Genomic DNA, 115343 nt, shown 5'->3' on the forward strand with positions numbered 1-115343 from the left:
GCTTTCAAAGAAAGCGCACTACGCAAAGCCCCAACGCGTACTTTGCGAGGAGGACGATAGCTGTAGTCTCTTGGCTGAGGCCCATGCGCTTGACCGCCACCCACAAAGATGGGCGCCCGGATCCCGCCGTGACGTGCACGACCGGTTCCTTTTTGCTTGTAAATCTTGCGCGTGGAACCAGAAACCTCTGCACGGTTCTTGGTCTTGGCCGTGCCGCTGCGCTTGGATGCAAGCTGAGCTTTGAGCACATCGTAGAGCAAGGCTTCGTTGACTTCAGCCGCAAAGACTTCATCAGCGAGCTCAAGCTCACCCACTTTTTTCCGTTTTAGATCGTATACTTCGATTTTTGCCATGATGTACTCTTAGGATTTGATTTCTACGTCAACGCCAGCTGACAAATCGAGCTTCATCAAAGCATCGAGAGTCTGTTGGGTTGGCTCTAAAATATCGAGTAAGCGTTTGTGTGTACGTATTTCAAACTGCTCGCGCGATTTTTTATCCACGTGTGGACCACGAAGCACGGTGTACTTGTTGATGCGTGTTGGAAGCGGGATGGGACCTGCGACCTGCGCACCCGTGCGCCGGACAGTGTCCACAATCTCGCTTGCCGACTGATCCAACAGACGGTGATCGTAGGCCTTCAGACGAATTCTAATTTTTGTTGCTTGGGTTGCCACAGTTTACTCCAAAATCTTAGTCACAACACCGGCACCGACGGTGCGGCCACCTTCACGAATCGCAAAGCGCTGCTTGTCTTCAAGCGCCACCACGGTAATCAACTCCACGTTGATCTTTACGTTGTCGCCGGGCATCACCATCTTCACATCATCTGCCAAGGTGATCGTTCCGGTCACATCCGTTGTGCGCATATAGAACTGCGGACGGTAGTTCGTAAAGAACGGCTTGTGCCTTCCGCCTTCTTCCTTCTTTAGAACGTACACTTCACCTTCAAACTTCTTGTGTGTCTTTAGCGTTCCGGGATGCGCTAGCACCTGACCGCGCTCCACCTGGTCTTTTTCAATACCACGTAGCAAACAGCCCACGTTATCTCCAGCTTGTCCCTGATCGAGCAGCTTGCGGAACATCTCCACGCCAGTGACCACCGTCTTTTTGGGGTCCGTGAAGCCGAGAATCTCCACTTCTTCTCCAACCTTGATCACTCCACGTTCCACACGTCCGGTCACCACCGTACCGCGGCCCTTGATGCTGAACACATCTTCGATCGCCATCAAGAATGGCTTGTCGATGTCGCGCTTTGGCTCGGGGATCCACTCATCCACTGCCTTCATCAAGTTCAAAATCGACTCAACACCCTCTGGCTTGCCTTGAAGCGCTCCGAGCGCACTACCAGGAACCACTGGAATGTTGTCGCCATCAAACTCGTACTTGCTCAGAAGGTCGCGAACTTCCATCTCCACAAGCTCAAGCAAATCTTTGTCATCCACCGTATCGACTTTGTTCAAGAACACGACGATCTGCGGCACACCCACCTGACGTGCCAAAAGCACGTGCTCTTTGGTCTGCGGCATCGGGCCATCGGCAGCACTTACCACCAGAATCGCGCCGTCCATCTGTGCAGCACCCGTGATCATGTTTTTGATGTAATCGGCGTGTCCGGGGCAGTCCACGTGTGCATAGTGACGGTTGTCCGTCTCGTACTCCACATGGCTCACTGCAATCGTGACAATCTTGCTATCGTCACGCACTGTGCCGCCCTTGGCAATGTCAGCATAGGAAATCGCAGAGCCGCCAAACTTCTCGCTCAGCACCTTGGTAATGGCTGCGGTGGTCGTTGTTTTTCCATGGTCAATGTGACCAATCGTGCCAACGTTCAAGTGGGGTTTCGATCTTTGAAATTTCTCTTTCGACATAACCTGTTTTCTCCTTAACTAAATCTTTCAACAAACTTCAGAAGCCTCTTACTTTGGCTACGATTTCTTCTTGTACGTTGCTGGGCACCGCAGAGTACTGATGAAACTGCATGCTGTATGTGGCGCGCCCTTGTGTTTTACTTCGCAAATCGGTTGAATAACCAAACATGGTCGCAAGAGGAACCTCAGCATCGACCACTTTGGCGTTTCCGCGGTCCTCCATACCAGTAACTTTGCCTCTGCGCGAGTTCAAATCACCAATAACATCTCCCATGTACTCTTCTGGCACCACAACTTCGACCGACATCACCGGTTCAAGTAGGAAAAGACCGGCTTTTTTGGCCCCATCTTTAAAAGCCATCGAGGCAGCCACTTCAAAAGCTGGACCCGAAGAATCGACGTCATGATAGGAGCCATCTACCAGCTTGGCGTGCAGATCGACCAAAGGATAACCCGCTAACACACCACGCTGCATCGAGCTTTTAATGCCTTTTTCAACGGAGGGAATGAACTCTCGAGGTATCGTGCCCCCGACGATCTTATCTTCAAAAACAAAGCCTTTTCCTGCTTCGCCTGGGCCCAATTCAAGCCATACGTGACCATACATTCCATGGCCACCGGACTGTTTGACGTATTTCCCTTCGATTTTAACGGTGTCTTTGATGCCCTCGCGATAGGCGACCTCAGGCTGACCCACGTTGCAATCCACTTTGAACTCGCGCTTGAGGCGGTCGACGATGATGTCAAGATGAAGCTCGCCCATGCCTGAAATAATGGTCTGACCCGTTTCTTCATCGGTATGCGCCCTGAAGGAAGGATCTTCAGCAGCAAGTTTACCTAAGGATTCACCCAGTTTGGTTTGATCGACTTTGGTTTTCGGTTCGACCGCAACGGAAATCACCGGATCCGGAAACTCCATGCGCTCTAAAAGGATCGGCGCTTTGTCCGAGCAAAGTGTATCGCCAGTGGTGGCCGTCTTTAATCCGACCGCCGCACAAATATTGCCGGCTTCGATTTCTTTAATGTCTTCGCGTTTGTTGGCGTGCATGAGCAACAAGCGCCCAATGCGCTCGCGCTTATCTTTGGTCGTGTTGAGCACCGCAGTGCCGCTTTGCACAGAGCCCGAGTACACACGCAAGAACGTTAGCTGGCCTACAAACGGATCGTTGATGATTTTAAAGGCGAGCGCGCTAAACGGTGCATCATCCGATGCCTCTCGCGTATCAACGACATCCGTACCTGGTTTTAGGCCTTGGACAGGCGGCACATCCATCGGGGATGGCAAAAAGTTTACGACGCCATCAAGCAACTGTTGCACGCCTTTGTTCTTAAAAGCCGATCCACAAAACACCGGCACAAGGCTTTGAGCAAGCGTTCCTTTGCGAAGCGCAGCAAGAATTTCAACTTGCGAAAACTCGGCGTTGCCCTCGAGGTAGCGTTCCATGAGCGCATCATCGATTTCAGCAACCGCTTCAATTAATTTATCGCGATAGATCTTAGCCTCTTCAGCAAACTCAGCAGGGATATCGACTTCTTTAAACTCAGCGCCAAGCTTGTCATCTTGAAACTCGATGCCCTTCATTTTCACTAAGTCGATGATGCCACGGTGGAACTCCTCGCTGCCCATGGGAATTTGAACGGCCACACCGTTTGCACCCAGGCGTGTACGAATGGACTTGAGCGCTTTTGGAAAATTAGCGCCTGCTCTATCCATTTTATTCACAAAGCACATGCGCGGCACTTTGTATTTGTCGGCTTGGCGCCAGACAGTCTCCGATTGAGGCTCAACACCAGCCACACCATCAAACACAGCCACCGCACCATCAAGCACGCGCAAGGAACGCTCCACTTCAATGGTAAAGTCCACGTGCCCAGGCGTATCAATAATGTTAATGCGAAAGTCGAGGTCTTGATAAGGACCGTCAAGCGGCTTCCAAAAACAGGTCGTTGCCGCCGATGTGATGGTGATGCCGCGCTCTTGCTCTTGTTCCATGTAATCCATGGTCGCAGCGCCGTCGTGTACTTCGCCGATTTTGTAGTTCACGCCCGTATAGAAAAGAATACGCTCAGTCGTCGTGGTTTTACCCGCGTCGATGTGCGCCATAATCCCGATATTACGGGTTCTTTCTAATGGGTATTGCCGTGCCATGGTGACTATTTTTGCGACTGACCTTGTGATGCTTGCGTCACACGAGCGTGCGCTCCGCCAAATACAACAAAACCCTTCACCAGCCCCGCGATTACCTTCGAATCGACTCTTCTGGAAAAGGGTTTCGAGCACGTCTTACTTTTTTGTACTAGAACTTGATAGTTGTTCTAAAGCGACGCTCTCGTCTATGTGTGCTTTGTCATGTTAAGGGTCGTTGCTCTCCTCTGCAGGTGGTTTCCCAAAAGGACCTACCCACACTTAAATTTTCTACCACCTAAAGTGAGCAAAAGCTCGGTTGGCTTCTGCCATACGGTGTGTATCTTCACGCTTCTTCACGGCGCCGCCGCGACCTTGGGACGCTTCAACAAGCTCTGCAGCAAGACGCTCAATCATGGTTTTCTCACCACGTTGACGGCTGTATTGGGTTAGCCAACGCATGGCTAAAGCGTTGCGACGATCGGAACGCACTTCAACAGGCACCTGATAGGTTGCACCACCGACGCGACGGCTTTTCACTTCGACTTTGGGTTTGACGCTATCAAGCGCACGCTTGAAGACATCAAGAGGATCTTCTTTGTAGCGCTGATTGATGATTTCAAATGCGCCATAGACAATGCCTTCAGCTGTGGATTTTTTACCACCCTTCATGACCACGTTCATGAACTTGGCCACGTTGCGCTCGTGAAACTTGGGATCAGGAAGGATTTTGCGTTTTGGAACTTCGCGACGGCGTGGCATAACTATTCCTTATTTCTTGGGGCGTTTGACGCCATACTTAGAGCGACCCTGTGTTCGGTTCGCCTTGTTTGTATTCGATGGACCTTCAGCACCAGCTGCATCAAGCGTGCCGCGCACCACGTGGTAGCGCACACCGGGTAAGTCCTTAACACGACCACCACGGATCAACACAACGCTGTGCTCTTGAAGGTTATGGCCTTCACCTGGAATGTAAGTGGTGGCTTCGATGCCGTTTGATAAACGCACACGAGCGACCTTACGCAGCGCCGAGTTCGGCTTCTTAGGAGTCGTGGTGTACACGCGTGTGCACACGCCACGCTTTTGTGGACAGTTCTGAAGCGCCGGTGAATCGGTGCGGTCTATCTGCTTTTTTCGGCCCTTTCGGACCAACTGATTAATAGTAGGCATGTCTCTTCCAGTTTCGGGAGCGGGAACATTACTTTTCCCGCAGCTCCTGTCAAGCCGCAGACACCCTAAAAAGCGATCAATTTGCAGCTCTACGCGCCAAGACCATGATCCAGCGGCTTTTATCTCACCTAATAATTATCAAAAGCGGTCCGGGGGACCACTCAGGCTTGAGCCAAGTGCTCGCTCGGTTGGCGCTATCCCATAAAAGCGCTTCATCGCCTCTAGATAATTAAGCATCAAGCCCGATTAATGTACCAAAAATGCCAAATTTGGCATGTTTATGGTATAAAACAGACAAGTTTGTCATTAAAACACAATTAAAATTGCCAAACATACAAATCCACATTTGAAACCAAACGGTTTGTAATCTGTATAGTCGGTGTGCTGGAGACGCTTGCCTGCTCCACCTGAGCTCGTCGAATGATCACTAGAGGTTGTGAGTGCGATCGCGAAACGGTTGTGTCTCAAAACGGTCCCGCGGTCTTGTCTGTAATATGTTGAAATTACTTTGTTTATTCACCTAGAGCATGTCCCCATACGGTGTAGCTGGCGGCCACAGTTGTAGCCACTTTGGGGACATCTGTGACCTACTTGGGCACGAATTTTTACAGCTTAGGGGCATCCCAACGCCGATGGTCCACCTTGCCTGCCCAATTCCATTGAGCTTTTTCTACCGCCATGGACATCTGTATCGCTGGCACGATCGTTGCTTATGTGCTCCGACGTCTTGAAATGCTCCACGTTGTCCTACGTGGTTTTTGGAGGAAGTATGAGCCTTTATTCGTTTGCACCATTTAATCGTCACCAACAATGGTGGCTGGGCCTTTTGCCAGCTCTCCTTTTTGCTTGCAGCATGGGATCGGAGCCTGGCCTTGGCTCGGATGCATCAAAACAAAATCTACCAAGCATTGGCGATGTGCGCGCCCAGTGCGCCGCAGAAGCGCAGGCTGCGTACGATGAGTGCACCAATAGCTGCGCCGGACTTGCAGATCAACACCGCACTGACTTCTACGTCAAGACAAAGTGGTTTGTAGGGGAATCCGGAACGCGTTGGGCGGATGGCGACCCTAAAACGGACCCTTGGCAAGAATTGGTCGAAGCCAACAAAGACCACAACATCATCGCAGCCTTTATCGACTTCGATCTCAACGGCTTGCAGAGCGAAAGCGCCCAAGAAAAGGCCGATGCGGTAGTGCAAGCTCGCATCGATCGAGATTCTTGGCCTGCGTTCGAGCCAGAAGTGCTTAGCACTATGGATGTAAACCATTTTGCGGCCACAAACCGTCTGTATGCCTTGTTTCTGGATAAAGACGGAACCTTCAATACCAATTGGCTAAACGATTGCAGTGATCTAAGTGGCACTGGAATGTACAACTCTGGGGGCCTGCGTTCTTTGTGCCAAGAACTCTATTACAGCGAAGGAGTCAGTGAGATTTTGGATCAAATCCATGATCAAGGAAAAATCGATCGCTTGGAGCAAAACTGCCTCGCTAACCGAGGCACTGCCCTTGGAACCTTTCTGGGAGGAGACAACCCCGAAGGAAGTTGCTCCGCCATCCAAGAGCAAAGCGAAAACGAGTGTTGGCATCGCGAATGCCCCATCAACGAGCAGGGGGAAAGTTCCTGCACGCAAGAAGTGCGTGTCTATAGTGATGCACACGTAAATTTTTATGAACCGTTTTGCGATTACAACGAAGTATCGGCCTTTCCTTTGGAAATCCACACCGAACTGGACGAACGCCCGATGGAATACAGGGTGCAAGCTGTCCTGGAAAACACTGCAGGTGAAACCCACACCGTCACCTTTGTTTCAACACGCGACTACCAGGGAGGAGACGGCCTGTACCGCACCTCCGTCCAGCTTAATCCCGGCGAGCGTCTGAGAGACGCGACTGTGTTTGCCGTAATCGATTCGGTCTGGGAAGCGATGCACGTAGAAGATGAGGGCAATTTAGATTTGGCAGAAGGTAATGTGCATCACATCGACGCCCAACTGCTACGTTTGCAGCGCGATGCTGATGACCTTAAAGCAGATAGCAACTGCAAACCGGTCTACCAAGTGCAGATGCGGGATGGATGGCTCGTTCGCGACCCCGAACTCCCGGAAGGCTGGGATCGGGTCAATCATTTCAATACAGGCAGCAAAGGAGCAAACAGCTGCACCGCGCCACTAATCGAACGCCAAGTAATCAGAATTGAAAACAAACGCAAAGCTACACGCCCGGTGATGCTCGCCTACCACGTGGACGAAAATCAAGACACCGTGAACACCTGGTCAGATGCGGTGTTTTCTGTGCCACCCGATAACGGCGATGGGAAGAACGTATACACGATCTTCTCTGATTTTGGCGCAGAAGCATCGTTTATTCAAACTGCCATTGCTCAGAAGGGCGTAAGCGATATCCACGAAATTTCTGTTTTAGTTCCGGACGACACGCCGGGGATGAACTCGGATGTTTTCGGTTTTGGAAATTTCGAGGTCGACCACATCTGGACGGAAAGCCGCTGCGTCGAGGCCGCAATGGTGCGCGGAGAATAAAGCTCGCCGTCAAAGGCCACAGAAACCCGGTGCATTGCAAAGCAGCGCACCGGGTTTTTCTTTTAACCTCACACTCGAACAATGGGCCCCAAAAACACTATCGATAACGGGATGGGCGAAACTGTAAAAGGCCTTGGCACATTCTTTGGGGGAGCTTTAACGGGCTCGTTGATAAGGTGTGGAAGTGGTTTGTGGGGAAAAATCAAATAATTTCGGCTAGCTGCACCTGCGCAATTCTTATCACTCCCGCGGGATTCTACTGTCGATAAGAATGGGAGTGATAGGGAAACGCGATGGAACTGAACTTACTCGTAGATGGATTGGTTAAGCAGGCGATGGTGCTGATAGCAAAAGTGGCCACGACAGGGGGGAGTCGTTCTCCTTTGGCCCATTTGGCGACGCAGGTATTTAGCGAGCTCGCTGAAGAGCTGCGCTCTAAAGGTCTGGGGCACAAAGTGATTGCCGACATGTTTGGAATTTCGTTACGTGCCTACCATGCAAAACCTCGCCGGATTCGCGAAAATCCACCGGCCAGACAAGCGAACCTTTGGAATGAAATTGTATCCTTTCTTGAAAACCGTCCATCTGCGGGACGTGCAGAAATTATCAAACAGTATCCGCGTACCGATCCCGATCTTATAGTAGGGCTACTTAATGACATGGTTGAGAGCGGTTGGGCTTTTCGAAGTGGCGATGGACGTAACGCACGGTATCGATTGGTCAGAGCCGATGATATCGATGAGGGCGGGACAGAGGCTATTGCTGCGATGCTGCGGGTGCTCATTCATAACCGCACTCAGTTAAGTTTTGATGAGGCTCAACAAGAGCTTCCCTCGCTTTGTTCAGAAAAGATACGTGATGCTCTAAATCACCTTGAAGAAGAAGCTCAAATTGTGCGCAAAGTGATCGCTGGCAAAGAGATCTATGAAAGCCCTCTGCTGCTTTTGCCTGTTGGACAAGCCAGTGGATGGGCTGCAGCGATGGTCGACCATTTTCAAGCTGTATCCAATACGATTTCAGCAAGTGCTCAGCGACGCAAGGGCCACGAGCTTGCGCCGCATTGTTTTGGGAGCACCTATCATTTCGATTTGCAAAAGGATCACCCTCTCTATGAAGAGGTTTATGAGCATCTTTGTCGCTTCCGCGAAGCGACTTCGGAGCTTCGTGCTCAAGTTGCACAAACCGCAAAAGAAAACGAATCGACAGGAAAGGGAACCCCATGAAAAAAGTTGTGTTGATCATTTTACTGCTTGGCTCATTTGAATGCATCGGAGGTGAGTCTCATTTTGCTCGGAGCCCGGCAAGCCTGATGGATATTGCGAACATGTGCGATGAATGGGACGGCTGGCGCACGCGGTGTCAGGAAGAACTCAATGATCCCACTTTTTATGCGGACGCTCCAGGTGAAAATTACCTGGAAGAATGCAAAACAGAACCCTTTTGGACTTTTGTTTGGGACAAAGCCACTGCGGCGATGGAGGATTGTTTCAATCACTTGGATTGTTCTGGTGGCGATGACCGCTGTTATGGGCAAATGACTGAGTTGCTGAACCTCAACCTTGATGAGGACCAGCTCTATCTTGCATGCATGGATAAAACCCAAGCGTGCTCGGGATTAAGTAGTGATGGATGCACTCCAATCCCTGTGTATCACGATGAAGCTCGTGGGGCGGTAGAGCAATGTTTGTCCTACAGTTGTGAAGACTTTTCCAATTGTTTGGTAGACCCTTCAGCTTTCTGAGGCATAAAGTCAGACAAATTCAAATCTCAATTAATCGCTTTGTCTTTGCAGCGATTACCGAAAGTGATACGCACAAAAAATGATAGTGCACGATTTTTTTTGAAACGAAATGCGCTTGAGCGGGCACAGAGATTACATGGAAGGAAATTACCATGAAGTCTCAAATTTGTTTTTTTCTTAGTACTTTCTTTGTTCTTGCGCTGTTTTGTGGCTGTGCGGTCCAAGCCGAACAGGAACTTGGTGTTAGTGACGGGCAAGCCATTATTGGCGGACATGAAGCACCATACCATCCTTGGATGGTAGCGATCATCGATGCTAAGCATGGTCCCTGGCACCCTTACTACGATCAGATTTGCGGCGGAGCACTTATCGCAGAAAGCTGGGTTATCACCGCAGCACATTGCATCGAACGGCCGTCTGAACCAGGGACTTATATATCGGTGGTAGGCGCGCACAATCTGAAATCACTAGCTGCGATGAAGTGGAGTCATGCGGATCGAATTTACTTGCACGAGGATTATGATCCGTCGACTTCTGAAAACGATATTGCGTTGATTCATCTAAAACAAGCGTTTCGCAACCAGGTTCTGGTCCCAGGAAGAGTCGGCAAAAATACCTCGGCTACGGTTGCAGGTTGGGGGATGACAGAATACGGAGGGTATCCTGCAATACTCCAGGAGGTTGATCTCGACCTCGTTTCCGATGAAAGGTGTGATGAGATTTACGGTGCTCTAACTGACGTCGATTATTTCGGAGATGTTATGATCTGCAACTTTGCTCATGAATTTCAGGACAGTTGCTCAGGAGACAGTGGTGGGCCTTTGTTTGCAGGTGATACGCTTGTCGGAATCGTCAGCTGGGGCGTGGGTTGTCGCTCGAGTGGTATCTACACTGAAGTCGGAGCCTATCAAGCTTGGCTTCAAAGCCATATTCCCAACCTTCCCTTTCGGGATTGAGCATGTTGAAGCAGTCTATTCGCATTGTGAAAAAATTAATGCGTGAACTGTTCGATTCGAGCGGCGTGTTGGGGAAAACGTTGAGTCAATTCTTGACGACTTGCCGTGGTGAAATCACTAAACTCAAAACCAGGGCTTACCGTGCATCCAAGTAGGGCCCACTGACCGCCTTCTGCAAGGCGACTTCCTTGCCAAACGCCCGCTTGCACAACCACCTGTGGTCTTTGACCCGCAGCGAAGTCGATGCCTAAACGATGTTCTGTGAGTGTCCCATCTTGAGCGATTTGAATCATCTCGCACAGGTCACCTGCATAGAAGTGAAAAACCTCATCGGACGTGACGGTGTGAAGCCCTGAAAACTCATCCGGTGTCAGCAGATAGTAAATACAGGTTCCATAGCACCGTCGCCCTCCGTGTTCCGGCAAGGCCTCTGCGGGAATGAAACCTTTCGCTCTGTAGCTTTCACAGTAGTAACCACCTTCTTCCGGAAGCGGTACTAAATTAAGTTTTTCAATCAGCGCCTCGGCAGAGATTTTCATTGTTTCACTCTACAAAAACAAGATCACCATCGACTTCATAGCGTAATAACGCCGGTCTGCATAAAAGCATTACATTGCTTTTTTGGTTTTTGCTTTTCGTTGCCAACCGCCTCCAAGCGCTTGATAGACGCCGACCATGGCTTGCATTTGCTGTTTCTTCGTTTCAATCAAGTCGACTTCTGCTTCCAGGGCATCGCGCCGCGTCATCAACACTTCCATGTAGTCTGCACGCGCCGATTGATAAAGGACGTTCGACATTTCGATTGCATCTTCTAGAGTTTTTACCTGTTTAGAGACGCGGTCATAACGCTTTTCATAGTTATCAATCTTTGCCAACTGATTAGACACTTCAGTGAACGCTTTGAGCAAGGTACGTTCGAAGTTAATAACGGCCTGGATTTGCCTTGCATTTGCTGAACGATAGTCCGCTTTTATCGCCGCAACGTTCAACAAAGGCGCCACGAGGTTGCCCGCCAAATTATATATAAGCGATGCAGGAGTTGCTACAAGATGCTTGGCATTGAACGACTCATAACCAACGCCAGCTTCTAGACTTAATCTTGGAAGAAAACGCGCCTTGGCGACTTGTACATCAAGCTTTGCCGCCTCGAGTTCTAGTATGGCCTGTCGTACATCAGGTCGGTTTTCAAGCAACTGTGAGGGAATTCCTGTTGCAATGGCAACAGGCTTTTTGTCCATAAAGGTATTCGCTGTTCGTGCAATCGGTTGAGGATAGCGACCCACCAGAAAGTTGATACGGTTTTCAATTTGGACTCGCTCTTGTTCTAATGCGAACTTACGTCCCTGGTTCTTAAGAACTTCGGCCTCAAATTTTTGAACGGCCAGCATCGTGGCCCGAGCTGCCTGCTGCTTCAGCTTAACCACCTCAAGCGCGTTCTCCTGAATCTTGATATTTCTCGACACGACTTCAAGTTGGTTATCAAGTGCAACAAGGTCATAATAGGAATTCGCTATCTCGGCGATGAGTTCAGTGACCAGGAAGTTTTTCGCTTCGATGCTTGCAAGATAACGGTAGTCCGCTGCTTGTGCAGCGTTTCGCAGTTTACCCCAGACATCGAGCTCCCACGATGCCGCCAGACCAAAGTTGAAGTCTGCTAGGTTCTCAGACACTCCGTGCGTTTCGTCGCTAACTCCTTGGCTTGTATGTTTGCCAACTTTTTCAATGCCGCTTCCGGCAACAGCGTTCACTTTCGGAAGGTATTCACCTCGTCTCGAGCTAAGCTCGCTTTTCGCAATGATGATTTCCTGAATACGGATGTTAAGTTCCTGGTTATTTTTTAAAGCGGCGTAAATGAGTGCTTTAAGATCGCGGTTGAAAAAAATCGCATCCCAGTGTTTCTGTGCGGCCACACCTGCCTGTGCGTTCGTCTTCGCAGCGCCTTGAGAGTGGCCGTAACGACTTGGCACGGTGCGGTTCGCTTCGCGTGCCTCACCTTGAAGCAAAAAACCGGAGCAGTTCACAGTGAATAACAAATGACAGGCCAACAGCAGGCCTAGCTTTAAACGGTAACTATTCATAATCAGTACCCTCTGTCAGTGCTGTGTCGTGCTCGTCTTGGATGAGCGTTTTGCCTTCCGCAAAACGGCCAACAGCAAGAGGCATTAAACCAGCGATGAATGCAAAAGAAGTTATTAGAATGGGCATGAGTCGCGCCTTCGCTCCTTCAATAGCAGATTCCAATGAGAATGCGCCCCGGCGATGTTTCCTTAAGGCAACGGGGAGGATGAAACTTTCATCCTGTGCGGCAAGAACAAGAATGTTAACGTCGAAGAACATCGTGTATCGCGTTTACCCAATACTATACAGTACTATAATAGTCTCATAATAGCACGCCGGAGGCTGCCTCAGCCTCCAGCAGGTGTCAACCTATACCTAGGCCGAGAAATTGACAAAAAAATCAATCACTATCGCGCTTTGAAGCCCGTCGATTGGGAAGCAACCGATCCGGTCGACCAATGCTGTCTTCGTCAGGGGCAAACACATGAGTGGATCCAAACACGGAGCCTTTTTGCTGCACTGATTGCTCCGCCCTCTTCACAAGCAGAAGTGATTGTTACCAGTATTATTGGCAGTTAGGCTGTCCTTGTCCTCCAGGCTCGGGAATAGGCGCACTTCCTGAACACCAATGCCAAATCCCAGTCGTTGAACCTCTAGCACCCATAGCTCCTCGAAAGCCGCAACCAACTTAGTAACAAACGAAGACATTCTTGTCAGTCGGATTCAACAATAGACAGCAATCGTCGAAGCTCTGATGCAACATGGGACTCGTTGAAACTCATCGGGTTGCTAGACCGCGCAGCAGTTGTCTCCCAGATAAGCAAAGGGACTTCTCGATCGTAGTCCCAAGCTGTGCCATGAGTGCTTGCATCGCTCTTGCTAGGAATGACATAAGCGCCTGGGATAAAATACAAATCGACTCGTGAGGAATCGATGGTCCCAAGCCATATGCTACGGGAAGGCTCCATTTCGGGGATAGGACGCTTTGTGAGTTCGTTGAGGTTATAAGCTGAATCGATTTGAGGCACTTCGTTCAAAAAAGAAACGGACTCGTTCAGCACGGCATTCCAGTCATACTTGGCCTGAAGCTTGCGATCCAGATAGATATACGGATGCTCCACTAATTCCACCCAATCTGCATTTCCGAATTTCTTGTCAAGATGTGCATCTAGTGACGCACCGAGCGCTTTCTGATCAACAAACGCTCTTTTTTGCTTCGAAAAGGGAATCGAACCGTGATCGGAGGTAATCATTAACGAGACTGTTGTCCGCGACTTCAACCAGTCGACCAATTCACCAAGCATGCGGTCGACTCTGATTAAGTTATCGAAATATTCCCAAGACTCGACACCATAAGCATGACCAATAACGTCTGTACCCGAGATCGATATCTGCAAAAGATCCACCGAATCGTCTGTGCCCAAAGAAAATTCCTGCACTGTTTTTCTTGCCAAATCAATCACATATTCAGAGGCAAATGGTGTTAGCTCTAGTCCTTCGCCAAGATCTGAAGCGTTGTTGGGATCGTGCGGAAAAGTTACCCCCATGTGGGCGCGACTGTCCTCGCAGTCGCGTCTATCTGGACCATTAATCCTTTCAAGAAGTTTCGGACTTTGGGCATTCCAAACTTTCATATACGCACTCACCGGATGACTAAGGTTCCAATTCACCAGCCAATCGGGGATGTGCTTTGCGTAATAACTTGAAGTCGTAAACCTCGGAGGATGTGCGCCTTTCTCAAACCACGCTACGAAATCTGCTTTTTTGCCAGCCATAAGCACAGCGGCGCGATTTTTCCATGCAAGCGAGACTACCTTCAGATCCGGGTTTTGTTGTTTTAACATCTCTCCGACAGTCTTGACGCGCAGTCGTTCTGGGCTTGCATGCTGATCTGGAGCTCCTAAAACAGGATAGTATTCGCCATCGATGATCTCGATACTTGATCTCTTCTCGTCGTCAAATATCTTATTGCCATAGATACCATGCACACGAGGGACTTTTCCCGTTAATAAAGACGCGTGACCGTTTGCCGTCATGGTGGTGGCATACAAGTAGTGTACTTTGTAACTCAAACCCTCTTTTTATGCGCGCTGTAGGATTCCTCCGTTATCGAGATACGGTAAGTAGCGCTGAAAGGCCCACCACCCAAACTGATCCAGAACCACAAACACCACCAAACGAGGTTTTTCAACAGCATGTTTTGCGGTGGCCACTTCTGTTGCCTGAGAACTGCCGCAGGCGTTTATCGGAAAAAAAGAAGTAAGAAGTAAAATCAAGATTAGTTCAAAATTTCTTTTTAAATGGACTTCATTGTTTCCTATCATTTAACACCTGTCGATTCTTGTTGCGAGAGCATCTGGATTCTATGTTTGATGAATTCAGGGACTTAGTCCTGAACGTTTAGCCCACTGCATTTTGTCGAGGTTGCTAGAGGGTCTTGTAATGTCAAGGGCTTTTGGCAGGATCAAATTGAGACTAACTCGGTTCCCAATTACGTCGAGTATAACCGTGCTCTAGGGAGCACAACGGAACTGAGAAAAATTGAACTTTTCTTTTGCATGCACGAGTTAAAGGGTCCAAGCCTCGAGCATGTCTCTTGAAAGTAGTATGTATGCAGTACCCATATGCTCTTTTTATTTGTCTTGTTGTTGTAGCGTCCTGTGCGGCTCCAACACAAACCCTATTAAGTGATGAAGAACTCGGTGAAGTCGCCCAAAAGGCTTCCTATGCTCTAGGCATCGAATCAAGCGAGATAACGCAATTTCAGCAGCGTTTCGAAGGAATAGCAAACCAATCAGCAGATGATGTTGCTGTTTTAAAAAGCGAGCTATCTTTCCAACATTCGACAAGCCTCGATCAGCCGCCTTTTAGCTGTCTTCCGATACTAGTAACAACGATAGGCGAAGCAACGCTATGCCTAAATCCAGACTTACAAGAAGTCTCGGTGCCTAACAGCTGCCCGTTTGCCCCAAAACCCTATCAGTATGGTTTTAGTGGTACGATTAACTGGGCACTGACTGGACTAGGCCGTGTGATCCAAACCGATGTTGCCTATTGGATTGAGCAGTCTCCGGCAACACACTGCATGACCACTTGGGCGAGCGTGGGCCAATATAAACAATGTCTTTGGACACTTTGTACCAATCAGCAAGACCTCGACGAGGCCTATCAACAGTTTGTACAGGGTGCTAACACAAGACTTGGGAAGCTAAGCAACTCACTTACCAGCACGCTATATCAAATTGAAGATGCGCTTATGAATGCCGACATGCCGCCGCAAACCGCGCACTATGCGGCATTTTTAATCTTTTTCGTAGTCGCGCTTGCTGCGGCGTAGCGTCGAAGAGATTGTGGGCTGACCCACACGCATCGCCAGAGTGAGTTTGGCTGATGGGCGAACAAAGATTAGTGTACTCTAGGAGTATGACGCCGGATTCTGTAGAAAAAGCGCAAGGTTTGCTCAAAGGCATTGTCCACCGCACGCCGGTAATGACTTGCAGCCACATGGATAAACGTTCGGGTTCAAAGGTGTTTTTTAAGTGCGAGAACCTCCAGCGTATTGGTGCGTTCAAGATTCGAGGTGCTTATCACGCGATCGCAACACATTGCAGCCGTAATCCTCCGGTGGGTGTTGTGGCGCATTCAAGTGGTAACCACGCGCAAGGCGTCGCGTTGGCAGCCGCATTGTGCTCAGTCCCAGCGGTGATTGTTATGCCAAAGGATGCAAGTGCTGCGAAGGTTACAGCAACACGTGGATATGGCGCAGAGGTCGTTTTTTGTGATCCCGCCGAACGTTCAGTCGTCGCAGAACACATCGCGCAGAAGCAGGGGTATTTGATGGTGCATCCCTATGATGACGAGCTTGTTATCGCGGGACAGGGAACTGCAGCCTTGGAGTTGTGGGAGCAAGCGGGAGCATTCGATGCGGTAGTGGTTCCGGTGGGGGGAGGGGGATTGATTTCCGGGACAGCGCTTGCGCTCGCGCATCGGGGAGCTTCTGTCGTTGGGATCGAACCAAGCATTGCTGCTGATGCCGGGGAGTCCTGGCGCAAAGGCAGCGTGCAACACTTGCAACAGGTCCCTACGACCATGGCTGATGGTCTACGTTCACTGGCGATTGGCGAGCAGAACCTTGCCGTGATGAAAAAACTTGTAACCGATATGCAAACGGTTGAGGAAGAAGCGATTCAAGAGGCCATGTTTTTTGTGTGGTCACGCATGAAACTTGTCATTGAGCCAAGCGCAGCAGTTGCCGTTGCTGCGGTACTGGCCGGCCGATTCCGCAATCAACGTGTTGGTGTGATTCTAAGCGGAGGAAACGTAGACTGTCCTTCTATGTCTTAGTTCAAAACGGATTGTCTATAGAAATGAAGTAGGACCCTCAAGCATACTCGCTAAAGCTGCTTGAGTTCTTCATCGAGTCGGGCATCAAGTTTCTCGTCCGTTGAGGCCTGACGTGGCTCTGGGTTGCTGCTGCTTAGGGAGCCATCCGCTACACCATTCATGCTGGAAAAGCGAAGCCGCCAGATGATGAAGAATAGGAGCAAACTCGCTAGGCCGAGGCCAAAAGCTGGCAAAAGCCAGTCCCAACGGTTGGGAGGCAAGCCGCTCAAGTTTTTTTCCGGTATTCTCGCTTGAAGACGTTGGGCAATATCCCGACTCGGCACGCCGGCTTTGACCCAACGTTTGATGTCCTCACGCCAGACTTTTGCGTTTGGGCTCGGACACGTGGCTAGAGTCTGCCCGGGACAAAAGGGAGAAAGCACCGCTTCATTGATTCGCGAGGCCCGTTGCTCGTCAGCTACCGAGAGGCTGATTTCGCTTGAGTCTTGTGCCCAGCCAAACTGCACGAAGCACAGCCAAAACACCCATCCGCATAATACCATTCGCTGCCAGAACATGTCGGCAGCGTAGCACACAATCACAAAGAGTTAATAGAGCTCACAAAAGAGTGCTGAATGGTCCATGCTCAGGCCGCTATCGAGCTTGGTATCAGCAGCATCGAGCTTGTCGCTGTCGAGAGTTGTGCAGGTTCCATGGGCATAATTGGAAATCACGTAATCATAAGTCACCGGATACAAAGACAGGGTTCCCAGTTGCTTCGAGGTAAACTCCGGACGTTGTGTGCTTTGATCAAATGCATTGTGATAGCGCCATTGCAGTAGGGGAGAGTTCGGATCATGGGACGCGTATTTGCCCATGCACTGGCTAAAATCACTTATACAACTTTGCCAGAGCAGCACATCCGAATGCTCACGGGATCTTTCTTCAAAGGGATCCAGATTCATATCACCAACGAGCAAGATGTTGTCCATGCCGTAGTAAAGTGACTTGGCTATATCAACAAACATCTCACGCAACACCGACGCACGCGCAGAGATTACCGGATCGGTAACATAGGACATGGGGTGCGCATTGTACAAACGCACAAACTTTCCATTAACTTGTATATTCATCGCACAGATGCTCATTTCATAGTCCGTTTCGTAGATGCAATCAGGCACAAAAGCTGTGTTGTATTTTTCAGAATTGTTGTTTGCACCAAGTCCTTGAGGCATACCCATGCGCTCGGGAATACCGGGATCATCCAACCCGAAAAGCTCCGCGCCTTCAGCGTTAGGGTGAAAGTCCTTCCAGAATATTGCCGCGGAAGCATTCACTCCGTAGTAGCTTCCTTCTGGGACAGGCTTCATTCTTGGTTCGGCCAACGCGGCACGGTTGATCTTTAGTCCCACACACTCGTAACCGTATTTGGGATCGCATACGATGGTATAGTTTGGTCCAAGTAAACGGCGACTTTGATCAAAAACCCATCCTTGATCATCGCTGTCGTCGTTCGGATTACTTCCTTCGCAATTATTGTCGCTAAGCATACAGTTAGCGGCACTTGAACAAACATTAGCGTCACGGGGGAAGTTAGGATTAAAGAACCCACACTCATAAGCAGGGAATACTTCTTGTAAGACTACAATATCCGGATCAAGTTCCCTAATCCGTTCGGCTATGGGCCGCTCCCAATCCAAAAAGCAAAGCTTATTATTTGCAGAACAAGTGAAAAGAGCGTGATTTCCAACGTTGGCTTGCAGAACTGTAAAGCTACCAGAGTTCTTAGCTTCAAACGCTTCGTCGTCCTGCTCGACCCCAGCCATTGCCGAGCAGGAACTCAAAAGCCCCGAGACTAATAGAGTTAAGCAATGATTTCGATATGCGCAAAGGTAGGACAACACCTTCTTAAGCCTCCTTTCGTTGGTGGCTTAAACTTATTGCAAAAAACATTCCAAAAACAGTTTCTTGCGCGACAACAAGGCCTAGCTTCTCATCTAGATGCCATACAGACAGCGCTAAGGCCGGCGCGCTTCAAGCAGCGTGATAATTCTCTAGCATGATTAGCAGGCTCAACTTCACGATACACTTTGATGATCCGCCCTTTTTCATCGGCAACGAAAGTCATACGTTTGAAAAAACCTAAAGTACTTGGGACACCAAAAGCCTTAGCAAGTTCTTTATCCGTATCTGCAACGAGATCAAAAGGTAGCTGATATTTTTCCGCAAAAGCCTGATGCGAAGCAGCGTCATCAGCGGAAACACCAAGGAGGTAAACTCCCATGGCACTGAGCGTCTTCCAGCTGTCTCGAAAACCCTTAGCTTCGACTGTGCAGCCGGGCGTATCGTCCTTAGGATAAAAGTAAACTACGGTTGGCACACCGATTTTTGCAAGTTCGATGGATTTTCCATTTTGGTTGTGAACCGTGATGGCTGGCAGCATGACAAGCTGTGGTTGCTTCTCCGATAGATGCTTTGAAAATTCTGAGGCAGCTTCTAAAGAACTATCTTTCCCGCAAGAAGAAAAGATCAGACACAACAACGCCAACCATAATGAGAGATCAATTTTTGCCATCATTTTTTCTTTGAGAGGAACACAGTAACGCGTTAATGGTACTGTCCATCATAGTATTACAACAAACAGTACCCAAAGCTCTTCAAATAGGAAAAGTCTCCGGCTACATGAACTACGAAAAGACTTTTTCGCCACATTGATCCAAAAGCTCAGCGAATCAGCTCTCAAAACCACCCAAGCTCTCTTAACCATAGGACAATATCATTATACCATATTTTGCCCGATTCCCCATAGCGGATCAAACAGGCTAATGCTCTAATCCACTCGAAATCGACCCGACGTGACTGCTTTTTTTCTAAAAACATTTCTACATACTCGACGCCTGTCTTTACTGCTTGCCCTTGGTGTTGGTCTAGCATTGCGCATCGTTATGGTTTTTGTAGAACCCATTACCCCGACTTGGGATGGAATTTACTACGACCGCATCGCAGACGATATCGCGGAAGGCGATGGCTACACGACTGACGTGTTCACTAAGCGCGATGAAGGTCATGCAAGCGCTATGTATCCTGTTGGTTTTCCAGCGGTACTGGCGGCACTGCGTTCCATGGGCGTAAATCACCAAGGAGAACTTTTTTTTCAGGCTTTATGCTCGGCCTTTCTCATTCCCTTGGTTTGGTTTTTCGGCCGGCGACTAGGTGGCATTAAGACAGCAAATCTCGCTGCATGGCTTATCGCTTTGTGGCCAGGCGGCATTCTTGCTTCTGCTTCCTACATGACCGAGCCTTTGTTCGCTTTTGTTTTTTGCCTTGCGCTACTGCCCTTGTGGTATGCGAGACGAAAACTATCACTCTACACTGTTGCTCTATCCATGGTGCTGTTTGGGCTGGCCGCCTATGTTCGACCTACAGCACTTATCGCCGGGGTATTACTCAGCATGGCTTTGGCGATGTTCGTGATGCGCAAAGGAGTCAAGAAACACTGGAAGCATAGTGCTTCACTACTCGCCGTCGCTTGGTGTTGCTTGCTTTTGCCACTTGCGCCATGGGCTTGGCGTAATTCACAAACGATGGGTGCGCCCGTTCTTGTTTCAACCAACGGTGGACAAAACCTACTGCTAGGTACGTACGATTTCGGTGGTTTTCAAACAATGCCAAACACAATGAAATGCTCCCCAAAGCTTTCGGAAGTAGAAAAAACGCGCTGTTATAACCGACGCGCCATGCAGCGTATTCGAAAACACCCCATGGCATGGCTTGGACGTGGTCTCTATAAAACCGTTCAAACTTTTAGTTATGAAACTTGGCCTGCCTATCAATGGCTGCAAGCCTCGGGCAACTATAAAGCGCCAGCTACAACTCTTGTGGTCTGGGTGCTTGCCATCACCCGTTTCTTTTTTTGGATTATTAGTACAGCTGCTGCTAGTGGCTTGGCCTTTTTGCTGATCGCACCCAATAGGCGCTATACCAAACTGCTCGTAGTAGTACCTTTATTGGCTGTTGCAGCTGTTCATTTTGTATATATCAGTGGCGGGCGCTATCACTACCCACTCGTTCCTTATTTTTCGGCATTAGCCGCCTATGCCATGCAACGTTTCAGCAATCTTGCAAAAACAGCTTGACGAACAGCTTTGTCACCTTCGTAAATTAGTACGGACAGCTCAGTTCACAACAACAAGTTCCACTGGCTTTTTTGCCCTGAGCTCAAAAATATCCGCGCGGCGATCACGTAAAGGTCTTACGCTACCCATTTCTCTTGTTTCTTCAAGCGAAACAAGGTCAAGATCACTAATCACCACTGTTTCGCTATTGAAATCACCTACTGCTGCAAGCCCATCGGGCGGGAAAGGAAAATCACTCGGCGTGCAAATGGCTGCTTGGCCGTAGTTTATGAGGAAATTTTCTACTTGAGGCAAATTGCCAACGTTGCCTGCAAGAACAGTGTAGATCACGTTTTCAACCGAACGCGCCTGTGCGGAGTAGCGTATCCGAAGATAGGCTTTTCGTTCGTCGGTGCTAAACGGAACAAAAAGTATTTCGGTACCTGCTAAGGTCAAAAGCCGCGCAAGTTCAGGAAACTCAATGTCATAACAAACTAAAATCGCAATACGTGCATAGCTCGTTTCAAAAACCTTAAGTCCATCGCCTCGCGTAATCCCATACTCATTTCGCTCATTTGGAGTGATGTGCAACTTTTCTTGCGTATGGATTTGACCGCCTGGTGTAAAGAGATGAGCTACATTGCGAATGCCATCGTTGCTGCGAATCGGATGAGACCCACCGATAATAAACAAACCGGAACGCTTAGCCATGCGTGAAAGCATTTCTTTATAGCGATCGGCAAGATCAGCAAGCTCTGCTATGGCGGCTGCAGGAGTAAGGGAGGGCTCCATTAGGCTAAAAAGCTGAACGGTAAACAGTTCAGGAAGCAATAGAAAATGGCTGTGATACTGCTCCGCGGTCGCCACGAAAAAATCAACTTGATGTTCAAAATCTTCCCAGCTTCGCACACGTCGCATTTCGTATTGCGAGGTGCATACACGCACTTTGCGCACAGGTCGCTTCATGGGCGAGCCAGCGATTCGCCGTTGCGCTGAGCGGTATCGCGGATTGCTAAGCTCCAGAAAAGTTGCGTAATTTAAACTCTGCGCATCACGCAAATATCCCATATGCACGCCGCGCACTTTATATCCAGCCTTGATATGCGAGTTCAGAGCCCTGTCGCGAAGCTCGCCGGCTAACACCTTGTCGATGTACTCTTCGGCGCTTAACTTCCCGGCATGCTCTTGATAACCAGGGATCCTGCCTCCGGCAACCATACGCTTGAGATTAAACCTACGAAGAATCGTTTTTCTTCCCTCGTAAAGTTTGCGAGATACGCCAAGGCCTTGAAAGTCTGGATGCACCGCAATGTCTGCACCATAAAGTGTATCGCCAGCCGGATCATGCGTGCTAAAGGTTCCACCACCGGTTATTTCAGTGTACGAGTACCATGGTGAATCGTCTTCCAGCTGAACAATAAGCGCCATGGCATACCCCACGACGTTGCCCTTTATCGTTGCTACAAGTTGCCCTTCCGGAAAAATCTTAATCTGCGTCTTAAGTTGTCTCTTATCGCACCAGCCTCGCGGGCCCAGACTCGCATAGGCTGCCTTTTGACATGCGTAAATTGCAGCGGCGTCCTCGATACGCGCACGGCGCACGCGCACTTTGACCTCAGTTTTGGCGTCTTTTTGCTTCGTAATGGCCTTGTTTTTTTTCAAATGAAAAACCTCTCTTCAAAAGATATGAGCCCAAGGCTAGATACCTGCGCAGCAAGCCAAGATAGCTCATTTAAAAGTTCTAAACTACGATTTTGAAAAGCGATCAGGAATAAGCAGAACTTTGCCTATGTTTTTCCTCTCTTCGAGGTATCGATGCGCATCAGCAGCCTCAGAGAATGCAAAGCATTTGTCGATATTTGGAGCAATCTTTCCTTGTGTAAAGAGCTTGAATAGATGATCCATCTCGCCCACAAGCAAGTCGCGGTGTGACCACAAATGACCCATGTTTACACCTGCTACGCTTCGGTTGTGGTCCATGAGGGTCATGGGCGAAAATCGTGGAATGCGCATAAGTTCACCCAAGACATGAACGATGTGACGACCTCCCTGTTTTGATAAATTGGCAAAACCAAAAGCCACAAGTCTTCCTGCTGGGCGCAACAAGTCAAAACCTTTTTTCCAGTCTCTGCCTCCAAGGGCATCCATGACAACATCGACACCTTGGCCTTGAGTAAGTCGCTTAATCTCGTCTGCGTAGTCGATTTTTCGATAGTCGATGACGTGATCACAGCCCGCTTCCCTAATCATCGCGCGTTTTGCTGCGGAGGCGGTACCAAATAGCTCGACTCCCTCGATGGTCCGGCAAAGTTGTATCGCCGCCATACCCACGCCACCCCCTGCCATGTGAATCAAGACTCTTTCTTTTGGACGGAGCGCCGCAACCTGAAAGAGGATGTGATGCGCCGTCAAATAGTTCACAGGAAGCGCAGCGCCTTGCTCGAAATTCATGCCTTGTGGCATGGCAAGAACAAGAGCTTCAGGAACACATACTTTTTCTGCATGCGCTCCAAAGTGACATAGCGCAATCACGCTGTCCCCGGGCCTAAAAGCTGTAACCGACGATCCGACTTTTTCCACGATTCCGCTTGCTTCATAGCCAACAACGCAGGGCGCTTTTGGCGCATCCGGATATAAACCCTTACGCGCCATAACTTCAGCAAAGTTGAGCCCCGAAGCGCGTACCTCAATTACGACATCATGCTCGGATGGCTCCGGCTCAGGATAATCTCGAAGCTCCAAAACACTTGGGCTCCCAAAACGACGAATCGTGATTGCTTTCATGGCAACCCCCGGGGGGCATGGTGCCCTTTTGACGCTAAGCAAACAAGTGCGTTTTGGTAAAAAACTGACTAAGCTCTATTACTCTGCACCTATTGCGGACGCCGTCTGTGGTCGTGCAGCTTGAAGATTTGCTAGGGCTTGGCTCCAGGTGCTTTTGTGATTTGGATCGAGTTCGGCTGTACGGAGAAGTAGTGCCTCGGCTAAGTCAAAACGTTTATCAGCAACATAACTTCTAGCATAGGTCATCACCAAAGGCACCGCCGTCGGCATCCATTGCATGGCGGGATCCAAAATACGTCGAGCAGCTTCTGGAGCGCCTAGCAGGATTTGGATTTGTGCTTCCCGCGCGTAGGTTTCGGCTTCTCCATCCACCGCTGTCTTCGAGAGAGCTAAAGCCTGGTTGAGCCGTTTTATCGAATGCGCAATAACAGGATCAGTCGGCCCAAGAGACTTTGCTTTATCGGCGGCATGTTCCGCCTCGGCCCATTTTTGCTGCCGGGCATAAACGGGGATTAACAAGTTCCAACCATACGCAAAATTGGGCTGCAGCTTCACGAGCTCTTCAAGCTGCTTCTGAGCATCGTGAAGTTGCATTGTTCGCACGTAAGAAAGTGCTCGCGGCAGCGTAAAGCGTGCATGATCACGTCGAATAGTATCAACGGTTACCTTTGCAATGGCACTGAAAAGGACAGCAACTCGGTATTGATCTCTATCACTTGATTGGAAAGAACGTCATCGTATGTTCGGCGAATCGTGGAAAGCAGGGCTTGGTCCAATGACGGCGTATGGCGCAGAAGTGCATCAAGCGCCAACAAGGAAAACTTTACGGTGCCAGGTCGATCGCAACGTTTCAAACTTTCGTTGAAGCCTTTTGAGAAGAGTCGAAGAGCCTTGTTTATCTCTCCTCGACTATCAAACTGAGCGGCCAGCGCTTCGATAACAACTTTGTTGTTCGGGTCAACTTCATACTGGTAGAGCCACAAAGTTTCCGAGCTACGGAAATGCAAAGCATGGGCAGAAGTTACAAGCGAAAAACCGACAAGCGCAATAAATGAAAATCCAATCCAAAGCGTTCTGACTAGAACGCGTCGCCATAAAAAAAGCGAAGTACGCACAAACAAAGCAACAAGACCCAAAATCGGTAAATAAAGGAATCGCTCGGCGATCAACACCGAACTTCCTAAATCAAAAACATTGAGCACAGGAAGCAAAGGAGCAAAGAACCACAAACTATCTGCTAACCACGGACGCAAGCGTTTGTATTTGAAGCTAGCAGCGAAAAGCAGTAAAAAAAGCAATAAGACAGCACCGCCAAGAGCAACAATCGAAGCGTTGTAGCTATAGCCATCAGGACAACGCGTGTACCTGAAAGCGCGCTGCGCGGAGGGCTCCCACGGGAAAAGCACTGCTAAGACGTAATGTCCCAACGAAGCAAGTACACGCTGCACCGTCTCGACGCTGAAGCTAAGTTGATAAAGTACGTCTGCGCTTACAACGCTTTGCCTAAAAACTAGCGCAGCTACTGGACCAACAAACAATAAAACGTAGGCCCATGGACGCTTTTGTCCTTGCAGCGCCCAGAGCTCATACGCAACTACAACAGGGGCGAGCACACTGGCTTCTTTTGACAACAATGCTAGCCCAAACATGAGAGTTCCAATGAGTCCTCTCCACCACACGAAAGGTCTTTGCCAGCAAAGCAAAGCAAGCAATACAAAAAAAGCCATCCATAAATCGGTCGAGCCGGATATCCACGCCACGCTTTCAGTGCGCGAAGGATGAAGCGCGAAAATTAACGCGCCGAAGGTGCACAATACCAACAGGGTTTTAAACGAAGCGCGGTCGCGATATCGGCGGAAAAGCCATGTAAATGCAAGCAGACTGGTGCAGACATGAAGGCATAACGAAACAAGGTGGTAGCCAAAACTGTTCGTTGAGAAAAAATGATACTGAAGCGCATATGCAAGTGTTACCACGGGTCGGTAAATCTGTTCGTAAACAGCATTAACCAAGTACATGTCTTGCGCGGTTCCCCAAAAACCCGAAAGCAACGCCTTGGGTAGATGGTCAAAATCTTGTATTCCCTGGTTTGCAAGAATAAGAACGCCGTCGTCCCAGGCAAAAGCTCCGAAAAGCGAGGTGTAGAAGACACCCGCAATGGCTATACCGATTGCAAGCAGTACTGCGATAATCCAGTGTCGATGGGTCATGATCAGAATTGAAATCGAAGATCCAGAGCAGTGGCTGAACTCACATTGAATCCATCACGCAAATGTTCTGGCAACGGTCGATGTCTGCGTGTCTCGATTGCAGGTTTAAGCGAAGTTGTGCATCCACTATCCCCGCAACAGCTACGCCAGCAAACAGCGAAGTCGCTACTAAGTTCGTATAATACCATGCTTGCTCAGCGCTCTGGGCTGCCTCACGATCTGAACCTGTGTTTTGACCCACAAGTTTCGTGGGCACATCAATCGTTTGATACACAAAAAAAGAAACCAAGCTTACAACAGCTAGAGCAGCTTGGCTAACCGCAAGGACCATGCCTAATCCGTCATGACCATTCTGAAACTGCCCAATTCCAAACGGCAACATAGCAATCCAGCGTGAGTTTTCCTGCTCGACTCGCTCTGTTTCTGCAAGATCAATAAGCGCTTGCATGCGTTTGGCCTGACTTAGTTCAATAGTTGCTTTAGGGGCTTCGTTACTATCGCTTTTGACCTTGGACTTGTCTATCTCTGCATCCCTCTGAGCAAGCACTTCATCACGCACCGCAGAAAAGACTTTGATGACTTCTTCTGGGAAAGAGAGTGGATCCAATCGGTAACTTGGATCTTCAAGCAGCAAACGTCTAAACTGCGCAGCGGCTTCCTTGCGACGCTTTTCAAAGAGATAGCTTGCGCCTAAATATTTTCTTGATTCTAGCCTCAAGGCTAAATTTTGAACCCGCGACGGCTCTTGGCCAACCAATGCTTCGAACAAAGCAATAGCTTTGGCGTAATTTTGTTTAGTGTATGCTTGTCGCGCTTTTTGGAAATCTGAAAACACATCAGCCTTACTCAACCTTGGCAATCCAAAGCTCAGTCCTATAACTAGGAAGACCCACGACAGTCGAACTAAAAAGATGCGCCCCAAAGACGGCATGAGCGAAGGCTTACTTAGGACAACGCCTTAGCGCAAGCCTTTTAGGCCTTAAGCATGGATAAACAACAAGAATGCTTCATTATTTTTCGAAATACGCATGCTTTTCCTTCCAAGTACAAATTCAAATGCATAACGCAATCCGTCAACTCTATGGCGCAATTGTCACAGGTAGATTAGCGGTAGCCCTCAAAAAGCCTTTGATTCTTGATAGAAAATTTCTGGTACAACTTTTGCAAACCTATTATTGGCGGAAGGTGCATTGGGATGAGAATCAAAACTCGCTTATTATCATGGTGCTTCTTAATAAGCTGTGGAAGTTTTTCCAGCCTTGTCTATGCACAAACTCCAACTTGTGAAAATGTAGGCGGAGCTTCCAATGCAAATCGACTTGGCTTAGTGGCTCTCACAGAGCTTGGCACCGGAAGCTACAGCTACCAATCTCAGTCTCTGCAAGGTGGACTCTACGACAATGGAATCAACTTTCCTCCGCAGAGCACGGTAGACCGTGGTTTACAGCTCGCTACGGAGTTAGCGGAACAAGATCGCGTTGTTTTAGTATCACTCGGCATGTCAAACACGGGCCAGGAATACACTTCTTTTATGAGCGCGGCATCTTCAAGCAGCGAAGTGCATGATCGCGTGCTACTTGTGAACGGAGCGCAAGGTGGTCAAACCGCACAAAATTGGGACACAAGTAATGCGGCGACCTGGGATGAACTCGACCAACGAGTGGCACAAGCTACGGGACTTAGCAATGTGCTAGCCCAGCAAGAAGTAAATGTGATTTGGATAAAACTTTCGATTAATAAGATCAGTTCTTATGACGATCCTCTCGCAAAGTTTAGACAATCCCTTGAAGACGTCATTCGTGTTGCTAGTTCACGCTACCCAAACCTGAAACAGGTTTTTCTTTCCAGCCGCACGCATGCTTTCACGAGTGATGTGGAAAACATCTCGCTGCTGAACCCTGAACCTTTTGCTTACACTTCAGCCTTTGCTGTAAAAGACTTAATTCAAGCAAGCATTAATGGACAGTTCAGTTCAGAAGGCTTTCCATTGCTCGTATGGGGCCCTTACATCTGGGCGGAAGGTAGCCGAAACGACAATACGCTTATGAATGGCTTTACGTGGACCATCAACGATGTGGAAGGCGACTGCACCCATCCAGGACCCACCGGTGAGGAAAAAGTAGGGCAAGCTTTGCTTAAATTTTTCCTCAACGATCCGCTTGCCGCTCCTTGGTTTCGGGCCGACGGCGCAGCAGGAACACCCTATCCAGAAAACGCGAGTGAACCACCAACAATTGATCCAGATAATGATGCTGGCACCAATGATGGATCTTCTCCGCAACAATCTGGCACGGCCGCAAACACGGACAGCGGGGGCTGTGCCCTATCGAATTCGCCAACGAACAGCGCGTCACCAAGCCTTGCGCTCGGTATCGTCTTGTTGCTATGGTTTTATCGCAGAAAATCGAGAACTATAGCTTGGTGCACGCACGCACCAGAAAACGACCAAGAGGACATTCAATGTTGACTCGCTTCACTATGTCATGCCTAGTGCTTGTTTCTTTTGCTTTGCTTAGTTGCAGCTCGTCCCGTCCGCCACGATGGGAGCAAGTGATGAACGGTGTCTCAGGAGGTTCGGTGGATAACCTCGTCTTTGACACACAGGACTCTGATGTTTTTTTTGCCATCGCTACAAATCAAATCTACCAATCTAAAGATCACGGAGAATCTTGGAGCACTCTTGCTGACATCGAGTTATCCGTATCTTCGATGGCATTGCACCACACTGCCTCTGAATCGCAAGCAACTCTTTTCATTGCGACAGAGCAAGGGCTCAGCAAAAGCGCTTCGCCTTACAAAGAGTGGGATACCATTGCCTTTGACTCAAATTCGGTTTCAAAACTATTTATTCCAGATCAAACAGACGATCTTTTTATTGTGGAGCTTGAAAACGGTACAGTCTTTCGATCTACCGATGCGGGGTTAAGTTGGAGTGAGATTTCGATGCCTCTGCCAGTCAAACTTATGAGTCTGGACATGGCCGACACCACCGAGGGCAAAGTGATGATCCTGGCCACGCGATTATTGGATACCGAAGGAAATCTTAGCGACGAGGGTAGGATCTTAAGAAGCGATGACGATGGCCAAACATGGCAAGAAATAGATCAAGAAGTGAAACGCTTAACGTCTACTGCACATTGCAATGTTGATAACACCTTGCATCTTTTCGTCTCAAGCATTGAAAAAGTTTGGACGAGTAGTGATGCAGGGCAGAGCTGGAATGAATTTCAAGCGGAACAAACACCTGGAAGCATTGAAAGCCTGGCGGTAACCCGTGATTGTTCTGAAATCTATCTTGCAAGTTTTGATAGTGGTCTTTTTTCAGCAAACTTATCGGCTAATGAATGGCAGGGGCCACTTTCAGAAGGCTTGCCCGGCCTAAGCACGGTTAAAAACGCCAAAGGTGTTTACCTCAGCCCAGAGGATGAGCCTGCGCTTTTCTATTCCAGTCGTTACGCACTGTTTTGGAAGGCCACTTCAAACAGTGATTGGACTTCCATCAATGATATCGGAGGAGTCTCGATAAGGGATATCAATGCATCGTCCGGGGAAGAGTCGATTCTTTGGATGAGCACATGGGGCGCAGGTTTTTGGAACTACTCGCAACAAGACGCGCAATGGGAACAACCGAATGCAACCGAACTTGATGAAGGATTCGGCTTCTCGGTCACGCCACTTTCCGAAGGCAAAGTGATTCTAGGCGGCTGGCCAACGGTCTACCGAGGTTTAGACGCCGCCCTGTTTGAAGAAGTAGGCCAAGCCAACCTTTTCCAGGTTGCAGCCGATCCGGAAGATCCAAGCACACTTTATGGCGCCACTCAAGCCGACATTCTTGTCTCAAGGGACGAAGGCTTAAGTTGGGACAAAGCAAGCGAAAGTCTAGAGCCCTGGGAGCTCAATGGTAGCATGGTGAAAGACTTTCGAAGCATTGCCGTCAATCCGACGAATCCTTTGCATCTTCTGGCTGGCTCAAACGGCAACGCTGTTTTTCAAAGTACAGACGGAGGTGCAAACTGGCAAAGTCTCGAGGGGGAAACTCTGGGAAATACAATTATCACCTGCGTCGTCTTCGCAGGACAAAGCCTTTTTGCCTGCGCACAAGAACGCGGCGTGTTTGTCAGTCGTGACGGAGGCGTTGGTTGGGCCTTTGAAAACAGTGGGCTTGATCTTCCTGGCAATGTTAACGAGTTAACTTACGATGCACAAAGCGATACGCTCTACTTAGCAAGCTCGACCGGAGTTTTCGAGCGCCCTAGCGAAGGATCCGAATGGAAAGCCTTGGCTGCAAATAGCACGCCCAAAGGCGACTTAACGAATCCCGTTATCGTACGAATGCAAGGAAAGCGTTTTTTGTACATCAGTTCGAGCAAAAAGGGCATCCATCGTATAGAGCTGCAATAGAAAACAACAGGAGCGAAACCGCCTGTTTGTTGTCAAAGCCCTATCCTTATTCTGGGTCTAGCTTGACAGAAATCTCTGAAACCTGACCTGCTTGCAGCACGACACTGCGCCGTTGCGGCAGAAACCCTTCTGTGCTTACTTCGATCTCTTTGACTGCAGTGTACTGATTATTCAAATCAACTGTGATCAGTCCATGGCTGCGCCCTCGACCATCGCCTTTAATGGCAACATCGCTAGGCACATTGGAACGCACAATTAACATCGCAGGTCGAAAAGTTAACCGATGCTTGAGTACGAAAGGCATGCGGCCCGCCTTGATATTAACGTTGAGCTGCGAGTCTTCACAGCAACCCGAGGCTCCAACAAAATGGAAACTGTGTCTTCCAGGACTCAGATCAATATAGCGAAAATCAGGACCGAAAGCTTCAAGGGGTCCGCCGTCCACGCTGATCTTTATGTTTTGTGGCGTCGGTTGAAACTGTACGCGACGTAGTCGCGGAAGAACGTCGTGCTGTTCTCTTTGCGCTTTGGGTGGCTGCTCTATTTCTTGTTGTTCATCGGAACTTTCTGGCTCACTATGAAGCGTTTTTTGCTCGCTGCTATCGTCTGAAGAAACTTCGACAGTCTTTGCTGAAACAGTCCTTTGCTTTTCTTGAACATGTTTCTCAGACATAGCGTATTGAGAAAGCGCAAACACACCTGCGCCGAGCGCTATAGTTAGAACAATTGCTGTCATGAAACGAAGCCAGCGCTTACGTCGCGATCGGCGAGCCAACATGCTCAACGCAGCCATCACTTTTTGATTCTCAGGATCAAGCGCAAGTACGCGATTAAAATAGTCACTCGCTAAACTACGTTGGCCTTCATTTGCCGCTTGGATACCTTTTTCAGCCAACACAGCAACAACATTTTCGTTAATCCGCTGGCCAGTCTGCTCCGGTGCTTTTAGAAAAGTCTCAAGCTCTGCCCCAACATCGTCAATGCCAATATCGGACACAAAATCCATCAAATCGCTTTCAAGAGCTGCTGCATCGGGGTAGCGCTCATTGGGATCCACTTTAAGACAGCGATTGATGATAGCGGTCATTTTGCTGCCCACGCTTGGACGCATACGAAGTGGATCAGGATACTCGCCCTTAGTGATCTGCATAAGGACTTTATGTGGATTGCGCCCGTTGAAAGGCAGTCGCCCAACCGCCAGCAGATAAAGAACCGTTCCCAGTGAAAAAATATCGCTGCGCGCATCGCAAGCGTGGCCTTCCACTTGCTCCGGCGCCATATGACCCGGCGAGCCAAGCACCTGTCCCGTAATCGTCATGGAATGCGTATCGCGCATTTGAGCTAAACCAAAGTCAGTGAGTTTCACTGTGGCGTTCTTATGGATCAAAACGTTTTCTGGTTTTACATCCCGGTGAATGACGCCTGCGATATGCGCTGTATGGAGCGCTCTTGCCAAAAGCACACAAATACACGCAGCTATTTCAGCAGGGATGTTTGGATGCTCCTCGGCAAATACCTTTAAAGTGGGCCCCGTTAATAACTCTGTGACGATATGAACTTCTTCCGAAGCGGCGCCGCTAAAATCATAGATTTCGATGATGTTCGGATGATGCAGCTTGGCCACCGTGCGCGCCTCACGCGCAAAGCGCTCCCGAGCTTGTTCAGCACCACGCAAATGAGGATGCATTACTTTGACAGCGACGAGACGATCGAGTGTGATGTCACGACCCCGAAACACGGTGGCCATTCCCCCGGATGCAATCTCTTCAAGGAGCTCGTATCGTCCGATTTGCTTGAGCATGTGTTGTTTAGGTAAGTGCCTCTGTGGCAACAGCTTCTCTAAGCGTTACAAATTCCTCAGCCAAAGTTGGATGAATACCTACGGTACTATTAAAGGAAGTCTTTGTGGCGCCATGACGTAATGCTACGGCAAAGCCTTGCATAACCTCGCCGGCATCGGGACCCACCATATGACAGCCCAAAACACGGTCACTGTCTCTATCGACAACCATCTTGACCATGCTTTTTTCATCACCCCCACTCAAGGAATGCTTTAGCGCTCGAAACTCCGAGCGATAGATATCAATATTGGGATATTGAGCACGCGCTTGTTTTTCGGTCAGACCCACCGAACCAACCGAGGGCTGACTGAAAACCGCCGTTGGCACGAACTGATGATCAAATTTGCGTGGCTTATCTGCAAACAAGGTGGACGCTACAGCCATGCCCTCATGAAGCGCGATGGGTGTGATCCCAAAATGGTTGGCCACATCGCCAATGGCGTAAATCGAATCCACCGAGCTTTTTCCAAAAGCATCAATGACCACTTCGTTTCGTGAGCCTATCTTTACCCCCACGTTTATTAAACCGATGTTGTCAATGTTGGGACGCCTGCCGGTGGCAAGCATCACGGCATCGGTTTTAATCGACTCGCCATTTTGACAATTCACCTTAAGACCGTGGTCCGATTTATCAATCGATTTGGGCTCGGCACCAAAGCGTTGTGTGATGCCCTTCTTTTTCATCTCGATGGCAAGCACGCGACAAATGTCGTGATCAAAGCCCGCAAGCAACGTTTGGCCGCGAACCATGTGCACTACTTCAACGCCCATGCCGTTAAAAATCCCAGCAAACTCGCATGCGATGTAGCCTCCGCCGATGACTACGATCTTTTTCGGGAGCTCTTTTAGATAAAAGGCATCATTTGAAGTGATGGCGTGCTCGACACCGGGGATCGGCGGAAAGACTGCCTGGCTTCCTACGGCAAGCAAAATATAGCGAGCGCTGATTTCTTTATCGCCGATTTTAATACTGTTCGGCGAACTCAGAACAGCTCGTCCCCATTCCATGGTGACCCCCGACTTGATCAACAAATTTTCGTATACTTTGTTGAGCCGCCCTATTTCTTTGTTTTTGTTTTCAAGCAATGTCGACCAATTGAAGTCGCCACCCGAGACTTCCCAGCCATAGGCGCGCGCATCTTCAAAGTCTTCGTGAAAATGAGAGGCATACATGAAAAACTTTTTTGGAACGCAGCCCACGTTGACGCAAGTCCCGCCAAGGGCTTGTTCTTCAACAATACACACACGAGCGCCATAGCCTGCAGCTGTACGCGCCGCGCGCACACCACCGGAACCCGCTCCAATCACACAAAAATCATAGTCGAACTTGCTCACTGCGACTCCATTTCAAACATCAGAACACCAGCTGCTCTGGAAAACACAACTGAACACCATTGCTGGGACCTTGGCCCAGGTTTCCAAGCAGCTCGACTCCCTCAGTGGATTCAAACACAATGGTAGAGGTAGCCTGGCCCAAGTCTACACTATCGATGGCTATCGTTGAATCGATGCGCGCCGGCGTGGCTAAATCATAGACAAAAGGATCGCCTTTTTCAGGCACCACCAAGGCATAGCGATCATCAACCGCAGCAATCTGGCAGGCGCCCAAGGCCTCACCGAGATCATCGATATAATCCCAGCGCCTCATACTCAGCAAATCAATAAACTCGGCAACGGAGGATTGTCCCTCGGGCTCGCCGCCCAAAACCAGCGCAGTGGCTCCGACTTTTGCGAAGCCCGCGTTCTGTCGCGGCACGGCGAGCTCAAGTTCCTCGAACACCACGCACCGCGACGGCTCGGCTAAAAGCACACGCAAGCCTAAGGGCGCCCAGCCCGCATAAAAAATCGGCAACGATCCAATCAAGCGCTCATCGCCCCGACTAAGCTCAACCTGCAAACGAGTCGAAAGATTGCGTGAAACCGGAAGCCGCAAGCGAAGAGTTTCATCGACCGGTTCAAGTCGCCGCTCGACGACGGGTTGATCGTCTTGCTGCAGCGAAATCAAGGCAGATTCCCAAGCTGGATCGAGACCAAGCAAGCTTTGGCCATCCACACGTTTTATACTGGCTGAAATGACAATTGTGTCGTCTTTGCAGCCAAAAAAAAGACACAAGTGGCATGAAAATGCTATAAAAACTGCCAATCTTGTCATGTCAGGAACGGCGAAAATATCTTTACTCCTTGTTGCTTGCTGAGTACACCGCTAAGGCCGTGTTTGAAAGTGCCGCGATAGTCCTCGAGCCCGCCCAGGCCGCGCTCTCATTAAACAGCCAAAAGTGTTTCGCCTGGCTTGATGCAAATCTAAACGCACACCCCCAAGGACGCTATAGCTATCTTGCCGCCGAGCCCGAAGACATTCTGTGCGTTGGTCATGGACAGGCAAAGCCTTTCGATGCGCTTCGAGATATCCAAAGACACCCGGGATTTTGGATAGGGTACATCAACTACGATGCAGCTTTTGAAGCGGATGCCACCTTACGCGCCGTGCATGCACGCGATGAACGCCTGCCCCTACTCTTCTTTGCGCGTTATCCTGCACTGTATTGTTTCGATCATCATCAAAAGCAAGGATGGATTCTCGCGCAGGACAAACAAGCCGCACAGCGCTTTGAAGCTTTGCTAAACAACCCAACGTCGACCATAACCCCCTGCACGATTGCTGACATTCAAGTCGATGTTGATAGTAAAGAAGCGCACACAGCGGCTATCGAACAGGCTCTGGAGCACATTCGCCAAGGGAACATCTACCAAGCCAACCTCGCGCGTCGTTGGCGCTGCCAATTCAAAGCAAAGCCCCTATCGCTATTTTTGCGCATGCGCGAACAAAGTCCTGTGCCCTACGGGTTTTTCTTAGCGCAACAAAACTTCGCGGTGCTTGGCCGAAGCATGGAATGTTTTTTCGATTGGCAAGGCCCAGGCAAACGCCTGTTTTCAAAACCCATCAAAGGTACCATCAAAGAAAGTACCGATGCTAACTTGCGAAGCCACACTCAGCTTTACGATGATCCCAAAGAACGCGCAGAGCACACCATGATCGTGGATCTGATGCGTAACGATCTGAGCAAAGTCGCTCAACCGCGCAGCGTTAAAGTCACCGAACCCTACGCTATCGAAGCCTATACAGGACTCAGCCACATGGTAAGTACGGTTGAATGCATCAGCCGCGATGATCTTGGCATCTGTGAGATCATGCAAAGTCTTTTTCCGCCAGGCAGCGTGACTGGCACGCCCAAACATCGCGCCATGCAACTCATCGAGGAGCTTGAACCCGCTTCGCGTGCTCTTTCACAGGCACCACCGGCATCATTTTCCCTGATGGCGGCGCTAAGTTCTCGGTGACCATTCGCACCGCCCAGCTAATCGACGATGAGCTCATCTACTGGGCCGGAGGCGGCATCGTCGCAGCCAGTGACCCCCACAAAGAAGTCGCCGAAACCACACTCAAAGCCCAAGTTTTTCTTGAGTCTTTGAGCTAAATCCACCCGACCCACACTTGAAGCATTCCTAAAAGGCATACGAGAAGAAATCGCGCTATGGGTCATAAGTGGCTGTAAAGACCTACGTTTTTTTACGGGATCCTGGATCGGTGAGGTCAGGAGCACCCAGATAGCTGTATAGGGTGTCACGACTGCCCTGAAGGACCTCCTCGGTTGAGCTCCTTTGCGGCTTCAAAACTATTGTTTTATAGCGCATGGCTTCATGCGTCTGCTGGCATCATTTTTGCAATGTCATCATTCGTATAATGAACTCCTGCACAAGAGATATTTCCCCACATCTCAGCAATCCCACAATTATAGACTGTTAGAAAAAGCATTTATCACACGGACAACTCAACTTTAACTTACTCTTTAAAAGGATATCGCATTATGCGCTCTTGGTTCTTATTGATTCGAATTCTAATTGCTTTAGCCCTGTTGCCTCTATGCGCTCTTTCAGCATGCACGCAGTCACAAGACTCTGAATGGAGCATCTCTGCAGAAGCGCAGACGGTTCATCCTGAGCAGGACACTTGGATTGTCTTTGACCTGTATCAAAATCTATTATGGCGATTTATCGATGGAATGGATGAGCAGCAACGATTGTCCTTTGCCGCCGATCAAGCAATCGTGCCAGATGATGTGCGACTAATGGATAACCTTGGCGAATTTTTAGTGTGGCTCAAAGAAATGCCCAATGTTCACATTGTTTTTTGGACAGACGACAGTGTGCAATATAACGAGACGCTGCTCAAAGCTATACGCCTGCCTGATGGAAGCACCGCATGGGACGCTGCCGATCGTGTTCTAGGAAAAGAACAGATGGTCCCACTTACTAATAGCGAGACTGGCATTTTAGCTAAGGATTTTTCTGCTATTCCAGGGATCGACATTGCTCGAACGATTGGAATTGCAGGCTCGACTTTCTATCAAAACCCAGACCAAGCGAAGCAGTGGATTGTACTAAACAATCGGTTTGGTGGACCCATGTTGCAAGATCTTTTAGAAGATTCACCTACCTGGTCCGGCGCTTACTACCTTGCATGGCTTAAAAGAACTAATTCGGTGGAAGCTGGACTGACTTTTCACCGCGCCTTGCGCGACCGCGCCTTGCTCCTAACTGGCTTTCTTAATCGACTGTTTTCTTCCGAAAGAAACGTTGAGACGCCCTTCCTCGACCAAGCTCAAGACCTTGCCGGACAAATAGGTACTCACTATGAGCATGCTGAGGAATTTATTAGCTACGGTTATTCTATCTTACGTCAGCGCTTTGGCGAGGTGCGACGCGCGCAACTTGATTGGATCGATTCCTATACCGTACAGAACAGCCCCAGCGGAGAGCGTTTTATCAATCTTGGTGGAATCTATTTAATCTGGTCCGATAGCGAAGGATGGCTCGTTGAAACCAGCCTTTCAAAGCTACCTGCAGATGTCGTGCCCATGATCCAAGACGCAAACCTTTATGAGCGTGCACAGGATGAGTGGTTTGCTCCAACTCAAGTTGCTCGCAGTTGGGGATTCGGGAAGCTTGGGGATACGTGGAGTTTTCGCTACCAGCAGAGCATTGGCGCGCAGGAATTTGCTCGCTCCCCCTGCCCTTTGGGCAATCAAGCACGCGCAGGGCATGAAGAGAGCGAATGTTTTGATCTGAGCACCGTGCAGGGAAAAGTAAACCGTGTTGAGATCTTCTACCTTGGCGCACGACTTGTTGAAATATACAACTTCCGTTGGCAAGAAGCAGGCAAAGACAATAGCAATACACTAATGAGCTGCAACTATATGTACAGCCGCTACAATGGGGAGCACGGGGGCCACTTCTATCCGGCACACCCCTTTGGATCAGGGTACTCCGAAGGCAATTTGTGCGAACCCGCAAGTGTTGCTTTTGTAAAAGAAGCTTTGATCTATCCCGCAATCGTCGGTGCAGTCGTCTATCTGGCAGCTCGCTATCTTCTGGGCAAAATTGTCGGAAGAAATACGGTTGGTATTGTGGAAGAAACGATTGAAAAGGCTGCTGTTGGTATAAAGCCTCTCTCAGTTGGTGTGCTTGTTCCTTAACTTGGATGCAGAGATTGGCTATCTAAAAGCTTTTGATATCAACTATTTAGTTGTTGTTACCCCCATGATCGGAGCATAGCGGCCATCTGCGACCTGAAGTTAAATTCACTATACAAATCAATGGGATGAACGGGGTACCCTTGTATCGATTTTAAATGGCGGTGCAGTTGATCTAGATCAAGCGCTCGTGGCTGAAAAAAGCTTAGTTTTTCATGATCTATGATTCCAATTGATGTTGTTCATACCGAGCACAGCTCAAGGTCTGTCTCGAAAGGCCGCGAAGCGCATAGCGCTTTGCTCGTTAATCATGAGGCGCTAAGCTCGCCTTATTCTACGATCACCGAAGCCTTGATCGCGCAAGCGGAACGAGGTGCGCCTTTTGTCACGCTGCATTCGGGCAAAAACAGCGTATCGCTGGATGCACGGCAGGCGCTTGATCGCGCCAGGCGATGCACCAGTGCTTTAAAGGAAAAAGGCATCGCTCGTGGGGATCGCGTGCCTATTTTGATGCCCACCTCCCTTGAGTTTATTGATGCTTTGCTTGGTACAACCTTGATGGGCGCATCCCGTACCACTGGCCCCGCCCATGACCTTTGGTGGCGTCGAGCGCTACGTCCAAAACTTGGAACGCGTAATCGATGATGCAGAGGCCAGTCGCATGATCACCTATGAGCGCATCAGCCGTGCTATTCGTGAACTACCCGGGCTTGCATCCAAACTAAAAGACGTCCTCGGGGCCGAGGATCTTCTGACGTCAAGCAAGGTATCGCTTGAAGCTTCAGTCAGCAAAAGCGATACGGCGCTTATTCAGTACACTTCGGGCACGACATCAAAGCCAAAGGGCGTTGTGATTTCGCATCAGGCACTCTGCGCAAATACGCATGCGATATATCAAAGCCTGCATATGAGCCAAGATGATGTAGGCGTGAGCTGGCTTCCGATGTTTCACGATATGGGTTTAATTGGAGTGCTTTACACTTCCTTGTGCCACGGCTTTGCGGTGCACATCATGACGCCTGAAAGCTTTGTCATGCAGCCACGGAGTTGGCTTGAGCTCATTACCAAAGTCAAAGGCACCGTTTCAGCCGGGCCCAATTTCGCGTATCAACTTTGTGCAAAACGCGGCCCGGCCGATTGCGCGATTGATTTATCAAGTTGGCGCGCAGCGCTGAACGGCGCAGAGCAAGTGCAGGCCCCTACCCTTGACCAATTTGCACAGGCTTTTTCTGATCATGGCTACAACCCATCTGCCATGACGCCCGTTTATGGGATGGCCGAAAGCACGCTTGCGATTTGCTTTAGCGCGCCCGAGCACGCCGCCCAAGCGCTTCGCATCGATCGTCAAACTTTGGAAGCGTCAGGCAAACTCAGCATAAGTACAGCTGCCGATGCGATGAACATCGTGTCGGTAGGCAAACCGGTCACAGGCTGCTCGCTGCGAGTTGCCGAACCAGATAGCGATCGTATCCTGGGCGAAGGCCAAGTGGGCGAAGTCCAGACACGCAGCTCTAGCTTGATGGACGGCTATTTCCACAATGAGAAAGCCAGCGAAGAAGCCTTAAAATCGGGCTGGCTGCACACTGGCGATCTTGGCTTTGTTGCAGGCCAGCAATTGTTCATCACGGGACGTGCCAAAGACATGATCATCAAGGGTGGGAAAAACATTCACCCCTATGACATTGAACAAGTGACAGCAAGCATTCCGGGTGTGCGTGGATCGGTTGCCGCCTTTGCTGCCAGCAATGAGCTTTCAGGTACCGATGATTTAGTCGTTGTCGCGGAAACCATGCAGCAAGATCCACATAAACGCGATGCAATTGTAAAAAGCATACGCGGCGAGCTGCTTGCAAGCTTGGGCATCAAAGCCGATCAGATTCATCTGTGGCGCGTTGGCCGCATTCCGCGCACAACCAGCGGGAAAATACAGCGTTCACGCTGCAGTGCTCTTCTTCAAGAACAGGACAAACTATGAAACGAGCACTTGTCATCGGCGGAAGTGGTTTCATTGGCCTAAACTTGGTAGACGAGCTGATAGCGCAGGACTGGCAGGTGCGCTGCACGCGCCGCAAGCAAAGCATCACAGTGTTTTTACGAAAGCGTCCCGTGGAACTCGTGCGGGTTGATTTGGATGACACGGATTCTTTGGCAGCAGCCATGCAGGACTGCGATGCTGTATTCATGGCGGCAGGATACTATCCGCGTTACTCACTCGACAGAGATACGGCAATTGAAACGGGGACAGCACAAATCAAAGCTGTGCTTCGTGCTGCACAGATTGCCAACGTTCCGCGCTTCATTTACACCTCTTCGATTGCAACGCTTGATAGAGCGGCCTCTGGTAAGCTCGCCACTGAGGATACTATTGCGGATCACATACCAGCGGACAGCGTGTATCGCGCAGTAAAATGGGCCATGGAACGGGAAGTGCAAAACGCTGCGCTTGAAGGGCTGAACACCATTACCATGATGCCCGGCGCGTGCATCGGACCGTGGGATGTCCGAGTTGGCACCAGCGGCCTTTTACTTGCCGTCGTTCAAGGGCTCTTGCCTTGGTGGGTAAACGGTATCGTGAATCTCGTTGACGTGGGTGATGTAGCCAAGGCCCACGTTGCTGCTGCTAATCTGGTCTCGCCAAAAGCGCGATATTGCCACCCCGGGCATAACGTTGAGCTTGGAGTCTTGTTTAGACGTATCGTGCAACTCTTCGGCGGAAGTTACCCCGCTCGAGCGTTGCCACGAAAACTTGCTGTGCAGCGGGCACTCGCCGAAGAGCAAATCGCCGCAGCAAATGGCTCCCGCGTAGCGTTTCCATTGGAACTCGTCGATATGGTCAATGCGGGACAAGCCGTTAGCGCCAAACGCATCATGCATGAGCTGCATATCCCGCTCACATCTATCGACACCAGCCTTTACCGAGCCCATCAGTGGTTCGTTCGTTTCAAATACCTGCCATCCATAGAGCAGGACATAGCAGTAGGAGGAGAAGATGCATTCAACCACGCAAGATAGACGAGCACGTATTACCGCTCTTATCGCGGAAATCGCTGAAGTCGAAGAAAACACACTGAACAACGAAGCGCGTTTGCGCGAAGATTTGGGAATGGATTCGCTTTCCAGCATGGAGCTCCTCTCAACCCTAAGCGAAGAACTGAAGCTCGACATTCAAATGGAAGATGCAATGGATATTCGTACTGTCGATGATGCCTGTGCCTTTATTGAATCGCAATATGTCTCGCAGCACGCTGAATTGGTCTAGGAAAAACGATGCCAAACGAAACGCATGTCGAGCGCGCGCCAGCGCAGCGCGAGCACTATACGGACGAATCAATAGTTGATTTAATTGTCCAACAAGCAAAACGCTTTGCTCAGGAACACATCGATTCCGCCAAAATCGATACAGAAAAACGCATCCCAAGTGAGATTCTATCAGGGCTTGCTGAATGTGGTTTTTTTGGAGTGCCCATCCCCGAAGACTATGAAGGACTGGGGCTTGGGCTGCGCGAAACCTGCCATGTGGTGGCTGAGCTCGCTTGCTATGACCGATCGATTGCCACCTCCGTGGGTCTGCATTGCGGCCTTGGTACACGAGGCCTAATCGAGTTTGGTAGTGAAGAGCTTAAACGCAACTGGCTTCCAAAACTGGCTTCCGGCGAATGCATCGCAGCGTTTTGCGCCACTGAAGCTGGAGCCGGATCGGACCTTTCAGCCATCAAAACCACGGCCAGACCGGTTGACAACGACGAGATTGAAATCAACGGTGAAAAAATCTACGTCACCAACGCTGGCTTTGCTTCGCTGTTTACTGTGCTCGTAAAAACGCCAGAACTAGGCGGGCGGCGCAGTCATGCACTCATCTGTATTCCGGCTTCAACACCAGGTATCACGCTTGGTGAAGAAGAAAGTAAACTTGGAATCCGTGGCTCCTCTACTCGCACGGTAACCTTCGACAAGGTTCGTGTGCCACGAAGCAACATGCTGGGAGAAACAGGCGCTGGCATGGAGCAAGCTCATCGTGTACTTGAGTGGGGTCGAACCATCATGGCATCTGGGTGCATCGGCATCGCGCGTGCTGCATGCAAAACAAGCCTTGAGTACGTCAAGACAAGGCAGCAGTTTGGACGAAAACTGATCGAGTTTGAAGCCGTACGCCACCATCTCGCAGCTATGTTTAGCAAACTCTACACCATGGAAGCCATGGTCGAGCAAGTTGGCTTGTGCGAATCGCGTTCTGAAAACATTGCAACGATTTCATCAGCGGCAAAAATCTATTGCAGTGAAAGTGCTTTTTGGATCGCCGATCAAGCGATTCAACTGCACGGAGGAATGGGCTGCATCGAGGAAACCGGCATCGCGCTTTTACTGCGAGACTGCCGGGTGACGCGCATTTTCGAAGGAGCCAACGATGTGTTGCTGGTTCACACTGGCACTGCACTTGCCGCATCGAAAACAGTCTCCGAACAAAAACAAGTGCATACAACACTGCCTGAGTCGCTGCATGGGCTCTCTGCCGTTTGGCAAGACAGTGCAGAAAGTTTCAATCACACCCTGCAAGAAAAGAAAAAACAATTTGGGGTAAACATTATTCGCCATCAACTTGTTTTGCAGGGTTTGGCGCGGATCTATGTCAACTTGTTCGCGGCATCAGCTAGTCTGGCGCGGGCAAAGACAAGTAGCGATGAGCCTTTCGCAAAGCATGCAGCTCGCCATTTGCTGCTCGATGCCAACACACATCTACTGTCGTTAAGGCACGCCGATGACGAAGCATCAATGAACCAGTCTCTAGTTAACGCAGTTGAGCAAAACGAAAGCTTTCTCAAAAGCTTTCGTTAAATCACACAAACATCTTCATTAGTTGCACACTTCAAGGAACACGTTATGAAAATCAAATTTATCTATGCAGGATTTCAGCGCCATGCTGAAGCGCACCCCGAACTACTCGATTACGTACCCTGCGATGAGTATTTTGGACCGCCTTCACTAGGTATCGCTTATTTAGCAGCAGTCACACCAAAGACATGGGAGATCGATTTTCGCGATGACAGGCTCGAAGATATCGGCCTCGACGACGATGTGGACCTTGTTGCCATTTCCTGTTTCACTCCTTCCGCTGTGCGAGCCATGGAGATTGCCGATGCCTTTCGTGCGCGTGGTAAACGTGTGGTGTTTGGCGGGATCTTTCCGTCCATGATGCCTGAAATCGTCAAAGAACACGCGGATGCAGTCGTGATTGGCGAAGGCGATGGGATTTGGCCCCAACTGCTTGACGATGCACAAAACAATCAACTTAAGCCGATCTACCAGGCTGCTGAGCCCACCAACCTTGAAACGCTGCCTCTGCCTCGCGTGGATTTGTATATGGAAAAAGAGGGACGAAACTTTTGCCCGGATGACTATCCGGTGCAACTGCATCGTGGCTGCCCACTGTCATGCGTGGCCTGTGTTTTGCCTAAAAGCATGGGACGCCGTAGCCGAAATCTTCCGGTACAACATGCACTCGATCAAATCGAGATGCTTGGAAAACGTGGCAAACTTGCATCGCTTACCGAAGATACGAGTTTCTTTCCCAATGCACGTCGACACTTTGGCGAGCTGCTTGATGTACTTGCTGAACGTGGCCAAGCCGCAATCAGTTATGTTGGCATTAGCATGCCGGTCGTGCTTGCAACTCGCGAACAGCTTTTTCAGAGAATGCGCGCGGCTGGAATCAAGATGTTCTACCTCGTGGGTGGCTTTGATCCGATTACAAAGGGAGCCTTCACCGGCAAGGATCCCAAAGCCTACCAGCAGGCTCTGGAAACCATTAAAAAGTGCCATGACAACGATATTGAGCCCTATACTTCGTTCTTAGTAGGCAACGATGACGATGATGCAGGCTGTTTTGATCGTATTCTTGATTTTGCCGATCACGCCAAGGTTCGCAAAGCAGAGTTCGCGATTTTGACGCCTTACCCTGGGACCCCGATCTGGCAGAGCATGACCGAGCAAGATCGCTTGCTTCATCGCGATTGGTCCAAGTACAACGATGCCAACGTGGTCTTTAAGCCAAAGCAGATGTCACCTGAGCAGCTCCAAGAAGGCTACCTGCATTTGTGGAAGGAGTTTTATCGCTCCCGTCAATCGATTTCGAAACTCGACACACATCGGGAGCGTACCATTCAATTTTAGCTTACTTTTCAGCTACAAATTGAGCCAGATCAACTTGCTTTCTCCGTGACATCGTAGTTTTCTATGCTAGTGTCGGCCTGGAAAGAGGAGCTATGTCGTTTTTTGCTATCACAAAAGAATGCAAACAAGCCATTGACAGTTGGAGCGGCATCCAATCCGCGCCAAGCAAAGAGAATCGCAAGCATCCACAAGGCATCACAGTGCTTCAGCATCCCTTTGTAGAACGCTACTTAGGAAAATCACACTGGGCATTGCCTGGCCTTTGGTTTTTGCCGATTATTGCTTACTGCTTTTATGCCACCAACCGACAAGGCCATCTTGGCCTAACTGCCATGGCAGCTTTGTTTGTAGCAGGCATTCTGGTCTGGACTTTTGTGGAATACATGCTGCACCGTTTCTTATTCCATCTGAACGGTGGTGACGGCGGTTTTCGTAAGTCGATGCTCTTTATGGCGCACGGCTACCACCATGAGTTTCCAAACGATCCTGGACGATTGGTTGCCCCTCCCATGATGAGCTGGCCTTTGGCTGCAGTATTTGCAACGCTCTTTTACTTCACCCTCGGCATGTACTGGCTGCCAACCTTCGCGGGCTTTGTGGCGGGTTATCTCGCCTACGACTGGGTTCACTACTACACGCACCATGGCCGGCCCACGACACGCGTCGGTAAGTTCCTAAGGCGTTATCATTTCGAGCACCATTACAAAAACCATGACACTCAGTTTGGCATTAGCACCCCACTTTGGGACTTGGTGCTAGGCACCTTCAGAAAACCAGGCGCACTGATCAACCCCTCGCTTGACTGCGATCAGCCACAAGCCGCACTGAAAACCTAGATTCCTAGAGCATGAGCCAAGGCGGAGTGAACTTCCATGCCAGGGAACTGCTTGTCGATTCTAGAAACGCAGGCGCGCTGCCATGCCGGACCAGACGGGTCCAGGGCGAATTTCGAGGCGAACCACATCACAAGGATTGCGTTCTTTGCTCTGAAAAACGATCGCCCCCTGCTGAATGCTCCGTGCAGCTTCGGTCCAAATAGGCACGATGGTATCATCGAGAACTGTATTTGCCATGGCCTCGTCACAGGGTTCCTTGCTGGCCATCGGCTCGGATGAGTCGGAATCAAAATCCAATGCAACTTGAACGATGTCGGTTTCTGTTAGGCTCAGTGGCTGCTCCGCCTGAGGCAGCGAAAGTGCCAAGGAGGAGTTTAAAATAGCCAGACTTACCCAGGAGAATAATTCCATTCCCAAGCAAGCTGCAAAAGCGATGCCAAGAATTTAACACGTAAATATTAGATTTTTTTAGGCTCGAAGTGGGGTCTTGGAGCGCTCTGGGTTCTACTGGGTACAAAATAGTCTCACTTACACGTGGTTTTTTTAGCCACATTGCGATATAGACCGCGCTGCTGAATGGCTTTTGTGGCCCTTTTCCGGAGTCGTCTAAAGGCAGGACATAGGACTTTGAATCCTAGAATGATGGTTCGAATCCATCCTCCGGAACTTTAACTTGACTGTTTGTACCGCTGCGTAGCAGCGCTCCAAAGAGGGGATTCACGACAATCCCCTCCCGAACGCGCTTTGCGCGTCGGCTCGCTTTACTGTTTGTACCGCTGCGCAGCAGCGCTCCAAAGAGGGGAGACACGCGTCTCCCCTCCCGAACGCGCTTTGCGCGTCGGCTCGCTTTACTGTTTGTACCGCTGCGCAGCAGCGCTCCAAAGAGGGGAGACACGCGTCTCCCCTCCCGAACGCGCTTTGCGCGTCGGCTCCCTCCCCTGCGGGCTCGCGTTGCTCGCGGGGTGGTTGGTTAGCTGGGTTTGGAACTGATTTGCTCTTGAGTTTTTTGAGCCAGATGAAGATTTCGCGGTTGCCTTTGGGACCGGCGATAATGCAGTCTTGTTGTGCACGCAGGGATAGTCCTAACAACTCAGCTTGGTGAATGACATCGGATGCGGCCTTGCGGCGCAGCGCATCGTCTCGGACCACCCCGGAAGAGCATATTTGCTCTTTGCCAACTTCGAACTGAGGTTTCACGAGCGCAATCACGTCACCACCTGGTTTAAGTACACTAACAACGCTTGGAAGCAGCTTGGCTAAGCCTATGAACGAGGCATCAACAACAACCAGATCCATGGCTTCGGGTAGATCACTCGCTTGAAGATAGCGAGCGTTAATGCGCTCCATGACCACTACGCGGGGATCATTTCGCAGGCGATAGTCAAGCTGACCGTAACCTACATCGATGGCATAGACACGGCTCGCTCCGCGCTGCAGCAAGCAATCGGTAAAGCCGCCTGTTGAGGCGCCAAAATCTGCTACGACATGAGTACTTGGATCGTAGGCAAAGGCGTCCAAAGCTCCTTGCATCTTAAGGCCTCCGCGAGAAACGTAGGGATGATCCTGGCCTTTGAGTGTAAAAACGGTATCGACTGAAAACCGTTCACCCGCCTTTTCGACGCGCCTATCGTCCACATAAATTTTGCCCGCAAGAATCAAGGCTTGCGCACGCTGACGACTTGCTGCGAGGCCTTGCTCAGTCACGAGCAGATCTGCTCGTTTTTTCTCAGTCACGGAGCATCTCCATAGATGGATTGGAATAGCAGCTCGACTGCGTCGGCAATACGAGGGCCAGGCCGCAGTAGTCTATCGTCTTGAATCGTTATAACTTTCCCATTCTTGACCGCAGGCATGCTTGTAAACCGCGACCATTGAACACCGGACTCTGCATCGTTGCTCTTTGCTTCCATAATGGCTCGAACAATCACATCGGGAGAAAGGCTTACGATGTGCTCTAAACTCAAGGTTGGATAAGCTGGTCCACTACCCATGACGTTGATCGCACCAGCATGCGTGAGCACATCATCCGCAAAACTCGTAGGACCGGTAACCGAAAAAGGTTGCTCAGAAAATAACAACAATACACGCGCTTTGTGTTTAGGAAAGTGAGCTTTCACCGAGGCAAGTTTTTGCTTTATCTCGCTAATACGTGCTTGTGCTATCTTTTCTTGGCCCGTGCGTTTCGCTAGGCCACCAAGCAAGCCGATGATGTCAGAAACGCTGTGGATCGTGGGGAAATAGGTGCTCACCCCTTGTTGCTCCAAAATCCTAACAACCCCACGGTTGTTTGGGCTACGTGCCCCTACAACCAAGGTGGGTCGTAACGCTAAAATTGCCTCAAGCGACGGGTCAATGAACCCACCAACTTTTGGAAGGCTTTTGGCGGCCGGTGGATAGTTGCAAAAACGGCTTACTCCAACCACTCTTGGGCCCAGACCAAGCGCAAACAAGGCCTCTGTCGTACTTGGTGCAAGCGAGACAATGCGTTGAGTTTGCCTTTCAGTCGAGCGCTCATGGCTCGCGCCCTGCTCCTTGCCGCAAGCGACAAGAGCAACGGAGATACCCAGCACACACCGTAGCGTACGCAGCCCAGCACTAATTGTCTTCATTAGAAGGGAACGTCATCATCAATCAAATCATCGGCAGGAAAATCAGAAGGCATATCCGAAGGACCAGAAGATGGCCCACCATAGCCGCCTGTATCCGAAGCATCGCCTCCGCGACCGCCACCTCCACCACTGCCGCCCAGCAGAATGATATTGGTTGCAACGATGTCGGTGTTGTAGCGTTTGTTGCCGTCTCGGTCTTCCCAGCTCCGGGTTTGAATGCGCCCTTCGACACAAAGTGGCCTGCCTTTGACCAAAATCTTATGCAACGCCTCGGCGCGTTTGCCCCAAACCACTACTGTATGCCATTCCGTGCGACTTTGACGTTCACCGGACTTGTTGACGTACGACTCGTTGGTAGCCAAACGAAGCCGCAAAACGGCCTGGGAGGATTGGGTGAACTTGAGTTCTGGATCGGCGCCAAGGTTTCCGATTAATATTGCTTTGTTCATGCCTTCTGCCATGGTGTTCCCCTCGTTGTAATATAATGTCGTGTTCCGTTATCGGCGCTTGGGCTCAAAAGTTGTGCACGAAACATACCCTCTGCTCAATAAGGAAAAAAGAGGGAAATTGTATTTTCCTAGTATGTTGTTAATAAAGAATAATCCCGCACGATATATGGCGAGATCTGCGTGGAACAACAGGGCTACGCCGAAGCCTACAAGACCACCAACTGCGTATGCCTTTATGCTAAAAACCAATCCCGCCATGGCTAAATGCGCTACATGCAGACGCTCCAGCGTAGCCCTGTTGTTCCACGCTCACAAGACTGCTTCCACTCTTCGACTATTGGGCGAAGCGACATCAAAAAGCGTCACCAGTCATTAGCCTCCGCGGGGGTATTGTTCCGGAGCGTCTGCATGTGGCGCACAAAAATAAATAGCAGGACAGCAAAAGCTTTCAGCCTCCCGCAGTTATTGGTCTTGATGGCTTCGGAACAATACCCCCGCGGAGGCTTGCTGTTCGAGATAAGTGCTAAGCGCACCATGCTCTCTGTCGGCAAATGAACTGAGCGCAAATTTTCTAGAAAAATTGTTGAGCTTTTTTTCTGGGAGTTTTGGACGGATAAATCGGAGTGTTGGGCGATTGCCTTTGCATCCATCCATTTCAGGTTCTTCTCTATTCTTGCTTCAGCATCCTGAAGGACAAAAGCATATCTTAAATCAAAGTGCTGATGCGCTGGCTCGTGCCCAAAAGCCGGGATGGCATGAATGTCTACATCAAAGAAACTTTCATGCAATGGTCGAACCGAACTCGCCGCCAGCGCTGTTTCTTCTTCAAGCTCTCTTAGTGCAGCAGCTAGAATACTCCTATCCCTTCTTTCCATATGACCGCCTGGCTGCAGCCATTTTTTGAGCTTGGGGTGGAAAAGCACGAGAAGTTCAGCATCGTCGTTGAATACAAAAGTGCTGACCGTAAAGTGTCCCGGAGAGAAACAGTCTCGATACAGACTCTTTTGCCCCTGAGCAAGAAGCTCCAACGAAGCTGCTACTTCGGCTTCACGATCGCGGTGAGTTTCAATGAAGTGATTAAGCTGTTGCTGCAGATGAGGAATGAGCATGCTTTTTGTTAGCTGATTCTTCAGCTTGCAGCAACTGCGCAAGCTCGATTACGGCACGCTCTTTTTGTCGCGCAAAATAGTTTGGACCTATCGTTGAATCTTTGAACTCTTTTTCAAGCATAGCAATTTCATCAAGCAACGCCTGTTTGCGATCTGATAAATCGTTTTTCGTCTTAGCGCCTTGTCCAGCTCGCCAAAAGAGCACGCTTAACGATAAGGCAAGAAGTGCAGCAAGAAAAAGAGCAACCCAACGCATGGGGCCTGGACCCGGGATTCCGCGAACATGCACAATAAGACTTTTGACAGGTGGGTCCTGTGGTCTTCTTCGCATCTCGGTGCCAAGCAGTGTTCGCCCGTCGTGCTCAAACGATGTTGTTTCTGGTAAGCCTTCGACACTCATTTGAATGCCAGCAATGGCTGGAATCACGATCTGATAGCGAAAAGTATTCCAAGTAACTGGCAGCTCGATGGTCATATCCCCGCCCTTGACTGGCAAATGATAACCCCAGCTCAAGGTTACCGCTCCTGGTAGCAGCGAGCCGAACACGCGAAAACCAACGTTGTCTTCTTCGACCATCCGCTGATCGGTCATCAGCTCTTGGGACTGAAAATTAACAAATCCCTCAGGAAGCCGAACTAGCTTTCCTTCTTGCGGGAAAGCATAGGCCTCGGTACCAAAGTTACTCAACTGAGCGTGTTGGACCACATGCAAACGTTCGTCTTGCAGGTCAAGAATAAATTGCCCGTGCTGAAGCAGTGGTCGCTCATCGGTGCTGACAGAAAGCAGCACAAGCCTTGCTCGATAGCCCTGATCGGTGGGCAAGCGAAAAGGGTCTGTGGCAAAACTCACGCCTTGATGCACCGATTTTACCCGATAAGCAGCTAGTTCGCCCGAGGTCAGTTCCTTAAATTGGCACTGGCCCTTCTCATCGCTTTGACAAGTTTGATGGACACGCGCGCCGCCTTGAGCCATCACGCCAAGAATCACGGTTTTTCCTGGCATGGCTAAACCTTCGGCGTCCATCACGGATACAGCGATGGTCCCTGCCGGGAGCGTCTCATCCGCTTGCGCGTGGCTCTGTAGCGTTTGCTGCATTCGCAAGTGTGCATTGAGGGCATCTTGCGGACTGTCGCTTTGCGCTTGGGCGTCTTGCGCGAAAGCAATCAGGCTGCCTAAAGCGGCCAGCAGAATGATACTGTGCTTGAGCGAACGCTCGATGAGTTTTTCAGCTTTCTCTTTATAAGGCCCGATATCTTTGTCGAGGGCTTCAAGCACAACTTTTGCACGCTCGCGGTATTGTGCGTTGAGCTCCGCAAAGTCTGCTTCGGATATTTTGCCAACCTCATTTTCAAACTCAAGATCTTTGAGACCAGTAAGCAAGGCCTGTTTTTCTGCAAGCAATCCAGCACGATCTTCACTGAGATTGGCTACGTGAGATGCAGCGTCCCTCCTTGTACTAAACAAGACAAGCAAGCTCTGAAACAAAGCGTATACGACAGCACCAGTAGCCAGCACGGAAAGAACAATGAAAAAATAAGGAAGAAAATAGCTCACGACTAAACTCCTTCCTTTGCTTGCTCCGCATCCACAACACTCGCCTTTGATGAAGGCGGATCCATGGAGAGCAGCTCCGAGATGCGAGGAGCCATGGCGATAATCACGCCTAAGAGCAAAATCAAAGCCCCTATCCAGATCCAAATCACAAGGGGTCGGTAGATCACTTGAAAGGTACCTATCTTTGTTTCGGGATTAACGGAATTCATGATCACATAAAGATCGTTGCTAAGACGGGAGCGAATAGCGACTTCAGTGGTTGGCATCTCTGGATGGGTTGTGTAGATAAATTTTGCAGGTGAAACCTGATCGACTTTTTTCCCGTTGTGATAGACGTCAAACTCAGTAAACACCATGCGTTTATTTGGATCTGTAATGGACCGAGCACGAATGTATTCAAAGCGGTAGTTATGAATCTCTAAGCTCTCACCAATATGAAGCGTGGCTTCTTTTTTAATGTCGTATGCTGCACCCGTGAAACCGATGCACATAAGCACGATGCCGACATGCACAATATAGCCGCCGTAGCGACGACGCGCTTTGGCTACCAAGGTCACAAGTGCCTTAAAAAACCCTTCTTGGGCGTTTTTTCGCCGCATCTTGATGCCACGCCAAAACTCTTGAACGATGGTCGCGGTAACGAAACCACAAAAAGAAAAGGATATGAGCGGCGCTGCTGAATAGACAGCGGCAAACAATCGGCCGGTGCTTGTCTCGTAGATCTCTTCTGAAGTTACAACAGGTGGAAGACCAAAGGCTTTGCCAAAAAAGATATGGACAAGTGCAACGAACACACCGAAAAGCACAGGCCACTTAAAGGCTTGCAATAAATTTTTTCTTGGTTGCTCTACGCCAAGCCAACAGTGGGCCGATGCCCATAAGCAAAAGGAGTATCAGACCGAGCGGAACTATCCATTTATTAAAGTAGCTCGGACCAACAGTCACCACTTCGTTTCGAAGCCATTCACTGATGCGCGGAAAAAGGGTTGCAACAAGGATAAAGAAAAGAATGGCAAGCAAAATCCAGTTCTGAAGAAGGAAACTAAACTCACGGCTTAGGAGTGAATCCATTTCGCTCTTTGCACGAAGACGCGGCAGACGCCAAATCACTAAGGCAATACAAAACACTGAGACGCCGGCTAAAAACCACAAAAAGTAAATGCCGATATCCGAACGCGCAAAGGAATGAACGCTCGCTATCAGCCCAGAACGGGTCAAAAAAGTGCCGAAAATCGTTAAAAAGAAAGTGAGACAAATAAGTGCCACGTTCCAGACTTTGAGCATGCCGCGACGCTCTTGAATCATCACCGAATGCAAAAAGGCTGTGCCACTAAACCAGGGTAGGATTGCTGCATTTTCAACAGGATCCCAAGCCCAGTAGCCTCCCCAGCCAAGTTCTTCGTAGGACCAAATCATGCCAAGCACGTTACCAATGCTAAGGAAGGTCCACGCTATCAGCGTCCAGCGCCGAGAAGCATAAATCCACTCTTCACCGAGCCTACCCGTAATCAGCGCCGCAACCACGAAGGCAAAAGGAATCGACCATCCGACAAAGCCCATATAAAGGGAGGGTGGATGAATCGTCATCCAGTAGTTTTGAAGCAGAGGATTGAGTCCTTCGCCGTCGATGGGAGATCCCGCATAGCTGGTCGCAAAAGGGTTCGCTGCAAAGAGCATCAAGACCGCAAAAAACGCAAAGATGCCCATCAAGGTTGCTAGGATAAAGGGTTGCAGTTCGAGATAGCGGCCTTTTAACGATCGGAGACAAGCTGCGGTATAGAGGGAGAGCAAAAAGGTCCACCATAATAGTGATCCGTCTTGACCACCCCACAGCGACGCCAGCAGATACCACCAGGGCATAGAACGATCGCTATAGCGCGCTACGTAACGAATACGAAAATCGTGCGTTTGAAAAGCGTAAGCCAAAAGGCAAACCGCAAGCAGCACAAGAGCACAACTTGCGTAGGCACCAAAGCGTGCGCTACGAAGCAAGGCGGGCTTGCGGCTTGATGCAATGGCAACACCAAAGGTGTAGCCAGCCAGGATAAGCAAGGCCGAAAGAATCAGATTACCAAGGACGGGTATACCACTATTGAACATATCGGCGGCAGAGTAGAACCACAACGCACTTACTTCAAGTTCACACCCGCAAAGACGCGAAACTTCACGATGTTGCTCGGAGAAAAACCGCATCGCTACGCTGCGCCAGACAACGACAGACAGCACAGAACATGACTAAAATCTCGCATAACCAAGTCTGGCGACTCGCAACGCCCATTATTATTGGGCATATTTCGGTGCCTCTATTAGGCATGATGGATACCGCCGTGGTGGGCCGCTTGCCAGGTCCAGAGCCACTTGGGGCACTCGCATTGGGCAATTTGGTTTTCAATTATCTGTACTGGGGATTTGGTTTTTTGCGCATGGGGACAACCGGACCAACGGCACAAGCCTGGGGTTCTGGTAATCACGAAGAGGTCTCGAAGCTTGCAAAGCGAGCTTTTGTGCTGTCGTTCTGTATCAGCATTGTTATCGTATTGCTTCAGGTTCCAATCATTTATTTCGCGCTTCGCCTTATCAGCGCAGATGAACAGTTAAAAACTTTAGCTTCTTCTTATTTCTACGCACGGGTTTGGGGGGCCCCAGCTGCTCTTGGTAACTTTGTGATCATTGGCTGGCTTTTAGGCATTCAACAAGCACGCAGTGTTTTGTGGATTCAGCTTTGGATGAACGGACTAAACATCGTCTTGGATTTACTTATGGTGTTTGTTTTTCATCAGGGGGTAGCCGGCGTGGGTTATGCCACGGCAGTCTCCGAATATGCTGCATTTGCCGCGGGGATTGTTTCCATGCAGCATTTTGCTCCACAACTATTTGAACTCAAAGAATGGAAAGAAGCGTTTCACTTACGCGCCCTTGCACCCATGTTGAGCATCAACGGTGATTTATTTGTGCGAACACTATGCTTGATTTCAAGTTTTGCTCTATTGACTTTCATGGGTGCACGCATGGGACGTTTAGTGCTTGCATCGAACGCGCTATTGATGAATTTTCAGCTCTTTGCATCCTACAGCTTGGATGGTTTTGCTCATGCTGCCGAAGCCCTTGTGGGCCAGTCTCTTGGCGCTAAAGATCGCAAAGCGTACTGGAGTGCAGTCAAGATAAGCACGGTATGGGCTGCCGGAATGGCGATCATCTACGTTCTTGTTTATGGGGCTTTCGGCGGAGCACTGATTGATACGCTGAGCATCGATCCTGCTGTACAAAGCGAAGCGCGTCGTTTTCTCCCGTGGCTTATCATCACCCCAGTTGTTTCGGTATGGAGCTATCAGCTCGACGGCATCTTCGCGGGAAGCACACGGAGTAAAGAGATGCGCAACAGTATGATGCTCTCCTTTGCGCTTTATGTTGCTCTTGTGTTTGTTTTGGTCCCACGCTTCGACAATCACGGACTTTGGGCAGCATTTATGCTTTTCATGGTCTTCAGGGCCATTACCCTGGGCCTTCGCCTTTTTCAGAAACGCGACGAGGATAGCCAAGATGACGAAAGCCGGCCTTTATGCAACGGTAGCTAGCAGTATGGCCCAGGCACGCATGCGACCGGAGTTCGAAGTTGTTTTTGAAGGCCGCACAGAGCTTTTGCTGAGCACACTAAAAAACAAGCTCACCGAGCAGCAATGTCCCTGCGCAGGACAAGTGTTTCGAAAAGAGGCCGTACTTTGGATCTGTGAGCAAAAACGCCATTTTTGGTCGCCGTATTTGTACCTACGTTTTGCCGCCGAAGAAGATACAAAAAAAATATGTGGCCGTTTTGCACCTCACCCTCATGTCTGGACCATGTTCATGGCAATGTATGGGGTACTTTTATTGCTGGTACTGGCTGGGATCGTATATGGCGCATCGCAGCACATCCTCGGACAGCTCCCTTGGGCCTATCTATTGACGCCCTTTGCTCTAGCGCTTATTGCTTTTGTGTACGGCGCAGCATTTATCGGTCAAGGATTAGGAGCTGAGCAAATGTATCAATTGCGCAGTTTTCTCGATGACGCTTTGAAGCGATGCAAAGCAAGCTCTTAGCGGGCTCCATGCACAAAACTATTTCATTGAAGTGCGAGTGCACTGGGCCTTCTATCTAAAGGGCTGACAAGTCATACCAATCCAGTGATTCGATCGAAACTGGGGCATCAGAAAAACTAGCTCTTATCTTAACGTTTTCGTTTTTAGGAAAAAGACGCTCGGTGAAGACAACTTTTCCGTCGTTTGCAAAGACTTCCATCGACGTGTGGTCAAAGAAAACGCGCAAATGAATTCGGCCATTTTCAGCAACCAGAGGCGCCGTGTGAACCACTCCAAAATCAGGAGAAAACCCCGTGATACCTGATGCACTTCGATCCACAGAAAGCTCTTGCTTCTTGGCCGAATAACTCACGGTGCAAGTCTCATGTTCGCCTGTATGGATAACAACAGAAAAAGCATTTTTTAGATCGTCTACTTTTACCGTAGCCGAAAGTTCAAAACCGCGAGCCCTAAGCTCGCGCAAAAAGGCATTTGCTTCATCGACGGAGACATCTCTGATGCTTCGATGATTTTTCTGAAGCACGGCAAGTTCGCTGACAGGTTTTTGAACAAGTTGTATTTTGTGCTTGCTTTGTCTCAAGGACAAAACACGTGGCAGGGAAAAAGCCCCTCGCCATCCCGAGCTCGGTATTTTATCCGCATAGTTCCAGTTATTCATCCAGCCAATCCAAATGCGTCTTCCATCCCTCAGATCGTTCCACGATTGTGCTGCATAAAAATCAGCTCCATAATCTGCCCACACTATTGTGTCTCGCGGATACAGTGGCTTGAAGGTTTTGCCATCAAAGTCCCCGATAAAGTATTGATTACCACTTCCTCCAGCGGGCGCTCCGTTGTTAATGCCAACGCTTAGCACCCACTTGCGCTTGGAAGTCCCCTCAATCGCAAGCTCAAACAAATCGGGCGTTTCCCAAACACCACCGTGCGATCCATAAGCAAGACCAAATTCACTTGCTTTGATCCAGTTCTTTAGATCGGCAGAGTGATAAAAATGGATGCGATCTTTGACGGCCAAAGCCATAACCCAATGCCCTTTTTCATCGCCGTACCAAAACACTTTTGGATCTCGAAAATCCGGGCTGCCCTGAGGCGTCTTGAGCACAGGATTACCCTCGTACTTTTTCCAATTGCGACCTTGGTCGCGACTGTACGCAAGACTCTGCTGCTGTGCTTTGTCTTTGTCGTGGGAGAAAATCGCCACCATCGCCTCAGGACCGAATCCCGCGGTGTTGTGCCAATCGATTACCGCGCTGCCCGAAAAAATCGTGCCAAGCGCGTCCGGATAAAGAGCAATCGGCAGATGCTTCCAATGCACAAGATCCTGACTTACCGCATGCCCCCAATGCATGGGTCCCCACACGATGTCATTTGGATTATATTGATAAAACAAATGGTATTCGCCCTTATAAAAGACAAGACCATTTGGATCGTTCATCCAGTGAGACTTTGGCGTGAAATGAAACGCTGGACGCAAAGAGTCACGACTTGCCTCGCTGCCCCCTTCTGTCATCGAAGACCTTTTCTCGCTTTGCTTGTGTTCAGGGGATGATGCGCAAGCCGCAAGAAGCAGTGGAGCGCAGATCAACATTTTTAAATACATAACCATACCCACCTAGATATATTTCGTTGGACTCCGTTAAGGGTTGTGCTTCGTCATGACAACGCGCGGAATCAACACATCCTTGGGACGACTCAGTACGAACAAAATTGTTTCAGCAACGTCTTTGGTTTTCATCATCCATGGTTGCCCATGTGCCCAAGCACGTCCCGCACGCTCATAGAGCTTACTCTCAAAACCTCCAGGGAAAAAGGCTGTTAGTTTAATCTGCGATTTCTCCTTTTCCAAATCCAAACGCAAGGTTTTGGTGTACCCAGCGAATGCCCATTTTGATGCGCCATAGGATTTCCAACCTTTGTTGTCACCTTCTTTGAGATCAGGCACCGCAGAGGTCGAAATTACATTTACAATATGAGCGTTTTTCTGCTTTTTCAGATAAGGCAACATCGCTTCGGTGAACTGAATATTACCCAAAGCATTCACCGCAACAACATTATCACGTAGTTCAGGAAGCCTAGGGATTCCGAAGGAGGAATTTGAAGTTCGGAAGGTGGATTTGGCAAGCAAACGCCATGGAAAAAGGGTCGTGGCCGCCGTAGCAAGTTGGCTTGGGGAACCAGAGCGCAGAATGGACCGAATAGTGACCAGTGTGCCACAGCCCGACGGGAAAAATCCAAGAATGAGGCAACGCGGGCGCAGCGGGGCATCACGGTCCTGTTGAGTCAGCCGGCAAAGAGTAAGAATAGTTGTGGGGTTGATGCCGGCTGCCTCGGTGGCGAACGACTGCTCGGCGCTTTTCCGGCATCCACAAACTCAACTATTTTCGTCTTGCCGCCGCAGGAGGGGCATGGGCAGCAAGCACGCCGTGATACCTGAGGAGGGGAAACCTCGGATCTCGCTGAATCGTCGAAGGATAACGTCTACATGAACTTTACTTGTTTCGAGGGCACATTAGGCTGGCGCAGTTGCCAAGGGAGCAACAAAGGCTTTTTGGTTGGTGGTTGTAATGGCTTTCCATTGAAGGAAGATCCCTTTGATGGAGGACTTGGTTACCGTATCCAAAATTGCGGAGGCACAAACAACGCATCTGGCATAGCCAAGATTTGTGTCCAGAGCGAAGGCACCTGGGACTATAAAGACTATGTTGACGTTGCCGCGGGATATCTTAACTAAGGGCAAAGAAAGAAAACTGAAAGCTCATAACCTATGGCATTATACGGGGCGCATGGCTGAGGCCGTGGTTGGATTTTTTTCGACGAGAAACACCTTAATCCCAGCGTGCGATTTCATGATTCTAAAAAAGCGATGACGTTTTCCGATAGTGACAAAAAAAAATATGTTTACCGTGTAGAAGATAGATCATTGCTTTTGCCATTCTTCCGACAATTTTTCTGGCGACCAATCCTGCAGTTTATTCCAAAAACGATTTCACCCAATGTTTTAACCATATGTGGCAATTCTTTTGCTTGGTTTTCTTTTCTTTTGATCGTGTTGGCGCCCAACTCTTCAAAGCTCGTTTTCCTAGTATCGGGCCTCTGTATTGCGGCATACATCACGATTGACAACCTTGATGGAGAGCATGCTAGGCGTACTGATCGCGCTTCAAAGCTTGGGGAATTTTTGGACCATTGGTTTGACAATTACAGCGCAGCGTTGTGTGTTTTTGGTTTCGCTCTGATGCTTGACTTGAGTCAAGGTTTCACTCTTTTGGGAGTTGGGACAGTATGTTGGGTGAGTATGATCACATTTTGGGAGCATCTTCGAAGAGGAGAGGTGGTTTTAGGTTTCGTTGGCAATATAGAAGCCATGACATCAATCATTCTGACCTACGCGTCTGCTCTTATCTTTGGCGTGGAAACTATCAACCAAAAATTCCTGTTTTCGTACCTTTCAATCCCCGAAACACTTTTTCTTGTCATGAGCATTGGTGTTCTGGTTAGTCTTATGTCCCCCATTCGGCGTTTGCGAAATCATTTTTCAGACCTTCTAGCGCCCAGCATTTCCTTTGTTTTGCTCGTAATCTGGGCTGAAAACACACAAGGGCCTCTGCTGCTTCACGGTTTGCTGCTACTGCTTCTGGGCAACTACTATGCAGGAAAATTTGTTGTCGCCAGATTTGGACATCAGGCGATAAAAATTTCTGATCCCTTTCTTGTCATGGTGCTTGTCTTAATGAATGCGGCAGGTTGGTTGTTCCCTTTGCCGCAACATCAAGAAACAATTTTGGGGTGTTTGTTGTTCTTGTATCTTTTTGCAAGAGTCATGCTTGAGTTCTTTGGAACCATAACAACCATATCCAAACATTTCACGATGTGAGTCTGGGATACCTGGGTAAAGCTACAGGCTTTACTCTTGATCGCTACTACCACCTGCGTCGTATCAACCAACCCACCAGCAGCAATACCCAAAACCCTTGGGCCGCGCGGCTGGGCCTTCCGCCAAGTCCGCAGCTGCAGCTGCTGTCATCCTGCGTTGGCTCATGATTCGTTGCATTGCCGGCAGGGTTCAATAAGCCTAGGGATTCCGAAGGAGGAATTTGAAGTTCGGAAGGTGGATTTGGCAAGCAAACGCCATGGAAAAAGGGTCGTGGCCGCCGTAGCAAGTTGGCTTGGGGAACCAGAGCGCAGAATGGACCGAATAGTGACCAGTGTGCCACAGCCCGACGGGAAAAATCCAAGAATGAGGCAACGCGGGCGCAGCGGGGCATCACGGTCCTGTTGAGTCAGCCAGCAAAGAGTAAGAATAGTTGTGGGGTTGATGCCGGCTGCCTCGGTGGCGAACGACTGCTCGGCGCTTTTCCGGCATCCACAAACTCAACTATTTTCGTCTTGCCGCCGCAGGAGGGGCATAGGCCCACATCGGGTTCTAATGTGGGGATCCCGAACATCTTTGATGTTCACCCCACCCGGGTCGTAGCACTTCCCTGCGGCCCAGAGCTACCGACCCTCCGAGCTTGAAGACTCTGTTTAGGTGTCATTTAATTTAAGTGTCAGGTCGCTTCATGTAGGCAACGTAAAGATTAAACTTTCTAGCACAAAGCGAACTAGCCCTACGTTGTCTACATGAAGCGACCCTGTGTCTTGAAGATTTTATAGAAAAAGGTGGGAGCCTCCCTCGCGACCGTCGCGACCCAGGTTTTGGAAAAACCGTGTGTCAGCTTGCTGCGAGGCCTTGTTTTACGGCGAAACCAGTTGGCGCAGATGCGAGGTGATGAGCAGCGGCGCCTATCGCAAGCAAGGCATCCATGGATAAAGCGTCATCTTGAGCAAAGCATCGCTTATCTCAAAGAGCAGACACAGATGCTTGAGGCAGAAATCACAACCCTCCTTGAGGCAAACAGTACGCTTGGCTGCAGAGCAAGCCTACTTCAGAGTTTCAAAGGGATTGCTCAGAGCAGTGCAGCGTGCCTACTCAGTGATTTTCCTGAACTTGGCAGCCTTCGCCCTAAACAAGCCGCAGCCCTAGCCGGACTTGCCCCCTACAACTGCGATAGCGGGCGGTTTCGAGGCAAACGACGCATCCGCGGTGGCCGGGCCCATGTACGGCGCAGCGTGTACATGGCCATGCTTGTCGCCGTGCGTTTCAACGCAACACTCCCCATCTTCTACGAACGACTCATCGCAGCAGGAAAGCCACCCAAAGTCGCCCTCACAGCAGCGTCCCGAAAACTGCTTTGCATCCTCAATGCCATGCTGTGCGATGACTGTTCTTTTCGGCCTATGCCTGCAAACTAACATCTTTCTTCAAAACGGTTGCTGACACCTTTTTCACCTATTCTTTTAATCGTACCAAGCGCGTCCGGATAAAGAGCAATCGGCAGATGCTTCCAATGCACAAGATCCTGACTTACCGCATGCCCCCAATGCATGGGTCCCCACACGATGTCATTTGGATTATATTGATAAAACAAATGGTATTCGCCCTTATAAAAGACAAGACCATTTGGATCGTTCATCCAGTGAGACTTTGGCGTGAAATGAAACGCTGGACGCAAAGAGTCACGGCTTGCCTCGCTGCCCCCTTCTGTCATCGAAGACCTTTTCTCGCTTTGCTTGTGTTCAGGGGATGATGCGCAAGCCGCAAGAAGCAGTGGAGCGCAGATCAACATTTTTAAATACATAACCATACCCACCTAGATATATTTCGTTGGACTCCGTTAAGGGTTGTGCTTCGTCATGACAACGCGCGGAATCAACACATCCTCGGGACGACTCAGTACAAACAAAATGTTTCAGCAACGTCTTTGGTTTTCATCATCCATGGTTGCTCATGTGCCAAAGCACGTCCCGCACGCTCATAGAGCTTACTCTCAAAACCTCCAGGGAAAAAGGCTGTTAGTTTAATCTGCGATTTCTCCTTTTCCAAATCCAAACGCAAGGCTTTGGTGTACCCAGCGAATGCCCATTTTGATGCGCCATAGGATTTCCAACCTTTGTTGTCACCTTCTTTGAGATCAGGCACCGCAGAGGTCGAAATTACATTTACAATATGAGCGTTTTTCTGCTTTTTCAGATAAGGCAACATCGCTTCGGTGAACTGAATATTACCCAAAGCATTCACCGCAAAAACATTATCGCGTAGTTCAGGTCGTTTTTTTTCAAGTTGATCGTCGGTCCATACTCCAGCGTTGTTTACCAAAATGTCTACTCTTTTATAGTTAGAAAAAACCCACTTCACTGCCTTTGCAATTTGTGGCGCTCGGCGAATATCACAAAGTACATAGTCTGCCTTGCCATCTTTAGCTTGTATTTCACGCACAACGTGTTCGAGTTCAGTTTTTCATTGGAAAGGAGGACAAGTACAGCGCCACATGCTGAAGCATCGAGTGCAAGCTGCTTACCCAACCCGGAGCTTGCGCCGGTCACAAGCATCACTTTGCCAGCAAGATTGCGGTACGCCGTGCACTTTGAATGCTTGGGGGAGGAAACTCGCTCAGCCAAAGAATGAGAATCGAAGACACAAATAAAAAAACACAAAGCAATCAACCACGTACGTATTTTACCCAAACGATGCATCTTACAACTCCTTGGCCTTTTTTCAGATCGATCTAACTTCCACTTTCCGGTGTACGCCGGCAGGCCCACTTAAGGACGGAAGGAATACTCAGACCTTGTATTACGATTGAAAAAAGAACAACCCCAAACACAAGATCGATAAGCAACTTACGATATGCAAAATCAGCTGGCAGACCTAGCGCAAGCACCATCGATAGTCCACCACGCAAGCCACCCCAACTTAACACAGCAGTCCATGACGTCGGCAATTGTTCTTTGCTTCGTTGCACCGAACGCTTCACCAACCAAACGACAAAAAAACGTCCGATCAGCAACGACAGCCAGGCAAAGACCACAAGGTCAAGGTGCGAGCCAAGCCTGCGTAAATTGATTTCCTCACCAATAAGAAGAAAAACAAATGAATTGGAGACAAAGACCGCATACTCCCAAAAACCAGCTACCGCCTCATGACTGCGCTCCGATAGACCAAACTTTGCACCAACATTGCCACATGCCATACCAGCCGCGACGACAGCAAGCACACCCGATACATGCAGTTGCCCAGCAAACATATGACTTGCAAAAACCGCAACGGTGCTAAGCGTGATTTCAACTAAACGATCATCGCTAAAGGTCAGCAAATAGGAAACCAGTAAGCCAATGACTGCTCCAAGCCCAAGGCCACCTAAAACCTCCCAAGCGAAAAAGCGTGATACCCATGCAAAACTAAGCACGTGCTCCGTGTGTCCTAAGCTAAGATTCGCAGCCAGCACCGTAAAGAGCACCACAGCAACGCCATCGTTTAGCAGAGACTCACCTTCCATAACCACACTCAAACGTTTTGGGGCACCGAGTTCTTTGAAAAGCGCGATTACACTCACTGGATCAGTTGCCGCAAGCATCGAAGCAAAAAGCAGCGCAACACCCCAGCCCCAGTTGATTCCCGCATAGCGACCCAAATACACACTGAGCGTTGCAGCAATGGCGGTGGCGAGCAACACGCCGGGGAAGGCAAGCAATGTAATAATGCGAATGTTTTTGAAAAAAACGTTGAAACTTAAATGAAAAGCAGCTTCAAACAAAAGCACCGGCAAAAAAAAGTCCATCAACAAATGCGGTGTAAGACGCAAACCATGAAGAGGCAGACCGGGCCAGGTCCACGATAAATGCCGCAAAAGCAAACCCGCCGCCACCAGCGCCACCGTGTACGGAACACGAATCCGGGCTGCAATCACCGCAACGACACTGGCAACCAGCAATAACAAAAGAAGCGTGCTTTGCATGCTCCCAGTCCTACCTTTATCAAGATGGGATTGAAAGAGACACCCCCTCAACACGGGGTCACTTTCCCAGCAATTGCAGCCCTTTAAAACAGGCCTTTACGCCACCAGTTTTGCCGTTTCTCGCTACTCGCAAAAACTATCTCGCAGAGGTTCCATCTGGACGAAGGACACCTTTAAAACACTTGTCTCCTCGTACCTGCGTGCCAAACACGTCGAATTCCTTATCCCAGCCTTGGCGGCGGGCTCGATACTCGCTAAGCCATTTGGCGTACGAAGCTTGTCGCCCTTTAGCGGTAGTAGCAAGTGCGAGATACCAAGGACTCGGAGTCCACAGACACTCCGGAATCGTAAGACTTGGTTCACCTAGATGAATATTCTTGGTACTCCACGCTAAATAACGTTTTGGCATACCCGACAATTCGGGATTGAGATCAATATAGCCGCCAATAACTCTCATGTGATTGTCATTGGCGATCACCCGACATTCGTAGCGCTGTTCGAAAAGCTTGCCTGTTCCCCCTCGACGACGATTTCGATAGACGGCATATTTCTGACCAACAAACTTCATCAGCTTACTTAGTGTCTCGAGATTGGGCGGTGTCAGCGCATAGTGTATATGGTTTGTTAGTAATGCAATGTGATGAAGTAAGCAGGGATACTTACTCAAGCCTTCTTCCAAAATCATAAGGTAGCGGCGACGCTCGACACTCGACGAGAAAAGAGTTCTTCGATTATTTCCACGCATATAGACGTGATGAACTCGGTCGGGAACGAGCACTTGATAACGGCATTTTCTTGGCATCATCCTTTATCGGCTCCTTCTCAACGAAGTTTCCGAATTGGATCATTTTATTCCTTTAAAAAGCAGCGAAAATTAGGTGGAAAGTGACCCCGGGTTTTGTGGTAAAGCGTCATTTATGAAACAGCCATCCACCAGTCAAAAGGAGTACTTGATAAGTGGAGCGATTTTGCTTTTTGTCAGCCAGACTTGGCTATCCTCGGATCTATGGCCACTCTTTCCCCATGCCTTTGTGTTTGGCGCTTTGTTTGCAGCGCTCTTTGTGCTTGCCAGCAAACTTTTTCCATTGAATGATAAACGAAACAAATGGGCGGGAACCGCTGCTCTGTTGGTTCCTGTTTTATTCAGCGGAGCTCAGTTTACTCGCTCCGTATTGCACATTTTTGTCGCCAGTTTCGTTTCGTTACTCGTGCTCTGGATAGTGTGGCGACCACAGCGCTTCTCCAACGAACTTGAAAAAGACTTTTCTTTATTCAGACAACTTTTCGAATCAATAAGCGGCCATCCCGCACGTCTACTGGTCACAACCTTTGGCCTTTTGTGTGTGCTTGGAACGGTACTTCTTATGCTGCCTGCCGCCAGCACAACGCGATCGTTTGCGCTCGTCGACGCAGCGTTTACCTCTGTAAGCGCAGTGTGCGTCACCGGACTTATCGTCCTTGATACGCCCCATGATTTTAGCTCGTTTGGGCAGGGTGTCATTTTGTTTCTAATTCAGGTTGGCGGCTTAGGGATTATGACGCTTTCAACAGCAGTGCTTGGCCTGTTTGGAAACCGGATAAGCCTCAAGCACGAAAGCGCTGTTGCTGAAATCGCAAGCGCCACCAATCGCAGTTCTCTTTTGGGGGCCTTGAGTGTAACGCTACTTGTTACAGTGTGCTGCGAGAGCATCGGAGCTGGGCTTTTAGCGGTACTGTTTAAAAGCGATTCAATCCCTTGGTCAGGCGCCATTTGGAAAGGTGTTTTTACGGCGATCTCTGCGTTTTGCAACGCTGGCTTTGCCCTGGATAGCAGCAGCATCATTCCTCACCAACAAAACGCCTACATCATGCATACGGTGGCAACTCTTATAATCCTCGGAGGGCTTTCACCTGTTGTGATTTTGGGCATTCTTAAATTTCGAAAAGAGCGTTTATCGCTGCGTGCAAAAATCGTGTGCTACACAAGCGCAGCTTTGCTGGTTTTGGGCTTTGTTCTGTTTTTGCTTTTGGAGTGGAACCATTCACTTGAGGAATTAAGTATCGTAGAGCGCCTGCACAATGCATGGTTTCAATCCGTCACACTCCGTACGGCAGGCTTCAACTCTGTAGACCTTTCACAAACCACCGCGGCCACACGCACGATCATGATGATGCTTATGTTCATCGGTGGAAGTCCTGGCAGCACAGCTGGCGGCATCAAGACAACAACTTTATTTGTGCTTGTTATGGCTGTTATTGGCGCGTTACGTGGACGCTGGCAGGTCAATGTTTTCAAACGACACATTCCCAATCAAACGGTATTTCGCGCTGCTTCTATCACCGCCCTCGCCGCCTTTGGAGTGCTGTGTGCCAGCATCTTGCTTTACGCAAGCCAGCACATGCCCGCGGAACTGATCGCTTTTGAAGTGGTCTCTGCCATGGGAACTGTAGGATTATCACTTGGCGCAACGGCGCTGCTTGGATCCTTCGGCAAAGTTGTCATTATGATTTGTATGTTCATTGGCCGCGTAGGGCCTCTGAGTGCGCTCACGCTTTTTCACCTTGATCGAAAAGTAAGTGAGTGGTTTTATCCGGAAGAAGACATTGATGTGGGTTAGTGCATCAGCTAAGAGAATAATATGAAAAAACAAGCTCTCATTATCGGCCTTGGTCAATTTGGCATGGCTGCTGCAAAATCGCTTTCGGAACTTGGTGTCGAGGTTTTAGCAGTGGACAAGTCACAGCGCAGGGTCAGCATCGCCGCTGAGTTTGTTACTGAAGCCGTTCGTTTTGATGCCACCGATGAGCAAGCCCTGCTCAAAACGGCACCCAAAAACCGCGACGTTTGCATTTGCGCCATTGGCGATGAGTCGCGCGAATCCTCGATCTTGTGCACCGCGCTACTCCGACAAATGGGAGCCAAAAAGGTTTTTGCCCGAGGCAACGACCCTCTGCACGAACGAATCCTACGCTCGATTGGTGCACATGAAGTCATCAACCCCGAAGCCGAATTCGGCTCACGTATCGCAGCACACCTTGTCTATGAAGATGTTGTAGGCATCGTGACCATGGGCCGCGGCATGGCTTTTGGAGAACTGCACCTTCCGCCCTCCTTTGAGGGAAAAACATTAATCGACTTGGCCCTGCCGCGACGCTTCGGCGTCACCGTTGCCGCCATCGAACGGCAAGGCAAAACCACGGTTGCACCCAACCCGCAAATGCCTCTGGAAAAAGACGACGTCCTCGTTGTGATTTCTCAAAAAGAAAACATCGTTAAGCTTATGGAAGAGAGCGTATAGCATGCGCATTGCAAAAGAGATTCACCTTATCATGGTCGTTCTTTTGTTGGTGGTGTTTTCGGTCACCGCAATCGCTCTTTCTGCGCTCGCATCCGAAAACGCCATCGCTCACACAACGAGCCATGACGCATCGTCGTGGTCCGTCGCCGCCATCGGTATTATCGGCCTGACACTTGTGCTTTTTCTGTGGTCTCGAATTCGCCTAAGGATCCTTGCCCCCTTATTTGAAATAGCCGAAGTCCTCTCCCAAGTTGAGTCTGGCAACTCTTGGCGTCGTGTTCATCTCGAGCATGCTGCCGATGATGTTCACCTCTTAGCCGAACGTCTCAACAAAAGTTTTGATAAAGCCACTAGCACAACACTCAAGGATGAATAACTTTTAGACGCAAATAGCCCAATACTTTAGCATCAGCATTTAGACTACGCACCGCTAGGCTTAAAGTAAACTGTTTCGTTGTTGTGTTTGTCTTCGGCAGTTGCTTGCTCTCCAACATGGCCATTCCCACAAGCTCATCACGGGTCGCATCCGCATCAAAGATCATAAAACGCAAAGGTAAGTCTAGCTCAGTAAAACGCCGCGGCAACTTTCGGTTAAAGACAGCACGCTTATTGTCCTGAACGGTGTTTGTGCGATCCAGCTGTCGTTGCTCTTGCCCGTAAGATGAAACAACAAAGATGTCAGGTCTTCCGCCAAGTAAATCCCAGTCACGGCCGTTGGCGTCTTTGCCCGCCAACTGCACATCAAGCAAACTGACTTCAACCGGATAGTGCACTGCACTGGCACCTTGTAGCTGCGCGCCTTGCTGATGAAGCAACGCTTCAGGCATATCGCGGTAGCGCAAGGTCACCGGCTCTGCATTCCCCGCAGCAGGTGTGATCATGACCACTAGAGGGCATGACAGGTCTGGCAATTTAATGCTTTCTAACATGCCAACTTTGTCAATTTTTGATAGTTTTCTTGCCAACTTTGGCATGTCGCTTGAAAAGGCCTGCTCGCCGCGCAGAAAGTCTTGCATGAGCTCGGCACACAACACCGATAGCTCCGCGGCATGGCCAGTTTCAAGTCCGACTTGCAGCACTCGCGGCTCAGGCTGCTGTGGAATCGGTCCAAGGATATCCCAACCCCCAGGCCAGATTTTCGAACGGCCGTTAATCAACCACTGTCCTTCGAGCAAATTATCAAACGGTCGTTTAGGCAGCTCACCCAGCGCAAGCTGACCCACCATAAAGTCGGATTGTTGTTTGCCGAGATCGATACTCAAGGTAAAACCCTTAGCCAAAATACGCTTGAAGCGTTCGGTGCCCGTGTGCCGGGCTTGCTCGACAGCTTGTGCATCAACGCTGCTGCCTGCAAAATCAAGCACACCACCAACCACCGACGAAAAGACGTTGGTCGCTCTCGCGCTCACATCGCCTTTCGGCTGCACATTGGCCTGCACTGCACCATCGGGAATCAGCCATAAAGAAACGACTTTCTTCGTTGGCTCATAACCAAGATGTGCCTTGGCCCGAAACGAAGCCGAAGCATCAAAAAATAGATATTGCTTGACCTGAAAACCAGAACTTTGTTGATCCACCCAAGTAAAACCACTGCCTTGCAAAAAGACTTCAAGTACATCGTCTTTGATTTGGCTCTGACAGCTATCAATGTTCCACCTCCCTACCGCAGGAGCACTTGCCGCAAGAGGGCCCTCGGGAGCGCCTTCTTCTGGCAGCGCTACAAAACTACCTTGCACCCGCGCGCAAAGCTGCGGCGCCAGGACATCCCGCAAGAGGGCCTCTATCTCCGGTTGGCTGGCGGCTTTTTGCTCTTGCACCGGACAGCTGACTGTTGCTTGTCCTGCAGACGATGCACCGGATCCGCCACAGGCAACCACCCACACAAGTGTTCCAATCAACACGCTCAATAATTTCATCTTGTTTCTTCTGATTTGCATCGGAGTCATTTTACTCAGTACCTTGCCGACGCAACCATACGAAGCCGCAAACGGACTTGTCTAGCTTCGTGTGCTGAAAAGTATTGAGGCATGAGCTGACGCACTGTGAAAAGTTTTGACTTTATGCATGCCTCTATTTTTGAAATTGATACACGCCAAACAAGAACCAGCAATCCGTGGCATTTTTTCCAAGAAGTCGATGCGTTTTTTAGTTAATTTGACCCGGTAAGTCACGCAGTCGCTGAATTTGGTCGCTGGTTATCTCCACAAAGGTATCTACATGATCGTTACTTGGTGTGCTGGGTAAGGATCCTCTGAGGCGATCGAGCCAGTCATGTTCCGGAACGATTTCCAATGCGATTGATTGAAACTCTTGTATTCGGTTTGCCAGACGGGTAGACCCAACCGAAAGCACATCCAGCCACGCGTCATCGAAAATGTCTTCCATCGCTGCGATCCAAAGCCTGGCGTTGTCCTCGCTCATGAACGCAACAAACGCAGCCATATACTGCATGTACTCTTCAAGTACCTCGTCTGCCGTCCTTCCGACAAATTCAATTTCATCGGCTTGCTCCTTCGCAAAATTTTCGATAAACGTGACCAGGATAAGTCTGGGATCACCCGACTGGCCTCGTCGTAGGTCTGCAGGGTCAACCTCGAAAAGGGGATCAAGAAAACTATCGATTCGCTCAAGGTAGCTTTGTGAGAACAATTCGAAATCCAGTCCGTTGGGAGGATTGTTATTTCTCAGAAAGTCTATTAACTCGTCAACCATGGTATCCAGAGTCTGTGCAAACCGAACATCTTCAGATGCGACTTGTGCATAGATATCGGTGTGCATGATGATTAAGTTTGAAGCAAAAGCGTAAAACTCCTCTAGTTGTTCGGTGCTACGAAGGCCAACGAGTTGCTCAGAAATAGCAAAGACATCTTCCGTGGTTTGGTAGAGTATTTCCAACCAGCGCCGACTTTCTTCGGGGTGAAGCACGCTGTGAACCAGCTGTCTGAGATGGTCTCCAAAGAGATTGTCAAAAAACGCTTCCGCACTATCAAGGTTCGGCATTGCAGTAAAAGCCCGGGAAATGAGCCATTCATCAAGTATTTCTAGCTTGTTGGGTGCTTGCTGTATCAAATCCAGCCATTGTTGGTCGGTCAAGTTGCCGCGGCTTCCATGATATTGAAAATATTTCTCAATAATTTCTCCTGCGCTAAGTTCATCAAGCGTACCCAGCTGTTTCAGCTGAGCAAGCTCTTCTTGGCATCGCTTTAAGACATAGACAATCTGTGAGTTGCTGCCTACGAAGCCTACTTCCGGTCCTCTCATTCCAAGCACTTGTCTCAAATATTCCATAGGCTCGAACTCATCTAAATGAGGAGGATCTGTGTGGGGTGTAATTTCGTCGATGGCCGAAGCGGCGTGGCTGAGCGCTGCATCGGGCGTAAGCAACTCGGTGACTGCATGTTGCAAATCGAGTACGTCTACCACGCTGAACATGACATCGTAGACAGCGACAGCGCTCATGATTCCGGAATGGTCACTGACTTCGATGGCTTCTTTAGGGGGAAACATGGCGTAGTCTGATCCCATGAAAGCTAAGGTGTGAGCAGCCTTGGCGAACTCAGCAAGGGCAAGAGCATCTATACCACCAGCCACCGTCGCTATACCGCACGCGCCTAGGCCTAGGATGCGAATGACAGGATGCAACGCCCCGGCCAGACTGAGGACAAAGCATGCGCCTGAAGCCACAAGCGTCCAACCGCTGTCTTCCCGCAGAGCATTGGCTTGTGCGAGCAATCGGTCATGGGCGGCTTGCAATCCGAGAGGCTGGCCAAAATCATCATAACCACCATAAAACGACATGAGCTCTAGGGTTTCTGCCGCAAGGGCTATTTGCCAGGCGTTTTCAATGCTGGAGTTTGACGCCATCATGGCCTGAATCGTTGCTTGCGCTTGTTCATTGTTAGTCACATTTGCGTTCAATGTTTCGATAAGCGCTTCAACAAAGATCGTTAATGCTTGCTTTGTTGTAAGCCCTGCATCCACTGCAGAGGCAAACGAAGCAATGTCGCTTTCAGGTAGACCAAAACTTTGAGCTAGACGGCCCAGTCGTTGTGCTCTGATTTCTTTTGGCACATCTTCGGAATTCAGCAAGGAGAACACCGCGACTTGTGCGTACTCACCTAGGCTTCCATGGAAGGCACGAATGGGAGTGTTGTCCGGTCCATTGCGCTCAGGAGCGAGCTCCGAGTCAATCCACACATCGTAGCGCACCATGGGATAAAGCTGAGAGGCTGAAATCAGCGCTTGTAGCTGCTCGGTATACAGCATATGCGCCATTTCCGATGTTTCTTTGATGCGTTGCAGGGCGCTGAGCGTTTCGGTTGCAAGTGGATCGATGCCTTGCTCCAAATACGAGGAATAGAAACCGACGGTTTGATGAATAGCATTGGCTTCGCTAAGGTCGATCACCAAAAGTTCGGGGTGTGTCTCGTTGATCTGATTCAAGCGATCAACAATTTGCTGACTGTAACCCATGCAACGATCGAGTAATGCTCGGTACGGATCGCCAGCTACGAGGCGCTGTCCTGAGTAGCGTTCGGAGTATTCGCTGCACTTTTCGAACTCGGCATCCACATTAAAGCCCATGTCTTCAAACTCTTCCACGTGATGATCGATGCCTCGTTCAGGATGCGTAAGATTGAAATACAAACCGGTGTACTGAGCGGCAATGCGCAGTAAGCTCTGCTCGCTTTGAGACAGACCATCGCCGGTGGCTTGTCGCTCGAAGGCTCCGGAGCCCAAAGCTTTAACATAACGTAGCGTCTCTTCGAGACCTTGTTTCTGCTGGTTCAGGAGCGGAAGAACAACATCGGAGCCAAGTCTTGTGACGTAGTCACGATCACTGAGCTGTTCAGCGGCAAGGCTTTGCGCATTGGCTTTTGCTTGGTTTGCATCAAAGGCAATGGCCTTTAGTGCGGGATGCGAAGCAAGATAGGCCTGGGTACTGGGCGCAGTGGTCGTTTCATCTATCCAGCGAAGTGCTTTGCCTTGAACGATTCCTTGTCCCGATTGCGGAATGAAGCACTGGCCGTTTGCATAGACATATTGGTTTCCATAGTGGGCTGCACAACAGGTTGCACTGTAACATCGCAACTCCGATGTTTCTTTGCCACTGTCCGACCCGAGTTCGGGAATGAGACCGCAGGCCGTCAAGCTCACAAAAGCGAAGTATGCAGTAAGTATTTTGGAGATAGATCTAGGATAAAAAAATTTCATTCCAAACCCCACGTTGCAAATTCCGTTCCAGAAAGAAAAACCAGAACACTCCCTGTTGGATACCGAATTTATTCAAAGATCTTTATTGCGATTTGCAAGGCCACACATTGACATACCCGAACTATCTTCACTGCTGGGGTCATCTGGGTATAGGAAATCGGTGCACCTGCGTGCAAACCTGGCATCGCATGAGCCTCGATTTACGATGATAATGACCAGCATGAATGTGGTGAGTTTTCCTGGGGTATCAATCACTACCAATCACTGCTGCCAACGCGTTTTGTTTTGTGGATGGGGTCTGCAACTTCCAGCACTGATCCGAATGCCATGGCAAACTTCGGTACGCGGGCTTATTCGAAGAAATTGCGTCTTTTTTTTGGGCACAGCTTTTGCATTTGCTTTGCACTATGACTTGGAAAATTAGAGCTTACATGTGCGTTTTTCTCTGCTTGTCACTGACTTTGTCAAGTTGCATGGCCGAAACACCCCAGGATGATGTGGCAGTCGATAGCGCCGAGAGTATGACAGGCTTTCTCTTTACTGAGCTTGGCGCCGGTATTTTGGTTTGGGAAGCAGCCGTTGTCGTTGGAGGAGTCATTCTTTGATACTTAGCTGCGCTTGAAGCACAAGGCTACGATGTGCCCGATGCGCTATGGGACACCGCCAACACCATGGTGAGCGGTGCACAATACATTGCTGATAACGCCTGGCCCACCTTGCAAGCCTTGGGCGATCAAGTCTGGGACATGATACAACTACTTGCCCAAGTTACTGGGCAAAAGCTCTATGCGATTGCTCAGAGCCTCACCCAAGAGCTGTCACAGCGCATGGCTGCAATCGAGATGGGACTGCCTGCTGCCGATACCTTTGGCAGCGAAGCTTTCAGGGAGCATATCCAACGGCTTATCGAGCTAGGCGGCCACCCGCGCCTTGCCACACCCAATCCCTACGATCCAAACGATCCCATGAACAATCCGGATTGGTGCGACGCCATGGTCACAGGAGCACGTGCGCTAAGTGAAAGCAATGGCTACTTCGAGTTTCTTACGCCACAAACCGTGGGGGCCGAATCTTTCCTTACAAGCGCATCCGGTTTCTTCTCGTTTGGTCCAACGGGAGTACCCCTTTTGAGTGTCACCTACATGCGCGCACTGCAACGAGGCACTGGTAGTATCTGCAAGTTTTTGTCTCGTATGCTTGCCTGCGGGCGAGCTCATGGTCTGGACAGCGTTCGAGTCAGCCTAACGCGACCCGAAAATTTTGTTCTTGAGAAAATGGTTCGAAACTTTGGCGAACCGCTTTCAAACCAGGTGGGCACCGTCTGGAACCTGCAAACCGAAGGTTTTATGTGCGTCGATGGTCTAGAAAGCGGAACCGTCACTCAAATTCACTATCTTCCATAACAGTTCCGACGTCGATCATAAAAGTCTACAGAATCCCTAAGTTGTTCTATAGAAATCATGGTACCTAACTCAGCTTCTCCCGCGAACAAAGCAACGTCTACCAGATTTCGATCTCTGGGGCTGGTGATTGGGCAGCGGTATCGGAGTGAAGTTCTATGTACAGCACTGAATATCGCGCTTTATCGTCGGGGAGTTTAGCGCGCGTGCGTTGCTCGCCTTGTTGGACTTGCAAGCAGCCTATGAACTGCGGGCTTGGTAAGCAGTTACTGTAGAAAAACAGCACTTGATCATTGGAAGTCACAGTCGAAACAAGCACCCTTTCAGTCGGATTTTTCCGAATAGGAAATTGATAAAAGCGTGACGCAGCGTACTTTCGCCATGCCGAACAGATTTCGAAATTTTGTTCGATTTCTACTACTGGACTTACATCCGAAAACTGAGAAATGGTGGACTGATTCACCATCGCTGACACGCAACTTTGAGCATCTGAATCATTGCATTGGCCATCCACACAAAGCTGGTCGATTCCGCATGACCTTTTGCAATCACCACAATGCTGCACATCAACGTCAACATCAACGCAATACAGCCCACAAAGTCGCTGCGGAGCTTCACATACGATTTCACTGTCTTCGGAGGCTGCAGCGCATTCAGAATCGCTATTGTCCGTGCGTCCATCACCGTCGTTATCCACACCGTCGTCGCAGGAGCTACTTAAATATGGATTGAGTCCGCAACTCGCTACAAGTACAAAGCAAACACACCATTTCATAGGCTGTACCCCACGCTAAGTGACACAGGAACGGGATAGCTTTTCGTTCACGCTCAAGATCAAAGGCTATGCCTGCGCGCGCACCAAACCAAAAGCCATTCTCTGACCACGGCAGCCATCGCAATCCAGCACACATGGACATCACCCAGCCACCCGAGGTGTCATCCTTAAGCGAACGCACAAAAGCATAGCCCGCTTGAAACCAAGGAAAGGGGCGGAGCACTCCGTCAAGCAACTCCCAGCCCACGCTGAGACTTGCCGTAGCAAAAGGTGCGAGAACTTCACCCTTTACAAACAAACCAAAATCAAACAGGTAGCCACCCGCAGCGAAGGGCCAAACGCCGCCGGAAGGAAGCAGCAGATTGCTAAGCAATCCACCTTGCAAGAACAAACCTGAATCTGAAAGCCACTTTTCCTCTTCCTTGGGTGATGTTTTATCAGAAACCTCTATTTCAGGTCGCATTTGATTCTCAAGTTTACGTTGTGAGTTTTCAATTTTCTCTCGCAAGGAATCGCTAGGCTCTTTTTTGTCCAATGCTCGTTGGTAGTACTCTAACGCCTGCTTAGCTCGACCTTGCTTTTCGTAGACAATGCCTATGGCATATAGAATTCCCGCAGAGGGATATTTAATAAAGCCTCATCAAGCAAAGACAACGCCTGCTCATAGTCGCCTTGAGCAGCACGGTGTTGAGCTTGCTGATACAAAAGACGCGCAGCTTTTTTATCTTGCACTGAACTCTGAGCATGGGCCGTGACCGAGAAAAATAAGCACAGCACTATCAACACACGCATCATAATGTTGGAAGCTAGTCCAGTGCCTAGCTATTTTGCAAGCAAACTCCGCTTTGATAAAGGATCAGAGTTAATCACCAAAGACTTCATCAACCTTTGGCAAGATATTCGTTTTGTTTTTTTTCGGGGTCTTTTTGCTGGTATTGAGTTTTTGTTGCTTTGTCGAAGAGACATTTGCTCTTTGCTTGGGAACCTTCGATGCACCGGTATTGGGGGGCGGTAGCAACTCAATACCTGAATCCAAGCTTTTAGTGTCCTCGATCTCTTGGCTTGATACTTGGATCCTTTTAGCTGCCTTGGGAACTTGAGAACGCGTGGCTGCGTAAATTCCAACACCTAGCAGACTAACAGCAATCACGATCAACAGAATGCCTAAACGGTAGCTCTTCAAGCGAGGCGTATGAAGACTAACTGTCGGAGCGGTACCAAAAACCGATTTAGGATCAGTTGAAGAAGGATATTTCGACGCTGCACTCAGAATCTCGCGCAATGCTGCTACAAATGCTATGCAGCTTGAAAACCGTCTGTGCACAGAGCGTGAAAGCGCTCTCTCAAAAGCATGATCGAGGCTGCGATTTTCGTAGCCAAGCTCGCTTGGCAGCCTGGGCTCTTTGGTCAGAATCGCTACAAGCATTCTCGAGGGGCTATCCACTTCATAAGGAAGCTCCCCGGTAAATAGCTCAAGTGCTATGGCCGCAAAGGCATAACGATCAGCTTCGGGGCCTATATGTTTACTGCCTTCAGCTTGCTCTGGCGCCATGTATGCCGGGGTGCCAAGCACCGATCCAGTTTGCGTGGCCAAGGAGTGTTTACTTTCGGTGTTTTTGGCTAAACCAAAATCAAGCACTTTGACAAAGTCGCGTCCGGCTGCGCCTTGTATCACAAAAACATTATCTGGTTTCAAATCTCGATGAATCACGCCACGTTCATGCGCGTAGTCAACCGCAGAAGCAATCTGCTCCAACAACTCTAGAGTTCTTTGCTCTGGCAGAAGAGTTTCTTCGATCAACTCGCGCAAGCAATGACCTTCGAGCCATTCAAGTGCGATAAAATAACGACCATCATCGAGACGATCAAAATCAAACACCTTGATGATATGCGGATGGTTAAGCTCTGCCGCTAACCTTGCCTCGCGTTCAAAACGTTTTTGCGCATCCTCAGTATCGCGATACTCAGCATTGAGTACTTTAATGGCGACCGTATGTCCCAATCGCAAATGCGTTCCACGGTAGACCCTTCCAATGCCGCCGTCGGCTACATGGGCGTCCACCCGGTAGCTACCGGCAAGCACTTTGCCAATTAAGGAATCCTGCATCGCGCTGCGATAGTAGCACTTTTCTTCGTGGCTTCACGAGACAATGCCAGTTTTAATGCATCGTGATAACGGACAGGTCAAAGTCGTGTTCGCGCACGATTCAATTGTGCGCACATCTTTCGAATAACATGCTGAGGTGCTGCCCCGAGAGCACTAGGTCTCGGCAGCACCTCAGATGTTTATACCGCGCAAACAGTTTCTTAGAACAGAACTAGCGGTTGATTAGGCGCGTTCTTCAAACTCTGCATCGATGACGTCGTCTTTTTTCTTGTCATCGCTAGCTTCATCGGATGAACCAGAAGCTGCTCCTTCGGCCGCAGCCCCACCTGAAGCGGTAGCGGCTTCGTAAGCCTTGGTGGCAACTTCTTGCATGAGTGCTTCAACTTCTTTGATGCCACTTTCGATAGCTGAGGCGTCGTTCTTTTCAATCGACTCACGTAGAGTCTTGATTTTACCCTCGACCTCTTCGACCTTGGCTTTTTCTAGTTTATCGCCAGCTTCTTTGACTGATTTTTCAACCGAGTAGCAAAGCTGATCGGCTTTGTTGCGAAGTTCGATTTCTTCGCGTCGCTTTTTGTCTTCTGCTTCGTGCGAGGCTGCATCATCGACCATCTTCGAGACTTCATCTTCTGAAAGGCCAATGCGTGCTTCGATTTTCACGTTCTGCTCTTTGCCAGACACTTCGTCTTTGGCATTGACCGAAAGAATACCGTTGGCGTCAATATCAAAGGTAACTTTGATCTTAGGCACACCGCGAGGCGCAGGCATAATGCCATCAAGGAAGAAACGACCCAGTGTGCGGTTGTCGCTAGCTTGAGCACGTTCTCCTTGGAGTACATGAATCTCAACCCGTGGTTGATTGTCATCGGCCGTCGAAAAGACTTCTTCTTTTTTGGTTGGAATCGTTGTGTTACGCGCAATGAGCGTGGTCATGACGCCACCAAGGGTTTCCACACCCAAGGAAAGCGGAGTCACGTCCAAAAGCACCATGTCTTTAACATCGCCTGCGAGCACACCGGCCTGGACCGCGGCACCAATGGCTACCACTTCATCAGGGTTCACACCGCGATGAGGATCGCGACCAAAGAATTTCTTGACCGCTTCTTGCACCATTGGAATACGGGTTGAGCCACCCACCAGCACCACTTCTTGAATGTCGCTTGCCGCTTTGCCAGCATCCGCCAAGGCTTTTTTGCATGGCTCGAGGGAGCGCTGCACCAAGTCGTCAATCATCGACTCAAACTTCGCTCGCGTCAGCTTGAGGTTGAGATGCTTAGGTCCGGATGCATCCGCCGTAAGGAAAGGCAGATTGACTGTGGTCTCAAGTTTTGATGAAAGCTCAATCTTTGCTTTCTCAGCTGCGTCTTTAAGACGTTGCAGCACCATTTTATCTTTCGAAACGTCGATGCCTTGATCTTTCTTGAACTCTTCAATCAAGTATTGCATCACAAGCTCATCGAGGTCATCACCACCCAGAGAGGTGTCACCGTTGGTGCTGATCACTTGGACAACGTTATCGCCGACCTCCAAAATCGAGATATCAAAGGTACCACCACCAAAGTCGTAGACCGCAATGAGTTGCTCGTTTTTCTTATCAAGTCCGTAGGCAAGTGCCGCAGCAGTTGGCTCGTTGACAATACGCTTAACCTCAAGCCCAGCAATTTTGCCAGCATCTTTCGTGGCTTGGCGCTGCGAGTCGTTAAAATAAGCGGGTACCGTAATCACCGCTTCGGTGACTGGCTCGCCAAGATAGTTCTCAGCTGCCGTTTTGAGTTTACGCAGCACGTGTGAAGAGACTTCGGGTGCGGCAATGGATTTACCTCGCACTTCAAAACCCGCATCGCCGTTTGGTCGTTTGACGACTTTGTAGGCTGCTTTGGATGCAACGGCTTCGACTTCATCAAAACGACGGCCGATAAAACGTTTTGCCGAAAAGACGGTGCCTTCTGGGTTGGTAATGGCCTGACGTTTTGCAATCTGGCCCACCAGAACGTGGTCTTGGTCATCCCAAGCAACGACCGATGGCGTAATGCGATCGCCTTCCTCATTGACAATCACTTTAGGCTCTTTGCCCTCCATCACCGCAACTACTGAGTTTGTCGTCCCTAAATCGATACCAATAATTTTTCCCATGTTCCTACTCCTCCAAGGGCCTGTGCGATTGCCCGGCGCTTTTTTCAGGTTTTCAGGACTTGTTGCAAGCCCAAATGCCTCTAAAAACCAAGCTAACCATCAAAATTTCACCGTCAACCCTTAAGCTATGCTAAGCCCTGGCTATGAAAAGCCAACGATTTTGGATGTTTTGCCTGTTGTTTGTGATGTTGCCAGCCTGCCAAAAAAACGGCCCAGGCGCATCCGATGAACTAATCGCCAAACTTCGAGCTAATATGGATAAAGCTCCCGAAAGCGAAGCGCAAGTCGAAGATCTCAACAGCCTTGCCAAGGAGATCGTCGAAAAGGATGCCTTCGGCGATATGCGTCGTTTTGAAGTCCAAGGCAAAATTGGTAAAGGCGAGCCCTGCTCACGCCATCCCGATTGCATGCAGCGTGGATTTGATGCCGACGATTGGGTCTATACCATCGGCCAGCAACCGGAAAGCGGTGTTTACTTCTTGCCCATGTTGTTTATTGGTTTTGATCGCGAAGGACATCACAGCCGCTCGCACTACATCGTTCGCGATATACCTGAAGAGACGAAATAAGCGTAACGTCGGATTCCGTGTCCACCGAGGCAAGTCACAAACCCACTCATGCAGGCAGCGGCGCCTTGGCCATCGCTTCGGCAAAGATGTACTTCATTCTTTGCGCCTACGGCGTGCAACTTCTGTTGCCGCGCTTTTTCGATAGCAAAGCAACCTTTGGTCTGTTCGCCTCGATCATGAATCTAACGGCTATCATCAACAACGTGTTGGTGGTTGCAACCATTCAAACCGTAAGTAAGTTTGTAAGTGAAGATCCCTTGGCACGTGAGCAACGCTTGCGCCAAGGTATTATTTTTCAAAGTCTTGTGGGATGCATTCTGGCACTAAGCGTATTTAGCAGCGCAAAGTGGGTTGCTTACAATCTTTTGCTCGATCCGAAGCTCACGTTGCTGCTGCAAACTGTTTCTGTCGTGATGTTTTGTTATTCCCTCTATGCCGCGACGGTAGGCTACCTCAACGGCTCTCAGTCGTTCGTAAAACAAGCGGGCATGGATTTTGTTTTTTCCACGATACGCACTGCGGGCATACTTTTGGCAGCGGTCCTGGGCTTTGGCGCCCTTGGATCCATTCAAGGTCTATCGCTGGCCTCCATAGCAATTTTGGTTTTTGCCTTGCTCACGGTTGGCGTCGGCAAAGCTGGCGAGTTTATCCCCTGGAAACGTTGGCTGGCTTTCACAGCGCCTATCTGGCTCTATCAGATTTTCCTAAACAGCATCATGCAGATTGATTTGCTGGTGCTCAAACGAACCGTCGCAGAGCTTGGCATAGCCTCCGGCCTAAGTACGGCACTAGCCGCAGAACAAGCATCAAACCTCGTAGGCGAGTACCGCGCTGCGCAAACCTTTGCCTTTATCCCTTATCAACTCATCTTGGCCGTAACCTTTATTGTCTTTCCCAAAGTATCACGCGCAGCCAGCAGTGGGGATCCCGCCACGGCCACCAAAACGATTCGCGAAGCAATTCGGTTTTCCTCGATTGTTCTGCTCGCCATCGCGTCCCCCATTGCCGGAGCCGCTGGTGGCGTGATGCGTATTGCCTATCCTGATAACTACCTAGGAGGCACAGGCGCACTAACCGTGCTGTCTTTTGGAATGGCTGCCTTGGCTCTGTTCGTGATTCTTGCCACTGCGCTAAGCGGAGCTGGCAAACCCACACTCGCCGCAGGCATTGCCGCCGTTGCCGCTTTCATCGTCTTTTTTGCAAATCGCATCCTCATACAACAGGCGGGGATCGGTGATCACACGCCAGTTGCAGCAGCCACTGGCACAACCGTCGGCACTCTTGTCGCTCTTGTATTTGCTATTGCCGTCACACGAGGCATCTTTGATGCTTGTATTCCATGGCTGAGTTTTTTGCGCACGGCGCTCGCTGGAAGTGTAGCTTTTTTTGTGGCTCATGCCATCGCTCACCAAACAATCCTCGGTGCGCTGCTCGCGTTGAGCGTAAGTGGCCTGGCCTACCTTGGCGTTCTTTTCATCAGCAGAGAAATCAAACTCTCCGAACTAAAAGTTTTGATCGCTAATGCGCGCAAACGTTGAAGTTCTTATTCCAGACAACTAACTGTATTATTGATTTGAGTTTAGCGATTTTAAAAACAGCAAGCCCGTCGCAATGGGTTGTTTTTTTCATAATAGTCTTCAAGGACTCGTAGTTCACGGCTAAGTTCTTGTTGAAGCTTCGTTGCACACTTCGCTTTGACAATTTTTCAAGAAGGTTCCAGCGCAAGAGCCATTCGTTCGGATAGTCTTTTTGTAGGATCGCATAGATATCATTGACGATGCGTTCAATCTCCTTCGATGACATGCTTTGCAGATCGATGGCAGCATGCTTTTCATACAGCGTAAGCAAGTGCGTTTCTTGTTCATCAAGGCTCGGTACCAATGGCACGCGTTTCGTTGGGTAGGCTGCCTGGGGCCAAAACGCGGGATCACATGCTCCAGCGTGCAGCGTCTTTACTTCATTGCCAAGGATAAGTGGGTAGAGCCCGGAATCACAGCGCATAAGTAAGATTTCACCCTGATAGATTTCGCAGTCTCTAATCCACAGCAGACCCAGTCGATCCTGCTCTCGAGACTCCACTCGCTCAAGTTTGCCCCTTAACTTGCATACCCGAACGGTATTTCAAATGAAGTTTCGCATCCGAAGTTAAGTAACGTTTACGAAATTCAGACTCGCTTTGATCTGAGGGCTCTTCGCCATCAGCAAGTCTTCCCAGTGGCAGCAGGTACTCTTGAGCCAAACAATTTGCATCCGCTGCACTCACGACAATGCGGTCGTTTTCAGCAAGCGCAACGGGCCCCTTGTAGGCAATCAGATGCACTGTGTCTTGCTCCACTGTCGCGTGACTAAGCTCTGCGATGATTTGCATGCCAGAGTTAAGCACCGTTGTGGCGACTTCTTGACTGCTAAGTGCTATGCTCAGAGCTTTTAGGCCACCTTGTCGATAGGCCATTGTCTCAGCAGCCTGCTCAAGTACCTCGTTGAGCTGCTCAAAGGATTCAGCCACGAAAAGCTGCGGCTGGGTGCGCGTAATATCGTAGCCGGTTTCTAGACATTCTAACGATAGTTTACGTTTTTCAACTTGGTGAATATGACTTATGTGGCTTTCCCCGAGCGAAGATAAAAGGCCAGCGCCGTAAATCTGATAGTCATCAAGCGTGCCGACAAGGCCATATTCCACTGTCCACCAATAAAAGCGCGCAAGCCGTGCCGCTTCGCTAAGGTCATGCTTTTCTTCAACCCGCGCACTCAAGTTTGCTTCTGCGCGAGCTATCTCAGCCGCAGTTGCGTTGGGATTGCCTTTGGTTTCAGATAAATCGAAGATTGCGTTGTACAGGCGCGCATCGTAGGGACAAGAAAAAGCCTTGCTACCGACTTCACCGCTCTTCTTTAAGAATGCGGCATAACCTGGATCCACCAGGATAGGAGAGTGGCCCGCCGATTCGTGGATGATGTCTGGAGCAGGTGTGTAGGGCAACTGATCGCGGCTACGGATATCCGCTGCAATCGGCAAAATTGCGAGTCTTAGAAACTCTTGAAATGCACGTGGCGGAATAAAGCCATCGACACATACAGCGCCCCAACCAAAGTGAGACAGGCAAGTATCCATGTAAGCTATGCGAGGAATGCGTTCGACAGAGATGCCAGTATCGCTTAAGCCGCGGCGATACGCCGGATGAGCTGTGTCCTTGAGATGCGCTCCTGTATGCAAAAGCACGAAGCGCCAGACGGCTTGATCCATTTCATTGTAAGCACTGTAGTCCTGCTCCACAACGAAAGGTCGCAAATGAAAAGGAACACGATCCAGAGTATGGGTTTCGCTCATAGCCTTACGCATAACAGTGTTCCACCGATCGCTTCAAACGCTGCGCTTGTTACTGCGCAAAACAGGCTATTTCTCTTCCATGGGATTGACGTAGATCAATTTGATCGACGGAATGCCGACTCCAATAGTGTGCGAAGCCTAATACGCTGAGCTATAATTTATTGTATGGCCGACATCCATCGAAGAACTCTTTTTGAGCTACGTCACATACTTTTTGTTTTTGCCTTGCTTGCATCTTGCGTCAACGGAAAAGTAGAATCTTTACCAACAAACACCGGAACAGGAACAAACGACGCAGGAACGAACACTCCTCCCGAATACCATCCAAGCCCTGTAAGCGCACCAGAGTTAACTCAAAAATTAAATCGTCCGGCTAACTTTCTGATTGGCATGGGCAATGACCTGTCGAACGATCACAATCAAGACGGCATCTATTCCTTGGGAGTAACACTCGATTTGCACTATGCTTACTTGGTCGGTCTTTCTGGTCAAGGCGGTTGGCCGGACTGGAATGAAGGCGGCAGCTTCGTAAACATACTAGCTGATAGCGCTGATTCACATGGCGTAGTCCCCATGTTTACAACCTATTCCATGGCCGCATGGGGCGAAGCCAATCTCTCGGTACTGACCAACGATGAGTACATGCAAGCCTATTGGAATGACACAAGACTGCTCTTTGAACGCCTAGCCATATTCGACAAGCCCGCAGTGGTACATTTGGAGCCTGATTTTTGGGCTTATGCGCAGCAGCAATCGTCTGGGAACGACCCTGCTTCGCTCGATGCGCATGTCTCTTCCTTCGATCCACTATGCAGCGGACTAAGTGATAACCTCGTTGGCATGGTTCAATGCATCATTCATCTCGCACGAAGCATAGCGCCTAAAGTTGTGCTTGGTTTTCACGTTTCGCCTTGGAGCGGAAGCACTAGCGATACTATTGCTTTTATGAAAGCGCTTGGTATTCAAAACGGGGATTTCTTTGTGGTTGAGACTTTGGACCGCGATGCAGGGTGTTTTGAAGCACAAGCGCCGGAATGCCAACGCAATGATGGTCCATGGTATTGGGATGAGACCAACCAAAGCAGCCCCAACTTCCACGAGCACCTGAGTTGGGTCTCTGAACTTTCAACAGCCTTTGATCTTCCCGCTTTGTGGTGGCAAATGCCTTTTGGGGTGCCAAGCGATCAAGAAGGTGGATCTCCAGGACAGTACCGAGACAACCGGGTAAAATATTTGTTCTCACATGTGCAGGAATTTATCGACGCTGGCGGTGTAGGTGCCGTCTTTGGTACGGGTGCAGGTAATCAAACCACCATCGATACGGATGGCGGTCAGTTTAAAGACGCCGTTAGCACTTACTACGAAACCCAAATCCGTTATAGTTCGGTATCATGGTCAAAAGACGAGTGTGGGCCCTATGCTTGACGCTGTGGCTAATTGTTTCATGTACTAACGACATCAATCGGCTCACGAACGATGAAAGCCCAGAGACCGTATTAGTAGAGGTGCCCGAACCGCTTGTTCACGGCAGCTCAGTTATTTTTGTATTTACCGGTTCCGATGATTTCAGCGTAAATGGCTTTGAATGTCAGCTTGATAGCGCCAGTTTTAGTAGCTGCTCTTCACCACACTCGATTCTGAACTTAGAGCCAGGTGGACACACTTTTGCGGTTCGGGCGGTTGATAGCAGCGGGCAGATTGATCCCACACCGGCTACGGCCGCATGGACTGTACTCGCTTCGACACCAAACAATGCTGCGCCAGAAACGCTCCTCACTTTAACGCCCGAAGTCAACTCAAGTGACGCCGATGCGGTGTTCGAATTTTCGGGAACGGACGATACCGGAATTTCCCACTTTGAATGCTCGTTCGACGGTGCAGCCTTCGAGCTGTGTGAATCACCCCTTGTTTTGTTTGATCTCGCCGACGCAGAGCACATCTTTGCTGTCCGAGCAGTCGATACGCCTCAAGGTCTCGCCGATTCCACACCCGCAAGCTTTACCTGGTCAATTGAAACTTTGCCTGAAATCGAAGTTCGCTACCAACCATCGACCATAACCCCACTCACCACGGCAACGATCATTTTAGATTCACCTTCAGCGGATTTTTCTCATTTCATGTGCGCCTTCGATTCTTCCGATTACGAACCCTGCACTGCAACCACTACCCGAGAACTCCTAAGCTTGGGGGAGCATCGCTTTGAAGCCTATGCGGTCGATACCGCAGGCAATGAGGGCGACCCACCTGCGCTCGTTGTGTGGAACGTTGTTACGCCTACAGCCTGGAGCGTATCTAGCATCACGGCAGGCTTTGATCATGCCTGCGCTATCGCAACAGACGGTACGCTTTGGTGTTGGGGTAGCAACGGTTTCGGGCAGCTCGGCATTGGCAGTGCGACGTCGCAATCTGTACCCACACAAGTCGGGACACAAAACGATTGGATTGCGATTTCCGCTGGACGGCAACATACCTGCGGGATCCGCAGCCCAGACTCTCTTTGGTGTTGGGGATACAATCTTTATGGACAGCTCGGAGTGGGGGATACAACTTCCTATGATACACCACAGCTCGTTGCTGGAAATTGGCAAGCCGTTTCTTTAGGCCATTGGCATAGTTGCGCGATCAACACGAGTGATACGGCTTTTTGCTGGGGATTTAACGAGAACGGTCGTTTAGGAAACAACAACATCGTTGGCAGCAATTTGCCAGACAGTCATGTTCCAAGTGCCGTGTACGGAGGAACTGGAATATCGAGCATCAGCGCCGGGGCAGGCCATAGCTGCGCAGTAAAGACCGACGCAGAGGTCATTTGTTGGGGATCGAACAGCGACGGGCAGCTTGGCGATGGCAGCATCGGTGAGCGCTGCGAGGGACGAGAGATGTCGGTCTTGGATTGGGAGTGCGCTCCTGCTCCGATTGCCGAAAGTGGCCCCTGGAATCAAATTCATGCAGGAGGCCGTCACAGCTGCGGAATCAAAAACGATGGCAGCGCCTGGTGTTTTGGTGCAGCGGAACATGGACAAATGGGAACGGCTCAGACCACAACGCAAGCCTTTCCGGGCTTGGTCGATACTGCAACCGACTACTCTACGATCGCAGCCGCTGGCGATCATGTGTGCGCTTTACAGAATGCAAACTTGGTGTGTTGGGGCTCCAATTCCCACGGACAACTCGGATTGCAAGGAATCAGTACAAGCACCATGCCCTCGTCCACCGGCACAGAGACGGCATGGATAGCCATCAGCGCGGCCGAGCATAGCAGTTGCGGCATACGAGCTGATCAAAGCGCGTGGTGCTGGGGTTCAACAAGCTATGTGCAGTCTTCGGTCCCAAGTTTTGTGCAAGGACCGTGAGCGGAGTACATTACCTTACTTTTCTTCGCGTTTTCCGACTAAATTTAGAATATTTATAGAATTTTATGCCTATTGTGATATCATTTTAAATTGAGTTAGTGATTCCAATTGGGTATGGGATTCAAATCACGATGCACGCTTTTTCGCTAAGAATCATAGTCTCTGGTCTATTTTTCGCGCTCGCAGTCTTCGGCTGCGAAGACGGCTCCTCAGAAGATCAAAACGCTACCTCACTTTTGCCAGGAGAGTGCCGCTCCTCTGCAGATTGTGAAGCGCAGCAGATCTGCCAGGCACTGTCACCGCAACACTATGTTTGTGTGGATTCGAACGACTCCAACGATCGCCCTATCAGCGGCGCGAAAAGCCGCGCACGAGCCGAACCACCAAAAGGGTTACTGACAGGCGAAGTCCGGGGCAAAAGTAGATGATGAAGGCTCATCTTATCGCAATCAGCATGCTAAGTTTACTTTCGTTCTCGAAAGCCTCGGCGCAAACCATTACGCCAGACTGGAGCATGGCCACAGGTGGTTCTACCGATGGGATGGCCTTGGGAGATACCGACGGTGATGGCCGCGATGAAATCGCATTGGTGATACGCGACGGCAGCTATGTTTCTGGAGACAGCCAGGCTGGTATCGGAACTTTGGCACTACTTTCCGGGAGTGGGGAGCTTCTTTGGCAAGTTCAAGCTAGCCATGCATTGGTTGGATTTCCAACAATGGGTGATTTCGACGGGGACGGATTAAAAGAAATCGCCGTGTGTGATGTCGCATCAGTCGGAACGTGCCGTGTCTATGACGGCGACGGAAGCTTGTTGTTTCAAATTGGAGATTTGTTCTACCCCGCGATGAGCAACGGTGGTCCCGCAGCCGTCAATGTCGATGCCGATCCGGCTGATGAGATTGTTGTGGTAGCTTGGGGTGGTCAAATCGTCGTGGCGGAGTACGACGGCAGCAGTACTGGATCGGAGCTGTGGCGTTACGATTGGTGGTGTCCGGAGGGCTCGTACCACGATGGCTCCTATTGGTTTTGCCCGCCAGATGATACTTGGGCCGATGAAGGGGAGAGTCTTTTCGGGCATCCGGCAATCGGTGATATGGACGGCGATGGCGCCCTCGACGTTGTGGTGTGCAGTTGGGCCGGCGCAGGCCTTTATGCTTTTGACGCATTGAATGGCACTCCCAAATGGAACGCCGTTGCAAGTTCAAATCCAGCTAGGTTTACGCCCGGAAACAATTGCAATGGCTCGGGTCCCGTGCTTGCAGATTTGGACGGAAATCCTGGATTGGAAGCCGTGGTGACGCTATCGAGCTACGATAGCGCAGTTCCGCCGGCCCTCGAAGCTTATCGAGGCGATGGATCCTTGCTGTGGCATCGAGATTTACCCGGGGCAGGCCTCGACTTTACAAGCCCAGTCATTACCGATGCCGATGGCGATGGTAGTTACGAAATATTCGTTCAAGAATCAGGCGGCACCCTGTACTCGTTTATGCAGGATGGATCACCTCTCTCATCAGTATCCGTTGGCACCGAAAGCTGGGTGACTCCGGCACTGATTGACATCAACAATGATAACTTGGTGGAGATCATCACTGCCAGTCTATCTAGCGTCAAAATTTTAAACGGGACAACCTTTGCCGAGCTTTACCGCTACGATGATCCCACAGCAGGGTTCTTTCCTCCAGCTGTGCAAGGGGAACTCGATGGCGACGGAAAAGTCGAAGTTCTTTTTAGCAGTTGGAATCCACAAAGATTATTTGGCATTAAGCTCGACGGGCTAGTGAGTTATCCGTGGACAACCTTTGCTGGAACAAGCGCGCATGACGGGTTGCTGGATGCGACCGGCACCATCAACACAGACCCCGGTGTGGTCTCCGAAGTGGTAACGACGGAGCTTGAAAACCTCATTAACGATCCCAGCACTTCTCGAAGAGCGAAACGCTATTTGACCAACACCCAAGGCGATCTCGAAAACTTTCAAATCGAAATGTTACGCGGCCGCATCTCCTCCGCACTTGACTACTTGCGTGATGCTGTCATCGAACTTTACTCAGCCGATCGACGTGGAATCGACGTAGACGCCCTTCAAGGGCAGATCATCAGCCAAATTGCACTGCAATCCTTTGAGCAATTCATCCAACGTGCTCAGTCCATGATGGGACAAAGCCATGCAGCTGTCGTGGCAGCCTACGCTTCATTGCAAAACGCCACGAATGATTTGGATTCAAGCTCGTGGCTGTCTTACTACAATGCAATTACCGAAATTCAGAACGGCGCAAGCGCTTTAGAGAGTGCCCTTGAATACGACACTAACTACTGTGCCAACATGGCACCATCCGAGCCCTACCATCAATGGATTTGTAGAGCACAACAGCTTCGTCAATCCGTACTTGATCTAATTCCAGGTGGTGCTTCCAGTCCAAACCTTGTCTCCTTTGGAGATACCTGGCGCTACGATGACCGGCGTGTGGACCGTGGCACATCATGGTTGAATTTAACGTACAACGACTCGAGTTGGTCTACTGGCTCAGGGCAATTCGGTTACGGTGATGGCGATGAGACAACCACGATTTCGTCCAACAGCAACATGCGCAGTGCCTATTTTCGCAAAGTCATCACTCTAAACGAGCCGGTCACTACCGCTGACCTGACCGTACTCCACGATGATGGCGTCGCAGTATGGATTAACGGCTCGTTGGTTTTGCAAAAATACACTTCCAACGGCCTTAACTACAGCGCTTATGCGAGCAGCACTTCCGCCGAAAACGAGCTAAGCACCTTGAGTTTCGGAAGCAGCAATCCTTTCGTTGTTGGCGACAATATCATCGCCGTGATGGTGAAACGTCGAAACAAACGTGATCGCGATTTTTCTTTTGACCTTGAATTGGTCAAAGCCTCAGCCAATACCTTGCTCACTGAAGCCGTCCAGTCCATCGAAGAGGCTGTCTATTGGATGGCACGCTTAGATCTCAAACAAGCTGGCATCGTGCCCTTGTCCTACCCAGGTGGTTTGTTTGGTTTTTCAGCTGCTGAACAATCGTTAAGTAATGTGGTGGCTTCCCCAGACACAAGTTCCGTACGAGCTGATTTGTGTTTGATTGTTGACCGGCTTACACGCATTTATCTCGATGATGCCTCTGTCACTTTCGGAACCACTGATCCCAACGTAATAAGTGCAGAAGCGTTGTACCAAGCAGCTACTGTCGATCGAAACAGTGGTAGCTGGACCACTGCAATGGACAAATACGGCCAAGCAGCTATGACCGTCTACCCCTAAAACAATATCGGGTGAAAACCCACAATTGTTTTCAAAATACGGGGTGGTTTGCGGCTCGAATCCAAGCCGTGATATGACAGACGCTGACCATGAAATTTGCGACCATAAGAGACGGCAGTCGAGACGGACAACTTGTTTTGGTACGCCGCGACGGTAGTGCTTACGTCGAACTCTCGGCGATGGCTAAGACTTTGCAGGCACTGCTTGATGATTGGGATGTGTTGATTGAAGATGTCTCTGCGTTTTACGCAAAACTCAACGCGAATGAATTGGCATCCACTCCGATCACAGACACTACTCCTTTTTACTCACCGCTCCCTAGGGCTTACGAGTGGGTCGACGGCTCAGCATATATCAATCACATTGTTCTCGTACGAAAAGCACGTGGCGCAGAAGCTCCAGCCACGCTAAAGACCGATCCTTTGGTCTATCAAGGAGGCTCGAGTGCTTTTTTGGGACCACACGACCCCATCCCCTTGCTGAACGCCGAATGGGGCCTCGATCTCGAAGCTGAAATCTGCGTGGTGCTGGGCGATACGCCCCACGGGACTACCACCAAGCAAGCCAGTAAGTTCGTGCGCCTTCTTATGCTTTGTAACGACGTAACGCTTCGTAATCTCATCCCCGAAGAACTAAAAAAGGGTTTTGGTTTTTTCAACTCGAAACCAGCGACTGCTTTTTCTCCTTTTGCCGTAACACCTGATGAGCTTGGCGTTTATTGGAAAGATGGACGCGTTCATCTACCGCTAAAATCTTTTTTAAACGGAGAGCTGTTGGGAGAGCCCGATGCAGGGCCCGAAATGCATTTTTCCTTTTATGATTTGATTGCACACATTAGCAAAACCCGCAGTTTTTGCGCTGGAACCATCCTTGGAAGTGGAACAGTCTCAAACGAGAATCCATCAAAAGGAGTCTCCTGTTTAGCAGAACGACGCATGCGCGAGATTTTGGAGCATGACGCAGCGAAAACGCCTTTTCTAAAGGCATACGATGTCGTTGAGATTGAAATGCACGATCCAGAAGGCCATTCTATCTTTGGCAAGATTAAACAAAAGGTCATCGGCCAATGATAACTCTGTACAGCTACTGGCGAAGTTCCTGCAGCTGGCGAGTTCGGATCGCTCTTCACGTTAAAGGCATAAAGCATACCATTGTCCCGGTACACCTTATGAACGAGGGCGGAGAGCAATACACCAACGAGCATCACAACAGAAACCCACTGCAACAAGTTCCAGTCCTCGAAGTCACCGAACAAAGCAATACTATTTGCCTAGCCCAATCTTTAGCTATTTTGGAATATCTAGAAGAGCGTTTTACTTCACCAGCTCTCTTGCCCCAGTCCCCTGCCGCGCGAGCCAAAGCACGACAGATTGCGGAAATGATCAACGCTGGCACCCAACCCTTGCAAAACTTATCGGTTCTCAAACACCTGAGCGAGCAGGGAATCGATGCATCAAACTGGGCTCACCATTGGATTAACCGGGGCCTTGTAGCCGTTGAAAAAGAAGCAGCCAAGACCGCGGGAAACTATTGCATAGGCGATACGCTAAGCATTGCTGACCTTTGCCTCGTGCCACAGCTCTACAATGCACGGCGTTATGACGTTAAGGTCGATGCCTATCCTACCTTGCTAAAGATTGAAGAGCATTGCACTACTCTAGAAGCTTTTAAGAACGCGCATCCAGATAAGCAAGTTGACGCGCCAACAGATTAAGGTGAAGCCATGAGCAAAACGGAATCCCTCGGTATTCGCAATCTCGAAGCAGTTCATTACTATGTACGTGACCTTGAGCGGAGCAGGACTTTTTACACCGAGCTCATGGACTTTAAAGAACTCGGGAAAAGTAGCGGCGAACTAAAACAGGCAGGTCGACAAAAATCACTCCTATTCCAAGCGGGTGGATGCAATGTTCTCGTCTCAAGCCCAAGCGATGAAAGTGCACGCGCCGCGCGCTATTTTCGCGTGCACCCCGATGGAATAGGCACTCTCATTTTCAACGTCGAAGATATTGAGCATTGCTTTTCCTTGCTCGAAAAACGTGGTGGCACCCCGATTACGGACATCCAACGCTATAAAGACGACGGGGGCAGCATTGCTTTTTTTTCCATCACAACACCTTTTGGCGATACGACTTTCCGTTTCATAGAACGTCACGGCTACCGTTCGTTTCTTCCTGGCATAGACTATTACGAAAAAGCAGGTGGCGGACAGAACGCTTTTGGCTTCGAGTGCTTTGACCATGTCACCTCGAATTTTCAAACCATGACGCCAGCATTACTGTGGCTTGAACATGTGCTTGGTTTTGAGCGCTATTGGGACGTTGCCTTTCACACTCAAGATCATAGCAAAAGCGACGATCATGAAGGCTCAGGGCTGAAATCCGTGGTCATGTGGGACCCACACTCCGCTGTAAATTCGCAAACAATGAACCGATGAGGCCGAACTTTAAACGTTCGCAAATCAATGTTTTCCATGAAGACCATCGTGGCGACGGCGTTCAACACCTGGCTATGCATTGCAAAGACATTTTGTCTGCTGTCCGTGGCCTTCGCGCAAAAGGCATTGAATTCATGCCCACCCCAGGGACCTACTACGACATGCTACCGGAACGTCTAAAGACAACGGGCATTGCCCACATCGATGAAGACATCGAAGTTCTCCGAGAGCTTGAAATATTGATTGACGGACAAGCCGAACACAAATATTTGCTACAAATTTTTCTTGAAGACTCTGCATCTTTTAACAAAGACCAAAACAGCGGGGCTTTTTTCTACGAGATTATCCAACGCAAAGGTGATCACGGTTTTGGAGCAGGCAACTTCCGAGCCCTCTTTGAAAGCATTGAACGCCAGCAGATGAGTGAAAGGGCCTAAGCTTGTGATTGAGCGTATTTTGGCTGGCGAAGTCCCAAAGAAACATCATCTTGCCTTCAAGAGCCCCGAAGGGAAGCTGTATTACGAAGAATGCTATACGCGCCAAGGCTTTGATGGCCCCTACACTATATTATACCACGTTCATCGTCCTCAAACACAGCGCCGAATTAAGCTAGACGCTCAAGGCTGGCAGCTTCCCAAAGCAGACCAAGACCAGACTCTTGCAAAGCGACATTTTCAAAGCAGCAAACTCACGAGCGGTGGCGCACCACAAAATGCTCGCATACCGCTCCTGTTCAATCGCGATGTGGTGATTTCCGTCGCGCGCCCCAACGTTGATGACGAGCTCTATTTTGTCAATGCCGACGGAGATGACCTTTTCTTCATTCATCAGGGCGGCGGCACTTTACGCACAGCACTTGGCGATCTCGCTTTTCAGAAAAATGATTATCTCTATGTTCCCAAAGGCATGCTGCATCGTTTTTCACTTGATTCAAAAGAAGAGCAGCATTGGCTTAGTATTGAATGTTTGGGAGGAATGAACATCCCAAAACAATGGCGTAACGAAAACGGGCAATTGCGTATGGACGCACCTTTTTGTCATCGGGATTTCAAGAGTCCTCAGTTCAGAGGACCTCAAGACGAAAAGATTCGCGATGTGCTGGTTAAAAACGCAGGAGCCTTTCATGGCTTGCGCTACGAGCATACGCCCCTCGATGTCGTGGGCTGGGACGGCAGTATTTATCCTTTCGTCTTTCCAATATTGAACTTTCAGCCCCGTGCCGGCTTGGTTCACCTTCCTCCAACGTGGCATGGCACCTTTGCAACCCGCGGCGCACTCATCTGCAGCTTTGTCCCACGTCAATTGGACTTTCATCCCGAGGCGCTTACCTGCCCCTATCCTCACCATTCCGTCGATTGCGATGAAGTTTTATTTTACTGCTCCGGAGAATTCAGTTCACGCAAAGGCATTAATGCAGGCAGCATTTCTTATCATCCCAAAGGAATCGTTCACGGACCGCACCCGGGGGCATATGAATCCAGCATTGGCGTTAAAGAAACGAAAGAGTTGGCCGTAATGCTCGATACCTTCGAGACTCTCAACTCAACACCAGCAGCTTCGATCATCGAAGATCAAAGCTACCACGAGAGCTTTATTTAGTATTTAGCATTGGGAAACGCTTTGCTTCAGGAAAACGATCTGCAAGATAAATAGCAATCGCTCCAAGCGACGCCTCAGCGCCAGAAACGAACGCATGCGTGAGTTCTAGTCCAGGACAGTCATTTCCTCCGTCTTGTTTGCTATCTTCATATAGTTCATGCTTGAAAACGAAAGGGGATAGCAATGGCAGCAGGGCGGCGTGTTGAGGTTTCAGAAGATTGGTCAAAACAAGCGTGGATCGATAAAGCAACGTATGAAAAACTTTATCAACATTCGATAGATAATCCGGAGGACTTTTGGGCTGAGCAAGCCAAACGCTTGGACTGGATTCAGACATGGTCCAAAGTAAAAGACATCCGTTATGATTTGCCCATCCATATTCGTTGGTTCGAAGGCGGAAAGCTCAACGCTTGCTACAATTGCATCGATCGTCATTTGCCCGATAGAGCGAACAAAACGGCTATTATTTGGGAAGGCGATGAAAACCATCAACAGCGAATCATTAGCTACCAAGAGCTTCACGACGAGGTGTGTCGCTTTGCCGGCGTCTTGCGCAAGCTTGGCGTAAAAAAAGGTGACCGCGTTACCATCTACTTGCCGATGATTCCCGAACTGGCTTTTGCAGTCCTGGCTTGTGCACGCATTGGCGCAGTTCATTCCGTGATCTTTGCTGGCTTTTCTCCCCACGCAATCGCCAATCGCATTGAAAATTGCAAAAGCGATTTTGTGATTACCGCCGATGAAGGAGTGCGTGGCGCTAAGCATATTCCACTGAAAGCGAACGTCGATGAGGCTCTGCAAGATGGCCCAACTGTTCGGTGTGTGCTCGTGCTTCGACACACCATGGCTGATATCTCTTGGTTTGAAGAACGCGATCGCGATTTTGAAACACTTGCCCAAGAATCCGTGCCCTACACGGATTGCGAGGCCATGGACGCTGAGGATCCGCTGTTTATTTTATATACCTCTGGTTCGACCGGCTCTCCCAAAGGCGTGGTTCATACCACCGGGGGATACTTAGTTCATGCATCGCTTACTCATCAGTATGTTTTCGATTGCAAAGAAAACGACATCTATTGGTGCACAGCTGACATTGGCTGGATTACTGGTCACAGCTATATTCTATACGGACCGCTCGCCAATGGCTGCACAACATTAATGTTTGAAGGGGTTCCGACCCATCCCACGCCCTCACGTTTTTGGGAGATATGCGATAAATATTCAGTCAGTATTTTTTACACCGCCCCGACTGCGATTCGCGCGTTGATGCGTCTCGGGGATCACGCTGTTGAGCATTGCAAACTCGATTCGCTACGTTTATTGGGAAGTGTGGGTGAGCCAATCAATCCCGAAGCCTGGGAATGGTACCATCGCGTTGTTGGCAAAGGGCGTTGCCCCATTGTCGATACCTGGTGGCAAACCGAAACCGGTGGCATACTAATCACGCCATTGCCTGGAGCTCACGCACTTAAACCCGGCTCAGCGGGACGGCCTTTTTTCGGAGTCAAACCAGCGTTGGTCTCTAAAGACGGCAACATAGTTGAAGGCGAAGGCAAAGGTGATTTGGTATTGCTTGATAGTTGGCCGGGGCAGACCCGAGGAATCTACGGCAACCAAGTTCGCTTTGAAAAAGGTTACTTCGAGCATTACGCCGGCAAATACTTTAGTGGCGATGAAGCTTACCGCGACGCCGATGGAGACTACTGGATTTTAGGGCGAGTCGATGACGTGCTCAATGTATCAGGTCATCGTCTCGGTACGGCTGAGATTGAAGGCGCACTCGTTGCCCACCCCGATGTCGCAGAATCGGCTGTTGTTGCTTTTGCACACGACATCAAAGGACAAGGAATCTACGCTTTTGTGACACTTAACCACTCTGCACATCCCTCACACGAGCTGCAAGCTACTCTCAAGCAGTGGGTCGCACATGAGATTAGTCCCATCGCTCGACCGGATTTCATCCAATTTTCGCCGATGCTACCTAAAACTCGCTCAGGGAAAATCATGCGGCGCATTTTGCGAAAAATAGCTGCCAATGACTACGCTGAACTGGGCGACACAAGCACCTTGGCTGATCCAAGTATCCTGCAAAGTCTAATCGACGAACGGCTTAAGCGTTAGAAGATTCGATTCGTTTTAAAAAATGAGTGGCATCCATGCCGCTAAGTTGTTGTGCATCAATGATGTCTTCAGCAAGTCGGCTGTAGCGAAGGTCTCTTTCTTTGAGCAGCTGTGGATAGCAACGCAGCAAAGCCTCTCTGTCGCCTTCGCTTGCTTTTTTTGAGAACAAGGATTGCCAAACAACAGGTTTAGGCTCTGCTAAATAAAGCTCAAGCATGCGTCGATGCTCCGAAGGAGGCATTCGCAAGTACACCACGTAACTGTGTTGGCGCAGCTTATGTTGGAGCGCCTCAGGCAAATGGACCACGCTTCCGGTCGTATCCAGGACCTGTCTGTTGCTTTTCATATCATCAAGCGCTTGGCTTAAAGCTTGATCGGTAATCTCTGCTTCAAGCTCCAAATATTGAGCTTCGTGCTCCGCAAAGTTTTTTGTCCAGGGCATACCCATCCAGCGGCCAACCGCATGCACGGCCCTCTCCCCTGGCTCGGGCACAATCAATTCGCCAAGACGTGCAGCAATCAATTGATCGCAATCAAGATGTGAAAAACCATGTGTTTCACACAGTAACCTTGACCAGTAACTTTTTCCGACGCCGGACATGCCGACCAAACACAGAGGTTTTGAACGATCCCAACCCATAGCCACAAAAGTAGCACAACATCAACGATACCGCCCTAATGCTCCGATCGGTACAGGCGCGCCTTCACTCCCACTGTGTCGAAAATACCAGGTAAACAAGAGTTTTTTCACAACACATAAGCCAATACGCTTGGAAAGTGCTCTAACGCTATTTCTGCAGTTTTTTCCTCTTGCGCCTCATCGCCTTCCTTTGCAATAAACCAATCAACAGCTTTCTCTTGAGGTCCCGGTTATGAGTACTCGAAATGTCATTATTGTTGGTTCTGGCCCCGCAGGGCTTACAGCAGCTATTTATGCTGCACGCGCTAATCTAAAGCCAATCTGTATTGAAGGTCTTGTCAGTGGCGGAATCCCCGGCGGACAACTTATGATCACCACCGAGGTCGAAAACTACCCAGGTTTTCCCGAAGGAGTTAAGGGTCCCGACCTTATGGCCCTCTTTCGCAAACAAGCCGAACGTTTTGGAACCGATATCGTTGCCGCTGATGTAGATCGTGTCGACTTTTCCAAAGCACCCTTTCGTGTTTGGGTAGGAGACGATGAATACAAAGGACACAGCATCATCGTAGCCACCGGTGCCAAAGCTCGTTGGCTCGGACTCGAGAACGAGGAGAAACTCCAGAACCGAGGCGTGAGTGCTTGCGCAACCTGTGATGGTTATTTCTTTCGAGACCAAGACGTGTGCGTGGTTGGTGGCGGCGATACAGCGTTAGAAGAAGCTTTGTATCTTGCAGGCCTCTGCAAAAGTGTCACCATCATTCATCGTCGAGACGAGCTTCGTGCATCACAAATCATGCAAGATCGAGCTAAAAAGCATCCCAAGATCAAATTCTTATGGAACACGGTAGTGACGGACGTGCTTGATATTAACGCCGGAACTGTCACAGGGATCAAAATCAAAAACACCCAGAGCGGAAAAGAAGAAATCTATCCGACTCAAGGTCTTTTTATCGCTATTGGCCATACGCCAAACACCGCTGTGTTTAAAGGTGTGCTCGACCTCGATGAAAATGGTTACATCCGCACACAAGCAGGTACCACGCAAACCAATGTTGAAGGGGTTTTTGCTTGCGGCGACGTTCAGGATCATGTTTATCGCCAGGCCATTACTGCTGCTGGCACCGGGTGTATGGCCGCTCTTGAAGCAGAGCGTTTGCTAGGCGCCAAAGGTCTCCTATAAAATCCCTTTCTACGGGATTTTTTTAGCCATCCTCCACTATTAAGGTTACACTACAAATTGGGTGATCCTTAGCTTAGCTTCTCGTGGTCATGGATTGGAAAGAGGCGCATGGAGCGTATATCGGAAGAGCTGGGTATTTCTGAGGCCATTTCAGAAGCCTTAAGTGAAACTGAGGAGCAATCTGCCGAAGCGGTGACCAACATCCCGCCAAAGGCTAAGCCCAGTCCGCCTCCTTTGCAGCAAGTAGTCGAAGAGACCTTAGAAGTCATCGATGAAGTTGAATCGCTTGAGCCAACTTCTATGACGGAGCAGCAACATGCAAACGAAAGCCCGACTGGACTGAGGCAACCAAGAGTACGGGCTGGCGACGAAATCGCGGGATTAACTTTAACCGAGCGTATGGGAAACCGGACACCAAACCCTGTGTGGAGCGTCTGGAAAGCACAAGATCGAAAGAAACTCGAAGCAGTCGCATACATCGTTCACCCCGGCGCTTCAGACGACGAAAAAGAAAAGTTTATAACCGGGACGAAGATCATGGCCAAGCTTACTAAAGCTGGCCCGGTACGTGGTGTTCTGCGTTGCTACGGCATGAGCAAAGAACGTGATGCGCTTATCACAGAATACCTGTCGGTAGGTCGCACCACTGACATCTTCGCTTTGGGTTGGCCGACCGACCGCATTCTTCTTTTCATGCAACGTCTATGCAATGCCATGGATGGCATTCATCAGTTTGGGTACGTACACGGCTGCCTTAGGCCTGGGAACATCCTACTTGATGATGATCTCAACCCGGTTGTGACCGAAATCGGGTTCATCAATCCCAAAGTAAGTCTTAAAAATGACATCGATGCCACACACGGCTACGGCCCTTACACTGCACCGGAAGTTCTTGCCGGCCATCCTCCTACCACGAAATCTGACATTTTTAGCCTCGGTAAACTCCTGCTCTTTATGTTGACAGGAGAGCATCCAAGGCAAGAGGTTGATCCTGTTCCCTCCCTCAAGAGTTATGCAAATCAACCGGAAGGTTTGATTCGCATTGCCCGACGTTGCACCTTGATGAACCCCGACGGACGCTACGCTACGGTCAAGGCTCTTGCTCAAGATCTATCGCAATGGACTCGCTCCGATACTGTTGGTATGGCTTTGCGCACTGCGCAAAAAGAACACGCGCCAGAGAGCAAAGAGCTTCACCCTGTCCAAGAGATTAGCGACAGCGAAGTTCCCGAGCCAGCGTTTGGCATGCAGAATAAAACCAGGATTGTTATTGGCAGTCTGGGGGTAGTCGGTCTTCTTGCGAGCGCCATGTTGGCCTATTCCTTGAGTGCAATCGCTACTGTTCTTCCCATAGTGTTAGTTATGGCTTCAGGTTTTGCAGGTATTGCTACGCTTTCTTTACCCGCAAGCCCCAAATACCGACATTTTAGTTTTATTGTTATCAGTGCAGCGGCTGCATCCATTGTCTACATGTCTGGACTTATTCCTTTTGCCGCGACCCTCGGTGCACGAGAGCGTTTACACGCTTCAGGACTGGAGGCTCGCACACAAGCGGTACGCTTTTTAGTAACTCAAGGTTTCAGAGACTTTACTAACATTGATCTGCGTGATGCAGATCTAAGCAACGCTGACTTAAACTTTGCTAAACTACGAAACGCAGACCTTACTGGAGCCAATCTTAGAAACGCAATGGTCCAGAGCATTGACTTACAGTTAGCTACGTTAAAAGGGCGCTCACATCGGAGGCCTAATCACGACTGATTGGAATATTTCACACATACGTGGTTTTGAGCAAACGCTTTGCGATAGCGCCACTCTGCTGCCAGCAGGGTGGGAATGCAAAAATGGAAAGACTCAGCGGCAAAGCGCAAATGCACCGGAAGAAGTAGTAAAGGAGTAGCCATGCGAAAGAGAACCTACCGCGAGCAAGGATTTACGTTGATAGAACTCATCGTTGTCTTTGCATGCATTCAAGTATTGGTAGCTTTGGCGGTTCCTGCCTTTGGCCAATATGTTAAAAAATCAAAGTCCTCTGAAGCCGTTACGCATCTAAACTCATTATTCAAGGGCGCTTCCAGCTACTACCAAAAGGGCCAGGTAGGATCGCAAGGCCTTACGAGCGCCGACGCCGGCCATTGTATTGTTGGCACGACAAGCTTATTGCCCACTACACCCAGCGCACAAAAGCAACACGTTGATTTTCAAAATGTCGCCGAATACCGTGCTATCGGATTTAACCTGACGGGACAAGCTTACTATGGCTTTCGCATTGTCAGTGCCTCAGCTACATCCGTATGCAAACAAAGCGCTAATACGACTCTGTACACTTTCATGGCGATGGGGGATCTTGATGGTGACAACATATTTAGCCGCTTTGAGCTAGCCACCGCAAGCAACGATAATAACGAGCTGTATCACCAACGCAGCATCTACATCCTGAACGAAAGCGAGTAAAAGCCCCGTAGATTATCGTCTCGCTTTTGGGTAAGATGCGCTCATGGACGTAGCAGACGCATTGGGCAAGGTTAGTCTTTTCGAAGGACTGTCTCCAAAGGGCTTGCAACTGATTGCAAGCATTGCGAGACAAGAGAGCTTCAACGCCGGTGACACGCGGGCTAGCCAAAGATGAACTCGAGGATTTGTTATTCCTTCATAAAGATCTCGCTTATGAGATCCTTTGGAATTTCGTCACCTTGCTTTCTTCACGTCTACGCGAAACCAACGCAAAGATGACCTTTCTCAGTATGTCTGGAAAGTTCTAAGAAATTAATGCATTCTGCGAACCATGCGCGGATCTCATGCTCAAAACTGTGGATGCTTTCCCACTGGACACCATTATCCTGGTATTGAAGACAGCTTAGCTGCTGTCGAAAAAAACGTCGAAGGACTTGTTAGGGAATTTGATCCCGCAGCACCTTGGGTCAGCATGCCCTTTTGCGTCATTGACTTTGAAACTACCGGTCGCTTCGCCGAGACCGATCGCGTTGTTGAGGTTGGCATTGTTTGTTTTGAAAATGGAGAATGCACGGAACGCCACAACTGGTTGGTCAACCCCACTATCCCTGTGCCAAAGGAAGCCGAAGCCGTTCATGGAATATCGGATGCTGATTTAGCCGACGCACCGAAGTGGGAAGAAATTCAAGAAGAAGTTATCAAACAACTAAGCAATCGTTTGGTCGTGGCATACAATGCCTCTTTTGACCGTGGTTTTCTGTTTGCAGAGGTCGCCCGCACCGGTCAAACGGACTTCAACCACATTCCAGCGCTGCGCCAAAACGTGCAATGGATCGACCCCTTGGTTTGGGCTCGTGAACTGTTCAAGTATCAAAAAGGTAAAAAACTCACCGACATGGCTCAGCGTTTGAATATTCCTCTTGAAAATGCGCACCGAGCGTCGGGCGATGCTGAAGCTGCAGGACGTGTATTGCTTGCTATGGCACCTAAGCTGCCCGAAAGCTATGGCGAGCTTATTCGTTTGCAAGTCCAGTATGCCGCGAGACAGGAAATGGAATTTGCATCCTGGCGCGCCAGACGTCGTTAGAATTTGTCTTTCATTCGGCGCAGTGCCGCAAAGACAGACACCGGATCCGTTGTATCAACACTTGGATCGAGTTCAGAAACACACTCTGCGAAATGCTTATCATTGCAGCGCAAAAATGGATTTACGATTCTTTGATGTTCAAGCTTACCTGGAACGGTAACTTTACCATGTTTATGAATGCTGTCTTTCCATCGTCTAATTGCTAGGTTTTGGGGCTCGATTGCGAGTGCAAATTCAATGTTTGCAAGGGAATATTCATGACCGCAATAGATATCGAGTCTTGAATCAAGATTTTTTAGTTTTTCGAGCGAGTCGTACATTTGTTTTGGGCTTCCCTCAAACAACCGACCGCAACCGCCCAAAAAAAAGTGTATCTCCACAAAAAAGTGAGCCATCGATTTCATAGGCTAAAGCACCCAGGGTATGCCCTGGAACTTCGTGTGTTTTCAAAACATTTCCTGCAAAACCAATCGTACTTTGCTCATGAGCCACTTGGTTCTGATAGGGCACTCGGCGCCGTTCAAGGTCGTAGATGCTCGCCAAAATAGCTTCGGGTTTGAAAGCCTCAACCAATTCTGAAACCCCGTTTACATGATCCCAGTGGTGGTGAGTCAGCCAAATCTGGCTTAGACGATAACCGAGCGCTCGAAGACGTTGTATAATCGGCCCCGATTCAGAGGGGTCAATACATACAGCGCTTTTGTTACTTGGATCCAGCAACAAATAGCCGTAATTATCACTCAGTAAAGGAATGGTTTCTACCTTCATAGGACCATGCTAGCATAGCTTCCGGTCGCGAATTATCTACCTCAAGACTGAAGCAAAACCATGTCCAGAGTATTTTATTCTGCTTTTTTCCTCTTATTGATTCTCGGCGGCACCGTTCTTCCAAGCAAAAGCCAGGCCAAAGGACGTCCCCAAATAGCCGTATTGGGAATCCAGTCAATGGAAGGAGACGATGACTATGCGCACCGTCTCAGCATCGCCCTACGATCAAAGGCTACACAGGTTAGCGAGTGGAATGTCTTGCGCTTAAATTCCTCAATACAACAGCTTAGTCTTGCGCATGGATGCACCAATACGGACAACGGATGTTTAACCGCAATCGCACGGTCATTGGGTGTCGATACTATTATTTACGGAATTTTAAGGCGATCAAACCACTCGGGAGATTTTGATTTCCTACTTAGTTTGCAGGTTTTTTCACTTGCCACGCGTCATATTGAATTTTCAATCAATCGGACGATCAGTCCCTATGAAACAAAGAGCGGAAATGTCGACAAGCTCGCAGCGGAATGCATCGCTCAGCTTGTCGAGCGCCCAAACCTTGGCTCAATTGCGGTCGAAGTACTAAATACCAACAAAGCAGAAGTCCGGATAAGTGGGAATCTTTTGCTAAGTTCGAACGGCAAGGATTTTACCGCAGGGCAAACGCCCATTGGTAAACACAAGCTCGTCGTTTCTGCACCTGGGTATGAAACTCTCGAAAAGGAAATCGAAGTCGATTCTCACGAACAGACCCAGGTCCGGGTCACGTTGATAAAAAGCGACTCTTCTTCCGGTAGCTCGGATACGGCTAGCTCGGAACTCGTATGGCTTGGTTGGGGATCCATCGCACTAGGCGGCGTGTTCCTTGGGCTTTCCGGTTATTCCATGTTGCGGCTGTACACCATCGATCACGATGCCGATCTCGTTGCTTATCGCGAACTTCCTGGTTTAGGAAGCCAAGATGTATGCCAAGCTGCCGCTAACGGCTTTGTTCCTTCAGGCAATGCATCTGAAATCGATGTTCAACGCGTGACGTCACTTTGCGACGAGGCAGATACCCTTGAAGTATTGCAATACGTATTTCTTGGATTAGGTATTGCTGGAGTGGGTGCTGGCATTACCATGCTAGTCATCAATGCCCAAGATGATGACCATAAGGACAACAGTCTTTCCGACGAACGCGAAGCGACTTTTGCTCTTCAACCCTCCGTGGGACGAAACCGCGCCATGCTCAATGCTTTCATTCGTTTTTAGATTGCGGGCATGAGAGTCACTGGTGGTCAATGGCGCGGACGCAAACTCATTCCGCCGAAAACAATGAATACTCGCCCGACAACAGATCGAGCACGCGAGGGTATTTGTTCAGCTCTCGCTTCACGCGATTGTATTAAGGACGCGAATGTCCTCGATTTATTTGCTGGAACAGGGGCAGTGAGTTTTGAGTTTCTATCGCGGGGGGCTAGTCATTCCACTTTGATAGAAAGCGATTCTGCAATGCGAAACACGATCGTCCGTAATGCAGAAGCCTTAGGCTCAAAGCAAAGCATTCACGTGGCAACGATAAACTTAACCTTGGCTAGCTCTCGCGCTCTGGACGATCTTCTCCGAGTCACGCAAGGACCTTTTGATTTGGTGTATGCAGATCCTCCCTACCGGCAATTTACCGATTTTTTACCGCTATTTCATCTCATTGCCGCGAGCAGTCTAGTGACCGCGGGCAGCCTTTTTCTCCTGGAAACAGCCTCCTCAACAAAAGCCGATTTCACATCACCCTTTAGTGATGCTAAGCCCTACCGATACGGAGACACTACCATTTGGCTGCTAACCATCAAAAACCAGTCAGCATGTCTGTAGATATACACACGATACTGTTTGAAGATTGGAGCATCGTTTAACATCATGTCAGTCGCTATCTATCCTGGCTCTTTTGACCCTATCACTAACGGACATGTTAGTATTATCCAGGGCGGTCTAGTTGCTTTTGAAAAAGTCATTGTCGCCGTACTTCGTAATCCAAAAAAGGACCCTCTTTTCGAAGTACAAGAGCGAGCCGACTTAATTGCGGAAACTTTTCGTGGTGAAGCGCGAATAGAAGTCGATTGCTTTGATGGTCTACTTGTGGACTACGCAAAATCACGACAAGCTCGTATCGTCCTGCGTGGTCTTCGAGCAGTTGCAGATTTTGAATACGAACTGCAAATGGCCAACATGAACCGTCAGCTCAATCCAGATATCGAAACAGTGTTCATCATGGCAAATGATGCGTACTTCTATGTAGCGTCTAACTTAGTAAAGGAAGTAGCCCGACTCGGTGCATCTGTCTCAGGCTTGGTACCCACCCACGTCGAACAAGCACTTCGTGATAAACTAAAGACTCACCGCTGAAGACACAACGAATATCACCGTTTCAAGCGTCTAGAGCAGGTACCCGGTCAGTGGGTAACAAAGGTCAGCAGTTAACCAAAAAGTATACGAACACGAGGACAAAGCCAGAAGACAAATCTTTTTCCGAGGCTTTCGTAGATTCTCGGCAGGTCTAGGGTCCCCGGAGTTCATTTCGCTGGAACTCCGTCCCAGACACCCTCACAGGGGCGAGGACGATTATACGTCAGTATATGAGGAGGAGCCCCGAGGACGCAAGCCGAATATGTCGAGTGGGTGGCTCACACCGCGCGAGCGCGTGCATCGACAACCTCGGAAAAAGTCCTTGCAGGCACCACGGACTGACCAGTTACCTAGAGCAGCTGGGTAGCGCGTTCTGCAAGCTCACTGCGCTCACCTTTTCTGAGAGTAACATGTCCTGCAATGGCCTCTTCTCGAAAGCGTTCAGCCAATACAGTAAGACCATTGCTTGCCGCATCCACATAAGGATTATCAATTTGATACGGATCCCCAGTAAGCACTATTTTAGTGTCGCTGCCACAACGGGTAATGATGGTTTTGACCTCGTGGGGCGTTAGATTTTGGGCCTCATCGACAACTAAAAACTGATTCGGAAGCGAGCGGCCTCGTATATAGGTGAGCGGTTCGACCTCAATCAAGCCACTTGCCACGAGCTCAACATAGTTCCGGCCTTGCGACATACGCGTACTGCCCGTTGCAAAGATGTACTCAAGGTTATCATAAATAGGTTGCATCCACGGATTTAGCTTTTCATCTAAATCACCAGGAAGATAGCCAATGTCGCGGCCTAAGGGGAAAATCGGTCGAGACACCAAGAGGCGTGCATACACACCCTCTTCAACAACTTTCTTTAATCCTGCAGCCATCGCTAGTAAAGTTTTTCCAGTGCCAGCTTTGCCAACTAGCGTTACAAGATTAACTTTGTCATCGAGCAAAAGATCAATCGCAAAGCTTTGTTCTTTGTTACGAGGACGGACTCCCCATGCACCATCACGCGGAATATGCAAAGGGTGGATTTCATCCGAACCACCGCGGCGCCTGCCAAGCGCTGTATGCGTTTCAGAAGCCTCATCTTTCGCAATAATGCATGCGTTGCTGTAGATATCGGATGTGGACTTTATATCAGTGATTGAAATGGTTGCTTTTTGACCTAGTTTATCCACAACCTCGGATGCGCAGCTGCCGTCCACGACACCGCTGTACAGTTCATCGATTGCGATGCGGCCGCCTTCATAGTTCTCAGCGCGCAAACCCAAGGCATCCGCACGAATCCGTAGATTCGCATCCATCGTGACAAAAATAGTAGGCACGTCGGGGTTTGCCTCATGCACTTCAAGGGCGGTTTTTACGATGGCATGATCCATCGCTGCGTTGTCCATGACGCGAAGCTGAAGCGCATCTGGCGGGACTGCTATACGCAGCATGCCACCTTCCTCCAAGCTAAAACCACTTTGCAGTGTGCCATTGGCCTTTTCACGCAAGTCATCAATTGTGCGTGTAATGGTTCGCGCATTTCTACCAAGCTCACTGGCTTCTTTTTTGAAGCGATCGATCTCTTCGATCACATAGATCGGAATCACGACTTCGTTGTCTTCAAATTTATAGAGCGCTGAGGGGTCGTGCAGGAGCACGTTGGTGTCGAGCACGTATATTTTCTTCACTTGATTAAGATATCAAAACCCGCCCACGAATCAAACAAAATTGGTACACCGAGAGGGTCCAAAGCAGTCAAAAGCTTCATTTTAGGGATCAAATTGCTGGGCCACCGCATCGTAGCGTTGATTACTGCTGAGCACAAAACCATCGTAGCCCCAGCGGAATCGGAGCTCCTTGGAAACCTCAAGGTCGTCATCAATTGACACGAGTGCCGCTCGAATGTTCGATCGCGCTTCATAAGGAAGTCTGTTTGTTGCAGCAACGCAGTCAAATGGAATGCGTGCGGTTTTCGCCACAACTTTAAGCTGCGCGGCTTCTGAATGCCTCAGAAGTGAGCTTTCATCTACAAAACCCTGACCCACGGCCCCCACAAGGCTACTGTCTGCAACTACCTGTTCAATCACCAAAGAATGTGTTCCAGCAAAACGTTCGTTCTTGAAGAATTTATTTGGGTCAAAGCCCCAACTCTTTATAAGCGAGCGTGGATACAAAAACCCAGAAGTTGAATCTTTGGACACATAAACTACGGTTTTACCTTTAAGGTCTGGCAACGTTTCAGCCTGGTTTTTTTCATTTACAACGAGGTAGCCAACATAAGTTGGTGAGCTTTGCTGTGTCGCCGTGACCAAGGGCTGAATACCAGGAAGCAATTTGCGAGCCTGCACATACGTCATTGGTGTGAAAATGCCTAAATTAACCAAGCCTTCACGCATGCCTGCAACTAAATCGTCGACCTCTGGATACACGAGAACTTTGTAGTCGTATTTGGTTTTCTTTTCCAAAAAATCAATCAGCGGCTGAAGATCGTGGGCAGTCGTTTCTCCCACACTGCGTTCATAAACACCCAAAACGATCTCGGTGAGCGGTATGTTGCGTAAAGATTCGACAGCAGTTTCATCATAAGAGTCGTCTGAGCCTTCGGGCTGCTTAACCTGACCACATGAAATAAAAAGGAGTAATCCGATGGCATAAATTGGAAACAATCTCATAGGACGCTCCTCATTTTCGATACGATGTCAGTGTTCGTGCCTGTTCATCGATTTTAGCCGGTGCAACTGAATTGCGACCTGATTTTTTCGCGGCGTACATCGCCTCGTCGACCGAAATCATTAATTCTTCGAGGTTTTCACCATGCTGCGGAAAGGACGCTACCCCGAAACTTGCCGTTATAGGAGGAAGGCCTGAGCGACTTTTATCGGCTTGTTCGATGGCTGCGCGCAGACGCTCAGCTGCTGCAGCAGCGTAAGGCAGTGAAGTGTTTGGCATGGCTATCGCAAACTCTTCTCCGCCCAACCGAGCTACTAAATCTGCCAGCCTGGCTTCGCTTTGTAGTACCTCAGCGGTACTCTGTAGAACGTCGTCGCCCACTGAATGACCATACTGATCATTGATGTTCTTGAAATGATCCAAATCACACATGACCAGCGAAAAAGGCTTCCCAGAACGTCTCGCTATTTCAAGATCTCGGCGGGCACGCTCAACAAAATGACGTCGATTGAACAAACCGGTTAATGAATCTGTAATCACCATGCGAGAAAGTTGCTCGTTAGCCTGTTGCAACGCTCTAGTTCGTTCTCGTACTAACTGCTGTAAGTTTTCGGTGTATTTTTGAATAGCTTCCGCCATTCGGTTAAATGAAACCCCGAGTGAAGTGATTTCGTCGTTACCGACCGAAGCAACACGCTGGTCCATGTGGCCTTCGCGAAAATTGGTGGCAGCATCCGCAAGCTTTACAATACGGTCAGAAATTTGGAATTTTAGGGTGAGAAAGAGCACCAAAGACAAAACAAGCGCTGCGACACCGACCAGAATACCGCCACTTAAAAACGCAGCTCTTAGCGCACTCCGATAGCGCGCCTCGCTCAGGGTCGCTTCAATGTTACCTACCGTATAAGCCATCCGCACAGGTATTTGAAAATTCACCACACCGTGCTCCACATCCTCTTGGATGTTGCCTGTTTTGAGCTGGCTTAGATGTTTTCCAAAGTCCCGGGGATCGTAGGCCGCCACGACACGCTTGTTCGTACCAAAAACTCGGATATTAACTAAATCGGGATAGCGTTCAGGAAAATTGGCTACCGAATCGACCGTAGCCTGAACGCGAGAATGCTTCCCAGCCGCCAAATCTGGCCCGATGGCCGTAGCCAGTATTTCTAGGCCCTGTTGGCTATTTCGAAGGAAATCTCGATGATAGGTGTGCTGTGTCTGCGCAAAAACCGCCCCTAGGGTTAGCAAAGCAACCAACGAAACGACTCCAAAAGTCCAAATGGCAACCTTGGTCGGGAGTCCCACCGAATTCTTACCTCACCTTCATGTGTAGTTGAATATCACACTCAACAAAGTTGGCTTCTGGCAACAAAGTGCTGAGTCCGATATCCTTATATAAGAGTTCCCACATACTAGCAGGAATCGCGGCGGAGTCTCGCGGAAAGGAAGCACCGGGCCAAATGTCTTCATCACGCTTTGAAATGATCTCTAAGATCGCAAGTTTACAAGACTATGACGAGTATCGCGACCTACATTGGGAAGGCTCTTTTGAGGACTATCTAAACATTGTCCGCGATAAACCCCAAGTGACCCGCAACGCTTTTCAGCGCCTTTATGACATGGTCGTAAGCTACGGTGAGGAAGAATACATTGATAATAAAAAGCGCCTCGTCCGCTACCCCTTTTTCAGCGACCCGATTGGCGGTGGCAAAGACGCAATCTATGGCCTAGACATTCCGCTGATGCGCCTGGTTCACGTCCTTCAGGCAGCCGCTCACAGCTACGGACCTGAGAAACGCGTCATCTTGTTGCATGGTCCCGTGGGTTCAAGCAAAAGCACCATCGCGCGTTTGCTCAAAAAGGGCACCGAACACTATTCGCGCAAACCTGAAGGCGCGCTTTACACTTTCAAGTGGTGCAACCTTGCTGACTCCGCTCTCGTCAGCAGCGACGATCATCACGGTGATTTTCCGTGTCCTATGAACGAAGAGCCCTTGCGGCTCATTCCTGTTCAATGGCGGGAGCGCGCCATTCGCGAACTAGCACTGGGCAACGACCAATGTCGGATTCGCATCGAAGGAGAACTCGATCCCGCGTGTCGTTTCATTTTTAACGCGCTGCTTGAGAGATACAACGGAGACTGGTCCAAAGTGATCTCCAATCATATTCGTGTCAAACGTCTCATTCTTAGTGAACAAGATCGACTGGGTATCGGCACCTTCCAGCCTAAAGATGAAAAAAACCAAGACTCGACAGAGCTAACCGGCGATATCAATTACCGAAAAATTGCGGTTTATGGATCCGATTCCGATCCACGGGCTTTTAACTTCGATGGCGAATTTAATATCGCAAACCGCGGCATTGTCGAGTTCGTCGAAGTACTCAAGCTCGACGTTGCCTTTCTCTATGATCTTCTTGGCGCTACTCAAGAACACAAAATCAAGCCAAAGAAATTCGCACAGACTGATATTGATGAAGTCATTATTGGTCACACCAATGAAGCCGAATACCAAAAGCTTCTCAACAACGAGTTTATGGAAGCGCTCCGGGATCGAACGATTAAAATCGATATCCCTTACATCACCAAGCTAAGCCAAGAGATTAAAATCTACGAAAAGGATTTTTCATCTGAAAAACTGCGCGGCAAACACGTTGCACCGCATACATTGGAAGTTGCAGCCATGTGGGCTGTGCTCACTCGCTTGGAAGCTCCCAAAAAGCACAACCTTACGCAGTTGCAGAAAATGAAACTCTATGATGGCAAGGTGCTTCCAAACTTCACGCAGGACAATGTTAAAGAGCTCCGTAAAGAAGCAAAACGTGAGGGCCTTGAGGGCATTTCCCCACGTTATGTTCAGGATAAAATCTCCAACACATTGGTGCGTGATGGTGTCGAAGGTTACATTAACCCCTTTATGGTACTCAATGAGCTCGACAAAGGCCTGCGCAACCACTCTTTGATTTCGAACGAAGAGCAACGCAAACACTATCGAGAGCTAATTGGCGTTGTTAAGTCCGAATACGAAGAAATCGTTAAAAACGAAGTGCAACGTGCCATCAGCGCAGACGAAGAAGCTATTTCCAGACTTTGCGCCAACTACATCGACAATATCCGTGCTTACGCGCTCAAGGAGAAAGTCAAAAACCGTTATACCGGACGTGATGAAGAGCCAGACGAACGACTTATGCGTTCGATTGAAGAAAAGATCGACATTGCCGAAAACCGCAAAGATGATTTTCGTAGCGAAATCATGAACTACATTGGCGCACTTGCGATTGAAGGAAAGATTTTTTCCTTTGATACCAATGACCGTCTCCGACGTGCGCTTGAAATGAAGCTTTTTGATGACCAAAAAGATTCCATCAAACTGAGCAGCTTTGTGTCCAATGTGATTGATAAAGACACTCAGGAAAAGATCGACGTCATCAAGAGCCGTCTCATCAAGAACTACGGTTACAACGAAGCATCGGCAAACGATGTTCTTTCCTTTGTTTCAAGTATTTTCGCACGTGGTGATGTTAAGCAGAGTTAAAGATAAACGATGGCGCTAAAAATTGATCAAGACCATTCTCGTTTTCGGAAGATCGTACGCGGTCGCATCCGAGAAAACTTGCGCAAATACATATCGCAAGGCGAGCTAATTGGTCGACAAGGTGGGGATGTTGTTTCGATTCCTATTAATCAAATCGACATTCCTCGTTTTCGTTACGGTGAAAAGCAGCAAGGCGGCGTCGGTCAAGGTGAAGGCGAGCCCGGCTCCCCACTTTCAGGTGAAGAGCAAGAGGGTGACGGCGGTAAAAAAGCTGGCAACCAAGGCGGGGAACATCTGCTGGAAATCGATGTTACTCTCGATGAACTCGCCGAAATCCTTGGTGAAGAACTCGAACTGCCACGGATTGAAGATCGCGGCAGCCAACAGATTGTTAAGAGCAAGGATCGTTACGTAGGTATACGCCGCACAGGTCCAAGTTCTTTACGTCATTTTAAACGAAGTTTTCGCAAGGCCTTGCAGCGTCAAATTTCTACAGGCACTTACAACTCAAAAAATCCTGTCGTCATACCAATTCGTGATGACATGCGCTACCGCTCATGGAAAACAAAGAGCGAGCCCATCGCTCAAGCCGTTATTATTTATATGATGGATGTGTCAGGTTCGATGGGCGATGAGCAAAAAGAAATCGTACGAATGGAATCTTTTTGGCTTGATACGTGGATCAGACATCAATACAAAGGCCTTGAGACACGCTATATCATTCACGATGCGGTGGCACGTGAAGTCGATCGAGACACCTTCTTCCACACACGTGAATCTGGCGGAACGATGATTTCCTCTGCCTATAAACTCGCCGCTGAAATCATCGAAAGTGACTATCCAAGCAGTAGCTGGAACATCTACCCTTTTCACTTTTCCGACGGCGATAACTGGAGCGTCGATGATACACTCGTCTGCATTGAGCTTCTCAAAAACAAGCTTCTTCCGGTATCCAATGTTTTTTGCTACGGGCAAGTTGAAAGCCCCTATGGTTCAGGTCAATTTATAAAAGACCTTTCTGAGCATCTCGATGGCGATGATCGTCTTATCACCAGTGAGATTCGAGACCGTGATGCCATTGTCGGCTCCATCAAAGAATTTTTAGGAAAGGGCCGCTAAGTGGGACGATTTGCACTCGGGACAGCTCTATCCAGTCCGCTTCGTGATATGCAGAGGCAAATCGAAGCCTATGCTCGTGAGTACGGATTGGATTGCTTTCCACTAAGCTTTGAAGTGCTCAGTTACGAGCAGATGAACGAGATTGCGGCCTTCGGCGGCTTTCCAGGACGTTATCCCCATTGGCGTTTTGGTATGGAGTACGAGCAGCTTTCCAAGAGTTACGAGTATGGTCTCTCAAAAATCTACGAGATGGTCATTAACAACAATCCAGCTATTGCTTATCTGCTCGAAGGCAACAGCATGGTCGAGCAGAAGCTCGTTATGGCGCACGTTTATGCCCATGTGGATTTCTTCAAGAATAACTTTACCTTTAAGAAAACTGATCAGGGTATGGATCCCGAGCAAGGTCTTCCTATACGCAAATGGGTCGATACGCTTGCCAATCATGGTGCCGTCATTCGGCGTTGGGTCAACCGCGTCGGCGTTGATGAAGTTGAGACCTTCATCGACCATTGCTTGAGTCTCGAAAACCTTATCGATTCACGACATCATGCGACGCGCTCTCTCAAAAAAGACAGCAGCGACTCTGAACAAGAGCAGGTCGAAGAGCTTCCACGTCTTCGCGTTGATCACGACTACATGGAAGACTACATCAATCCTAAAGAGTTCTTAGACCGACAAAAAAAGATACGAGATGACGACAAAGCTCGAGCTAAGAAATTTCCCGAACATGCCGAACGCGATGTATTGGGCTTTCTCCTGGAGCACGCTCCCTTAGAGCGTTGGGAACGTGAGGTATTGAGTATTATCCGTCGTGAAGCTCTGTATTTTGCGCCACAAGCCCAAACCAAGATTATGAACGAAGGTTGGGCCACCTATTGGCATTCAAAAATCATGACCGAAAGAGCCGCAACAGGATCGGAAATCATCGATTACGCGGATCGTTGCGCCAGTGTTTTAGCGAGCAGCCCAGGACAACTCAACCCTTACAAACTGGGTGTTGAATTGTATAAGCACATCGAAGAGCGCTGGAACAAAGGCCAGTTTGGCCGTGAATGGGAGCAATGCGACACCATGCACGAACGGCAAAATTGGGACAAGCAGCTTGGGCTAGGAAGAAAAAAAATCTTTGAAGTTCGTGCTTACTACAACGACGTTACTTTTATAGATGAATTTCTAACACCTGAGTTTGTGGCTGCTCAAAAAATGTATTCCTTTGGATACAACAAACGCAACAATCGTTGGGAGATCGAATCACGAGTTTTCAAAGAAGTTAAAGACAAGCTTTTGTTTGCACTCACCAACGCTGGTCAACCTTTCATCAACGTGGAAGATGCAAACTACGCTAACCGTGGAGAGCTTATACTCGCGCACGAGCATCGGGGAGTCGATTTGAAAGTTGACTATGCACATGCTGTGCTTGAATCACTGAACCGGGTATGGAAACGGCCGGTTGAAGTTCATACCATCATCGAAGAAAAAGCAAGTGCACTGCGATACGACGGCTCCGAGCATACGCAACGTCATCTATAAAGACTAAAGACCCGTGCAACTGAACTCGAAGGGTTGCGCACTGCTTTCTGGAGAGGTGACGGAAACTGTTTGTTCCGGATAGGTCACCAAGGGAAGGTTGCGGCATAAAATCTTTCCTGAAACTGAACCATCACCAAGCACCAAGTCCGTTAACTGACAAGGCTGCTCTACACTTGGAGGGTTTATGCCACATGCACCGGAATAATAGTTGTCTTCTTTGACTTCAAAAACACAGGAACTACCACCCGCGAATTGATTTGAACCAATCAAAGCATTGTGCAGCTGCATCCCATAAACAATCTGGTTGTTCTCAACTCGATAGGCTTGAAAATCAAGAATCTGCGCACCGTCGCCACCACTCAAGTTGCAATCGACTGAATACTCACCATCAGACGATGATACGCTGATCTCACGAGATTCAGGGCAGTCCGTGCTGGCACATGCTTTTCGTGTAAACCAACTTACGTCGACCTTCAGGGCACTCGAAGAGCACGCTCCAAGCAAAACAAGACATGCCGTGCGGCAAAGAGATCTAAAGAGCATGCTACAGTAAAGCAGAAGCAAGATCTCCACGCAAATCTTCTAAGGCTTCCAGCCCTACCGAGATCCGGATCAAACCATCGCGAATGCCTATACCCTCACGAATCTCCTTAGAAATACTGGCATGGGTCATGATGGCTGGCGATTCAATCAAAGACTCCACTCCGCCTAGGCTCTCTGCACAAGTGAAGATTTCTACATTTTTCAGTAGGTGCATGGCAGCCTCCATGCCTCCTTTGACTTCAAAGGAAATCATTCCGCCGAAACCCTTCATTTGCTTTTTTGCAAGAGCATGTTGAGGATGATCTTCAAGCCCAGGATAGTAAACACGCTCAATGGATGGATGTTCGCTCAACCACCGCGCTAGCATTGATGCACTTTGCACATGGCGCTCCATACGAACAGGCAAGGTCTTTAGCCCTCGTAGAACCATAAAACAATCAAAAGGAGACGGCACCGCACCAACTGATTTTTGAATAAAGCGGAGTTGCTCCGCCATCGCATCATCATTGCAAAGGACGATCCCACCTACTACATCACTGTGACCGTTAAGGTACTTCGTCGCTGAATGAACTACCATCGTGGCGCCAAGCTCCAAAGGCCTCTGCAAGATGGGTGAAGCAAAAGTGTTGTCCACAGCCAGAGCAATCCCATGTTTTCTGCATTGCTCTGCGATCGCAGCAATGTCCACAAGCTTAAGCAAGGGGTTGGTTGGCGTCTCTAACCAAACAAGCTTTGTACCTTTTTTTATGTGTGCTTCGATTGAAGGCCGTGTTGATAAATCGACCCAACTTGTTTCAATCTTGGCTGGCCCGAAAATACGATCGAAAAGTCGACGGGTTCCTCCGTAAACGTCATCACAAGCCACAACATGATCCCCAGGATGAAGCAGCTGCATGACGCTCGACATTGCAGCGCAGCCCGATGCAAAAGCAACGCCGTGCTTTGCCCCTTCTAAAGCGGCCACACATTGCTCGAGACTTTGCCGCGTCGGATTACCAGCCCTTGAATAATCAAAATGCTCCGGTGCACCTGGCTCGCTTTGAGCAAAGGTCGTCGAAAGCACGATGGGCGGCATGACTGCTTTGCTAGTAGGATCGGCGTGTTGACCAGCGTGAATCGCCAGCGTTTCTAGGGCGTAGTTTTTCTTTGGCATGAACTCTTCTTAACCCTCAAGGGCACAACACTGCAAGCAAACAATACTACTTTTTAAGCACGCTATAATGCCGCCAATTCCGTCGTGCAAGACCACTTAAAACTCGTTCTTTGCTCGGTATTGCTGATCTTCCTTTCAACTCGAGGTATAAAGCGTGCATGAGCGATCACAGCAGTCCATCCATCGCCCCAGAGTTATTGCGCATTGAGGAAAGCTCGAGATTGCGTGAATACCTCGATGAGATTCACCCCGAAGATATCTCCGATATGCTCGGGTACGCCGAAACTCCGCAAGGCTTAAAAATCCTTCGGCTCTTGCCTCAATCTAAGGGTGCGGAAGTTTTAGGTCGCGTTAAACCCGAGCTAAGGGATAACTTTCTTGAAGCCATTCCGCCTGAGGAAAGCGCAGTCTTCCTAAGTCGAATGTCTTCTGACGACCGCGCTGACTTCATGCAAGAAATCGCGCCCGCACTTGCCGCAGACTTACTCAAGCACCTTGAGGAGATTGCACCGGAGGCAGCGGAAGATGCGCGACGCTTGATAGCTTATCCGGAGCAGAGCGCGGGCGGCTTGATGACCACGGAGTTCATCGCCCTTGCCCCTGACACAAAAATCAAAGAAGCCATTGAAAAAGTGCGAGACTTTTCGCTTCGAGGGCATGCCGAAACCATCTACTATATCTATGTTACAGCTTTCGGGAATAAACTCGTTGGCGTTCTTTCATTACGTGATTTAATTCTTGCCGATCCTGAAAACACTCTCAGTGATATCATGAAGCAAAATGTCGTGCGTGTTGAACCTTTTGCTGATCAAGAAGAAGTCGCCCAAACCATCGCACGCTATGATTTATCGGCCATTCCGATCACTGGGCCACGTGGACGTTTAATCGGCGTTGTTACAGTCGATGACGTCGTGGATGTTGTCATTGAAGAGGCCACTGAAGATGCGCAGAAAATGGCTGCTATTGAGCCCATCGATGCCGCTTACTTTGAGACCAGCGTCGCCACCTTTATTCGCAAACGTGCTCCGTGGCTTGTCGTGCTTTTTATTGGCGAGCTACTTACTGCCACCGTCTTGAAACGATACGAGCACGACTTCGCAACAACACTTATTTTAGTTGCCTTTATCCCTTTGATTATTTCTTCAGGAGGTAACAGCGGCGCACAATCTTCATCGTTGATTATTCGTGCCCTTGCCCTTGGAGAACTTGAACCCAAAGACTGGTGGCGAGTGTTTTCAAAAGAGCTAACCATCGGAATAGCCTTGGGTTTGTTGCTCGGCATTGTGGGTTTTGCCAGAGTGTTCTTCGTACCGGGTGCTGCCTTCACCGCGGAAATCGCGCTCACGGTGGCAGGAAGCATCGTGGCGGTTGTTTTGCTTGGCGCCTTACTTGGATCGCTTCTGCCACTGGGTATAAAACGCTTGGGCCTTGATCCTGCCGTATCATCGACACCCTTTATCGCATCCCTTGTCGACGTCCTTGGCTTGATGCTCTATTTCAGCATCGCACGCGTTTTGATTCAAACGGTGGCCTCCTAAAACGGACAATCAAGCCTGCTGTCCATCGATGCTGGGCGTGAGCCAGGGTTTGTGGGGGCCAAAGTCCCCAGTTTCGATAAGCCATCCTAGTAAAAATGGGTGAAATTCAGGAATTTTTCTATCCTGTAGCCGGGCACGAAAGTTGCAACAGTTCCTGATGTGCATACAAAAATGCCAGAATCGGAAAAGTCCCATATGCGATTTTTTCAAAAACGAACGAATTTTCACTGTGCTGTGAAAACTTCGCTTGTTGCACTGCTGGTATCAAGCTGTTCGCTAAGCACGGATCATGATCCGCAAGAACAACTAGCAAACGCGCAAACTTTCAGTCCTTCGGCAAACAGTTCGACTTCAGCCCTGCGTCTTCCCTTTGTCCGTGTGTTCATGTTGAACGAAGACAAGCTGCAAGAAGATAGCTCGCTCGATCCCTGCCATCCAGATTCGACCCCTTACATACGAGCAATTTACGCCAGTGTCTTGGGCTCAAAGACTCTTCTGGTGCCAGCGCATACCACCGCGGACGCCGAGCAACTAAAGGTCGTAATTTTGCGTAATGCGCCAGGAGAGCCCCACAGTTTTGACCGAAACGACGTTAGCCTGCGCGCGCTCGACGGGACGATCGAATGCACAAGCCAGCAAGCCATCGTGCACCGTCACCAGCGTTTTGTTAAAAGCAAAGAGAACTTCGCTCCAAGTCTACACGATGTTGCACTTCTGCAACTTGAAGAAGCCATCGAAGATATTGACCCCATTGAGCCCTCGCGCATAGTCTTTGGTCGGCCACAGAGCAATTGTGACACTCCGAACATAGGGATAGCTCGAGTGGCATCTGATACGGACGATATTTCCGCCGCATGG

General features: G+C 49.5%; 102 protein-coding genes, 1 tRNA gene and 2 pseudogenes (2 of these 105 cut by a window edge). 52 read left to right on the forward strand and 53 right to left on the reverse strand.

Features of this window, described 5'->3' with window-relative positions:
* The 6 genes and pseudogenes from rplD to IPJ88_01540 all read right to left on the reverse strand — a co-directional run.
* A pseudogene (gene rplD, locus IPJ88_01515) lies at window positions 1-353 on the reverse strand (50S ribosomal protein L4) (it extends 278 nt beyond the left edge of the window).
* A 9-nt stretch (window positions 354-362) separates the two neighbouring features.
* Window positions 363-677, reverse strand: coding sequence for a 30S ribosomal protein S10 (rpsJ, locus tag IPJ88_01520; protein ID QQR90452.1), 315 nt, complete (start codon window positions 675-677; stop codon window positions 363-365).
* A gap of 3 nt (window positions 678-680) precedes the next feature.
* The gene (tuf, locus tag IPJ88_01525; protein QQR90453.1) at window positions 681-1871 is read right to left on the reverse strand and encodes an elongation factor Tu; all 1191 of its coding nucleotides are present in this window, start codon (window positions 1869-1871) and stop codon (window positions 681-683) included.
* A gap of 37 nt (window positions 1872-1908) precedes the next feature.
* Complete coding sequence (gene fusA / locus IPJ88_01530) at window positions 1909-4020, reverse strand: elongation factor G (GenBank protein ID QQR90454.1); 2112 nt, start codon at window positions 4018-4020, stop codon at window positions 1909-1911.
* A gap of 267 nt (window positions 4021-4287) precedes the next feature.
* Window positions 4288-4758, reverse strand: a complete 471-nt coding sequence (gene rpsG / locus IPJ88_01535) for a 30S ribosomal protein S7 (protein ID QQR90455.1) — start codon at window positions 4756-4758, stop codon at window positions 4288-4290.
* A 9-nt stretch (window positions 4759-4767) separates the two neighbouring features.
* On the reverse strand, window positions 4768-5166 hold the full coding sequence (locus IPJ88_01540) for a 30S ribosomal protein S12 (GenBank protein QQR90456.1): 399 nt from the start codon (window positions 5164-5166) through the stop codon (window positions 4768-4770).
* A gap of 769 nt (window positions 5167-5935) precedes the next feature.
* Here IPJ88_01540 and IPJ88_01545 point away from each other — a divergent pair.
* The 4 genes from IPJ88_01545 (at window position 5936) to IPJ88_01560 (ending at window position 10402) form a co-directional block, all read left to right on the forward strand.
* Window positions 5936-7705 carry a hypothetical protein gene (locus IPJ88_01545; protein QQR90457.1) on the forward strand — a complete coding sequence of 590 codons (1770 nt, stop codon included), beginning with the start codon at window positions 5936-5938 and terminating at the stop codon, window positions 7703-7705.
* 293 nt (window positions 7706-7998) lie between these two features.
* On the forward strand, window positions 7999-8928 hold the full coding sequence (locus IPJ88_01550) for a hypothetical protein (GenBank protein QQR90458.1): 930 nt from the start codon (window positions 7999-8001) through the stop codon (window positions 8926-8928).
* On the forward strand, window positions 8925-9446 hold the full coding sequence (locus tag IPJ88_01555) for a hypothetical protein (protein QQR90459.1): 522 nt from the start codon (window positions 8925-8927) through the stop codon (window positions 9444-9446). The genes IPJ88_01550 and IPJ88_01555 overlap by 4 nt, the downstream gene beginning before the upstream one ends.
* Window positions 9447-9598: 152 nt before the next feature.
* On the forward strand, window positions 9599-10402 hold the full coding sequence (locus tag IPJ88_01560; protein QQR90460.1) for a serine protease: 804 nt from the start codon (window positions 9599-9601) through the stop codon (window positions 10400-10402).
* Window positions 10403-10437: 35 nt separating this feature from the next.
* Here IPJ88_01560 and IPJ88_01565 read toward each other — a convergent pair whose 3' ends face one another.
* The 5 genes from IPJ88_01565 to IPJ88_01585 all read right to left on the reverse strand — a co-directional run bounded on the left by IPJ88_01565 (window position 10438) and on the right by IPJ88_01585 (window position 14784).
* Window positions 10438-10941 (reverse strand): cupin domain-containing protein, encoded by a 504-nt coding sequence (locus IPJ88_01565; protein QQR90461.1) that lies wholly within the window; start codon window positions 10939-10941, stop codon window positions 10438-10440.
* A 69-nt stretch (window positions 10942-11010) separates the two neighbouring features.
* On the reverse strand, window positions 11011-12480 hold the full coding sequence (locus tag IPJ88_01570) for a TolC family protein (GenBank protein ID QQR90462.1): 1470 nt from the start codon (window positions 12478-12480) through the stop codon (window positions 11011-11013).
* Complete coding sequence (locus tag IPJ88_01575; protein QQR90463.1) at window positions 12473-12739, reverse strand: hypothetical protein; 267 nt, start codon at window positions 12737-12739, stop codon at window positions 12473-12475. The genes IPJ88_01570 and IPJ88_01575 overlap by 8 nt, the downstream gene beginning before the upstream one ends.
* A 434-nt stretch (window positions 12740-13173) precedes the next feature.
* Window positions 13174-14532 carry an alkaline phosphatase family protein gene (locus IPJ88_01580; protein QQR90464.1) on the reverse strand — a complete coding sequence of 453 codons (1359 nt, stop codon included), beginning with the start codon at window positions 14530-14532 and terminating at the stop codon, window positions 13174-13176.
* A gap of 9 nt (window positions 14533-14541) precedes the next feature.
* Complete coding sequence (locus IPJ88_01585; GenBank protein QQR90465.1) at window positions 14542-14784, reverse strand: hypothetical protein; 243 nt, start codon at window positions 14782-14784, stop codon at window positions 14542-14544.
* Between the two features lie 287 nt (window positions 14785-15071).
* Between IPJ88_01585 and IPJ88_01590 the strand changes: the two genes are divergently transcribed.
* Window positions 15072-15797, forward strand: coding sequence for a hypothetical protein (locus tag IPJ88_01590; GenBank protein QQR90466.1), 726 nt, complete (start codon window positions 15072-15074; stop codon window positions 15795-15797).
* 86 nt (window positions 15798-15883) lie between these two features.
* Window positions 15884-16804, forward strand: a complete 921-nt coding sequence (locus tag IPJ88_01595) for a pyridoxal-phosphate dependent enzyme (protein QQR90467.1) — start codon at window positions 15884-15886, stop codon at window positions 16802-16804.
* A 50-nt stretch (window positions 16805-16854) separates the two neighbouring features.
* Here the strand turns inward: IPJ88_01595 and IPJ88_01600 are convergent, their stop codons facing one another.
* From IPJ88_01600 to IPJ88_01610, 3 genes are all read right to left on the reverse strand, one after another.
* On the reverse strand, window positions 16855-17385 hold the full coding sequence (locus IPJ88_01600; GenBank protein ID QQR90468.1) for a cytochrome c-type biogenesis protein CcmH: 531 nt from the start codon (window positions 17383-17385) through the stop codon (window positions 16855-16857).
* Between the two features lie 6 nt (window positions 17386-17391).
* Window positions 17392-18609, reverse strand: coding sequence for a hypothetical protein (locus IPJ88_01605; protein QQR90469.1), 1218 nt, complete (start codon window positions 18607-18609; stop codon window positions 17392-17394).
* Window positions 18610-18776: 167 nt separating this feature from the next.
* The gene (locus IPJ88_01610) at window positions 18777-19226 is read right to left on the reverse strand and encodes a peroxiredoxin (protein ID QQR91934.1); all 450 of its coding nucleotides are present in this window, start codon (window positions 19224-19226) and stop codon (window positions 18777-18779) included.
* Window positions 19227-19638: 412 nt separating this feature from the next.
* Here IPJ88_01610 and IPJ88_01615 point away from each other — a divergent pair, with 412 nt between their 5' ends.
* Window positions 19639-20919, forward strand: coding sequence for a glycosyltransferase family 39 protein (locus IPJ88_01615; GenBank protein ID QQR90470.1), 1281 nt, complete (start codon window positions 19639-19641; stop codon window positions 20917-20919).
* Between the two features lie 39 nt (window positions 20920-20958).
* Here IPJ88_01615 and IPJ88_01620 read toward each other — a convergent pair whose 3' ends face one another.
* From IPJ88_01620 to IPJ88_01640, 5 genes are all read right to left on the reverse strand, one after another.
* Window positions 20959-22542 carry a GNAT family N-acetyltransferase gene (locus IPJ88_01620; GenBank protein QQR91935.1) on the reverse strand — a complete coding sequence of 528 codons (1584 nt, stop codon included), beginning with the start codon at window positions 22540-22542 and terminating at the stop codon, window positions 20959-20961.
* Window positions 22543-22644: 102 nt separating this feature from the next.
* Window positions 22645-23682, reverse strand: a complete 1038-nt coding sequence (locus tag IPJ88_01625; protein ID QQR90471.1) for a zinc-binding dehydrogenase — start codon at window positions 23680-23682, stop codon at window positions 22645-22647.
* A gap of 78 nt (window positions 23683-23760) precedes the next feature.
* Window positions 23761-24276, reverse strand: a complete 516-nt coding sequence (locus tag IPJ88_01630) for a tetratricopeptide repeat protein (GenBank protein QQR90472.1) — start codon at window positions 24274-24276, stop codon at window positions 23761-23763.
* 68 nt (window positions 24277-24344) lie between these two features.
* Entirely contained in the window at window positions 24345-25892 is a 1548-nt protein-coding gene (locus IPJ88_01635; GenBank protein QQR90473.1) for a hypothetical protein, read from the reverse strand.
* Between the two features lie 40 nt (window positions 25893-25932).
* Window positions 25933-26727, reverse strand: coding sequence for a hypothetical protein (locus IPJ88_01640; GenBank protein QQR90474.1), 795 nt, complete (start codon window positions 26725-26727; stop codon window positions 25933-25935).
* A gap of 492 nt (window positions 26728-27219) precedes the next feature.
* Between IPJ88_01640 and IPJ88_01645 the strand changes: the two genes are divergently transcribed.
* Both IPJ88_01645 and IPJ88_01650 read left to right on the forward strand, forming a co-directional pair.
* Window positions 27220-28359 (forward strand): hypothetical protein, encoded by a 1140-nt coding sequence (locus IPJ88_01645; protein QQR90475.1) that lies wholly within the window; start codon window positions 27220-27222, stop codon window positions 28357-28359.
* Complete coding sequence (locus IPJ88_01650) at window positions 28353-30293, forward strand: hypothetical protein (protein QQR90476.1); 1941 nt, start codon at window positions 28353-28355, stop codon at window positions 30291-30293. The genes IPJ88_01645 and IPJ88_01650 overlap by 7 nt, the downstream gene beginning before the upstream one ends.
* 46 nt (window positions 30294-30339) lie before the next feature.
* Here IPJ88_01650 and IPJ88_01655 read toward each other — a convergent pair whose 3' ends face one another.
* From IPJ88_01655 to IPJ88_01665, 3 genes are read right to left on the reverse strand one after another with little or no spacing between them, the layout of a single operon-like run.
* Entirely contained in the window at window positions 30340-32094 is a 1755-nt protein-coding gene (locus IPJ88_01655; protein QQR90477.1) for a serine/threonine protein kinase, read from the reverse strand.
* A 7-nt stretch (window positions 32095-32101) separates the two neighbouring features.
* Entirely contained in the window at window positions 32102-33469 is a 1368-nt protein-coding gene (gene gorA, locus IPJ88_01660; GenBank protein QQR90478.1) for a glutathione-disulfide reductase, read from the reverse strand.
* A gap of 19 nt (window positions 33470-33488) precedes the next feature.
* Window positions 33489-34286, reverse strand: coding sequence for a hypothetical protein (locus tag IPJ88_01665; protein QQR90479.1), 798 nt, complete (start codon window positions 34284-34286; stop codon window positions 33489-33491).
* Here IPJ88_01665 and IPJ88_01670 point away from each other — a divergent pair.
* The 10 genes from IPJ88_01670 (at window position 34280) to IPJ88_01715 (ending at window position 44669) form a co-directional block, all read left to right on the forward strand.
* On the forward strand, window positions 34280-35473 hold the full coding sequence (locus IPJ88_01670; GenBank protein QQR90480.1) for an anthranilate synthase component I family protein: 1194 nt from the start codon (window positions 34280-34282) through the stop codon (window positions 35471-35473). The two genes, IPJ88_01665 and IPJ88_01670, sit on opposite strands and share 7 nt — an antisense overlap.
* A complete protein-coding gene (locus IPJ88_01675) occupies window positions 35437-35610 on the forward strand; it encodes a chorismate-binding protein (GenBank protein ID QQR91936.1) in 174 nt (57 codons plus the stop codon). Before IPJ88_01670 ends, IPJ88_01675 begins: the two co-directional genes overlap by 37 nt.
* A 390-nt stretch (window positions 35611-36000) precedes the next feature.
* Complete coding sequence (locus IPJ88_01680; GenBank protein QQR90481.1) at window positions 36001-37668, forward strand: hypothetical protein; 1668 nt, start codon at window positions 36001-36003, stop codon at window positions 37666-37668.
* Window positions 37669-37887: 219 nt separating this feature from the next.
* Complete coding sequence (locus tag IPJ88_01685) at window positions 37888-38310, forward strand: AMP-binding protein (GenBank protein ID QQR90482.1); 423 nt, start codon at window positions 37888-37890, stop codon at window positions 38308-38310.
* A complete protein-coding gene (locus IPJ88_01690; protein QQR90483.1) occupies window positions 38255-39640 on the forward strand; it encodes an AMP-binding protein in 1386 nt (461 codons plus the stop codon). Before IPJ88_01685 ends, IPJ88_01690 begins: the two co-directional genes overlap by 56 nt.
* Entirely contained in the window at window positions 39637-40677 is a 1041-nt protein-coding gene (locus tag IPJ88_01695; GenBank protein QQR90484.1) for an NAD-dependent epimerase/dehydratase family protein, read from the forward strand. The genes IPJ88_01690 and IPJ88_01695 overlap by 4 nt, the downstream gene beginning before the upstream one ends.
* Window positions 40655-40924 carry an acyl carrier protein gene (locus IPJ88_01700; protein ID QQR90485.1) on the forward strand — a complete coding sequence of 90 codons (270 nt, stop codon included), beginning with the start codon at window positions 40655-40657 and terminating at the stop codon, window positions 40922-40924. The genes IPJ88_01695 and IPJ88_01700 overlap by 23 nt, the downstream gene beginning before the upstream one ends.
* Before the next feature lie 8 nt (window positions 40925-40932).
* Window positions 40933-42498 carry an acyl-CoA dehydrogenase family protein gene (locus IPJ88_01705; protein QQR90486.1) on the forward strand — a complete coding sequence of 522 codons (1566 nt, stop codon included), beginning with the start codon at window positions 40933-40935 and terminating at the stop codon, window positions 42496-42498.
* A 45-nt stretch (window positions 42499-42543) separates the two neighbouring features.
* On the forward strand, window positions 42544-43833 hold the full coding sequence (locus IPJ88_01710) for a cobalamin-dependent protein (GenBank protein ID QQR90487.1): 1290 nt from the start codon (window positions 42544-42546) through the stop codon (window positions 43831-43833).
* Window positions 43834-43925: 92 nt separating this feature from the next.
* The gene (locus IPJ88_01715) at window positions 43926-44669 is read left to right on the forward strand and encodes a sterol desaturase family protein (GenBank protein QQR90488.1); all 744 of its coding nucleotides are present in this window, start codon (window positions 43926-43928) and stop codon (window positions 44667-44669) included.
* Window positions 44670-44729: 60 nt separating this feature from the next.
* Here the strand turns inward: IPJ88_01715 and IPJ88_01720 are convergent, their stop codons facing one another.
* Window positions 44730-45080: a hypothetical protein gene (locus IPJ88_01720; GenBank protein ID QQR90489.1), complete on the reverse strand. Its 351-nt coding sequence runs from the start codon at window positions 45078-45080 to the stop codon at window positions 44730-44732.
* A 184-nt stretch (window positions 45081-45264) separates the two neighbouring features.
* Between IPJ88_01720 and IPJ88_01725 the strand changes: the two genes are divergently transcribed.
* Window positions 45265-45335, forward strand: a tRNA-Gln gene (locus IPJ88_01725).
* Between the two features lie 51 nt (window positions 45336-45386).
* Here IPJ88_01725 and IPJ88_01730 read toward each other — a convergent pair.
* The 7 genes from IPJ88_01730 to ccsA all read right to left on the reverse strand — a co-directional run bounded on the left by IPJ88_01730 (window position 45387) and on the right by ccsA (window position 52617).
* Window positions 45387-46403, reverse strand: a complete 1017-nt coding sequence (locus IPJ88_01730) for a TlyA family RNA methyltransferase (protein ID QQR90490.1) — start codon at window positions 46401-46403, stop codon at window positions 45387-45389.
* The gene (locus tag IPJ88_01735) at window positions 46400-47278 is read right to left on the reverse strand and encodes an ABC transporter substrate-binding protein (protein ID QQR90491.1); all 879 of its coding nucleotides are present in this window, start codon (window positions 47276-47278) and stop codon (window positions 46400-46402) included. Before IPJ88_01735 ends, IPJ88_01730 begins: the two co-directional genes overlap by 4 nt.
* A complete protein-coding gene (locus IPJ88_01740; GenBank protein QQR90492.1) occupies window positions 47278-47739 on the reverse strand; it encodes a single-stranded DNA-binding protein in 462 nt (153 codons plus the stop codon). Before IPJ88_01740 ends, IPJ88_01735 begins: the two co-directional genes overlap by 1 nt.
* 350 nt (window positions 47740-48089) lie before the next feature.
* A complete protein-coding gene (locus IPJ88_01745; GenBank protein QQR90493.1) occupies window positions 48090-48755 on the reverse strand; it encodes an NUDIX domain-containing protein in 666 nt (221 codons plus the stop codon).
* A gap of 49 nt (window positions 48756-48804) precedes the next feature.
* The gene (locus IPJ88_01750; protein ID QQR90494.1) at window positions 48805-50391 is read right to left on the reverse strand and encodes a hypothetical protein; all 1587 of its coding nucleotides are present in this window, start codon (window positions 50389-50391) and stop codon (window positions 48805-48807) included.
* 2 nt (window positions 50392-50393) lie between these two features.
* Window positions 50394-51218 (reverse strand): hypothetical protein, encoded by an 825-nt coding sequence (locus IPJ88_01755; protein ID QQR90495.1) that lies wholly within the window; start codon window positions 51216-51218, stop codon window positions 50394-50396.
* Window positions 51205-52617, reverse strand: a complete 1413-nt coding sequence (gene ccsA / locus IPJ88_01760) for a cytochrome c biogenesis protein CcsA (GenBank protein ID QQR90496.1) — start codon at window positions 52615-52617, stop codon at window positions 51205-51207. Before ccsA ends, IPJ88_01755 begins: the two co-directional genes overlap by 14 nt.
* Before the next feature lie 5 nt (window positions 52618-52622).
* On the opposite strand from ccsA, the gene IPJ88_01765 reads away from it, so the two are divergent.
* Together IPJ88_01765 and IPJ88_01770 are read left to right on the forward strand one after the other, a co-directional pair.
* On the forward strand, window positions 52623-53966 hold the full coding sequence (locus IPJ88_01765; GenBank protein ID QQR90497.1) for an MATE family efflux transporter: 1344 nt from the start codon (window positions 52623-52625) through the stop codon (window positions 53964-53966).
* On the forward strand, window positions 53932-54468 hold the full coding sequence (locus IPJ88_01770; protein ID QQR90498.1) for a hypothetical protein: 537 nt from the start codon (window positions 53932-53934) through the stop codon (window positions 54466-54468). The genes IPJ88_01765 and IPJ88_01770 overlap by 35 nt, the downstream gene beginning before the upstream one ends.
* A 55-nt stretch (window positions 54469-54523) precedes the next feature.
* Here the strand turns inward: IPJ88_01770 and IPJ88_01775 are convergent, their stop codons facing one another.
* Window positions 54524-56068, reverse strand: coding sequence for a glycoside hydrolase family 32 protein (locus IPJ88_01775; GenBank protein ID QQR90499.1), 1545 nt, complete (start codon window positions 56066-56068; stop codon window positions 54524-54526).
* Window positions 56069-56104: 36 nt separating this feature from the next.
* Window positions 56105-56509: an SDR family oxidoreductase gene (locus IPJ88_01780; GenBank protein ID QQR90500.1), complete on the reverse strand. Its 405-nt coding sequence runs from the start codon at window positions 56507-56509 to the stop codon at window positions 56105-56107.
* A 441-nt stretch (window positions 56510-56950) separates the two neighbouring features.
* Between IPJ88_01780 and IPJ88_01785 the strand changes: the two genes are divergently transcribed.
* The 3 genes from IPJ88_01785 (at window position 56951) to IPJ88_01795 (ending at window position 59760) form a co-directional block, all read left to right on the forward strand.
* On the forward strand, window positions 56951-57199 hold the full coding sequence (locus IPJ88_01785) for a hypothetical protein (protein QQR90501.1): 249 nt from the start codon (window positions 56951-56953) through the stop codon (window positions 57197-57199).
* A gap of 105 nt (window positions 57200-57304) precedes the next feature.
* Entirely contained in the window at window positions 57305-58342 is a 1038-nt protein-coding gene (locus IPJ88_01790; GenBank protein QQR90502.1) for a CDP-alcohol phosphatidyltransferase family protein, read from the forward strand.
* 875 nt (window positions 58343-59217) lie between these two features.
* A complete protein-coding gene (locus IPJ88_01795) occupies window positions 59218-59760 on the forward strand; it encodes a transposase (GenBank protein QQR90503.1) in 543 nt (180 codons plus the stop codon).
* On the opposite strand, the gene IPJ88_01800 is transcribed toward IPJ88_01795, so the two are convergent.
* The 4 genes from IPJ88_01800 to IPJ88_01815 all read right to left on the reverse strand — a co-directional run bounded on the left by IPJ88_01800 (window position 59757) and on the right by IPJ88_01815 (window position 63108).
* Window positions 59757-60056 carry a hypothetical protein gene (locus IPJ88_01800; GenBank protein ID QQR91937.1) on the reverse strand — a complete coding sequence of 100 codons (300 nt, stop codon included), beginning with the start codon at window positions 60054-60056 and terminating at the stop codon, window positions 59757-59759. The two genes, IPJ88_01795 and IPJ88_01800, sit on opposite strands and share 4 nt — an antisense overlap.
* A 182-nt stretch (window positions 60057-60238) precedes the next feature.
* The gene (locus IPJ88_01805) at window positions 60239-60784 is read right to left on the reverse strand and encodes an SDR family oxidoreductase (GenBank protein ID QQR90504.1); all 546 of its coding nucleotides are present in this window, start codon (window positions 60782-60784) and stop codon (window positions 60239-60241) included.
* 289 nt (window positions 60785-61073) lie between these two features.
* Complete coding sequence (locus IPJ88_01810; protein ID QQR90505.1) at window positions 61074-62303, reverse strand: sodium:proton antiporter; 1230 nt, start codon at window positions 62301-62303, stop codon at window positions 61074-61076.
* A gap of 136 nt (window positions 62304-62439) precedes the next feature.
* Window positions 62440-63108, reverse strand: coding sequence for a transposase (locus IPJ88_01815; protein ID QQR90506.1), 669 nt, complete (start codon window positions 63106-63108; stop codon window positions 62440-62442).
* 112 nt (window positions 63109-63220) lie between these two features.
* Between IPJ88_01815 and IPJ88_01820 the strand changes: the two genes are divergently transcribed.
* The 3 genes from IPJ88_01820 to IPJ88_01830 are packed head-to-tail and all read left to right on the forward strand — an operon-like array spanning window position 63221 to window position 65957.
* Complete coding sequence (locus tag IPJ88_01820; GenBank protein QQR90507.1) at window positions 63221-64900, forward strand: hypothetical protein; 1680 nt, start codon at window positions 63221-63223, stop codon at window positions 64898-64900.
* 21 nt (window positions 64901-64921) lie between these two features.
* Entirely contained in the window at window positions 64922-65581 is a 660-nt protein-coding gene (locus IPJ88_01825) for a TrkA family potassium uptake protein (GenBank protein QQR90508.1), read from the forward strand.
* Between the two features lies 1 nt (window position 65582).
* Window positions 65583-65957 (forward strand): hypothetical protein, encoded by a 375-nt coding sequence (locus IPJ88_01830; GenBank protein ID QQR90509.1) that lies wholly within the window; start codon window positions 65583-65585, stop codon window positions 65955-65957.
* Here IPJ88_01830 and IPJ88_01835 read toward each other — a convergent pair.
* Complete coding sequence (locus IPJ88_01835; GenBank protein QQR90510.1) at window positions 65944-67497, reverse strand: hypothetical protein; 1554 nt, start codon at window positions 67495-67497, stop codon at window positions 65944-65946. The genes IPJ88_01830 and IPJ88_01835 overlap by 14 nt on opposite strands.
* Window positions 67498-67726: 229 nt before the next feature.
* Window positions 67727-70738, reverse strand: coding sequence for a hypothetical protein (locus IPJ88_01840; protein QQR90511.1), 3012 nt, complete (start codon window positions 70736-70738; stop codon window positions 67727-67729).
* Window positions 70739-71433: 695 nt separating this feature from the next.
* Here IPJ88_01840 and IPJ88_01845 point away from each other — a divergent pair.
* The gene (locus IPJ88_01845; GenBank protein QQR90512.1) at window positions 71434-72198 is read left to right on the forward strand and encodes a hypothetical protein; all 765 of its coding nucleotides are present in this window, start codon (window positions 71434-71436) and stop codon (window positions 72196-72198) included.
* Between the two features lie 97 nt (window positions 72199-72295).
* On the opposite strand, the gene IPJ88_01850 is transcribed toward IPJ88_01845, so the two are convergent.
* The 5 genes from IPJ88_01850 to dnaK all read right to left on the reverse strand — a co-directional run bounded on the left by IPJ88_01850 (window position 72296) and on the right by dnaK (window position 77210).
* Entirely contained in the window at window positions 72296-72970 is a 675-nt protein-coding gene (locus IPJ88_01850) for a hypothetical protein (protein QQR90513.1), read from the reverse strand.
* The gene (locus tag IPJ88_01855; GenBank protein ID QQR90514.1) at window positions 72909-73505 is read right to left on the reverse strand and encodes a hypothetical protein; all 597 of its coding nucleotides are present in this window, start codon (window positions 73503-73505) and stop codon (window positions 72909-72911) included. The genes IPJ88_01850 and IPJ88_01855 overlap by 62 nt, the downstream gene beginning before the upstream one ends.
* Before the next feature lie 59 nt (window positions 73506-73564).
* Complete coding sequence (locus IPJ88_01860; GenBank protein QQR90515.1) at window positions 73565-73765, reverse strand: hypothetical protein; 201 nt, start codon at window positions 73763-73765, stop codon at window positions 73565-73567.
* Between the two features lie 67 nt (window positions 73766-73832).
* On the reverse strand, window positions 73833-75077 hold the full coding sequence (locus IPJ88_01865) for a serine/threonine protein kinase (protein QQR90516.1): 1245 nt from the start codon (window positions 75075-75077) through the stop codon (window positions 73833-73835).
* 222 nt (window positions 75078-75299) lie between these two features.
* Window positions 75300-77210 (reverse strand): molecular chaperone DnaK, encoded by a 1911-nt coding sequence (gene dnaK / locus IPJ88_01870; GenBank protein QQR90517.1) that lies wholly within the window; start codon window positions 77208-77210, stop codon window positions 75300-75302.
* A 143-nt stretch (window positions 77211-77353) separates the two neighbouring features.
* On the opposite strand from dnaK, the gene IPJ88_01875 reads away from it, so the two are divergent.
* Together IPJ88_01875 and IPJ88_01880 are read left to right on the forward strand one after the other, a co-directional pair.
* Window positions 77354-77779: a hypothetical protein gene (locus tag IPJ88_01875; GenBank protein ID QQR90518.1), complete on the forward strand. Its 426-nt coding sequence runs from the start codon at window positions 77354-77356 to the stop codon at window positions 77777-77779.
* A gap of 17 nt (window positions 77780-77796) precedes the next feature.
* Window positions 77797-79317 (forward strand): polysaccharide biosynthesis C-terminal domain-containing protein, encoded by a 1521-nt coding sequence (locus tag IPJ88_01880; GenBank protein ID QQR90519.1) that lies wholly within the window; start codon window positions 77797-77799, stop codon window positions 79315-79317.
* Here IPJ88_01880 and IPJ88_01885 read toward each other — a convergent pair.
* Window positions 79298-79858 (reverse strand): hypothetical protein, encoded by a 561-nt coding sequence (locus IPJ88_01885; protein QQR90520.1) that lies wholly within the window; start codon window positions 79856-79858, stop codon window positions 79298-79300. The two genes, IPJ88_01880 and IPJ88_01885, sit on opposite strands and share 20 nt — an antisense overlap.
* Window positions 79859-79862: 4 nt before the next feature.
* Window positions 79863-81116 carry an aromatic amino acid hydroxylase gene (locus IPJ88_01890; protein QQR90521.1) on the reverse strand — a complete coding sequence of 418 codons (1254 nt, stop codon included), beginning with the start codon at window positions 81114-81116 and terminating at the stop codon, window positions 79863-79865.
* Between the two features lie 153 nt (window positions 81117-81269).
* Between IPJ88_01890 and IPJ88_01895 the strand changes: the two genes are divergently transcribed.
* The 8 genes and pseudogenes from IPJ88_01895 to acs all read left to right on the forward strand — a co-directional run bounded on the left by IPJ88_01895 (window position 81270) and on the right by acs (window position 93891).
* A complete protein-coding gene (locus tag IPJ88_01895) occupies window positions 81270-82529 on the forward strand; it encodes a hypothetical protein (GenBank protein QQR90522.1) in 1260 nt (419 codons plus the stop codon).
* Window positions 82496-84457 (forward strand): hypothetical protein, encoded by a 1962-nt coding sequence (locus IPJ88_01900; protein ID QQR90523.1) that lies wholly within the window; start codon window positions 82496-82498, stop codon window positions 84455-84457. The genes IPJ88_01895 and IPJ88_01900 overlap by 34 nt, the downstream gene beginning before the upstream one ends.
* A 454-nt stretch (window positions 84458-84911) precedes the next feature.
* Window positions 84912-87734: a hypothetical protein gene (locus IPJ88_01905; protein QQR90524.1), complete on the forward strand. Its 2823-nt coding sequence runs from the start codon at window positions 84912-84914 to the stop codon at window positions 87732-87734.
* A gap of 89 nt (window positions 87735-87823) precedes the next feature.
* Window positions 87824-88804: a fumarylacetoacetate hydrolase family protein gene (locus IPJ88_01910; GenBank protein QQR90525.1), complete on the forward strand. Its 981-nt coding sequence runs from the start codon at window positions 87824-87826 to the stop codon at window positions 88802-88804.
* Entirely contained in the window at window positions 88801-89448 is a 648-nt protein-coding gene (gene maiA / locus IPJ88_01915) for a maleylacetoacetate isomerase (protein QQR90526.1), read from the forward strand. The genes IPJ88_01910 and maiA overlap by 4 nt, the downstream gene beginning before the upstream one ends.
* Before the next feature lie 9 nt (window positions 89449-89457).
* Window positions 89458-90608 (forward strand): annotated as a pseudogene (locus IPJ88_01920) (VOC family protein).
* 4 nt (window positions 90609-90612) lie between these two features.
* Window positions 90613-91770 (forward strand): homogentisate 1,2-dioxygenase, encoded by a 1158-nt coding sequence (locus IPJ88_01925; GenBank protein ID QQR90527.1) that lies wholly within the window; start codon window positions 90613-90615, stop codon window positions 91768-91770.
* Window positions 91771-91953: 183 nt separating this feature from the next.
* Window positions 91954-93891: an acetate--CoA ligase gene (acs, locus tag IPJ88_01930; GenBank protein QQR90528.1), complete on the forward strand. Its 1938-nt coding sequence runs from the start codon at window positions 91954-91956 to the stop codon at window positions 93889-93891.
* On the opposite strand, the gene IPJ88_01935 is transcribed toward acs, so the two are convergent.
* Complete coding sequence (locus IPJ88_01935) at window positions 93881-94531, reverse strand: hypothetical protein (protein ID QQR90529.1); 651 nt, start codon at window positions 94529-94531, stop codon at window positions 93881-93883. The two genes, acs and IPJ88_01935, sit on opposite strands and share 11 nt — an antisense overlap.
* Window positions 94532-94763: 232 nt before the next feature.
* Between IPJ88_01935 and trxB the strand changes: the two genes are divergently transcribed.
* The 5 genes from trxB (at window position 94764) to IPJ88_01960 (ending at window position 99252) form a co-directional block, all read left to right on the forward strand.
* Window positions 94764-95711: a thioredoxin-disulfide reductase gene (gene trxB, locus IPJ88_01940; protein QQR90530.1), complete on the forward strand. Its 948-nt coding sequence runs from the start codon at window positions 94764-94766 to the stop codon at window positions 95709-95711.
* 108 nt (window positions 95712-95819) lie between these two features.
* Window positions 95820-97472: a pentapeptide repeat-containing protein gene (locus tag IPJ88_01945; protein QQR90531.1), complete on the forward strand. Its 1653-nt coding sequence runs from the start codon at window positions 95820-95822 to the stop codon at window positions 97470-97472.
* Window positions 97473-97613: 141 nt separating this feature from the next.
* Window positions 97614-98165, forward strand: coding sequence for a prepilin-type N-terminal cleavage/methylation domain-containing protein (locus IPJ88_01950; protein ID QQR90532.1), 552 nt, complete (start codon window positions 97614-97616; stop codon window positions 98163-98165).
* A gap of 149 nt (window positions 98166-98314) precedes the next feature.
* Window positions 98315-98473, forward strand: coding sequence for a hypothetical protein (locus IPJ88_01955; protein QQR90533.1), 159 nt, complete (start codon window positions 98315-98317; stop codon window positions 98471-98473).
* Window positions 98474-98496: 23 nt separating this feature from the next.
* Window positions 98497-99252, forward strand: a complete 756-nt coding sequence (locus IPJ88_01960; protein QQR90534.1) for a 3'-5' exonuclease — start codon at window positions 98497-98499, stop codon at window positions 99250-99252.
* On the opposite strand, the gene IPJ88_01965 is transcribed toward IPJ88_01960, so the two are convergent.
* The gene (locus IPJ88_01965; protein ID QQR90535.1) at window positions 99249-99572 is read right to left on the reverse strand and encodes a hypothetical protein; all 324 of its coding nucleotides are present in this window, start codon (window positions 99570-99572) and stop codon (window positions 99249-99251) included. The genes IPJ88_01960 and IPJ88_01965 overlap by 4 nt on opposite strands.
* A 16-nt stretch (window positions 99573-99588) precedes the next feature.
* Complete coding sequence (locus IPJ88_01970; protein ID QQR90536.1) at window positions 99589-100020, reverse strand: MBL fold metallo-hydrolase; 432 nt, start codon at window positions 100018-100020, stop codon at window positions 99589-99591.
* A 60-nt stretch (window positions 100021-100080) separates the two neighbouring features.
* Between IPJ88_01970 and IPJ88_01975 the strand changes: the two genes are divergently transcribed.
* Genes IPJ88_01975 through coaD form a run of 3 tightly spaced genes read left to right on the forward strand, consistent with a single transcriptional unit; the run spans window position 100081 to window position 102405 of the window.
* Entirely contained in the window at window positions 100081-101274 is a 1194-nt protein-coding gene (locus IPJ88_01975) for a PEGA domain-containing protein (GenBank protein ID QQR90537.1), read from the forward strand.
* Between the two features lie 9 nt (window positions 101275-101283).
* Complete coding sequence (locus IPJ88_01980) at window positions 101284-101874, forward strand: RsmD family RNA methyltransferase (protein ID QQR90538.1); 591 nt, start codon at window positions 101284-101286, stop codon at window positions 101872-101874.
* A gap of 42 nt (window positions 101875-101916) precedes the next feature.
* Complete coding sequence (coaD, locus tag IPJ88_01985) at window positions 101917-102405, forward strand: pantetheine-phosphate adenylyltransferase (GenBank protein QQR91938.1); 489 nt, start codon at window positions 101917-101919, stop codon at window positions 102403-102405.
* Between the two features lie 350 nt (window positions 102406-102755).
* Here coaD and IPJ88_01990 read toward each other — a convergent pair whose 3' ends face one another.
* The 3 genes from IPJ88_01990 to IPJ88_02000 form a co-directional block, all read right to left on the reverse strand.
* Window positions 102756-104084: a PhoH family protein gene (locus IPJ88_01990; protein ID QQR90539.1), complete on the reverse strand. Its 1329-nt coding sequence runs from the start codon at window positions 104082-104084 to the stop codon at window positions 102756-102758.
* An 81-nt stretch (window positions 104085-104165) separates the two neighbouring features.
* Complete coding sequence (gene phnD / locus IPJ88_01995) at window positions 104166-105068, reverse strand: phosphate/phosphite/phosphonate ABC transporter substrate-binding protein (GenBank protein QQR90540.1); 903 nt, start codon at window positions 105066-105068, stop codon at window positions 104166-104168.
* Window positions 105069-105078: 10 nt separating this feature from the next.
* The gene (locus IPJ88_02000) at window positions 105079-106371 is read right to left on the reverse strand and encodes a diguanylate cyclase (protein ID QQR90541.1); all 1293 of its coding nucleotides are present in this window, start codon (window positions 106369-106371) and stop codon (window positions 105079-105081) included.
* A 155-nt stretch (window positions 106372-106526) separates the two neighbouring features.
* Between IPJ88_02000 and IPJ88_02005 the strand changes: the two genes are divergently transcribed.
* From IPJ88_02005 to IPJ88_02015, 3 genes are read left to right on the forward strand one after another with little or no spacing between them, the layout of a single operon-like run.
* Window positions 106527-108599 carry a serine protein kinase gene (locus IPJ88_02005; protein ID QQR90542.1) on the forward strand — a complete coding sequence of 691 codons (2073 nt, stop codon included), beginning with the start codon at window positions 106527-106529 and terminating at the stop codon, window positions 108597-108599.
* Window positions 108600-108608: 9 nt separating this feature from the next.
* Window positions 108609-109718 (forward strand): DUF444 family protein, encoded by a 1110-nt coding sequence (locus IPJ88_02010; protein QQR90543.1) that lies wholly within the window; start codon window positions 108609-108611, stop codon window positions 109716-109718.
* A 48-nt stretch (window positions 109719-109766) separates the two neighbouring features.
* On the forward strand, window positions 109767-111251 hold the full coding sequence (locus tag IPJ88_02015) for a SpoVR family protein (protein ID QQR91939.1): 1485 nt from the start codon (window positions 109767-109769) through the stop codon (window positions 111249-111251).
* 3 nt (window positions 111252-111254) lie between these two features.
* Here the strand turns inward: IPJ88_02015 and IPJ88_02020 are convergent, their stop codons facing one another.
* Both IPJ88_02020 and IPJ88_02025 read right to left on the reverse strand, forming a co-directional pair.
* A complete protein-coding gene (locus IPJ88_02020; GenBank protein QQR90544.1) occupies window positions 111255-111794 on the reverse strand; it encodes a hypothetical protein in 540 nt (179 codons plus the stop codon).
* A gap of 1 nt (window position 111795) precedes the next feature.
* Window positions 111796-112947, reverse strand: coding sequence for a PLP-dependent transferase (locus IPJ88_02025; GenBank protein ID QQR90545.1), 1152 nt, complete (start codon window positions 112945-112947; stop codon window positions 111796-111798).
* A gap of 158 nt (window positions 112948-113105) precedes the next feature.
* Between IPJ88_02025 and mgtE the strand changes: the two genes are divergently transcribed.
* Together mgtE and IPJ88_02035 are read left to right on the forward strand one after the other, a co-directional pair.
* Window positions 113106-114485: a magnesium transporter gene (gene mgtE, locus IPJ88_02030; GenBank protein ID QQR90546.1), complete on the forward strand. Its 1380-nt coding sequence runs from the start codon at window positions 113106-113108 to the stop codon at window positions 114483-114485.
* A gap of 234 nt (window positions 114486-114719) precedes the next feature.
* On the forward strand, window positions 114720-115343 hold the 5' end (the start) of the coding sequence (locus IPJ88_02035; protein QQR90547.1) for a hypothetical protein. Its footprint extends 657 nt past the window's final position; the window shows 624 of its 1281 coding nt (coding positions 1-624); it begins with the start codon at window positions 114720-114722; its stop codon lies off the right edge, out of view.

The organism is Myxococcales bacterium, from assembly GCA_016699535.1.
Taxonomy (GTDB): Bacteria; Myxococcota_A; Polyangia; order Polyangiales.

What these genes read in the sequence shown, in the direction of transcription:
- tuf (QQR90453.1), bottom strand. Translation starts at nt 1,871, where the DNA reads ATGTCGAAAGAGAAATTTCAAAGATCGAAACCCCACTTGAACGTTGGC.
- fusA (QQR90454.1), bottom strand. Translation starts at nt 4,020, where the DNA reads ATGGCACGGCAATACCCATTAGAAAGAACCCGTAATATCGGGATTATG.
- rpsG (QQR90455.1), bottom strand. Translation starts at nt 4,758, where the DNA reads ATGCCACGCCGTCGCGAAGTTCCAAAACGCAAAATCCTTCCTGATCCC.
- IPJ88_01540 (QQR90456.1), bottom strand. Translation starts at nt 5,166, where the DNA reads ATGCCTACTATTAATCAGTTGGTCCGAAAGGGCCGAAAAAAGCAGATA.
- IPJ88_01545 (QQR90457.1), top strand. Translation starts at nt 5,936, where the DNA reads ATGAGCCTTTATTCGTTTGCACCATTTAATCGTCACCAACAATGGTGG.
- IPJ88_01550 (QQR90458.1), top strand. Translation starts at nt 7,999, where the DNA reads ATGGAACTGAACTTACTCGTAGATGGATTGGTTAAGCAGGCGATGGTG.
- IPJ88_01555 (QQR90459.1), top strand. Translation starts at nt 8,925, where the DNA reads ATGAAAAAAGTTGTGTTGATCATTTTACTGCTTGGCTCATTTGAATGC.
- IPJ88_01560 (QQR90460.1), top strand. Translation starts at nt 9,599, where the DNA reads ATGAAGTCTCAAATTTGTTTTTTTCTTAGTACTTTCTTTGTTCTTGCG.
- IPJ88_01565 (QQR90461.1), bottom strand. Translation starts at nt 10,941, where the DNA reads ATGAAAATCTCTGCCGAGGCGCTGATTGAAAAACTTAATTTAGTACCG.
- IPJ88_01570 (QQR90462.1), bottom strand. Translation starts at nt 12,480, where the DNA reads ATGAATAGTTACCGTTTAAAGCTAGGCCTGCTGTTGGCCTGTCATTTG.
- IPJ88_01575 (QQR90463.1), bottom strand. Translation starts at nt 12,739, where the DNA reads ATGTTCTTCGACGTTAACATTCTTGTTCTTGCCGCACAGGATGAAAGT.
- IPJ88_01585 (QQR90465.1), bottom strand. Translation starts at nt 14,784, where the DNA reads ATGATAGGAAACAATGAAGTCCATTTAAAAAGAAATTTTGAACTAATC.
- IPJ88_01590 (QQR90466.1), top strand. Translation starts at nt 15,072, where the DNA reads ATGCAGTACCCATATGCTCTTTTTATTTGTCTTGTTGTTGTAGCGTCC.
- IPJ88_01595 (QQR90467.1), top strand. Translation starts at nt 15,884, where the DNA reads ATGACGCCGGATTCTGTAGAAAAAGCGCAAGGTTTGCTCAAAGGCATT.
- IPJ88_01605 (QQR90469.1), bottom strand. Translation starts at nt 18,609, where the DNA reads ATGGCTGGGGTCGAGCAGGACGACGAAGCGTTTGAAGCTAAGAACTCT.
- IPJ88_01610 (QQR91934.1), bottom strand. Translation starts at nt 19,226, where the DNA reads ATGCTGCCAGCCATCACGGTTCACAACCAAAATGGAAAATCCATCGAA.
- IPJ88_01625 (QQR90471.1), bottom strand. Translation starts at nt 23,682, where the DNA reads ATGAAAGCAATCACGATTCGTCGTTTTGGGAGCCCAAGTGTTTTGGAG.
- IPJ88_01630 (QQR90472.1), bottom strand. Translation starts at nt 24,276, where the DNA reads ATGCAACTTCACGATGCTCAGAAGCAGCTTGAAGAGCTCGTGAAGCTG.
- IPJ88_01635 (QQR90473.1), bottom strand. Translation starts at nt 25,892, where the DNA reads ATGACCCATCGACACTGGATTATCGCAGTACTGCTTGCAATCGGTATA.
- IPJ88_01650 (QQR90476.1), top strand. Translation starts at nt 28,353, where the DNA reads ATGTTGACTCGCTTCACTATGTCATGCCTAGTGCTTGTTTCTTTTGCT.
- IPJ88_01655 (QQR90477.1), bottom strand. Translation starts at nt 32,094, where the DNA reads ATGCTCAAGCAAATCGGACGATACGAGCTCCTTGAAGAGATTGCATCC.
- IPJ88_01665 (QQR90479.1), bottom strand. Translation starts at nt 34,286, where the DNA reads ATGACAAGATTGGCAGTTTTTATAGCATTTTCATGCCACTTGTGTCTT.
- IPJ88_01680 (QQR90481.1), top strand. Translation starts at nt 36,001, where the DNA reads ATGCGCTCTTGGTTCTTATTGATTCGAATTCTAATTGCTTTAGCCCTG.
- IPJ88_01685 (QQR90482.1), top strand. Translation starts at nt 37,888, where the DNA reads ATGATTCCAATTGATGTTGTTCATACCGAGCACAGCTCAAGGTCTGTC.
- IPJ88_01690 (QQR90483.1), top strand. Translation starts at nt 38,255, where the DNA reads ATGACCTTTGGTGGCGTCGAGCGCTACGTCCAAAACTTGGAACGCGTA.
- IPJ88_01695 (QQR90484.1), top strand. Translation starts at nt 39,637, where the DNA reads ATGAAACGAGCACTTGTCATCGGCGGAAGTGGTTTCATTGGCCTAAAC.
- IPJ88_01700 (QQR90485.1), top strand. Translation starts at nt 40,655, where the DNA reads ATGCATTCAACCACGCAAGATAGACGAGCACGTATTACCGCTCTTATC.
- IPJ88_01705 (QQR90486.1), top strand. Translation starts at nt 40,933, where the DNA reads ATGCCAAACGAAACGCATGTCGAGCGCGCGCCAGCGCAGCGCGAGCAC.
- IPJ88_01710 (QQR90487.1), top strand. Translation starts at nt 42,544, where the DNA reads ATGAAAATCAAATTTATCTATGCAGGATTTCAGCGCCATGCTGAAGCG.
- IPJ88_01715 (QQR90488.1), top strand. Translation starts at nt 43,926, where the DNA reads ATGTCGTTTTTTGCTATCACAAAAGAATGCAAACAAGCCATTGACAGT.
- IPJ88_01720 (QQR90489.1), bottom strand. Translation starts at nt 45,080, where the DNA reads ATGGAATTATTCTCCTGGGTAAGTCTGGCTATTTTAAACTCCTCCTTG.
- IPJ88_01735 (QQR90491.1), bottom strand. Translation starts at nt 47,278, where the DNA reads ATGAAGACAATTAGTGCTGGGCTGCGTACGCTACGGTGTGTGCTGGGT.
- IPJ88_01740 (QQR90492.1), bottom strand. Translation starts at nt 47,739, where the DNA reads ATGGCAGAAGGCATGAACAAAGCAATATTAATCGGAAACCTTGGCGCC.
- IPJ88_01765 (QQR90497.1), top strand. Translation starts at nt 52,623, where the DNA reads ATGACTAAAATCTCGCATAACCAAGTCTGGCGACTCGCAACGCCCATT.
- IPJ88_01770 (QQR90498.1), top strand. Translation starts at nt 53,932, where the DNA reads ATGACGAAAGCCGGCCTTTATGCAACGGTAGCTAGCAGTATGGCCCAG.
- IPJ88_01775 (QQR90499.1), bottom strand. Translation starts at nt 56,068, where the DNA reads ATGTATTTAAAAATGTTGATCTGCGCTCCACTGCTTCTTGCGGCTTGC.
- IPJ88_01785 (QQR90501.1), top strand. Translation starts at nt 56,951, where the DNA reads ATGAACTTTACTTGTTTCGAGGGCACATTAGGCTGGCGCAGTTGCCAA.
- IPJ88_01800 (QQR91937.1), bottom strand. Translation starts at nt 60,056, where the DNA reads ATGACAGAAGGGGGCAGCGAGGCAAGCCGTGACTCTTTGCGTCCAGCG.
- IPJ88_01810 (QQR90505.1), bottom strand. Translation starts at nt 62,303, where the DNA reads ATGCAAAGCACGCTTCTTTTGTTATTGCTGGTTGCCAGTGTCGTTGCG.
- IPJ88_01815 (QQR90506.1), bottom strand. Translation starts at nt 63,108, where the DNA reads ATGATGCCAAGAAAATGCCGTTATCAAGTGCTCGTTCCCGACCGAGTT.
- IPJ88_01820 (QQR90507.1), top strand. Translation starts at nt 63,221, where the DNA reads ATGAAACAGCCATCCACCAGTCAAAAGGAGTACTTGATAAGTGGAGCG.
- IPJ88_01825 (QQR90508.1), top strand. Translation starts at nt 64,922, where the DNA reads ATGAAAAAACAAGCTCTCATTATCGGCCTTGGTCAATTTGGCATGGCT.
- IPJ88_01830 (QQR90509.1), top strand. Translation starts at nt 65,583, where the DNA reads ATGCGCATTGCAAAAGAGATTCACCTTATCATGGTCGTTCTTTTGTTG.
- IPJ88_01835 (QQR90510.1), bottom strand. Translation starts at nt 67,497, where the DNA reads ATGAAATTATTGAGCGTGTTGATTGGAACACTTGTGTGGGTGGTTGCC.
- IPJ88_01850 (QQR90513.1), bottom strand. Translation starts at nt 72,970, where the DNA reads ATGAAATGGTGTGTTTGCTTTGTACTTGTAGCGAGTTGCGGACTCAAT.
- IPJ88_01860 (QQR90515.1), bottom strand. Translation starts at nt 73,765, where the DNA reads ATGATGCGTGTGTTGATAGTGCTGTGCTTATTTTTCTCGGTCACGGCC.
- IPJ88_01865 (QQR90516.1), bottom strand. Translation starts at nt 75,077, where the DNA reads ATGCAGGATTCCTTAATTGGCAAAGTGCTTGCCGGTAGCTACCGGGTG.
- dnaK (QQR90517.1), bottom strand. Translation starts at nt 77,210, where the DNA reads ATGGGAAAAATTATTGGTATCGATTTAGGGACGACAAACTCAGTAGTT.
- IPJ88_01875 (QQR90518.1), top strand. Translation starts at nt 77,354, where the DNA reads ATGAAAAGCCAACGATTTTGGATGTTTTGCCTGTTGTTTGTGATGTTG.
- IPJ88_01890 (QQR90521.1), bottom strand. Translation starts at nt 81,116, where the DNA reads ATGCGTAAGGCTATGAGCGAAACCCATACTCTGGATCGTGTTCCTTTT.
- IPJ88_01895 (QQR90522.1), top strand. Translation starts at nt 81,270, where the DNA reads ATGGCCGACATCCATCGAAGAACTCTTTTTGAGCTACGTCACATACTT.
- IPJ88_01900 (QQR90523.1), top strand. Translation starts at nt 82,496, where the DNA reads ATGGTCAAAAGACGAGTGTGGGCCCTATGCTTGACGCTGTGGCTAATT.
- IPJ88_01905 (QQR90524.1), top strand. Translation starts at nt 84,912, where the DNA reads ATGCTAAGTTTACTTTCGTTCTCGAAAGCCTCGGCGCAAACCATTACG.
- IPJ88_01910 (QQR90525.1), top strand. Translation starts at nt 87,824, where the DNA reads ATGAAATTTGCGACCATAAGAGACGGCAGTCGAGACGGACAACTTGTT.
- maiA (QQR90526.1), top strand. Translation starts at nt 88,801, where the DNA reads ATGATAACTCTGTACAGCTACTGGCGAAGTTCCTGCAGCTGGCGAGTT.
- acs (QQR90528.1), top strand. Translation starts at nt 91,954, where the DNA reads ATGGCAGCAGGGCGGCGTGTTGAGGTTTCAGAAGATTGGTCAAAACAA.
- IPJ88_01935 (QQR90529.1), bottom strand. Translation starts at nt 94,531, where the DNA reads ATGGGTTGGGATCGTTCAAAACCTCTGTGTTTGGTCGGCATGTCCGGC.
- trxB (QQR90530.1), top strand. Translation starts at nt 94,764, where the DNA reads ATGAGTACTCGAAATGTCATTATTGTTGGTTCTGGCCCCGCAGGGCTT.
- IPJ88_01945 (QQR90531.1), top strand. Translation starts at nt 95,820, where the DNA reads ATGGAGCGTATATCGGAAGAGCTGGGTATTTCTGAGGCCATTTCAGAA.
- IPJ88_01950 (QQR90532.1), top strand. Translation starts at nt 97,614, where the DNA reads ATGCGAAAGAGAACCTACCGCGAGCAAGGATTTACGTTGATAGAACTC.
- IPJ88_01960 (QQR90534.1), top strand. Translation starts at nt 98,497, where the DNA reads ATGCGCGGATCTCATGCTCAAAACTGTGGATGCTTTCCCACTGGACAC.
- IPJ88_01965 (QQR90535.1), bottom strand. Translation starts at nt 99,572, where the DNA reads ATGTACGACTCGCTCGAAAAACTAAAAAATCTTGATTCAAGACTCGAT.
- IPJ88_01970 (QQR90536.1), bottom strand. Translation starts at nt 100,020, where the DNA reads ATGAAGGTAGAAACCATTCCTTTACTGAGTGATAATTACGGCTATTTG.
- IPJ88_01975 (QQR90537.1), top strand. Translation starts at nt 100,081, where the DNA reads ATGTCCAGAGTATTTTATTCTGCTTTTTTCCTCTTATTGATTCTCGGC.
- IPJ88_01980 (QQR90538.1), top strand. Translation starts at nt 101,284, where the DNA reads ATGAGAGTCACTGGTGGTCAATGGCGCGGACGCAAACTCATTCCGCCG.
- phnD (QQR90540.1), bottom strand. Translation starts at nt 105,068, where the DNA reads ATGAGATTGTTTCCAATTTATGCCATCGGATTACTCCTTTTTATTTCA.
- IPJ88_02005 (QQR90542.1), top strand. Translation starts at nt 106,527, where the DNA reads ATGTCTTCATCACGCTTTGAAATGATCTCTAAGATCGCAAGTTTACAA.
- IPJ88_02010 (QQR90543.1), top strand. Translation starts at nt 108,609, where the DNA reads ATGGCGCTAAAAATTGATCAAGACCATTCTCGTTTTCGGAAGATCGTA.
- IPJ88_02015 (QQR91939.1), top strand. Translation starts at nt 109,767, where the DNA reads ATGCAGAGGCAAATCGAAGCCTATGCTCGTGAGTACGGATTGGATTGC.
- IPJ88_02020 (QQR90544.1), bottom strand. Translation starts at nt 111,794, where the DNA reads ATGCTCTTTAGATCTCTTTGCCGCACGGCATGTCTTGTTTTGCTTGGA.
- IPJ88_02025 (QQR90545.1), bottom strand. Translation starts at nt 112,947, where the DNA reads ATGCCAAAGAAAAACTACGCCCTAGAAACGCTGGCGATTCACGCTGGT.
- mgtE (QQR90546.1), top strand. Translation starts at nt 113,106, where the DNA reads ATGAGCGATCACAGCAGTCCATCCATCGCCCCAGAGTTATTGCGCATT.